The sequence below is a fragment of the Marinobacter nauticus ATCC 49840 genome (assembly GCF_000284615.1).
Lineage (GTDB): Bacteria > Pseudomonadota > Gammaproteobacteria > Pseudomonadales > Oleiphilaceae > Marinobacter > Marinobacter nauticus.
Map to the genome: position 1 here is coordinate 2,299,872 of NC_017067.1, position 115,343 is coordinate 2,415,214.

110 protein-coding genes and 3 tRNA genes (2 of these 113 cut by a window edge) are annotated in these 115,343 nt (G+C 57.0%); 31 read left to right on the forward strand and 82 right to left on the reverse strand.

The annotated features are described in order from the left end of the window. The 8 genes from rpsA to purU all read right to left on the reverse strand — a co-directional run. Positions 1-751 carry the 5' portion of a 30S ribosomal protein S1 gene (rpsA, locus tag MARHY_RS10705; RefSeq protein ID WP_011784537.1) on the reverse strand. Its footprint begins 941 nt before the window's first position, so the window shows 751 of its 1,692 coding nt (coding positions 1-751); the start codon lies at positions 749-751; the stop codon falls past the left edge of the window. A 129-nt stretch (positions 752-880) separates the two neighbouring features. Continuing rightward, the gene (cmk, locus tag MARHY_RS10710; RefSeq protein WP_014421821.1) at positions 881-1,561 is read right to left on the reverse strand and encodes a (d)CMP kinase; all 681 of its coding nucleotides are present in this window, start codon (positions 1,559-1,561) and stop codon (positions 881-883) included. Then, positions 1,561-3,789 carry a bifunctional prephenate dehydrogenase/3-phosphoshikimate 1-carboxyvinyltransferase gene (locus MARHY_RS10715; RefSeq protein ID WP_014421822.1) on the reverse strand — a complete coding sequence of 743 codons (2,229 nt, stop codon included), beginning with the start codon at positions 3,787-3,789 and terminating at the stop codon, positions 1,561-1,563. The genes cmk and MARHY_RS10715 overlap by 1 nt, the downstream gene beginning before the upstream one ends. Before the next feature lies 1 nt (position 3,790). Continuing rightward, entirely contained in the window at positions 3,791-4,915 is a 1,125-nt protein-coding gene (gene hisC / locus MARHY_RS10720) for a histidinol-phosphate transaminase (protein ID WP_014421823.1), read from the reverse strand. A 29-nt stretch (positions 4,916-4,944) separates the two neighbouring features. Beyond that, positions 4,945-6,042 (reverse strand): prephenate dehydratase, encoded by a 1,098-nt coding sequence (gene pheA / locus MARHY_RS10725; protein WP_011784533.1) that lies wholly within the window; start codon positions 6,040-6,042, stop codon positions 4,945-4,947. A gap of 2 nt (positions 6,043-6,044) precedes the next feature. Next, entirely contained in the window at positions 6,045-7,127 is a 1,083-nt protein-coding gene (serC, locus tag MARHY_RS10730) for a 3-phosphoserine/phosphohydroxythreonine transaminase (protein ID WP_014421824.1), read from the reverse strand. Further along, the gene (gene gyrA, locus MARHY_RS10735) at positions 7,124-9,694 is read right to left on the reverse strand and encodes a DNA gyrase subunit A (protein ID WP_014421825.1); all 2,571 of its coding nucleotides are present in this window, start codon (positions 9,692-9,694) and stop codon (positions 7,124-7,126) included. The genes serC and gyrA overlap by 4 nt, the downstream gene beginning before the upstream one ends. 126 nt (positions 9,695-9,820) lie before the next feature. Then, on the reverse strand, positions 9,821-10,675 hold the full coding sequence (gene purU / locus MARHY_RS10740; RefSeq protein ID WP_011784530.1) for a formyltetrahydrofolate deformylase: 855 nt from the start codon (positions 10,673-10,675) through the stop codon (positions 9,821-9,823). Between the two features lie 144 nt (positions 10,676-10,819). On the opposite strand from purU, the gene ggt reads away from it, so the two are divergent. From ggt to ftsH, 3 genes are read left to right on the forward strand one after another with little or no spacing between them, the layout of a single operon-like run. Next, complete coding sequence (gene ggt, locus MARHY_RS10745; protein ID WP_014421826.1) at positions 10,820-12,580, forward strand: gamma-glutamyltransferase; 1,761 nt, start codon at positions 10,820-10,822, stop codon at positions 12,578-12,580. 44 nt (positions 12,581-12,624) lie between these two features. Beyond that, positions 12,625-12,873, forward strand: coding sequence for a YkoF family thiamine/hydroxymethylpyrimidine-binding protein (locus MARHY_RS10750; protein WP_011784528.1), 249 nt, complete (start codon positions 12,625-12,627; stop codon positions 12,871-12,873). Beyond that, a complete protein-coding gene (ftsH, locus tag MARHY_RS10755; RefSeq protein ID WP_014421827.1) occupies positions 12,870-14,771 on the forward strand; it encodes an ATP-dependent zinc metalloprotease FtsH in 1,902 nt (633 codons plus the stop codon). The genes MARHY_RS10750 and ftsH overlap by 4 nt, the downstream gene beginning before the upstream one ends. Before the next feature lie 27 nt (positions 14,772-14,798). On the opposite strand, the gene MARHY_RS10760 is transcribed toward ftsH, so the two are convergent. The 3 genes from MARHY_RS10760 to yghU are packed head-to-tail and all read right to left on the reverse strand — an operon-like array spanning position 14,799 to position 18,943. Then, on the reverse strand, positions 14,799-15,674 hold the full coding sequence (locus MARHY_RS10760) for a universal stress protein (protein WP_226374321.1): 876 nt from the start codon (positions 15,672-15,674) through the stop codon (positions 14,799-14,801). Continuing rightward, positions 15,649-18,054: a Lon protease family protein gene (locus MARHY_RS10765; RefSeq protein ID WP_014421829.1), complete on the reverse strand. Its 2,406-nt coding sequence runs from the start codon at positions 18,052-18,054 to the stop codon at positions 15,649-15,651. Before MARHY_RS10765 ends, MARHY_RS10760 begins: the two co-directional genes overlap by 26 nt. Before the next feature lie 16 nt (positions 18,055-18,070). Further along, positions 18,071-18,943, reverse strand: a complete 873-nt coding sequence (yghU, locus tag MARHY_RS10770; protein WP_014421830.1) for a glutathione-dependent disulfide-bond oxidoreductase — start codon at positions 18,941-18,943, stop codon at positions 18,071-18,073. A 158-nt stretch (positions 18,944-19,101) separates the two neighbouring features. Here yghU and MARHY_RS10775 point away from each other — a divergent pair, with 158 nt between their 5' ends. The 3 genes from MARHY_RS10775 to MARHY_RS10785 are packed head-to-tail and all read left to right on the forward strand — an operon-like array spanning position 19,102 to position 23,443. Further along, on the forward strand, positions 19,102-19,827 hold the full coding sequence (locus MARHY_RS10775) for an ABC transporter ATP-binding protein (protein ID WP_014421831.1): 726 nt from the start codon (positions 19,102-19,104) through the stop codon (positions 19,825-19,827). Positions 19,828-19,831: 4 nt separating this feature from the next. Beyond that, entirely contained in the window at positions 19,832-22,207 is a 2,376-nt protein-coding gene (locus MARHY_RS10780) for an ABC transporter permease (RefSeq protein WP_014421832.1), read from the forward strand. Positions 22,208-22,234: 27 nt separating this feature from the next. After that, complete coding sequence (locus tag MARHY_RS10785; RefSeq protein ID WP_014421833.1) at positions 22,235-23,443, forward strand: efflux RND transporter periplasmic adaptor subunit; 1,209 nt, start codon at positions 22,235-22,237, stop codon at positions 23,441-23,443. Between the two features lie 61 nt (positions 23,444-23,504). Here the strand turns inward: MARHY_RS10785 and MARHY_RS10790 are convergent, their stop codons facing one another. From MARHY_RS10790 to MARHY_RS10810, 5 genes are all read right to left on the reverse strand, one after another. Next, positions 23,505-24,191, reverse strand: coding sequence for a PEP-CTERM sorting domain-containing protein (locus MARHY_RS10790; RefSeq protein ID WP_014421834.1), 687 nt, complete (start codon positions 24,189-24,191; stop codon positions 23,505-23,507). 151 nt (positions 24,192-24,342) lie between these two features. Continuing rightward, positions 24,343-25,536, reverse strand: a complete 1,194-nt coding sequence (msrB, locus tag MARHY_RS10795) for a peptide-methionine (R)-S-oxide reductase MsrB (RefSeq protein ID WP_014421835.1) — start codon at positions 25,534-25,536, stop codon at positions 24,343-24,345. A gap of 96 nt (positions 25,537-25,632) precedes the next feature. Further along, a complete protein-coding gene (locus MARHY_RS10800) occupies positions 25,633-27,099 on the reverse strand; it encodes a sensor histidine kinase (RefSeq protein WP_014421836.1) in 1,467 nt (488 codons plus the stop codon). 2 nt (positions 27,100-27,101) lie between these two features. Continuing rightward, a complete protein-coding gene (locus MARHY_RS10805; protein WP_014421837.1) occupies positions 27,102-27,803 on the reverse strand; it encodes a response regulator transcription factor in 702 nt (233 codons plus the stop codon). Between the two features lie 151 nt (positions 27,804-27,954). Then, positions 27,955-28,773: an NAD(P)H-binding protein gene (locus MARHY_RS10810; protein WP_014421838.1), complete on the reverse strand. Its 819-nt coding sequence runs from the start codon at positions 28,771-28,773 to the stop codon at positions 27,955-27,957. 139 nt (positions 28,774-28,912) lie between these two features. On the opposite strand from MARHY_RS10810, the gene MARHY_RS10815 reads away from it, so the two are divergent. Next, entirely contained in the window at positions 28,913-29,872 is a 960-nt protein-coding gene (locus tag MARHY_RS10815) for an AraC family transcriptional regulator (protein ID WP_226374323.1), read from the forward strand. Between the two features lie 933 nt (positions 29,873-30,805). On the opposite strand, the gene MARHY_RS10825 is transcribed toward MARHY_RS10815, so the two are convergent. The 23 genes from MARHY_RS10825 to MARHY_RS10955 all read right to left on the reverse strand — a co-directional run bounded on the left by MARHY_RS10825 (position 30,806) and on the right by MARHY_RS10955 (position 45,880). Continuing rightward, positions 30,806-31,339, reverse strand: coding sequence for a GNAT family N-acetyltransferase (locus MARHY_RS10825; protein WP_014421843.1), 534 nt, complete (start codon positions 31,337-31,339; stop codon positions 30,806-30,808). Between the two features lie 95 nt (positions 31,340-31,434). Further along, positions 31,435-31,821 (reverse strand): tautomerase family protein, encoded by a 387-nt coding sequence (locus MARHY_RS10830; protein WP_014421844.1) that lies wholly within the window; start codon positions 31,819-31,821, stop codon positions 31,435-31,437. A gap of 96 nt (positions 31,822-31,917) precedes the next feature. Next, positions 31,918-32,358 (reverse strand): hypothetical protein, encoded by a 441-nt coding sequence (locus tag MARHY_RS10835; protein WP_014421845.1) that lies wholly within the window; start codon positions 32,356-32,358, stop codon positions 31,918-31,920. A gap of 456 nt (positions 32,359-32,814) precedes the next feature. Then, complete coding sequence (locus tag MARHY_RS10845) at positions 32,815-33,837, reverse strand: hypothetical protein (RefSeq protein WP_014421848.1); 1,023 nt, start codon at positions 33,835-33,837, stop codon at positions 32,815-32,817. 67 nt (positions 33,838-33,904) lie between these two features. Further along, entirely contained in the window at positions 33,905-34,306 is a 402-nt protein-coding gene (locus tag MARHY_RS10850) for a hypothetical protein (protein WP_014421849.1), read from the reverse strand. Between the two features lie 76 nt (positions 34,307-34,382). Beyond that, positions 34,383-34,928, reverse strand: a complete 546-nt coding sequence (locus MARHY_RS10855; protein ID WP_050999010.1) for a uracil-DNA glycosylase — start codon at positions 34,926-34,928, stop codon at positions 34,383-34,385. A 571-nt stretch (positions 34,929-35,499) separates the two neighbouring features. Continuing rightward, positions 35,500-35,958: an Rv1443c family protein gene (locus MARHY_RS10865; RefSeq protein WP_041654798.1), complete on the reverse strand. Its 459-nt coding sequence runs from the start codon at positions 35,956-35,958 to the stop codon at positions 35,500-35,502. A 97-nt stretch (positions 35,959-36,055) separates the two neighbouring features. Next, positions 36,056-36,343: a hypothetical protein gene (locus MARHY_RS10870; RefSeq protein ID WP_014421850.1), complete on the reverse strand. Its 288-nt coding sequence runs from the start codon at positions 36,341-36,343 to the stop codon at positions 36,056-36,058. Between the two features lie 110 nt (positions 36,344-36,453). Then, positions 36,454-37,254: a hypothetical protein gene (locus MARHY_RS10875; RefSeq protein ID WP_014421851.1), complete on the reverse strand. Its 801-nt coding sequence runs from the start codon at positions 37,252-37,254 to the stop codon at positions 36,454-36,456. A gap of 95 nt (positions 37,255-37,349) precedes the next feature. After that, positions 37,350-37,634, reverse strand: a complete 285-nt coding sequence (locus MARHY_RS10880; RefSeq protein ID WP_014421852.1) for a hypothetical protein — start codon at positions 37,632-37,634, stop codon at positions 37,350-37,352. Positions 37,635-38,127: 493 nt separating this feature from the next. Next, positions 38,128-38,406 (reverse strand): Imm32 family immunity protein, encoded by a 279-nt coding sequence (locus tag MARHY_RS10890; RefSeq protein WP_014421853.1) that lies wholly within the window; start codon positions 38,404-38,406, stop codon positions 38,128-38,130. A gap of 97 nt (positions 38,407-38,503) precedes the next feature. Next, positions 38,504-38,968 carry a GNAT family N-acetyltransferase gene (locus MARHY_RS10895; protein WP_014421855.1) on the reverse strand — a complete coding sequence of 155 codons (465 nt, stop codon included), beginning with the start codon at positions 38,966-38,968 and terminating at the stop codon, positions 38,504-38,506. A 107-nt stretch (positions 38,969-39,075) separates the two neighbouring features. Continuing rightward, positions 39,076-39,432, reverse strand: a complete 357-nt coding sequence (locus MARHY_RS10900) for a hypothetical protein (RefSeq protein ID WP_152526094.1) — start codon at positions 39,430-39,432, stop codon at positions 39,076-39,078. 127 nt (positions 39,433-39,559) lie between these two features. After that, on the reverse strand, positions 39,560-39,937 hold the full coding sequence (locus MARHY_RS10905) for a hypothetical protein (protein ID WP_014421857.1): 378 nt from the start codon (positions 39,935-39,937) through the stop codon (positions 39,560-39,562). Positions 39,938-40,022: 85 nt separating this feature from the next. Next, positions 40,023-40,709, reverse strand: coding sequence for a hypothetical protein (locus MARHY_RS10910; protein ID WP_014421858.1), 687 nt, complete (start codon positions 40,707-40,709; stop codon positions 40,023-40,025). Positions 40,710-40,806: 97 nt separating this feature from the next. Next, positions 40,807-41,460 (reverse strand): AbiV family abortive infection protein, encoded by a 654-nt coding sequence (locus tag MARHY_RS10915; protein ID WP_014421859.1) that lies wholly within the window; start codon positions 41,458-41,460, stop codon positions 40,807-40,809. A 95-nt stretch (positions 41,461-41,555) separates the two neighbouring features. Then, a complete protein-coding gene (locus MARHY_RS10920) occupies positions 41,556-42,509 on the reverse strand; it encodes a hypothetical protein (RefSeq protein WP_014421860.1) in 954 nt (317 codons plus the stop codon). Between the two features lie 90 nt (positions 42,510-42,599). Beyond that, positions 42,600-42,962: a hypothetical protein gene (locus MARHY_RS10925; protein ID WP_147271089.1), complete on the reverse strand. Its 363-nt coding sequence runs from the start codon at positions 42,960-42,962 to the stop codon at positions 42,600-42,602. A gap of 84 nt (positions 42,963-43,046) precedes the next feature. Next, positions 43,047-43,517 (reverse strand): hypothetical protein, encoded by a 471-nt coding sequence (locus MARHY_RS10930; protein ID WP_014421862.1) that lies wholly within the window; start codon positions 43,515-43,517, stop codon positions 43,047-43,049. A gap of 99 nt (positions 43,518-43,616) precedes the next feature. Further along, on the reverse strand, positions 43,617-44,144 hold the full coding sequence (locus MARHY_RS10935) for a hypothetical protein (protein ID WP_014421863.1): 528 nt from the start codon (positions 44,142-44,144) through the stop codon (positions 43,617-43,619). Positions 44,145-44,518: 374 nt separating this feature from the next. Further along, a complete protein-coding gene (locus MARHY_RS10945; RefSeq protein WP_014421865.1) occupies positions 44,519-45,037 on the reverse strand; it encodes a hypothetical protein in 519 nt (172 codons plus the stop codon). Between the two features lie 93 nt (positions 45,038-45,130). Then, positions 45,131-45,568, reverse strand: coding sequence for a hypothetical protein (locus MARHY_RS10950; RefSeq protein ID WP_014421866.1), 438 nt, complete (start codon positions 45,566-45,568; stop codon positions 45,131-45,133). 84 nt (positions 45,569-45,652) lie between these two features. Next, positions 45,653-45,880: a hypothetical protein gene (locus MARHY_RS10955; protein ID WP_014421867.1), complete on the reverse strand. Its 228-nt coding sequence runs from the start codon at positions 45,878-45,880 to the stop codon at positions 45,653-45,655. Between the two features lie 431 nt (positions 45,881-46,311). Between MARHY_RS10955 and MARHY_RS19105 the strand changes: the two genes are divergently transcribed. Continuing rightward, positions 46,312-46,434, forward strand: a complete 123-nt coding sequence (locus MARHY_RS19105) for a hypothetical protein (protein WP_407635400.1) — start codon at positions 46,312-46,314, stop codon at positions 46,432-46,434. A 31-nt stretch (positions 46,435-46,465) separates the two neighbouring features. After that, positions 46,466-46,630, forward strand: a complete 165-nt coding sequence (locus MARHY_RS19045) for a tyrosine-type recombinase/integrase (RefSeq protein WP_327022074.1) — start codon at positions 46,466-46,468, stop codon at positions 46,628-46,630. Here MARHY_RS19045 and MARHY_RS10960 read toward each other — a convergent pair. Then, the gene (locus tag MARHY_RS10960) at positions 46,581-46,856 is read right to left on the reverse strand and encodes a YrhK family protein (protein ID WP_014421871.1); all 276 of its coding nucleotides are present in this window, start codon (positions 46,854-46,856) and stop codon (positions 46,581-46,583) included. The two genes, MARHY_RS19045 and MARHY_RS10960, sit on opposite strands and share 50 nt — an antisense overlap. A 32-nt stretch (positions 46,857-46,888) precedes the next feature. Beyond that, on the reverse strand, positions 46,889-47,227 hold the full coding sequence (locus MARHY_RS10965; RefSeq protein ID WP_014421872.1) for a 4a-hydroxytetrahydrobiopterin dehydratase: 339 nt from the start codon (positions 47,225-47,227) through the stop codon (positions 46,889-46,891). 127 nt (positions 47,228-47,354) lie between these two features. On the opposite strand from MARHY_RS10965, the gene imuA reads away from it, so the two are divergent. The 3 genes from imuA to MARHY_RS10980 are packed head-to-tail and all read left to right on the forward strand — an operon-like array spanning position 47,355 to position 52,591. After that, positions 47,355-48,047 (forward strand): translesion DNA synthesis-associated protein ImuA, encoded by a 693-nt coding sequence (imuA, locus tag MARHY_RS10970; RefSeq protein ID WP_011784491.1) that lies wholly within the window; start codon positions 47,355-47,357, stop codon positions 48,045-48,047. Positions 48,048-48,050: 3 nt separating this feature from the next. Next, positions 48,051-49,472, forward strand: a complete 1,422-nt coding sequence (locus MARHY_RS10975) for a Y-family DNA polymerase (protein WP_014421873.1) — start codon at positions 48,051-48,053, stop codon at positions 49,470-49,472. Then, complete coding sequence (locus tag MARHY_RS10980; RefSeq protein ID WP_041654808.1) at positions 49,472-52,591, forward strand: error-prone DNA polymerase; 3,120 nt, start codon at positions 49,472-49,474, stop codon at positions 52,589-52,591. Before MARHY_RS10975 ends, MARHY_RS10980 begins: the two co-directional genes overlap by 1 nt. A gap of 56 nt (positions 52,592-52,647) precedes the next feature. On the opposite strand, the gene MARHY_RS10985 is transcribed toward MARHY_RS10980, so the two are convergent. The 4 genes from MARHY_RS10985 to dbpA form a co-directional block, all read right to left on the reverse strand. Then, positions 52,648-53,982: a sodium ion-translocating decarboxylase subunit beta gene (locus tag MARHY_RS10985; protein WP_041654810.1), complete on the reverse strand. Its 1,335-nt coding sequence runs from the start codon at positions 53,980-53,982 to the stop codon at positions 52,648-52,650. A 13-nt stretch (positions 53,983-53,995) separates the two neighbouring features. After that, positions 53,996-55,783: a sodium-extruding oxaloacetate decarboxylase subunit alpha gene (gene oadA, locus MARHY_RS10990; RefSeq protein ID WP_014421876.1), complete on the reverse strand. Its 1,788-nt coding sequence runs from the start codon at positions 55,781-55,783 to the stop codon at positions 53,996-53,998. 42 nt (positions 55,784-55,825) lie between these two features. Continuing rightward, on the reverse strand, positions 55,826-56,077 hold the full coding sequence (locus tag MARHY_RS10995) for an OadG family protein (RefSeq protein WP_011784486.1): 252 nt from the start codon (positions 56,075-56,077) through the stop codon (positions 55,826-55,828). 225 nt (positions 56,078-56,302) lie between these two features. Continuing rightward, the gene (gene dbpA, locus MARHY_RS11000; protein WP_014421877.1) at positions 56,303-57,676 is read right to left on the reverse strand and encodes an ATP-dependent RNA helicase DbpA; all 1,374 of its coding nucleotides are present in this window, start codon (positions 57,674-57,676) and stop codon (positions 56,303-56,305) included. Positions 57,677-57,780: 104 nt separating this feature from the next. On the opposite strand from dbpA, the gene MARHY_RS11005 reads away from it, so the two are divergent. Then, complete coding sequence (locus MARHY_RS11005; RefSeq protein WP_011784484.1) at positions 57,781-58,317, forward strand: DUF2058 domain-containing protein; 537 nt, start codon at positions 57,781-57,783, stop codon at positions 58,315-58,317. Between the two features lie 99 nt (positions 58,318-58,416). Here MARHY_RS11005 and MARHY_RS11010 read toward each other — a convergent pair. From MARHY_RS11010 to alaS, 6 genes are all read right to left on the reverse strand, one after another. Further along, a tRNA-Arg gene (locus MARHY_RS11010) sits at positions 58,417-58,493 on the reverse strand. 20 nt (positions 58,494-58,513) lie between these two features. Continuing rightward, positions 58,514-58,590 (reverse strand) — tRNA-Arg (locus MARHY_RS11015). A gap of 55 nt (positions 58,591-58,645) precedes the next feature. Further along, a tRNA-Ser gene (locus MARHY_RS11020) sits at positions 58,646-58,735 on the reverse strand. 126 nt (positions 58,736-58,861) lie between these two features. Next, positions 58,862-59,059 (reverse strand): carbon storage regulator CsrA, encoded by a 198-nt coding sequence (gene csrA, locus MARHY_RS11025; RefSeq protein WP_011784483.1) that lies wholly within the window; start codon positions 59,057-59,059, stop codon positions 58,862-58,864. Between the two features lie 172 nt (positions 59,060-59,231). Further along, the gene (locus MARHY_RS11030; protein WP_014421878.1) at positions 59,232-60,470 is read right to left on the reverse strand and encodes an aspartate kinase; all 1,239 of its coding nucleotides are present in this window, start codon (positions 60,468-60,470) and stop codon (positions 59,232-59,234) included. A gap of 105 nt (positions 60,471-60,575) precedes the next feature. Beyond that, positions 60,576-63,206 carry an alanine--tRNA ligase gene (gene alaS, locus MARHY_RS11035; RefSeq protein WP_014421879.1) on the reverse strand — a complete coding sequence of 877 codons (2,631 nt, stop codon included), beginning with the start codon at positions 63,204-63,206 and terminating at the stop codon, positions 60,576-60,578. 158 nt (positions 63,207-63,364) lie between these two features. Between alaS and MARHY_RS11040 the strand changes: the two genes are divergently transcribed. Further along, positions 63,365-63,901 (forward strand): RDD family protein, encoded by a 537-nt coding sequence (locus MARHY_RS11040; protein WP_011784480.1) that lies wholly within the window; start codon positions 63,365-63,367, stop codon positions 63,899-63,901. A gap of 8 nt (positions 63,902-63,909) precedes the next feature. Here MARHY_RS11040 and lptG read toward each other — a convergent pair whose 3' ends face one another. Together lptG and lptF are read right to left on the reverse strand one after the other, a co-directional pair. Then, a complete protein-coding gene (gene lptG / locus MARHY_RS11045; protein ID WP_014421880.1) occupies positions 63,910-64,971 on the reverse strand; it encodes an LPS export ABC transporter permease LptG in 1,062 nt (353 codons plus the stop codon). Next, positions 64,964-66,067, reverse strand: coding sequence for an LPS export ABC transporter permease LptF (lptF, locus tag MARHY_RS11050; RefSeq protein WP_014421881.1), 1,104 nt, complete (start codon positions 66,065-66,067; stop codon positions 64,964-64,966). The genes lptG and lptF overlap by 8 nt, the downstream gene beginning before the upstream one ends. A 237-nt stretch (positions 66,068-66,304) precedes the next feature. Here lptF and MARHY_RS11055 point away from each other — a divergent pair, with 237 nt between their 5' ends. The 5 genes from MARHY_RS11055 to MARHY_RS11075 all read left to right on the forward strand — a co-directional run bounded on the left by MARHY_RS11055 (position 66,305) and on the right by MARHY_RS11075 (position 72,702). Beyond that, positions 66,305-67,786, forward strand: coding sequence for a leucyl aminopeptidase (locus tag MARHY_RS11055; protein ID WP_041655544.1), 1,482 nt, complete (start codon positions 66,305-66,307; stop codon positions 67,784-67,786). Next, a complete protein-coding gene (locus tag MARHY_RS11060) occupies positions 67,776-68,288 on the forward strand; it encodes a DNA polymerase III subunit chi (RefSeq protein ID WP_014421883.1) in 513 nt (170 codons plus the stop codon). Before MARHY_RS11055 ends, MARHY_RS11060 begins: the two co-directional genes overlap by 11 nt. Before the next feature lie 91 nt (positions 68,289-68,379). Beyond that, the gene (locus MARHY_RS11065) at positions 68,380-71,232 is read left to right on the forward strand and encodes a valine--tRNA ligase (protein WP_014421884.1); all 2,853 of its coding nucleotides are present in this window, start codon (positions 68,380-68,382) and stop codon (positions 71,230-71,232) included. A 4-nt stretch (positions 71,233-71,236) separates the two neighbouring features. Next, entirely contained in the window at positions 71,237-72,121 is an 885-nt protein-coding gene (locus tag MARHY_RS11070; protein WP_014421885.1) for a ketopantoate reductase family protein, read from the forward strand. Between the two features lie 23 nt (positions 72,122-72,144). Next, positions 72,145-72,702, forward strand: a complete 558-nt coding sequence (locus MARHY_RS11075) for a cob(I)yrinic acid a,c-diamide adenosyltransferase (RefSeq protein ID WP_014421886.1) — start codon at positions 72,145-72,147, stop codon at positions 72,700-72,702. Positions 72,703-72,732: 30 nt separating this feature from the next. On the opposite strand, the gene MARHY_RS11080 is transcribed toward MARHY_RS11075, so the two are convergent. The 4 genes from MARHY_RS11080 to MARHY_RS11095 all read right to left on the reverse strand — a co-directional run bounded on the left by MARHY_RS11080 (position 72,733) and on the right by MARHY_RS11095 (position 78,784). Beyond that, positions 72,733-74,763 carry a methyl-accepting chemotaxis protein gene (locus tag MARHY_RS11080; RefSeq protein ID WP_014421887.1) on the reverse strand — a complete coding sequence of 677 codons (2,031 nt, stop codon included), beginning with the start codon at positions 74,761-74,763 and terminating at the stop codon, positions 72,733-72,735. 116 nt (positions 74,764-74,879) lie between these two features. After that, complete coding sequence (locus MARHY_RS11085; RefSeq protein ID WP_014421889.1) at positions 74,880-75,767, reverse strand: histidine kinase; 888 nt, start codon at positions 75,765-75,767, stop codon at positions 74,880-74,882. After that, positions 75,767-76,378: a 1,6-anhydro-N-acetylmuramyl-L-alanine amidase AmpD gene (gene ampD / locus MARHY_RS11090; protein WP_014421890.1), complete on the reverse strand. Its 612-nt coding sequence runs from the start codon at positions 76,376-76,378 to the stop codon at positions 75,767-75,769. Before ampD ends, MARHY_RS11085 begins: the two co-directional genes overlap by 1 nt. Before the next feature lie 105 nt (positions 76,379-76,483). Next, entirely contained in the window at positions 76,484-78,784 is a 2,301-nt protein-coding gene (locus MARHY_RS11095; RefSeq protein WP_014421891.1) for a DUF1631 domain-containing protein, read from the reverse strand. A 223-nt stretch (positions 78,785-79,007) separates the two neighbouring features. Here MARHY_RS11095 and nadC point away from each other — a divergent pair, with 223 nt between their 5' ends. Next, the gene (nadC, locus tag MARHY_RS11100; protein WP_014421892.1) at positions 79,008-79,847 is read left to right on the forward strand and encodes a carboxylating nicotinate-nucleotide diphosphorylase; all 840 of its coding nucleotides are present in this window, start codon (positions 79,008-79,010) and stop codon (positions 79,845-79,847) included. Between the two features lie 16 nt (positions 79,848-79,863). Here the strand turns inward: nadC and MARHY_RS11105 are convergent, their stop codons facing one another. From MARHY_RS11105 to MARHY_RS11125, 5 genes are read right to left on the reverse strand one after another with little or no spacing between them, the layout of a single operon-like run. Continuing rightward, on the reverse strand, positions 79,864-80,205 hold the full coding sequence (locus MARHY_RS11105) for a YqcC family protein (RefSeq protein ID WP_014421893.1): 342 nt from the start codon (positions 80,203-80,205) through the stop codon (positions 79,864-79,866). A 10-nt stretch (positions 80,206-80,215) separates the two neighbouring features. Continuing rightward, positions 80,216-81,013: a ParA family protein gene (locus MARHY_RS11110; protein ID WP_011784466.1), complete on the reverse strand. Its 798-nt coding sequence runs from the start codon at positions 81,011-81,013 to the stop codon at positions 80,216-80,218. A 43-nt stretch (positions 81,014-81,056) separates the two neighbouring features. Further along, the gene (hda, locus tag MARHY_RS11115; protein ID WP_014421894.1) at positions 81,057-81,755 is read right to left on the reverse strand and encodes a DnaA regulatory inactivator Hda; all 699 of its coding nucleotides are present in this window, start codon (positions 81,753-81,755) and stop codon (positions 81,057-81,059) included. Beyond that, complete coding sequence (locus tag MARHY_RS11120; RefSeq protein ID WP_011784464.1) at positions 81,752-82,312, reverse strand: CDP-alcohol phosphatidyltransferase family protein; 561 nt, start codon at positions 82,310-82,312, stop codon at positions 81,752-81,754. The genes hda and MARHY_RS11120 overlap by 4 nt, the downstream gene beginning before the upstream one ends. A gap of 21 nt (positions 82,313-82,333) precedes the next feature. After that, a complete protein-coding gene (locus MARHY_RS11125) occupies positions 82,334-83,653 on the reverse strand; it encodes a DUF2066 domain-containing protein (protein WP_014421895.1) in 1,320 nt (439 codons plus the stop codon). Between the two features lie 188 nt (positions 83,654-83,841). Between MARHY_RS11125 and purM the strand changes: the two genes are divergently transcribed. From purM to MARHY_RS11140, 3 genes are all read left to right on the forward strand, one after another. After that, complete coding sequence (purM, locus tag MARHY_RS11130; protein ID WP_014421896.1) at positions 83,842-84,906, forward strand: phosphoribosylformylglycinamidine cyclo-ligase; 1,065 nt, start codon at positions 83,842-83,844, stop codon at positions 84,904-84,906. Next, a complete protein-coding gene (gene purN, locus MARHY_RS11135; protein ID WP_014421897.1) occupies positions 84,903-85,565 on the forward strand; it encodes a phosphoribosylglycinamide formyltransferase in 663 nt (220 codons plus the stop codon). Before purM ends, purN begins: the two co-directional genes overlap by 4 nt. A gap of 73 nt (positions 85,566-85,638) precedes the next feature. Next, complete coding sequence (locus MARHY_RS11140) at positions 85,639-86,379, forward strand: DUF3108 domain-containing protein (protein ID WP_014421898.1); 741 nt, start codon at positions 85,639-85,641, stop codon at positions 86,377-86,379. On the opposite strand, the gene MARHY_RS11145 is transcribed toward MARHY_RS11140, so the two are convergent. The 4 genes from MARHY_RS11145 to apbC all read right to left on the reverse strand — a co-directional run bounded on the left by MARHY_RS11145 (position 86,376) and on the right by apbC (position 90,242). Next, positions 86,376-87,653, reverse strand: a complete 1,278-nt coding sequence (locus MARHY_RS11145) for a valine--pyruvate transaminase (RefSeq protein ID WP_014421899.1) — start codon at positions 87,651-87,653, stop codon at positions 86,376-86,378. The two genes, MARHY_RS11140 and MARHY_RS11145, sit on opposite strands and share 4 nt — an antisense overlap. A 63-nt stretch (positions 87,654-87,716) precedes the next feature. Then, on the reverse strand, positions 87,717-88,316 hold the full coding sequence (locus MARHY_RS11150) for a YjaG family protein (protein ID WP_014421900.1): 600 nt from the start codon (positions 88,314-88,316) through the stop codon (positions 87,717-87,719). After that, on the reverse strand, positions 88,313-88,879 hold the full coding sequence (dcd, locus tag MARHY_RS11155; RefSeq protein ID WP_011784457.1) for a dCTP deaminase: 567 nt from the start codon (positions 88,877-88,879) through the stop codon (positions 88,313-88,315). Before dcd ends, MARHY_RS11150 begins: the two co-directional genes overlap by 4 nt. 262 nt (positions 88,880-89,141) lie before the next feature. Beyond that, positions 89,142-90,242 carry an iron-sulfur cluster carrier protein ApbC gene (gene apbC / locus MARHY_RS11160; RefSeq protein ID WP_014421902.1) on the reverse strand — a complete coding sequence of 367 codons (1,101 nt, stop codon included), beginning with the start codon at positions 90,240-90,242 and terminating at the stop codon, positions 89,142-89,144. A gap of 180 nt (positions 90,243-90,422) precedes the next feature. Here apbC and metG point away from each other — a divergent pair, with 180 nt between their 5' ends. The 8 genes from metG to nth are packed head-to-tail and all read left to right on the forward strand — an operon-like array spanning position 90,423 to position 98,634. Beyond that, complete coding sequence (gene metG, locus MARHY_RS11165) at positions 90,423-92,459, forward strand: methionine--tRNA ligase (protein WP_014421903.1); 2,037 nt, start codon at positions 90,423-90,425, stop codon at positions 92,457-92,459. Positions 92,460-92,480: 21 nt separating this feature from the next. Continuing rightward, complete coding sequence (gene rsxA, locus MARHY_RS11170) at positions 92,481-93,062, forward strand: electron transport complex subunit RsxA (RefSeq protein WP_014421904.1); 582 nt, start codon at positions 92,481-92,483, stop codon at positions 93,060-93,062. A 13-nt stretch (positions 93,063-93,075) separates the two neighbouring features. Further along, on the forward strand, positions 93,076-93,654 hold the full coding sequence (gene rsxB, locus MARHY_RS11175) for an electron transport complex subunit RsxB (RefSeq protein WP_014421905.1): 579 nt from the start codon (positions 93,076-93,078) through the stop codon (positions 93,652-93,654). Next, a complete protein-coding gene (gene rsxC, locus MARHY_RS11180) occupies positions 93,654-95,483 on the forward strand; it encodes an electron transport complex subunit RsxC (protein WP_014421906.1) in 1,830 nt (609 codons plus the stop codon). The genes rsxB and rsxC overlap by 1 nt, the downstream gene beginning before the upstream one ends. 20 nt (positions 95,484-95,503) lie before the next feature. Further along, positions 95,504-96,556 (forward strand): electron transport complex subunit RsxD, encoded by a 1,053-nt coding sequence (gene rsxD / locus MARHY_RS11185; RefSeq protein ID WP_041654815.1) that lies wholly within the window; start codon positions 95,504-95,506, stop codon positions 96,554-96,556. Positions 96,557-96,558: 2 nt separating this feature from the next. Continuing rightward, positions 96,559-97,260, forward strand: a complete 702-nt coding sequence (rsxG, locus tag MARHY_RS11190) for an electron transport complex subunit RsxG (protein ID WP_041654822.1) — start codon at positions 96,559-96,561, stop codon at positions 97,258-97,260. A 2-nt stretch (positions 97,261-97,262) separates the two neighbouring features. Next, on the forward strand, positions 97,263-97,979 hold the full coding sequence (locus MARHY_RS11195) for an electron transport complex subunit E (RefSeq protein ID WP_014421909.1): 717 nt from the start codon (positions 97,263-97,265) through the stop codon (positions 97,977-97,979). 16 nt (positions 97,980-97,995) lie between these two features. Next, positions 97,996-98,634 carry an endonuclease III gene (gene nth, locus MARHY_RS11200; protein ID WP_014421910.1) on the forward strand — a complete coding sequence of 213 codons (639 nt, stop codon included), beginning with the start codon at positions 97,996-97,998 and terminating at the stop codon, positions 98,632-98,634. 71 nt (positions 98,635-98,705) lie between these two features. On the opposite strand, the gene MARHY_RS11205 is transcribed toward nth, so the two are convergent. The 16 genes from MARHY_RS11205 to dnaE form a co-directional block, all read right to left on the reverse strand. Continuing rightward, positions 98,706-99,281, reverse strand: coding sequence for a chalcone isomerase family protein (locus MARHY_RS11205; RefSeq protein ID WP_011784447.1), 576 nt, complete (start codon positions 99,279-99,281; stop codon positions 98,706-98,708). A 195-nt stretch (positions 99,282-99,476) separates the two neighbouring features. Then, entirely contained in the window at positions 99,477-100,475 is a 999-nt protein-coding gene (rpoS, locus tag MARHY_RS11210; protein WP_011784446.1) for an RNA polymerase sigma factor RpoS, read from the reverse strand. Positions 100,476-100,669: 194 nt separating this feature from the next. After that, positions 100,670-101,440, reverse strand: coding sequence for a peptidoglycan DD-metalloendopeptidase family protein (locus tag MARHY_RS11215; protein ID WP_041655545.1), 771 nt, complete (start codon positions 101,438-101,440; stop codon positions 100,670-100,672). Positions 101,441-101,730: 290 nt separating this feature from the next. Then, entirely contained in the window at positions 101,731-102,720 is a 990-nt protein-coding gene (locus MARHY_RS11220) for a DUF368 domain-containing protein (protein WP_014421913.1), read from the reverse strand. Further along, positions 102,720-103,376: a protein-L-isoaspartate(D-aspartate) O-methyltransferase gene (locus tag MARHY_RS11225; RefSeq protein ID WP_014421914.1), complete on the reverse strand. Its 657-nt coding sequence runs from the start codon at positions 103,374-103,376 to the stop codon at positions 102,720-102,722. The genes MARHY_RS11220 and MARHY_RS11225 overlap by 1 nt, the downstream gene beginning before the upstream one ends. Next, complete coding sequence (surE, locus tag MARHY_RS11230) at positions 103,373-104,143, reverse strand: 5'/3'-nucleotidase SurE (protein ID WP_014421915.1); 771 nt, start codon at positions 104,141-104,143, stop codon at positions 103,373-103,375. The genes MARHY_RS11225 and surE overlap by 4 nt, the downstream gene beginning before the upstream one ends. Positions 104,144-104,163: 20 nt before the next feature. Further along, a complete protein-coding gene (truD, locus tag MARHY_RS11235) occupies positions 104,164-105,219 on the reverse strand; it encodes a tRNA pseudouridine(13) synthase TruD (protein ID WP_014421916.1) in 1,056 nt (351 codons plus the stop codon). Then, the gene (ispF, locus tag MARHY_RS11240; RefSeq protein WP_011784440.1) at positions 105,216-105,695 is read right to left on the reverse strand and encodes a 2-C-methyl-D-erythritol 2,4-cyclodiphosphate synthase; all 480 of its coding nucleotides are present in this window, start codon (positions 105,693-105,695) and stop codon (positions 105,216-105,218) included. The genes truD and ispF overlap by 4 nt, the downstream gene beginning before the upstream one ends. A 34-nt stretch (positions 105,696-105,729) precedes the next feature. Then, positions 105,730-106,431, reverse strand: a complete 702-nt coding sequence (gene ispD / locus MARHY_RS11245; protein ID WP_011784439.1) for a 2-C-methyl-D-erythritol 4-phosphate cytidylyltransferase — start codon at positions 106,429-106,431, stop codon at positions 105,730-105,732. Positions 106,432-106,582: 151 nt separating this feature from the next. Next, a complete protein-coding gene (locus MARHY_RS11250) occupies positions 106,583-106,855 on the reverse strand; it encodes a septum formation initiator family protein (RefSeq protein ID WP_011784438.1) in 273 nt (90 codons plus the stop codon). 199 nt (positions 106,856-107,054) lie between these two features. After that, positions 107,055-108,350, reverse strand: coding sequence for a phosphopyruvate hydratase (gene eno / locus MARHY_RS11255; protein WP_014421917.1), 1,296 nt, complete (start codon positions 108,348-108,350; stop codon positions 107,055-107,057). Between the two features lie 326 nt (positions 108,351-108,676). Continuing rightward, the gene (gene kdsA / locus MARHY_RS11260) at positions 108,677-109,522 is read right to left on the reverse strand and encodes a 3-deoxy-8-phosphooctulonate synthase (protein ID WP_014421918.1); all 846 of its coding nucleotides are present in this window, start codon (positions 109,520-109,522) and stop codon (positions 108,677-108,679) included. 2 nt (positions 109,523-109,524) lie between these two features. Next, a complete protein-coding gene (pyrG, locus tag MARHY_RS11265) occupies positions 109,525-111,153 on the reverse strand; it encodes a CTP synthase (protein ID WP_011784435.1) in 1,629 nt (542 codons plus the stop codon). 88 nt (positions 111,154-111,241) lie between these two features. Next, positions 111,242-112,579 carry a tRNA lysidine(34) synthetase TilS gene (gene tilS, locus MARHY_RS11270; RefSeq protein ID WP_014421919.1) on the reverse strand — a complete coding sequence of 446 codons (1,338 nt, stop codon included), beginning with the start codon at positions 112,577-112,579 and terminating at the stop codon, positions 111,242-111,244. Further along, the gene (gene accA / locus MARHY_RS11275; RefSeq protein WP_014421920.1) at positions 112,563-113,516 is read right to left on the reverse strand and encodes an acetyl-CoA carboxylase carboxyl transferase subunit alpha; all 954 of its coding nucleotides are present in this window, start codon (positions 113,514-113,516) and stop codon (positions 112,563-112,565) included. The genes tilS and accA overlap by 17 nt, the downstream gene beginning before the upstream one ends. Positions 113,517-113,618: 102 nt before the next feature. Further along, a protein-coding gene (gene dnaE / locus MARHY_RS11280) for a DNA polymerase III subunit alpha (protein ID WP_041655546.1) crosses the window boundary here: on the reverse strand, positions 113,619-115,343 show its 3' portion. It continues 1,758 nt past the right edge of the window; 1,725 of the gene's 3,483 nt are visible here — the last part of the coding sequence; its start codon lies beyond the right edge, outside the window; it ends in the stop codon at positions 113,619-113,621.

Here is a 115,343-nt window from a genome sequence, read left to right on the forward strand (position 1 = left end):
CACGGTCAAACTTCAGGACTTTAACATTGATTTCGTCGCCCACATTCACGATTTCGCTCGGATGCTTGATGCGCTTCCAGGCCATATCAGTGATGTGCAGCAGGCCGTCAACACCGCCCAGGTCTACGAATGCACCGTAGTCGGTCAGGTTCTTGACGATACCCTTGATTTCCAGACCTTCGGTCAGGGTTTCCAGCAGAGCTTCACGCTGCTCGCTGTTTTCAGCTTCCAGAACGGCGCGGCGGGAAACAACCACGTTGTTACGCTTCTGGTCCAGCTTGATAACCTTGAATTCAAGCTCTTTGTTCTCCAGGTGCGCAGTGTCGCGAACCGGACGAACGTCTACCAGGGAACCCGGCAGGAAGGCACGGATGCCGGCCAGATCAACAGTGAAACCACCTTTGACCTTGCCATTGATAATACCCTTGACCACTTCTTCAGCTTCGAAGGACTTCTCGAGAACCTTCCACGCTTCAGCGCGCTTGGCCTTTTCACGGGACAGACGGGTTTCACCGAAACCGTCTTCAACTGCATCGAGAGCCACATCGACAACATCGCCGACAGCTACTTCCAACTCGCCTTTTTCGTTCAGGAACTGGGAGGCGGGGATAACGCCTTCGGACTTCAGTCCGGCGTTAACGGTGACCCAGTCGTTGTCGACGTCAACTACGGTTCCCTGGACGATGGAACCCGGTTGCATGTCAATTTCTTTTAGACTTTCTTCAAAAAGATCCGCAAAGCTCTCGCTCATTATGTGCCCTATATGATCAACGCAAGTGTGCTCCGTGTCACCAGCAACACGGTCTGTTAACGATGTCCGGAATCAGCCAGCGGCTGGCAGAGTACGCTGTTCCGGCATTTCAACGACAAAAAGGTGTAGTCAGGCCTGACCTGCTGCGGCCATACACCTGTCTAACACCTCTTCGATACTCAAACCCGTAGAATCAATGACTTGCGCATCATCTGCAGGCTTGAGGGGGGCCGCAGAACGGTTCATATCCCGCTCGTCACGTACCCGTATCTCCTCTAAAAGGGCGTCAATGTTAACATCGACACCTGCTTCCTTCAACTGATTGTAGCGCCTACGGGCCCGCTCCTCGGCACTGGCGGTCAGGAAGATTTTGACCGGTGCATCCGGAAAGACCACCGTACCCATATCGCGCCCATCGGCCACCAGCCCGGGCGCCACCCGGAAATCCCGCTGGCGCTGCAACAAGGCATCGCGCACCGGTTGCATGACGGCGACTTTTGACGCGTTATCACCGCAGGTCTCGGTGCGGATTTCGGAGGTAACATCTTCCCCGGCCAACAGAACCTTCGCAGGCTCACCCGGAGGCGTCGGCATGAACGCAACATCGAGCCCTGCGGCAACCCGAACCAGTGCCGGCTCGTCGTCCAGCGCAACCCCCTGGCGGGTAGCCGCCAGGGCCGTCAGCCGATACAAGGCACCACTGTCGAGCAGATGCCAGCCCAGTTTGCGGGCCAACATCTGGGTAACGGTACCCTTGCCAGAACCGCCAGGGCCGTCAACCGTAATTACCGGTGCCTTGCTATTACTCATCAATCACTACCTTCTGCGTTAATTCGAATACCTGTCTGCAATGCCAGATCAACAAAACCCGGGAACGATGTAGCCACGTTGGCGCAATCGTTGATCCGGATAGGTCCGGTTGCGCGCAATGATGCCACCGCAAACGACATGGAAATGCGATGATCACCATGGCTTTCCACGGTACCGCCGCCTATTTCCTGGCCGCCATCTATAATGATGCCGTCGGGTGTCACGGTGGTCTCCACACCCAGAGCCGCGAGACCGTCCGCCATCACCTGGATACGGTCACTCTCTTTCACCCGAAGTTCCTCGGCGCCGCGCAATACCGTGCGCCCTTCGGCACAAGTTGCAGCGATAAACAATACCGGGAACTCGTCAATGGCCAGCGGCACCTGCTCTTCCGGAATGTCGATGCCCTTCAAACGGGCTGACTGTACCCGAAGATCGGCTACCGGCTCTCCACCGATGACCTTCTCATTGAACACTTCAATGTTGGCACCCATCTGTTTCAGGATATTGATTACACCTACACGGGTGGGGTTCATGCCAACGTGGCGAAGCGTCAGGTCAGAATCTTCGGCAATACTGGCCGCCACCAGGAAAAACGCGGCCGAGGAAATATCAGCCGGCACATCAATGGCGCAAGCAGACAGTTTGCCTCCACCGGTGACACTGGCAGTCGCACCGTCGCGGTGAACGTGGTAACCGAAACCCTCCAGCATGCGCTCGGTATGATCCCGGGTTGGCGCCGGCTCGGTCACCGAGGTAACACCCTCAGCGTAGAGTCCCGCCAGCAGCAGGCAGGATTTCACCTGGGCACTGGCCACCGGCATTTCGTAATGAATGCCCGTGAGTGCATGTCCACCCCGAATCTTCAACGGCGGCCGACCACCCTCACCGGTGTCGATGACCGCTCCCATGGCACGCAGTGGATCTGCCACGCGCCCCATAGGCCGCTTCGACAAACTGGCATCGCCCGTGAGCTCAGAATCGAAGGGCTGAGCGGCCAGCAATCCGGCAAACAGGCGCATGGCCGTACCCGAGTTTCCCAGATACAACGGGCCACGGGGCGCCTGCAGGCCTTTCATACCGACGCCGTGAATGCGCACAAAACCGTCATCCGGACCTTCGATGGTGACGCCCATATCCCGGAACGCCTGCAGGGTGGCAAGACTGTCCTCCCCCTCCAGGAAGCCCTTCACTTCGGTTGTCCCCTCAGCCAGGGCACCGAGCATGATGGAACGGTGAGACATGGATTTGTCGCCCGGAACCCGGATGTCACCTTTCACGGTGCCGCCCGGCTGCATTTGGAAAGTCACCTGTTTATCGCTGTTGTTAGTCACGTACGCCTGTCCTGAAAGCATTTTGGAAAAATGTTCCCGCGCCGCCTTGGCACGGCTGAAAACCCTGAGCAACGTGGCACCATCGCCACAGGCAATGGCAGCGCGGAGTTGATCCAGATCTTCGGTAAAGTGGTCTATTACCCGGAGTACGGCATCCCGGTTGGAGAGAAAAATGTCGTGCCACATCACCGGATCGCTTGCGGCAATCCGGGTAAAATCACGGAACCCACCTGCGGCATAGCGGAAGATATCCATATTCTCATCTTCGCCCGCCAGAGTGTCTACCAGCGAAAAAGCGATCAGGTGGGGTAAATGGCTGGTGGCCGCGAGCACCTCATCGTGATACCCCACCGACATGGTAAGCACGGTCGCACCGGCACCTTCCCAGACGGTCCGCAAACGATTCAGGCCATCTTGGTCGGCATTTTGCGACGGCGTCAGGATCACCTTGTGATTGGCAAAGAGATCGGGCCGGGCCGCACGGATACCGCTCTTCTCGGAACCGGCAATGGGATGGCCGGGTATTACCCATGGCGGCAGCTCACCAAACACTGCCTCCACATCGGAGACAAAACTGGACTTGGTACTACCCACATCAGAAAGGATGGCGCCCTCTTCGAGAACGGGCCGAATTTGTTCCAGCACCGCACGGGTGGCCCGCACCGGAACGGCCAACACCACCAGATCACTGCCCTTTACGGCCTGCTCGATGGAATCCGCAGCCTCGTCTATTACACCCAGTTCAACGCCGAGAGCCAGTTCATCCTGACGGGTATCAAAACCGGTCACCATTCCCGCAAGCTGTTGCGTGCGTATGGCGCTGGCCAAAGAACCGCCAATCAGCCCCAGGCCGATAACCGCAACCCGACGAAAAGGCGCACTCGGAACTGTCACTTCATGCCCCCAGCCCTGCTGACGCCAATGCCTCAGCCAGCGCATCGAGAAAACGTTCATTTTCTTGCGGAAGGCCGACCGATACACGCAGGTGCCGGGGCATGCCATAACCAGCGACGGGCCGAACAATCACGCCATGGGCCAACAAGGCCTGATAGATACCGGCGGCTGGCTCACCCACTTCCACGGCAATGAAGTTGCCTGCCGAAGGGATGTAGGAAAGCCCCATGCGATCGAAGCCTTCCGCCAGTTGTTGCAGGCCGGCTTCGTTCACCTCCCGGGATTTCTGCAGATAGGCCTCATCCTCAAGAACTGCTGTGGCCGCCGCCAGGGCAACGGTATCGACATTGAATGGCTGGCGAACCCGGTTCAGGATGTCAGCAATGGCCGGAGAACTGATGCTGTAGCCCACTCGCAACGCTGCAAGCCCCCACGCCTTGGAAAAGGTGCGGCAGACAATCAGGTTCGGGTATTTGTCCAGCAGCCGAATACCATCCGGGTACTCGTCACCAACAAGGTATTCGCAGTAGGCTTCATCCAGAACAACCAAAACCTGTTCAGGGATACGATCCAGAAACGCTTCAATCGCATCGGCGGTGTGCACGGTACCGGTGGGATTATTCGGATTAGCAACAAACACCAGCTTGGTGCGCTCGGTCACCGCATCGGCCATGGCATCCAGATCGTGCCCCCAGTCTTTTGCAGGCACCGCCACACCTCGGGCGCCAATCGCCTGGGTTACCAGCGGGTAAACCGCGAAGGCATACTGGGAGAACACCACTTCGCTATCAGAGTCGGCGAAACACCGGGCAATGACTTCCAGCACATCGTTGGAACCATTACCGAGGGTGATCTGGCTCATTTCCACGCCAAAGCGACGGGCCAGAGCCTGCTTCAGATCAAAGCCATTGCCGTCCGGGTACAGGCACATTTCATCGAGGGCATTTCGGGCGGCCGATAACGCTTTCTCACTCGGCCCAAGCGGGTTCTCATTGCTGGCCAGCTTGATGATCTCCGACGGATTCAATCCCAGCTCCCGGGCCAGCTCTTCAATCGGCTTGCCGGGCTGGTACGGAGACAGAGCCTGAACACCTTTTACCGCAAGACTCTGGTAATCCACTGCCATTGAACTCTCCTCAGGATCGACATTCGAAATCAAAGTACGCCGATGGGATAGGACCCCAGGCGCTTCAGCTCCACGGCTTCTTCATCAATTTCAGCCAGTACCTTGCTGATCCTGTCATCCTGCATGTGACCTTCGAAATCAATGTAGAAAACATAAGCCCAGGTGCCACTGGGCGAAGGCCGCGTTTCAATCCGTGTCAGACTGATGCCGTGACGATGGAACGGCTCAAGCAGCTGGTACAAAGCGCCCGGCTTGTTGCGCATGGAGACCAGAATCGAGGACTTGTCCTGGCCACTGGCCGGCACTTCCTCCCGCCCAATGATCAGGAAGCGGGTGGTATTGTCCGGGCGATCCTCAATGCTGTTAGCCAGCTTTTCCAGACCGTACAGCTCCGCCGCCATATCTCCGGCAATCGCCGCCGCACCCGGCTCTTCAGCCGCACGGCGCGCCGCCTCGGCATTGCTGGAAACGGTAATACGCTCAATACCGTAGCGATGTGTATCCAGCCACTGCCGGCACTGGGCGAACGACTGTTGATGGGAATAGATGCGGGTAATTTCCTCATCCTTGTGCTTCGGCGATACCAGCAGATGATGATGAATGCGAAGCTGCACCTCACCGCAGATTTTCAACGGCGAAGACATGAACATATCGAGGGTGTGATTGATCATACCCTCAGTGGAATTCTCCACCGGCACCACACCGTAATGCGCCGCACCGGATTCTACCTCGCGGAATACCGCATCAATCGCAGGCAGCGGCACGCTGACGACAGAGTGGCCGAAGTGTTTGAGCGCCGCCGCCTGGGTGAAGGTGCCTACCGGGCCCAGGAAGGCAATATGCATGGGCTTTTCCAGCGCCAGGCAAGCCGACATGATCTCACGGAACAGCCGCGCCATCTCTTCAGCGGGCAAAGGCCCCGGGTTCTTTTCCTTGATCCGGCGCAACACCTGAGCTTCGCGCTCAGGCCGGTAAAAGAATACATCCTCACCAGGATTGGCCGCCATTTTGACATGGGCCACTTCCTGCGCACATTTCGCCCGGGCACTGATCAGCTCCATGATCTGCTGATCGAGGGCGTCGATCTCCTCCCTTAATTCCCCCAGGCGGGTCTTCTCATCCGTCATGATCAGCCGCGCTCCTTCGCAAATTCCGCCATGTAGTCGATCAGGGCGTCGACACCTTCTTCCGGCATGGCGTTGTAGATGCTGGCACGCATACCACCGACCGAACGGTGGCCCTGCAGGTTGAGCAGATGCCGGGCTTCAGCGCCTTTCAGAAATTCAGCATTAAGCGCATCATCGGCCAGAGTGAACGGTACGTTCATCCAGGAGCGGAAGCGTGGTTCAATGGGGTTGGCGTAGAAATCGTTGGCATCAATGAAGCCATACAGCTTCTTTGCTTTCCGGGCGTTCATCTCGCCCATGGCTTGAACACCGCCCTGCTCTTTCAGCCACTTGAACACCAGCCCGGACAGGTACCAGGAATAGGTCGCCGGGGTGTTGTACATGGAGCCGTTATCGGCGATGACCTGATAGTTCATCATGGTCGGCGTCTCTTTCCGGGCCTTACCCAGGAGATCCTTACGGATAATTACCACCACCAGGCCCGAGGGGCCGATGTTCTTCTGGGCGCCGGCATAGATCAGACCGAATTTGCTGATATCCAGCGGCCGGGACAGCATGGTGGAAGACATATCCGCCACCAGCGGCACATTGCCACTGTCCGGAATAAAATCGTATTCCAGGCCACCGATGGTTTCGTTCGGCGTGTAATGCAGGTAAGCGGCATCGGCACTGGTATTCCAGCCGGACTGATCCGGAATGGTGGTAAACCCGCTGTCTTCAGAGCTGGCAACCACATTCACATTACCGTAGCGCTTGGCTTCGGCAATGGCCTTTTTCGACCAGATACCGGTGTTCACGTAATCGGCCGAGGCCTTGTCACCAAGCAGATTCAGCGGAATGGTCGAGAACTGGCTGGAAGCTCCACCCTGCATGAAGAGTACAGCGTAATCATCTGAAATACCGGCCAATTCACGGAGATCCTTCTCAGCCGCTTCTGCAATGGCAACAAACTCATCGCTGCGATGGCTCATCTCCATCACCGACATGCCGGTGCCGCGCCAATCGAGCATTTCGCTCTGGGCCTGCTTCAGCACAGCTTCCGGCAAGGTGGCCGGACCAGCACAGAAATTGAACGCCCTGCTCATTCTTCGGTTTCCTCGCCTTCCACTTCTTCTTCATCATCGGATTCTGCAATCCGCTCCACACCCACCAGGCGCTCATCTTCCTGGGCCAGACGGATCAGACGCACGCCCTGGGTATTCCGGCTCAGTACCGACACCTCATCAGTGCGGGTACGCACCAGTGTGCCCTTGTCGGAGATCAGCATCATCTGGTCGCCATCAAACAGTTGCAGCGCAGTCACCAGATTACCGTTTCGCTCGGAGCACTGCATGGCGATAACGCCCTGACTGCCACGGCTGTAGGCCGGGAATTCATCAATGGCCGTGCGCTTGCCATAACCATGCTCACTGGCCGTCAGAATCACACCGCCTTCCTGCGGAATGATCAGGGACACGACATGGTGGCCTTCCGGCATCTTGATACCGCGGACACCACGAGCCGTCCTGCTCATCGGGCGAACCTGCTCTTCCTGGAAGCGCACCGCTTTACCGGCACTGGAGAACAGCATCACTTCGGCAGAACCATCGGTAATGGCGGCACCAATCAGGGTGTCACCCTCATCGAGATTCAGGGCAATCAGGCCACTGCTGCGTGGGCGCGAGAAGTTCGGCAGCGGTGTCTTCTTGACCACACCGGCCGAGGTGGCCATCAGCACAAACTGATCTTCCGGGTAATCCCGTACCGGCAGGAAGGTGGTAATACGCTCTCCTTCGTCCAGCGGCAGAATGTTGACCATGGGGCGACCACGGGAGCCACGGCTGCCGCGGGGAATCTCGAACACCCGCAGCCAGTACACCTTACCCTTGTTGGAGAAGCACAGAATGGTGTCGTGGGAATTCGCAACCAGCAGCTTCTCGATAAAGTCTTCGTCCTTCATCGACGTTGCCGCTTTACCCCGGCCACCACGGCGCTGGGCCTGGTAATCCTCAACGGCCTGGGTCTTGGCATAGCCACTGTGGGAAATAGTCACCACCAGATCTTCTTCGTCGATCAGGTCTGCGATGGTCAGGTCGCGACGGGAGCTGGTGATCTCGGTACGGCGCTCATCGCCATACTGGCTGACAATTTCTGCCAGTTCGTCACGAATCACCTGCATCAGACGCTCGGGGTCGCCCAGGATATCCAGCAGATCGGCAATCTTCTCCAGGATTTCCTTGTACTCGTTCTGGAGCTTTTCGGTTTCCAGACCGGTCAGGCGGTGCAGTCGCAGATCCAGAATCGCCTGGGCCTGCTCCGGCGACAGGTGGTACAGGCCTTCTCGGAGGCCATAAATCTCCGGCAAATCATCCGGGCGGCAAGCATCTTCACCTGCACGCTCCAACATCGCGAGTACGTCGCCAGGCGCCCAGCCCTTGTCCATCAGCTTTTCTTTCGCTTCTGCAGCAGAGGGCGACTGTTTGATCAACTCGATGATTTCATCAATGTTGGCCAGGGCAACGGTGAGACCTTCCAGAATATGGCCCCGCTCACGAGCCTTGCGCAGCTCATAAATGGTGCGGCGGGTGACCACTTCCCGACGATGACGCACAAACGCATCGAGCATTTCTTTCAGGTTCAGGGTCTTGGGCTCGCCGTTGATCAGCGCCACCATGTTGATACCGAACACGGTTTCCAGCTGAGTCTGGGCGAACAGATTGTTGATGATCACATCCGGGTTCTCGCCCCGGCGCAATTCGATCACAACCCGGATACCTTCCTTGTTCGATTCATCACGCAGCTCGGAGATACCCTCCAGGCGCTTTTCCTTCACCAGTTCCGCGATCTTCTCGATCAGACGGGCCTTGTTCAGTTGGTAAGGCAGCTCGGTGATGATGATGGATTCGCGGCCGGTCTTCTTGTCCTGCTCAATCTCGTGGCGGGCACGGATATAAATGCGGCCACGTCCTGTGCGGTAGGCTTCCACGATACCGGCACGGCCATTGATGATGCCCTGGGTGGGGAAGTCCGGGCCCGGGATGAATTCCATCAGCTCATCGACCGTGAGATCCGGGTTATCGATCAGTGCCAGGCAGCCGTTCACCACTTCCGTCAGGTTGTGGGGTGGAATATTGGTCGCCATACCCACGGCAATACCGGAGGAGCCGTTCACTAGCAGGTTAGGCACACGGGTCGGCAGGACTTCCGGAATACGTTCGGTGCCGTCGTAGTTGTCTACGTAATCGACGGTTTCCTTGTCGAGATCCGCCAGCAGCGAATGGGCGATCTTCTCCATGCGGATTTCGGTGTAACGCATGGCGGCGGCATTGTCGCCGTCGATGGAACCGAAGTTACCCTGGCCGTCTACCAGCGGGTAGCGCAGGGAGAATGGCTGGGCCATTCGAACGATGGTGTCGTATACCGCAGAGTCACCGTGGGGGTGATATTTACCGATAACGTCACCCACCACACGGGCGGACTTCTTGTAGGCCTTGTTCCAGTCGTTACCCAACTCGGACATGGCGAACAGCACCCGGCGGTGTACCGGCTTCAGGCCGTCCCGGACATCGGGTAATGCCCGGCCAACGATAACGCTCATGGCGTAGTCGAGGTAGGACTGTTTCAACTCGTCTTCAATATTGACCGGCAGGATCTCTTTGGCTAACTCACCCATCGAGAAAGGTTCCTTTGCGTTATCTGGAAGTCGTTCCGGGGCCGTTTCCGGGCCCCGTCTTTATTCTTCAACAAGCCGCCAAGCATACCACAGACCGCCCCCACCGGGGGCAACTGTGGTAAAGCCTTAATCAAACACCACGGTCTTGTTTTCGTAGGTAATCACGCGGTCTTCAATGTGGGACCGCAGGCCCCGGGCCAGAACATTTTTCTCCACATCCTTACCCAGGCGAACCATGTCTTCGATGGAGTCGCTGTGACTGATCCGAATGACGTCCTGCTCGATGATCGGGCCCTCGTCCAGATCCTGGGTGACATAGTGGCAGGTGGCACCAATCAGCTTCACACCCCGGCTGTAGGCCTGATGGTATGGGCGGGCACCCGCAAACGACGGCAGGAAGCTGTGGTGAATATTGATCACCTTGCCGGAGTACTTTCCGCACAGCTCGGCAGGCAGAATCTGCATGTAACGGGCCAGGACCACCACGTCGGTTTCGTATTGCTGGAACAGCTCGTCGATATGGGCGAAGGCCTCAGCCTTGTTCTCTTTACTCACCGGCACATGGTGGTAAGGAATCTCGTGCCACTCCACCATACGGCGCAGATCATCGTGGTTGGAAATCACCGCAACGATCTCGCAGTTGAGCTCTTTGCTGTGCCAGCGGTGCAACAGATCGGCGAGGCAGTGTGATTCCTTGCTGCACATCAGGATAACCCGCTTGGGGCGCGCGGAATCGGCAATGTGCCAGTTCATGTTGAACTCGCGGGCAATCGGCTCAAAGGCGGCACGGAACTGATCCAGCCCGAACGGTATCGATTCGGCCTTGATTTCATGCCGCATGAAAAACCAGCCGGCCTGGGTATCGGAGTGGTGGCTCGCCTCGGTAATCCAGCCGTTATAGGTGGACAGAAAATTACTCACCTTGGCAACAATCCCGACCCTGTCCGGGCAGGAAATAACAAGACGATAGGTATGCTCCATGAAGCCTTTCCTTAACTTGAATCCGGGGAAAGCGGGCGCGACAGGAAACCACAAACCGGACATTCACGGCGATGGTCGGTACGCACCGGTAAAAATGACCGGCTATGATAGCCTATCTGACAGCCAGAAACGAGGAATCCGACCATGGACAGAGTGATCTACAGCCCCGCTTCGAAAATCAGCCACAGGCGGCTCTGGAGAGCGACAGCCGCGCTGATGCTTTTCCTGCTTGCCAGTAGCACAAACGCCAACGAACAGGCCATTCTGGAAGGGGAGCGCTTCCATCCGGTACAGGGCTCCCAGGGTATGGTTGCCACCAGCCACACCCTGGCCACAGAGGTTGCCCTGAAGGTATTGAAAGACGGGGGCAACGCCATTGATGCCGCTGTTACCGCCGGCTTCGCCCTGGCCGTCACCCAACCCCGTTCCGGCAATATTGGCGGTGGCGGCTTTCTGGTCTACTCGCCCGGTAACGGCGATGCCCCGGAAGCCATTGATTATCGCGAAACCGCACCGGCTGCAGCCACCGAAACCATGTTTCAGGATCAGGACGGCAATGTCGTGAGCGAGCGCAGCCGGTTCAGCCATAAGGCCGCCGGGGTACCCGGCACCGTAGCCGGGCTGGCGCTGGCACTGGAGCGGCACGGCACCCTGAGCCTCAGCCAGGCCCTGGCCCCGGCGATTCGACTGGCCCGGGAGGGTTTTGTGGTACCCCACCGATTCACCGAAGGCCTGGAGCAGGCCCGGGACCGCCTTGAACGCTGGCCAGCCACCCGCGCAACCTTCTATAGAGAGGATGGATCGGCCCCACAACCTGGCGAAGTATTTCGCCAGCCGGAACTGGCCGACACCCTCCAGCGCATTGCCGAGCAGGGTATAAAAGGCTTTTATGAAGGAGAAACCGCCCGGTTGATTGTGGCGGAAATGCAACGGGGCGAGGGTCTGATTACTCTGGAAGACCTGCGCAACTATGAACCCGCCGTTCGCCAGCCGGTCCACGGCACCTATCGGGGATTTGATATCTACTCCATGTCGCCGCCCTCCTCTGGCGGCACTCACATCGTGCAGATCCTCAACATTCTGGAGGACTACCCCATCGGCGACTGGGGGCACAACTCCGCAAACACCATCCACCACATGGCCGAGGCCATGAAACTGGCATACGCAGATCGCTCGGAATACCTGGGGGATACAGACTTCGTAGCTGTGCCGCTGCAAGGGCTGACCAGCAAGGGCTACGCCGACCAACTTCGCGCATCCATCAAGGCAGACAAGGCCCGGCCCGCCAGCGAGATCGCGCCTGGAAAACCTGGGCCCCGGGAAAGCCCGGAGACCACACACTTCTCGGTGGTGGACCGCTGGGGCAACGCGGTATCAAACACCTACACCATCAATTTCAGCTATGGCTCGGGCATTACCGTGGCCGGTGCCGGCTTTCTGCTCAATAACGAGATGGACGATTTCAGCGCCAAGCCGGGGGTTCCCAATGCTTATGGCCTGATCGGCGGCGAAGCCAACAAGGTGGAGCCAGGTAAACGCATGCTCAGCTCCATGTCGCCGACCATCGTACGAAAGGACGACCGCAATTTCCTGGTAACCGGCAGCCCCGGCGGCTCCCGGATCATCACCACCACCTTGCAGGTGATCATGAATGTGATCGACCATAATATGAACATACAGACAGCCGTCAGTGCGCCGCGCATCCACCACCAGTGGTTACCGGACGAGATTCGGGTGGAACAGGGTATCAGCCCGGACACTCTGGATCTGCTCCGGGCGCGAGGGCACACCATCAACACCGGCTCGGCCATGGGTGCCATCCAGAGCATCCTGATTGGCGAAGACGGCACGCTTTACGGCGGAGCCGATCCCCGGCGCAGCACTTCGTCTGCCATGGGATTCTGAGCCATTCAATATTGACCGGGCGCATCCCGGACAGGAGGTAACTGATGTATCTTTCCGTACAACTGAGCTGCTATCCGCTCAAGGACGACTACAAACAACCGATCTGGGATCTGATTGCACGCCTGGAACAGACCAGCCTTGAGGTCCACCCTGGTCGCATGAGTACCGAGATCTTCGGCGAGTATGACGAAGTGATGAAGGTGCTCTCAGACACCATGAAATGGTCTTTCGAGACCTACGGAAAATCGGTGTTTGTAGCAAAAATCATGGAGGGTGACCGGAGGCCGAAATGACACCCAGCAACGAACCCGGAAAGCAGGACCAGACACCGCAGCCGCAACCGACGATACCCAACCAGTACTCGTTTCTGTGGTTGAGCGCGGCCATTTTCCTGATGTTCCTGTGGCTACAGGGCAATAACCAACAGCAACAACAGGAACTGGCCTATTCCGAGTTCAAACAGGCCGTCATGAGCGGCCAGGTTGCCGAAGTTACCCTGCGCACCGAAGAGATCAGCGGACGCTTTACGGATTCCGGTGCCAGCCGGTTTGCCAACGACAGCCGTCCACCGTCGAGCAGTTTCATAACGCTCAGGCCACAGGTGGAAGACCCGGAGCTGCTACCACTACTGGAAAAACAGGAAGTCCTGGTTCGGGGCTCCCGCTCCGGCCGCCCCTGGTGGCAGGAGCTGATCCTGGGCTTCCTGCCCTGGATCCTGTTACTGGCGCTGATGTTCTGGTTCTGGGGTGCCGCCCAGAAACGCATGACTCAGGGCGGCGGCCCCTTTGACTATGGCAAGTCCAGGGCCCGCCGCGCCCGCAGGGAAACCTCCACCACGACACTGAACGACGTGGCGGGCATTGAGTCCGCAAAACGGGACATTTCGGAAATTATCGACTTCCTGAAGTCTCCGGATAAGTATCGTCGCCTGGGCGCCGTCATGCCCAAGGGGGTTCTCCTGGTTGGCCCGCCGGGCACCGGCAAGACCCTGTTGGCGCGGGCCATTGCCGGCGAGGCGGAAGTTCCCTTCTTCAGCATCAGTGCCTCCGAGTTCATCGAAATGTTCGTGGGCGTTGGCGCGGCACGGGTTCGGGACATGTTCCAGACGGCTCGCAAGGAAGCCCCGGCACTGATCTTTATCGATGAGCTGGACGCCGTCGGACGCTCACGGGGAGCTGGCCTGGGGGGCGGCCACGACGAGCGCGAACAGACCCTGAACCAGATCCTCACGGAAATGGACGGTTTCGAGGCCCATGAGAACGTTCTTGTGCTGGCCGCCACCAACCGCCCGGATGTATTGGACACCGCTCTGCTGCGCCCGGGCCGGTTTGACCGGAAAATCACCCTGGACCGCCCTCACCGGGAGGCCCGGGAAGCTATTCTGAAGGTACATGTGCGCAAGGTGCCGCTGGCTGCGGATGTGGACCTGACGCAGGTGGCCGCGCGCACGACCGGCTTCTCCGGCGCCGACCTGAAAAACCTGGTGAACGAAGCGGCCTTTACAGCCGCCCGCGACAACCTCGTTGAGGTAAACAACCACTGTTTTGAAGTGGCCCACGATCGCCTGATTCTGGGAGAGGAACGGGACGCCCAGTTAACACCGGAAGAGCGTGAAGCCGTGGCCTACCACGAATGCGGGCATGCCATTATGGCCTATTACATGCCCAAGGCAGATCCTCTCACCAAGATCACCATTATTCCCCACGGCATGGCCATGGGAGTGACCGAACAGACCCCGAAAGAAGACAAATACAATTACACCGAAAGTTACCTGGAGGACCGCATCAAGGTGATGCTGGGCGGGCGTTCTGCCGAAAAGATCATCTACGGAGAGGTCAGCACCGGCGCCCAGAATGACCTGAAAGAAGCCACCAAACTATTGAGACGAATGGTCGGCCAGTGGGGCATGAGCGAAAAGATCGGCCCGCTGGGCCTGGGCATCGGCGAAGAACATGTGTTCCTTGGCCGGGAAATGGGCGCGCCCCGGGAGTACAGCGAAAAACTCGCGGAAATGATCGACTCGGAAATCCAGTCGCAATTACTGGCCTTTGAAGCCTTTACCGTGAGCTTCCTGACCGAACACCGGCAGGAACTGGATGCCCTTGCCAGAGCCGTCATGAAAAGGGAAACCCTGTCAGCCGGGGAAATAACCGAGGTGCTGGAGGAAGCTCGCAGCCGGGAGACCGCCTGAACAACTGCCGGCACAACAGCGGTTTGCTCAGGGCGTGATGGTGACCGGTAGATTCAGTTGGCAAAGCAGGGACTCCGCGCCCTGCTGTTCAAACAGGCTGCACTGACGGCTGATCACCAGCTGTGCTGCTCCCTCCTCCCGCACGGCCCTCGCCATGGCAGCAGCACCGGCTTTGGGCAAACGCCTGACCCGGGCAGCAATGCCCCCGGCTTCAAGCATGGCTGCAAGCTCCTCAAGCAATTCGGGATCATCAGCGGCGTCTGAGCGCACCAGAACCGTCAGCGCCCGCTGCCCACGCCTGGCCAGCTCCACGCCTACCCGCACAGCCCGATGATTCGCGCCCTGATCGTGGTTCAGCAACACCACCACCCTGCCCGGTGGTAATGAGCGCGATTCCGGCCACAACAGCACATCTCCCGGCGCCTGCCGCAACAGGCCCCGCGCGGTTGAGCCCAGCCTGAAAGATGAAATACCGGACCAGCCAGCCCCGCCGAGCACCAACAAATCATCAGGCTGTACCAGCCCCAATACCTGCTCTACCACTTCACCCCGGCATAATCTCAGTGCCTGGGCCACACCCCAGGGCGCCAGGGTTCGCTCGAGAGTACGGCGAAGCTTCTCTGCAGTTGCCTGCATACGGACTTCCAGAGCGTCGACATCCATGGGCCTCGCCACGCCGGAACTCCGGCCCACTTCCCGGGCAAAACCGTAACCGGCACTACGCAGCAGGCTTACTTCCTCCACAAAGATACCCAGAACTTCGGCTTGCTGCGCACGAGCAATGTCTGCCGCAGCCTCCAGGGCTGCCAGACTCCGCCTGGAACCATCCAGCAACACCAATATCCGCCGGGCTACGGCGGGGTCTGGCTCCGGAGTTTTATGACTGACCGTTGTGTCCGCCATTGCCATTATCCTGACCCGTGTCTTTGTCCTTGCTTTTGCCAACCTCGGCAAACGCGGCCAGCCTGTCTGCCACGCGTCGGTTAAAGCTGCCCTCAGGGAACACGCCATCAGCATCCGGTTGCCCCGGCTCCAAGCCCGTCAACAACTCAATGGCCTGGTCGATATGGGTAACGGGATAAATGGAGAACCTTCCGTCCTGCACCGCTTCCCGCACCGATTCATTCAACATCAGATGCTCCACATTGCTGGCCGGCAACAAGGCACCCTGGCTGTTTACGCCGCCGTCCTGCCGGCAGACATTGAAGAAGCCTTCAATCTTTTCGTTGACGCCACCCACCGCCTGCACCTCACCATGCTGGTTCATGGAGCCGGTAACCGCCAGGGACTGCTTGAGCGGAACGCCGGCGATGGCGGACAACAACACACAGGTTTCCGCCACCGAGGCAGAATCCCCTTCCACGCCACCGTAGGATTGTTCAAAGGCCAGACTGGCCGACAGTGACAGCTCATTCATCGGCGCATAACGATTGGCCAGGAACCGGGACAGAATCATCACCGCCTTGCTGTGGATCGGCCCACCAAGCTTGGCTTCCCGCTCGATATCCACCACCTGGCCCTTGCCAGGGCGCGCCGTGGCGGTAATGCGAGTGGGCTGACCAAAGCGGGTGGCGCCTAGCTGCAGTACCGACAGACCATTCACCTGCCCCACCTGCTCGCCCTGAGTGGCAATCATCACCACACCCCGGCGAATCTGCTCCAGACTGCGCTCACGGACCCGGCTCGCCCGGTAGTCCCGCTCGTCAATGGCCTGCTGAACATGGCTGGCGCACACCTGCGGGCTGTTGGCCACACCAGCCCAGTGGTCCGACTCGGTGAGCAGATCTTTCAGTACACGATCATGGGCCGTCAGCTTGTTCTGATCGCTGGCCAGACGGCTCGCGTGTTCAATCAACCTGGCAACCGCCTCCCTGTCCAGGGCTCTTACACCAGCCGACCGGGCCATAGTGGCAATCATCCGGGCGTAGAGTAAGTAGCTGGCCTCATCCCGCTCCATGTCGTCTTCAAAATCCGCTTCCACCTTGAACAGGTCCAGAAAGTCCGGATCGTAGTGGGACAGCAGGTAATACAGCATCCGGTCGCCAAGCAGCACCACCTTTACCGAAAGCGGAATCGGCTCCGGTTGTTGGCTTACCGTGGTGGCGAGGCCATACAGGCGCTCCAGGGATTCGATGCGGATCTCGCCGGAAAAGAGTATGCGTTTGAGGCTTTCCCAGGCCATGGGCTGCGACAGTACCCGCCGGGCGTCGAGGATCAGGTAGCCCCCGTTGGCCCGATGCAGAGCCCCGGCCCGAATCAGGGTGAAATCCGTGTACAGGTTACCCTGGTGGGCCCGGTGTTCGATCTGACCTGCCAGGTGCTGGTGGTTGGGAAGATCTTCATAGATGACGGGGGCCCCACGGGTCTCGGCATTATCCACCAGCAGGTTCACCCGGTAGCGGTTCAACAACCCTGCCGGTGCGCCGTTTTCAGTATCCTGAAACGCCTCGGCATGCTCCACCACATCCTCTCGCACCGCGTCGAGGTGCGCGACCACGGCCGGCACGTGCCCCCACTTCTCGCGCAGCTCCCCCATGGGGCCGCCCAGGGTAAGCTGAACCATTTCCTCATTCAGGGCATGGACCCGCTCCCGGACTTCCTTGCGCAGCCGGGGCACCTGCTGGATGGCCTGCTGCAGCTTTTTCTGGAGGTCTTCCACCTTGGATTCGACCAACTCCTTTTCCTCATCGGAGAAGGTCTTGTATTCCTCAGGTTCAATCACCTCGCCGTTGCGCATGGGCGCGAAGGTAAAACCGGCCGGGGTGGTGAGCATGGCTATATTGTTGGCGTTTGCCTCTTCCTGAATCTCAGACAGACCTTGCTGCTGGCGCCGGGTAACCTCTTCCTGCAATTCCTGAATACGGGCCTGGTATTCCTCGCTTTCAAAGGTGGCCGGTATGGTGGTCTTCAGTTCGTTGGCCAGTTCGCTCATATCGGCCTTGAACAAGCGCCCCTCCCCCGGCGGCAGCTCAATGGCCCCGGGTTTGTCCGACTGCTGAAAATTGAACACATGACACCAGTCCGACGGCACCGGTTTTTCCGCGGCATGGCTGGCCAATACCCGCCGTACCAGCTCATGCTTGCCGGCACCGGAGGGCCCCAACACAAACAGGTTAAACCCCTGGGCCTTCATGCTGGCCCCGAATTCCAGGGCACGCAGTGCCCGGTCCTGACCGAAGGGCAGAGCCAGATCTTCCAGGCTTTCCGTGGTTTCAAAATCCAGTTTGTCCAGCGGGCACCGATGGTAGATCCGGTCTTCGGTAAGTGCGTCGGGCAGAGCCATCCGTCCTCCTTATGGCTTAGGCGTTGCCTTCCAGTTTGTCCTGGGTGCGCAAATCAAAATCGCTGGCATCGTGCCGCTCGTGCAGTTGGGAGGCAAGATCGCCCCAGGCCTTGTTCACCATACGGCCACGCTTAACTGCCGGGCGCTTGGACACCTCGTCGGTCCAGCGAACCACGTTGGTATAGGTGTGGGCTTCCAGGAATTCGGCCGCCTCGTACACCATGTTTTTCACCAGGGCTCCGTACCAGGGCCAGATGGCCATGTCGGCGATGGTGTATTCATCACCGGCAATGTACTGGTTATCCGCCAGCTGACGATCGAGCACGTCCAACTGGCGCTTCACTTCCATAGTGTAGCGGTTGATGGGGTACTCGTACTTTTCTGGCGCGTAGGCATAAAAGTGACCAAAGCCGCCTCCCAGGAAAGGCGCACTGCCCATCTGCCAGAACAGCCAGTTCATGGTTTCTGTGCGTTTGGCCGGGTCCCTGGGCAGAAACGCATCAAACTTTTCCGCCAGGTAGAACAGAATGGAACCAGACTCAAAAACCCGGATGGCCGGGTCCACACTGCGATCCAGCATGGCAGGGATCTTGGAGTTGGGATTCACCTTCACGAACCCGCTGCTGAACTGATCCCCTTCGGTGATTCGAATCAGCCAGGCATCATATTCCGCCTCCTTGATGCCTTTTTCCAGCAGCTCCTCAAGCATGACCGTTGCCTTCACACCGTTGGGCGTTGCCAGGGAATAAAGCTGGAACGGATGCTCCCCCACTGGCAGCTCTTTTTCATGGGTAGGGCCGGCGATGGGGCGGTTGATGTTAGAGAACTTGCCGCCGTTGTTCGGATCCCATTTCCAGACTTTCGGAGGTGTGTAAGTTGGGTCACTCATTCCGTTTTCTCCCATTGGCTTTACAGGGTTAGTGGCATGACTGTAACCGAATCCGGCACGGGTACGCACGTGGAATACGTCTGCGCGGGATCAATAATCGGTCATCGGTATTGGGCTATACTCGGCTCTGGATCAACTGGACTGCAATGGAACCTGCCATGGCGTGTCACGCCGACCGGACCGCTCCTGTCTTTCAAACGAAAGGCCTGACCAAAACCTACCGTCAGGGCGATGTGGAAGTGCATGCCCTGCGGGGGGTCGATATCAGCCTTTATCCGGGGGAGCTGGTAGTTATGCTTGGCGCCTCAGGCTCAGGCAAATCCACGCTTCTGAACATTCTGGGCGGACTGGATGTGCCCACTACCGGCGAAGTTCGTTATCAGGACATCGATCTGGCCGGCGCCTCAGACCGGGAGCTTACCCGCTATCGCAGGGATTATGTCGGGTTCGTGTTTCAGTTCTACAACCTCATCCCCAGCCTTACCGCCCGCGAAAACGTCATCGCCGTGACCGAGATTGCCCGAGACCCCATGGCGCCGGAAGAAGCCCTGGACATGGTGGGCCTGGCCAGTCGCCTGGACCATTTCCCGGCTCAGCTTTCCGGTGGCGAGCAACAAAGAGTGGCCATTGCCAGAGCCATATCCAAGCGACCCCGGGTGCTGCTGTGCGATGAGCCTACCGGAGCCCTGGACTCGGCCACCGGTATTCTGGTCCTCGCGGCATTGGAACGGGCCAACCGGGAAACCGACACCACCACAGTGATCATCACCCACAATGCTTCAATCGCGAACATGGCGGACAGAGTAATCACCCTTTCGGATGGCGTGATCAGCGGTGAGCACCGCAACTCAGAACGCCAGGACCCGAACACCCTGAGCTGGTGATGCCATGATTTTCGGGCCGAGCGTACTGCACACCAAACTGAGACGGGAAATCTGGCAGATGCGCGGCCAGCTGCTGGCGATCGCGCTGGTGATTGCGGGCGGGATCGCGGTTTGCCTGATGTCCCTGGTCAATTACTCCTCCCTGACAGCCACCCGGGATCAGTACTATCAGGAGCACCAGTTTGCGGATGTATTCGTTTCGGTAAAACGGGCCCCCCGCCATGTGCTGCAAACGGTTTCCGAGCTACCGGGTGTGAACCGCCTGAGCGGCCGGGTGGAAGGCGCCGCGAAGCTCAATCTCCCCGATTACGACGAACCTGTGTCGGCCCACCTGGTGTCTGTTCCTCCGACCGGCCAACCCGAGGTAAACCAGCTGTATGTCCGGCAAGGTCGACTGCCAAGCGCCACCCACGCCAATGAAGTCGCAATCATTGGCAGCTTCGCGGATGCGCACCAGCTCACTCTGGACGACAGTTTCAACGCCATCATCAATGGCCGACAACAAACCCTGAAAATCGTGGGCATTGTCGAGTCGCCGGAATTCATCTACGTGATACCTCCGGGGGGCATGCTGCCGGATTATCAGCGCTTTGGCGTGCTCTGGCTGAATCAGGAAGCACTGGCCGCCGCCATGGACATGCGGGGTGCCTTCAACAGTCTGGTACTGCAGATCGACCAACGGCATCCTGTGGAAGATGTGATCGACCCACTGGACCGGTTGCTGGCGCGCTACGGCAGTACCGGTGCGTTCGCCCGGGCTGACCAGTTCTCACACCGTTTTCTCAGTGACGAGCTCGAGCAGCTGAAGGCCATGGCGATTATCTTTCCGTCCATTTTTATGGGCGTCGCCATGTTTCTGCTCAATGTGGTGGTGACACGCCTGATCAGTACCCAGCGGGAAATCGTCGCCATTCTCAAAGCCTTCGGCTACAGCAATGGCCAGATCGGCTGGCACTACAGCCAACTGGTGCTGGCCATTGCTTTTACCGGGCTTGCCATCGGCTGCGCCAGTGGCCTCTGGCTGGGGCATCGGTTGGGAGAGCTGTATATGGATTACTACCGCTTTCCTTCGCTACTGTTCCGAATCAATCCCTGGTGGCTGGCGTTACTGGCCCTGATCAGCCTGGCAGTTGCACTGCTCGGCGGCTGGCGCTCCATCCGCGCTGCGGCCGCCCTGCCCCCGGCGGAAGCCATGCAGCCCGAGAGCCCCGCCCGATACCGGGTTACCGTTACCGAACGGCTGCTGGGCTGGGTGCGCTTTCATCAGCCTTCACGCATGATCGTGAGGCAGCTCGCCCGCAAGCCAGGCCGAACCGCCCTCTCGGTATTTGGCATTGCCATGGCCACGGCCATCGTGGTGGTTGGCAATTTCCAGTTCAGCTCTGTTTCGCTGATGGTGCACACCCAATTCGCCCGGGTGCAGAAGCAGGACCTGACCGCCACACTCACCGACCCGGTCAACCCGACCGCACTGTACGGAATGGCGCGCCAATCCGGTGTGCGTTACGTCGAAGGACGCCGGGCCGTTACGGTAGAGCTGGTTAACGAACACCGCAGATGGCGCACGGTGCTCACCGGCTTACCCCGGGACGCCAAACTGCAATTTGTGGTTAACCAGGATCTGGAGAACGTGGCCATTCCTGCTGCCGGCCTGTTGGTAACCGACTTTCTGGCCAAGGCCCTGAATGTTGAGACCGGAGACACAGTTCGGGTGCGAGTGCTGGAAGGCCGACGCCCGGAACTGGACCTCACGGTGGCTGGCGTTACCAGCGAGTTCCTCGGTGTGGGCGCCTACATGAATCTGGCCGCCATGAACAAGGCGCTTCGCGAAGGCCCGAGAGTGAACCAGATGCTGATGAATCTGGCGCCGGAGCAAACCAACACCGTCTACCAGGAACTCCGGGATACGCCGGGAGTGATGGCCACCAATCTGCGACAGGCAATGCTCGACAGCTTCTTCGAGACGCTCGCGCGCACCTTCCTGACCTACACCTTCATCATCAGCCTGCTCGGCGGCATTATTGCTTTCGGTGTGATCTACAATACCGCGCGGATTTCCCTGGCCGAACGGGGGCGAGACCTGGCGAGCTTGAGAGTACTGGGGTACAGCCACAACGAAGTCGCCCACATTCTGCTCGGGGAACTGGCCATACTGCTGTTACTGGGAATTCCTCTGGGTTGGGCGATTAGTTTTGGACTGGCAAGTTTTGTGGTTACCGCGATGCAGACCGAACTCTATCGCGTTCCTCTGGTCCTGACCGGCCAAACCCTGGCATTGGCGGCCAACGTGGTCATTTTGTCGGCATTGATTTCCGGCTTCATCACCTGGTGGCGACTTCGTAAACTGGACCTTGTCGCGGTTCTGAAAACCCGGGAATAATGCACACACACTCACATGGGACCCAACATGGCGACACAACGCATCTCCAAAGGAAAATGGGCCTTCTGGCTTTTGATGGCCTCGGTGGCAGCCATCGTCTTCGCGCTTATCCTGCGGCCAGAGCCCGTTTGGGTTGACCTTGCCCCCGTCGAGCGCGGCCCCATGGAAATGACCATTCTTGAAGAGGGCAAAACCCGGGTCAAAGATCGCTATCTGATTTCCTCCCCCGTGGCCGGCTATATTCACCGGGTTCAGCTGGACGTAGGCGACGCGGTGATTCCCGGGGAGCTACTGACGTTTGTGGACCCGACGCCCGCCAGCATCCTGGACGCCCGGACCCGCGCCGAAGCCGAGGCTCGGGCAGCCGCCGCCCAGGCGGCACTTCAATCCATCCAACAAAAGGTTCAGGCGGCGGAGGCTGATGCTGAGTTCGCTCAGAATGAATACCAGCGCCTGCTCGCTCTGGAAGAATCCCGCTTTGTCTCCACCGAACAGTTACAACAAGCGAAATCCACGGCAGCCCGGGCACAGGCAATCCTGCGTTCCGCCCGCTTTGATGAAGAGGTGGCCGCCCATGAACTGGCCGCCGCTCAAACCCGGCTGCAGATTTCAACCGCGTCCTCCAATGGTCAGAAACCTGCCGAGCGGGTCGCCGTGCGCTCTCCGGTTAACGGCGCGGTTCTGGCTCTGGTTCGCCAGAGCGAGGGCGTCATCCAGGCCGGCGAGCCGATACTGGAGGTCGGAGACCCTGGCGCTCTGGAAGTGGTGGTCGAGGTCTTGAGTTTTGATGCCGTCAAACTGGAACCCGGCCTTGGCGTGCGACTGAGTGGCTGGGGCGGGCCGGTACTGGAAGCAACGGTTCGTCGTATCGAGCCTATCGGTTTTGAGGATGTATCCGCTCTGGGCGTGGAAGAACAACGGGTTCAGGTTATTGCCGATATGGTCAGCCCACGGGAGCAGTGGCGACAGCTGGGAGACGGCTACCGGGTGGACGCTGACTTTATCCTGTGGCAAAGCGAAGACACCTTGCAGGTACCCACCTCAGCGATCTTCGAATACAACGGCGCTTCTGCGGTTTTCATGGTTGAGAGCGAAACGGCTAGACGCCAGACAGTCACGACAGGACCATCCAACGGTTTAATGACCCAGGTAACGCAGGGACTGCAGGAGGGCGTTCGGGTGGTCCGGCACCCCGGCCGTGGCCTGGAAGACGGCGATCAGGTCCGGGTGCGTTAACGCAACCCCCTGAATGGAACGAAGCCGGCACATAGTGTGCCGGCGTCCGTCTTCAATGGGATCAGGCTTTCGTTCTGCGCGAGAAGCCCAGCCCAGCCAGACCAAGGCCGAGCAAAAGAAGGCTGGCTGGCTCAGGCACTTTCGCGGCGGACGAGAAGGAGGCTGAAAACGCCAGGTCGCCGTAGTTCGACCCGGAACTCCAGCTCTGGGTATCCCAGGTACCGGCACTATTGCCGTTGTTCTGCCAGAAAAAGCCACCGTCCAGATAGGCAGACTCGTCACGCAGGGAGCCTGCAGAGGCGGTACCAGTCTGGCCATCGAACAAGCCGGTCGAACTGATAAACGCGATGTAGTCGTTACCCCCGACAAGATTCAACCCGCCGGTGTTGAAGGTAAACTCTTCCATACCATCAAGACCACCGTTGTTGGTTGAGGACACAGCGGCACTCTGGAAAAGCACGGAGCCGGTCGCGCGGGTGGTGGCAGCATCCCAGTCCATTACATAGAAAGCAAAGTCCACGTAATCGGGGTTAACTCTGTCGTTCAGGAAGAACGTCCAGCTATCCAGCTGGGTTTCAGAACCGCCCACCTTGAAGGTTTGTCCGTACGTAGCACTGTTAGATTCACCGAAGGCGGCTATTTCGCTGGAGCCATTCCAGCCAGATACGGTTTCGATAACACCCGCGTTGGCAACGCTGGCGAGCCCGGACACTGCAACAACAGAAAGCGCTTTGCCCAACTTGTTCATCTGTACTTCCTTATTTGGTTCTTCCAGAGATAATGACGTTGCCAGCAAGGAAGCACATAGCGTGCCTATTTATATCTTATTGATATTTAAAACCTTTATTAGAACATAAAGCCAGTCATGTAAATTATTCCGACGCTATTATCGCGCAATCTTACTCGACAGCGTCGATCCATTTGCCATACCCCGCGGCTTCCATTTGCTCCAGCGGGATGAACTTCATGGCTGCGGAATTCATACAATAGCGCAATCCCGTCGGCGCCGGACCATCGTCAAAGACATGGCCCAGATGAGAATCAGCATGGGCACTGCGAATCTCCGTCCGGGTCATGAAAAACGACTTGTCCTCACGTTCTACCACTGCCTCTGGCGTAATCGGGCGAGTGAAGCTCGGCCAGCCGGTACCGGACTTGTACTTATCCCGTGAGGAGAACAGCGGCTCACCGGAAACGACATCCACATAAAGCCCCTCCCTGGTGTTGTCCCAGTAGGTATTGTTGAAGGCGGGTTCAGTACCATCCTCCTGCGTGACCTCATACTGCATTTCCGTCAAACGCTGCCGAAGAGTCTTGTCATCCGGCTTCTGAAAACGTTCGGGGTTAAAACCCCCGCTTGCCGCCGCTTCTGTCGGATCGTCCTCCGCAGGCATCGAGTCATTGACTCCGGTATTGGGCTGATAGCGCGAGAAATCCAGCTCATAATCCTCGCCATAGACCTCTTCAATAAACTGATAACGCCCCGAATTGAAGGTATAGAACTTGTAGCGGACCGGATTCTTCTTGTAGTAGTCCTGGTGGTATTCCTCCGCCGGATAGAATCTCTTGAGCGGCTCAATGGGGATCACCACCGGTTTGTCATAGACGCCGGAAGCCTCCAGTGCCTGCTTTGCCGCCTCTGCGAGGCGCTTCTGCTCCTCGTTGTGGTAAAAAATGGTGGGCCGGTACTGCCGACCACGGTCAACGAACTGGCCCTCCAGGTCGGTCGGATTCATCATTCGCCAGAGACCGGCCAGCAAGCCCTCATAGGTCATTTTATCCGGGTCGTAATATACCTGGACGGCTTCAGTGTGGCCTGTGCGCCCGGAAGAGACCTGTTTATAGGTCGGACTTTTTTCTTCCCCACCAGCGTAGCCAGACACTGCCTCGACAACACCAGGAATCTTTTCGTAGCCGGCTTCCACGCACCAGAAACAGCCGCCAGCAAAGGTTGCCACGGCCAGATCCGGATCATCCGGTGCGTAGGCATTACCTGTACTATCCACTCGCTCTGCTGCCACCTGTGCCGCAAAAAGACCGGCGGCGGAAACCAGCGCCAGGGCGGAAAACAGGCCTATAACTTTGCGTTTCATGACACTTCTCCTCGCTTGAATCCATAATCACAGCCTAGCGATCTGAATTCACAAAAACGTTCAGCAACTATCACAAATCTATAACGCAGCGGAAAGCTAGCTGGAGGAAGCTAACGGTAGCCAGAGGGTAAAGACAGCACCGTTCGCATTGTGCGCTGAGAGCCTGCCTTGCTGCAGGACGACCAAGCGCTGGGCGATCGCAAGTCCCAGGCCGGCATGCCCGGTACGTTCGGCTCCCGCGGCCTGGTAGAAGGGGTCAAACACCTGGCCAAGGTCTTCTTCGCGGATGCCAGGCCCAGCATCGGCAACAGTGATCGCTGCTCCACCATCCCGTACTGACATCGTGAGTATGACTCTTGTATTCCGCGGAGAATGGGCGATGGCATTGCTGATGAGATTGTCCAGAACCCGCTCGGTCATCGCGATATCCGCCAGCACGCTCTCGGTCTCTGTCGCCGAAATGATGAGCTCAACACCAGCTCGTTCTGCCGCAGGTCTATGCTTCTGAACGACGTCGTAGAGCAACTCAGCCATGACAAACGGCTCGATATCCGGCTGTTTTTCACGGGCGTCCAGGGCGGCCAGTTCGAACAACTCCTCAACCTGCCTGCCCAACCGGTGTGTTTCTGACAGGGCCACCGCCAGGAACCGGCCTCGCTCTTCGGCTTCCAGGGTCTCATGCTTCATCCGCAGCGCTTCCAGGTAGCCCTGAATAGACGCCAGCGGTGTTCGAAGATCGTGAGACACCTGAGCAACCAGCTGTCGACGCTGGGCGTCTTTGTGCTTCAGGAGATCCAGTTGCGCCACAATGCGTCGCGCCATGAGATCAAACCGAGAGGCCAGGTAATCAATGTCGTCGCCCTTCTCGGCCAGTGGAGGACTCTGCTCAGAGGACAATTCCCGTTCAAACGACTCCACCCGTTCAGTCAGCCGGGACAGCCGCCGCGTTAACATTCGGAAGAACACCAACCCGGCCAGGAGCCCGACGAGCAGGCTCACCGCCAGGGCGCCTGCGCCCATCTGCAACAACCGGTTGCTGTGCACCATGCTCTCCGCGAGGTCGAATTCTTCACCCCTCAGAACCACATAAAGGTAGCCGGCAGGGTCGATTGCCGAGGGAACAGGGGTTACAGAGAACACTTTTTGCCGATCGTGACTACGAGGGTCGTCCCCCGGCAGAGGATAGGCGTCCGGGTTTTCGAGCAGTGTCTGGATTGGTTCGAGGGATACCCGATTGCGCTTGATTCGGTCCGGATCGGCGGAATAGGCAAGAATGGCCCCGTCGGTATCCAACAGGTAAATCTCAAGGCTGGGATTGATCGTCATATACAGCTCGAACAGCTGCTTCAGGGCATCCCGATTCAACTGGCCATCGGTGACCAGGTTTCGGTCAGAGACCAGATTCTGCGCCAGATTCCGGTTCAGTTGCTGGTTAACGGCAGCCGAATACTCTCTGACCGAGGCCAGGCTCAGCAAAGTGAATAGCCCGCCCACCACCAACAGCAGCAGGAACAGACCGATGGCCAGCCTCGCATACAGGGTTCGAAGCACGGAAAGGCCCATGGTTAATCCATAAACCGATAGCCCACGCCCCAGACCGTCTGAACGTAACGCGGTTCGGCCGGATCGGGCTCAATCTTGTTACGCAGGCGGTTGATATGGGTGTTTACGGTGTGCTCGTAGCCGTCGTGATTGTACCCCCAGACGGCATCCAGCAATTGGGCCCGGCTGAAAACCCGGCCACGATGGGAAGCAAAGTGCCACAGAAGATCGAACTCACGGGCGGTCAGATCGAGCTCGCGGCACTCCAGGAACACCCGGCGCCGAACCGGATCAATCCGCAGCCCGTCCGCCTCAATCTCCGCCACATCGTCTTCGGCTGAGCTCTTCCGGGAGAGCGCGTCCACGCGCCGGAACAGAGCTTTGATGCGAGCGGACAGTTCCGCCACGCTGAAAGGCTTGGTGAGGTAGTCATCCGCCCCCATTTCCAGCCCCAGCACCCTGTCCAGCTCGGTGCTCTTGGCGGTCAGCATGAGCACCGGCACATAACCCGCACTGGAGCGTATTTCCCGGCACACCGCCAAGCCATCCAGGCCCGGAAGCATGAGGTCCAGAATCACCAGGTCAATACCACCGTCCCGGAAACGCGCCAGGCCGCTGTCGCCCCGGTCCCGAAGAACCGCAGTCATGCCCAGGTCGGATACCTGCATGCGGACCAGTTCGCCGATACCGGGATTGTCTTCGATTATCAATACCGTGCGCGGCATGCAGCTGAGGGCTCCTTTCGGTCAACACTGGCTGTCAATCCAGTATTATCGTCAGTCCTCTGAGTCTATCGTGGAAAGTTCACAAAACCATAAACTTCTTCATAAACTCCGGACACAGACAATATCGAACCTCAAGCAAGCGATCACCCAATCACCACACCCCCATAGGCACAACATCAGTGACATAGTCTCTGAACCGGCGCGCAGGCCGCCCCAGCACTTCTTCAACCGTTTGAGTGGTGCTTTCATTGCGGCCATCAAGAATGTTCACAAACAGTTCGTTGATCAGCCACGCCATGTCGTCTGCCATACCCAGCGCCCTGGCGCCATCCAGATAGGCCTCCACCGGTAACGGCGTAAACCGGATCTCACGGCCAGTGGCCGCAGCAATCGCATGCACACACTCCTCGAACGAGAGCAGCTCCGGACCGGTAACTTCCAATACCTGGTTTTTCAATGCGGGATTGGTCAGCGACGCTACCGCCACACTGGCCAGGTCATCCACATCGATGAATGGTTCTCTGGCGTTGGGCCTGGGGAGCACCAGCTCACCCGCCTGCAGGCCCTGCAGCATAAAGCTTTCACTGAAGTTCTGCATAAACCAGCTGGCGCGAACCACGTTCCAGTCCAACCCGCTGCTTTCCAGTACCTGTTCTGCCCGCCGTGCACCCACCTCTCCACGCCCCGACATCAATACGAGGTGCGCCACACCCTGCTGTTTAGCTTCCGCCACAAAGGCACGCACATCCGTTTCCGCCGCCGGCACCGCGAGATCCGGGAAATACGTAACGTAGGCAGCACGCACTCCCTGAAGTGCCGCGGCCCAGGTACTGCGGTCTGCCCAATCAAAGGGGATGGGAGAAGAGCGTGACAGGCCGCGCGCCTCCAGCCCCATCTCACCCAGTTTTGCCAATACCCTGGAACCGGTCTTACCGGTGGCGCCAACAACAGCGATGACTTCTGATGTCATGGTTTGGTCCTCGTTAAACGATCACTGAAGGTTCCAGTTTACGAGGACAAAAACTGATGCTTAATGCTTTTCTATCTACTATATTTTGCAGATCGTCCAAAACCCGTGAGAAACAATGATCCCTGAACTTGAGCGGCGCATGCCGACAACCTCCGATCCACTCGGCGAGACGCTGTGTTCACTTCGCATGGATGGTACCGTCTACGCGACTGCCGAACTGATTAGCCCCTGGGGCATGGAGATGCCGCCGCTCGGGGGCAAAATGATGTTTCACATCGTCACCCAGGGAAGCTGCTGGTTGCGTTTCAAAGACCAGGATAGCCTGCTCCTTAAAACGGGCGACATGGCGCTGGTACCCAAAGGGGAAGGCCACTGTATTTCCCATAGTAACGATCAGCCGTGCGAGCCCTTTTTCGATATTCCTGTCACCCGGCTGACAGACCGCTTTGAGTTCATGCGCTATGGCGGGGCCGGCACGGAAGAACAGCGCACGGGCGAAGAAGAAACCCGACTGACCTGCGGCGTGCTTGGCTTCGACCAGATTGCGGCTCAGAAGCTCATTCGTGAACTGCCACAGTGCATTCACATAAAAGGCGACGATGGCGCCCTGCCCGCCCAGCTTACAACGCTGATACAACTGATGGAGCAGGAAGCCCGCGCACTATCACCCGGCGGGGTCACGGTGATGGCCCACCTGGCAGATATCATCGTGATTCAGGCCATACGACACTGGATCAACTCCAGCGCGGAAGCCAGCAAAGGCTGGCTGGGTGCGCTGAAAGATCCGAAACTGGGCAAGGCTCTGGCGGCCATACACGCACATCCTGAGGCTGACTGGACAGTCAGCCGGCTGGCCAGGCACGCGGGCATGTCCCGCTCCGGGTTTTCCGCCCGGTTTACCGAGGTGATAGGCACTTCAGTAAAACAGTACCTGACCGAATGGAGGATGAACCTGGCGCGTCTTAGAATTGGTCAATCACCCGTGACACTGACCGAGTTGGCTGAAGAGCTGGGGTACCAATCCGAAGCGGCGTTTTCGAGGGCTTACAAGCGGGTTTTCGGGGTGCCACCACTGCGGCGGAAAGGCTGCGAAAGGTAATCACATAATGAGCCCGACTTTCCCGCCCACGGCTCTATGGTTCAGATTTGAGTACCTCAGCCCGATCCCTCTCGTACTCTTCGTATGACTTACTGGAACGTTCGATGCATTCATCATACTGAGGGGGTGGCACACTGACACATTCCTGTCGGTTGTTTCGCTGCACATTGTCATACACGGCTTTGCTGCTACAGCCAGCAACCAAGACACACACCAGCAGTAAATACAGAGTTTTAGTCACGTTCATCATCCAGTTAGTGCGTAGAGTTTGTGGCATAGGAACCAAAGGGCCGCATTCCAGATCAACGTGATGCCGGCATCGTAGCCATCAACCTGGTTACATGCACAAGTCTCGCAAGCTCCTGAAGACCCGAACCTCAGTTCCCCGAGGTGCATTTTCCTGGGTCAACCAGATAGCCTTAAGACCTAACCACATTGCGGGCTTAATATCTTTAACGAAGCTATCGCCCACCACTGCCGTTCGAGTGACGCGGCTTGTTAATAATTGACCCAACTCCGAGGGTAACGCAAACGCCAGATTACCGACATCACATCAGCAAACCTCAAGCGACCAAGTAACACCAGAGCCAAAAAGACTCCCTGGACGCAAATGATCATTGCCACGACCAATAGCAAAACCATTGTGACCGCAAAGAATGCGGTCGGATCGCCGGGTTGTGCTGCTTCAGCGACATCAATCTCAAACGAGGTCGCCAAGAGCGGAACCAAAGTGAAGTACCATAGGCCAATACCGATCACTATTCCCGAACCCGAAGCTACATTTGAACAGAATCGATAGTAGGGCTTTAGCCTTCCAGCGTCATGAAGAAACTTCCGTATGCGACCCATATTCAGCTGATATTTAACGCCTTGGTTCAGTGGCGACTACGGAGCGCAGTGTATCCGGTGCAGGGCCGCCAGGCTTGAAACGATCTACGACAACTTGTTATGCAATGCCCAGTCGTCGCACGTCATTCGATATACCCGCACAGCTCGGGCATGGAATTCTCGAATCGTATAATCTCTGAACCCAACCTTCTCCGTCACCCTAACAGAGGCTGTGTGCTCCGGCTCGATAATAACAATTACCGACTCGCGGTGTGTTTGATCGAAAGCATACTGGAGGGCACCCTTTACAGCTTCTGTCGCGTACCCCTGGTGCCAGAAACTGCGCGCCAGCCGATAACCTAGATTGAGTTCTTCGACATCGCCAACCAACTCAGGCGCAATGCCACAGAAGCCGATAAAATGCCCAGATTCCTTCTCACAGAATGCCCACGGCCCTATTCCATGAGAGGCGTAACACTCAAGGCACCAATCAACGAACTTTCGAGTAGCTTCCTCGTCGCAAACTCCGCGAACGGAGAATTTCATGACTTCCGGATCACTGAGCATTGCGGTGAGCACCGGGACATCCTGATGGGATAGCTTCCTTGCAACCAACCTCTCTGTTTCAAACAATGACACCGCTCTCTCCCTGTGCTTCACGCCAGCAATAAAAGGCGCCCTGAAAAGGGCCTCCGGTGGGGGGCCTTTGGGCCGGAACGAATTTGATTGAATTGTTACACATTGACTGAATACTTGAGGTCACACGCCTCATCTCCAGTCATGCCACGAAAGCCCCAACAGTGTGGCGGTTGCTCCTTGATCGTGACTTCAACATCTACGGGTGATATGCCAACCACGGACTCAATCTTCTTGAAGAGTTCCTTGATCAGGGCCTTTTGGGTCTCGGGATTTCGACCCTGCATCATATTGATCTCGATGGCCGTGTAAGCGGGTGTCCTGCCACCAGGATAATAAAAATCCTCGGCTTCCATAGGGATGAAACGATGAGCCCGTTTGTCTTCCGGCATCCCAAGTACGGTTTGCATACATCCGTGAATGACTTCAGAGAGCTGAGCCTTGATCGGGTTAAGGTGTTCTTTGATTCCATAGATGACTATCACAATGCCTCCTGCAATGTTTAACGCCAGCCAGAAGCAGCTCCCTGACAAGGGCGCCCGGTGGAGGGCCATCAGCCTGGTACGACCTTAATGGCCTTGTTAGGTGCTGATGTCATTTGAGAGGATTTCCTCGTTCTCAAATTGCAGCCCAATGTGGATCCACCTAAATTCCGGCCGTGTTTCGAAACAAATTTCCCACTCCCGGTTATCAGTCGTATCCACAGAAATAGCAGAGACCTGAAACAGCTCCGAAGCAGCCATACCCTTTGGAATCGAATCCCAACCCGAGGCGATCGACACAAGGTGCTCGGAACACTTATCGAAATAGTGATCAAGCTCGGCAAGCTTGCTCAGTATGAACTGCACTGATTGAGGATAGGGCCCTCTCGCGTCGCCTGGAATACTATGGAAAACCTCGCCACTGGCCGCCTCCCAATAACCTTCACTTTCAAAAAAAGTCATCGGGCCCAACCTGTCGTGAACGATTTCGATACTTGGCTTATTGCGCCCAGATAAGGCTTTTTTGAGAAACGGAAACATTGATTTTGCTCACCTAACACCAGCCTGCATACGCGGCTGCGGAATGGAGGCGAAGCCGCAATGTAGTAGGCGTCGCCGTGCCGGGCCTTGTTATAAGTCTTGGCATAGACCCTCAGTTTAGATCCTTGCGGCGCCTATTGAAGTCACTGAGAACGAGCCCGCTTGTTACAAAGATGAACGGATATAGAAATTGATTGATAGCTGCGTCAAAACCGGCCCCTATCAGAGTCGAAACGGCATGAAGCACTCCGATACCGATCAGTATAATTGGTAAAAGTAGCTGTAGAACCTTGAACCACCTACTCAGACTACCCAATCCCCTACCCTCTATCCGCATCGGATCGCAAATATCTAGTCTCTTTCCAAAATCCAACAAAAACTTCTCGCAACTTATAACGCTCGCATTTGCGGCTAGTTTGGAGCACAGCGGAAAACCAGTCCGACAACATGCTCTTGTTAAGAGGTAGTGGCACGCTCCGCCTCATCAAGTTTCTTTAATGCGAACTCACCCCTTTCAGATACGGGCCGAGATTTATCCGAGATAAAACGCTCAGTAAACGTCCTGGCAACAGAACCTAAACTGTCTAGCTCTCGTATCAGAATCTCAGCTGAAACTCGCCTTACGATAGATGATCGATCTTCAGATGATTTTTTCAATAGTTCGAGCATTGGAGCTTTAACATTCAGCTTGCGCTCAGCAACGACAGGCTTTAGCCGGCCTTCACAATAACGTATATCGGTCCACTCCCATTTCCGGCCGTCCATCCATACAATCCGCCCTTCAAATAGGCTGCGGTATGCTTTAGCTCGAACCGACGGCTGAATCGCAAAACTAGCTATTTCTTCCATTTTTTCGTCAAGAATCGGTGTCCGGCCAAGTTGAGAAAAGAGCGATGGCATAGGCCCAGAAGCCGATGAAATCAACTTAGAACGAAGAGACTTTGCAATTTTCTCTTCACAGATAATTTGAAGAAGAACTTCTTTATCTCCTTCTTCGATCCTGCCCCAAGAGTTCCAATTGGAAAGCGCAATGCTTAGCGCCTCAACGACATAATCAGGATCTGTAGATCCTGCTATCTCTGGTAGTTTTTCTCTTGCAGCCTTGCGAACTTGAGGCACCCAATCATTAAGCCTGCGAACTGCTAGAGAAAAAAAGAATGCATTCGGCGCGGCCCCTGACAGGGCTCGTAGAGCTTTTTCTCGCCTGTAACCATCCCAGCTAATCAGGTCAAGCCAGGTTATAAATTCCTTGGGCTTTGACCAAACCTTCCATTTCGGAGTGCTGGACTCTCTTAACGCCGAAGAAAACTCAGAGCGAATCAAACGCTCCCAGTAGTCAAAGCTGGAAAGAGGCAAATTATCGGTTACATCAATCAGTGCAGACATATCAGCCACGACTTTGCTTCCTGAACGAATTGAGTTTGCAAAGTCTTGTACTGCCGAAATAACCTGGTCTTCGAATGTCTGCAATTGTTGCATTTACTGCTCGCCTCTTAACGCCTTGGGTAAGCTGACAGGACAGAGCGTAGCGGAGTACCGGTCGGCCTCACCTACTGGTATAAATTGCAGCCAAGCTTGAGACCATGCTTTTGATCGATTCGATCTCAGCGTCACGGTCGACTGCCTGGCAGTTGTATGTGATGAACAGAGCCGTTGGCCCACTGGCCACATACCATAGCTGCCAAAATTCATTGTCCGAACCAAATGCTAAAGTGAACCCTTTGAAGTCGCCAGCGGAGGTTTCCGTCAGTTTGGCACCGGCCTCTATGTGCTCTTGCGCCAGCCCTCTTAAGTCTTCTTCCGTGACCATTCCTTCTTTGGAATAGCTACTGATCTCGAGTGCTCCGACGCCTTCCGGATGAAAAACGATTGAGCAACCTTCTTCATGCTCTCCTAGCCACCCGGGCAGCAAATTGATTCGCCAGTTTGGTCCATCGAACTGATTCATAATTATTGCAACTTAACGCCCGTGCTAAACCGCCGGTACGGAGCGCAGCGTAGTGCCGGTCGGCTAGAGCCCCTGGTTAACCATATTTGGCCGATGTTTGCTTCATGAACCGGAGAACTCGGATGTTCTCCGCCAAGGCATTTGGATTTGTATTCATCACTTTAGCTGAGGTGTGATGGCAGCTCAGTATTCTCGCATCTGTGATTTGGGATACAAAAATATGCGCCCGCCTCGCTGCACTCCCAACCAGCACTATACATTTGAGGGCAGGCATGGCCTCGATAATTGGCTGCAGATATGAAATGCCAGACTGAATGTCCTTGCCCTTCGCCGCTCGGATAGAAGACTTGCTTTGGTTACCGATGTACCAGGGGACCGTATTCCAAACAGCAATTTCTTTTCTATCTATTCCGGCTTGCTCAAGCTGTTGCTTGAAGTTTCTTGCTGTTGGGTCTGAATTATCAAAAGATATATATCCAGTTTTTAGAGCCTTTGCACCTGGGGCCTCGAAAAGAAACAGAAACGTTGCGTTCTCGTTTCCATTACGCGGATCAAATCCCGGGACATCCTCGGAACATCCATGCTCTTGCCTTATTTTGTCTACGACTGCTGATAGATTCATTTCATTGGTTAACGCCTGTGTAAGCCGCCGGGACGGAGCACAGCAGAGTATCGGTCAGCTTGACCAACTTGTTACAAGGCACTGGTTATCGCCCAGTCTTTGTACTTAACCACGAATTCTTTGGCTTCTTCCAATGTGTCAGGGTATGGAACAGACTCATAGCTGTTGGGATTTGGCCTGATTTTCTGGAACAAGAAGCCATGCGCTATTAAAAACCCGACCTTTTTCCATTGGGCATTGTCGCTTTTCTTTGGTGCTTTAAAGTGCCGCCCAACGTTGAACATAGTGTCGTTGCATATCGGACACGACATGGTGAGAGGATAATCGGAAGGCGTACCCTCAACATGGCGCTTATTGGCAGTTCTGCACGTAAGGCACACATAGGATTTGGAATAGTCTGGCCCCGACACCTTTTGGCTTGATTTGCTGCTTCGGGTGCCTGAATCCCAACAAAGGGCCTTTTTCGTGTCCCGATCAAGAGTCATGTATTGCCTTGTAACGTTTGCAGCATGCGCGCCGACGCAATGGAGCCGAAGGCGCAATGTAGTGGGCGTCACCGTGCCTGCACTGGTTAACTGGCGCTAGCACCGTAGTATGACCTCAGCACCTTATGACGGTGTTTGAAGATGAACCGGTAAACAGGCGCCAGAATGTAGGCCAATAGAGGCAACCGACACTGGAACTCGACGGCATCAGTAACCCGACATGATGCTCCGTTTCTATCGATGTTCCGACGATGGTGCCACAACTTATTGATCAATGAACTGGATTCCTCCACAAAACCCCGTTGACGATCGATACTTTGAAGAAAGAACTTGTGCCTATCTATTGGGAAGATGCCAAACAGCAATATCCAGCTTGAAAAGAGCACCTCGCCTTTGGGCCACTCGAAAATTGCCTTGTTTGACCATACAGGAGGAGCTGTCATACGAATAAAAGGACCCAGTTCCCTATTCACTCCGCTCATGGTGAGCAGCGCGCTAATATCTTCCGGGCTGAGCTCAAGATTACTCGATACTTCAAATTTCACTATGATCTTCCGTGACAGTTAACGCCAAAATTAAGCGGCGCCCGACTAGGGCGTCCGGTGGACGGCCGCCAGGCCGGGAACGAACTTGAATGATTGGTTAAATGTTCCCACGCTGCTTGTCGAGTTCATTAAGAGCCTCCCCATCCTTTTCGTCGATGGCCCGCCAATACTCGAGATCACGAATTCGATCTAGCTGTTCCGAGACCTCTTGATAGTCGTCTTCAAGGATCGACAGACGCTGCTTCAAGTCCTCGTTTTCTGACTGAAGATCATCGAGTGCTTCTTGGAGTTTGCGCAGGGAATTACCCGTCGCGGGGAACCTATTGATTTCGTGCCAAACCCCAAGTGCAAGAGCGGCTACCGAAACCCAGATTAGCCAATCCATGACCCAGACTCCTTGTGACATTTAACGCAAAGCTAAGCGGCGGCCCGTCAGGGACGTCCGGTGGACGGCCGCGAGGCCGGGAACGTACTTAAGCGATTGGTTAGCGTAGTTCACGATCGGCGCAACCTGCTCGAAAAGTATGAATCACTACCATGCAGCGTAACACCGGAATCCCCAGGAGCCTCAGGGAAACGCTGCGGCGGAATATTTGTAAGACGAAACGGTATATCCACCTGATTATTGCCAGCACCTACACAGAAGTCATTTAGCCTGACGAGCGAGCTCCTGAAGTCCGTAGCTGGCTCCCAAAGAACCATAAATGCCAGCGGAAAAAATTTTAAAACGGAGCTAACCAGTGGCGGTGTGCCGGTATGAACCAGAAAACCAAAATTGCGAATCGCCACTTGATCCCAGAATGGATAGACCCAGTAGTAAAAGTGCAGGCTGTCTGGGATTTCTTTATCTGGGTTTAATACCAAATCCGCCATAGCATCGCCCATATCTCCCCTTGGAAAACGTTCGACTCCGAGCGCGAGAATGTGGCCACACACAGCACGAATAATTTTGCCCGGCACAACGGGAAAAGTGGTCGCATTAGGGCGAGCCACCAAACTATGTAGGTACGAGCCAACGTTGTTAGCGAAATTTTTTAATTCTTGGTCGTAGAGCCCACCGAGATAGTCGTTATTGCAGACGGAGCAAATACTTCGGAATTTAACACCTTGCTGAAAATCCCTCCCCTTCCGATCTTTTTCAGCTTTTGCATTGAGCACCTCGCTGATGCCGTACAGGGTCATTCTAGGAAACTTAATCGTGCCTTTAGGTGGCACATGGTCTTCAGTCAGCTTGCCATGCGTCCCGCAGATATTGCATAGCCCTTTTTTGGGACCTTTGGTTTTAATAAAAGGCATGGCTATCTCCCGAAAACGCTAACGCCTTGGTTTAGCGGCGGCCCGACAGGGGCGTCCGGTGGAGGCCGCAGGCCGGAACGAACTACAACAACTTGTTAAAAACTCCCGAAGACATCCTGGTACCAGAACTTGTTTTTGTCCTTGAACCACGACTCATTCTCGGGGGTACAAAGCGCTGCGAGAGGCTTTGCTGACAACCTGTAGCGCTCCAAGATAGCTAGCAAATCTCTCATGGCTTGCTCGTCCACCTCTGATTCTTGGATATGCAGATAGCCGCGGTCGATGCTTTTGATGCATGGGATTTCCTGCGCCCAAGTAAAGAAGTGATCCTCGTCGAGCTGTGAATAATAGACCACTGGCTGCGTATCAATTTTGAGCACGGTTCCCTCCGATTTTTAACGCTGAATGTTAAGCGGCGCCTGCGGAGCGCAGCGTAGTAAGCGTCCGGCGGACGGCCGCCAGGCCGGTAGCGAACTTGAACGATTGGTTATACATGAGGCTACCACCCCCACCAGTGCCAAACTTTGGCGATACCGCGCCAGACACCCCCGAGAATAGACGGAAACAGTTTCGGTAGCAGCAACGCCAACACAGCAAAAATCAAGATACAGGAAATGAGGTAACGACTGCTGAGAAAGCCATCCCAGTATACCGCCAACTCCAAATTGACCCAGAGCCAAACGAATACTGCGGTTGGGATAGAGAAAAACAGTGATGCAAAAAGGCTAATCAACCTTGTTTCAATCGGCCCACCTTGGCCGCGATTCCTTGCCATGATCTACGAACATTCCTTGTGTATAACGCCTGCAGCATGCGCGCCCATGAAATGGAGCCGAAGGCGCAATGTAATGGGCGTCGCCGTGCCTGCATTGGTTATGTTTTTGAATACGGCTTGCCACCGTCCACCGTAGGCCAACCATATACTTTGACATGATTTATAAGCCTGCCTTTTTCCGACTGCTGTTCGGATGACAACTCGTTGCCACCCCACTCGTTGGTGAAATAGTGCTCATGGGGAAAATCCCCAGCTTTCGCTTTTCCAGCAATCTCGAGAAGCTGCTTTGCAAAATACTCAAGGCCCGCTGGATCTCCATGAACAAAGACCTGCTCACCTTCCTCGTCAGTTTCGAATGTCAGTAGGTAATCGTCCATACTTCCTCAGAAAACATAACGCTGATGGTAACCGGCGCCGGAGCGCAGCGGAGGGAACCAAAAGCGGTTGGCTTTTGGCGTCCGGTTGACCGCCTGGTTACATGGTGATTCGGTAGTATCGGCCATGCTCTCCATCCTTAGTACCATTGTGCGTGGCCTGCCATCCCAATTTTTGAGCTACTCTCTGGCTAGCCACATTGTCATCCGCGATGAAAACCTGAACGGTATCGAAATCGATCTCGGAGGATAGCCTTTCAACTGCCAACTCGCATGCCTTGGCAGCTATGCCGTTGCCCCAAAACTCCGATCTGATGAAATAGCCGAAATCCAGAACACCATCCATCTGTTTAATGCCGCAGAACCCGATGAACTCGTCAGTATCAGCGTTGGCTACAGCGAAGCGGGCCGGGTTAGTAAGCGCACTCTCAAACCACGAATCTGCCTCATCTTCAGCCAGGGCACGACGAGGCCCAAGAAACCGCATTACCTGCGGATCTCGAAGCATAGAAATGACAGCCCCTTTATCTTGGTGACGAAGATTCCTCAGTTTCACCGAAATCATAGGCCTGACTTCACCATGTAACGCCGATGTTAAGCGGCCGACTTGCCGGAGCACCGCGTAGGCAAGGCGGTCCGGTGGAGGCCCTCTAGGGCCGGAACGTACTTGAACTACTGGTTATGCGATTTACCCGTAAGGTAAAACCTGAATACCAATGCTTGTACCAGCGCGACCAGCCCAAAAAACGCTGCAGCCTGCATATTTGAGAAGATCAAAACACCCGCAAAAAACAGAATAGCGACGACAACGTAATATCGATAGCCACCACTCGTATACTTGCAAATAACCCAATGACTGGGGAGACCGACCGCTAGCCAGCCAAGCACCGAAAGCAAAATGTAAACCGCGCTAAAAATGCCGGCGAATGCGAGAAAGCCATAGGCACTATTCAGGCTGGAAAATGCATCTAGCGTTAATGCGCCGTAAACGAAAAATGCAGCACCTACCCAGCCAATGCTCTTTAACATGGCTTTATCCCAACAGCCCAACTCCAATCATTCTCTCCTACGCATAACGCCAGCCAACATGCGCGGCTACGAAATGGAGGCGAAGCCGCAATGTAGTAGGCGTCGCCGTGATTGGCCTTGTTAGGCTCTATGACTTTTTACCTAGACCGGGCGCCCCACCTTGCACAATCTTTGGGCGGCGGCGATTAAAACCCGAAATCTTATGAATTTCTTGGATTTTCTCTGCCACCCTTTTTCGATAACTCAATTTAATCTGATCAACCGTCTTAGGCGGCTGCCTGGTTTGACGAGATTTCTTAGGTTTGATCGATTTCTTTATCTTCTTGAGTTCTTTTCTGCTCTCTTCATATACTGCCTTGTTCGTCTCATAAAGGCGGGAGAGAACCTCTTGGTCATCATTTGAGAGCGCCAGAACCTTGAGAGCCTTCTTCAGCCCTTGCACGATCGGAGCCAAATTATGTACTTGGGCCTCAAGCTCCTTTTTCCGATCACTTAGTTCATTCATTAGTAATGCCTAACGCCGCCAGCATGCGCGGCTTTGTAGTGGAGGCGCAGCCGCAACGAAAAAGGCGTCGCCGTGCCTGGCCTTGTTAGCCATTGGGTGCCACAACAGACAGCACAAAATCTTTCGGAGGGCTGAGCTGACAATTGCGAGCCCCTTCTGCAGCGCCCCAGCCGAGCCAAACCCGATTTTCTTTCTCTGCCATTTGGCCCAATAGAAGTTGGTAACTGCTCTGTAGCGCCAAAAGCTCACCATTTTTATAGTCTTCAATAAGGAAAATAAATTTCCTCACATCGTATTTATTACGCGGTCCATAACGATAGCGGATAACGACATCAGACACATTGGTTTTGCTTTGACGTTGCCGATAATGTTCTTTTCCTCCAACCATGCCGCACAGCCCTAGCTTGAGCTGATCTTTATTGGTCGCAGAGATTATAAAGCTTCCCTCGCAAAGCAAATTGGTCCGCGGTCTTGAGGAGCTCAAATCATCGCTGTTGAATAGAAGCTGTACGGTTTGAAACCTTTCCGGTTCGCTTAATAGGTCAGAAGCCAATTTTGTTGGATAGTAATTTTGTTCGATTACACCCGAAACGGGGTAATACTCCAAAGCAATGCTGGCAGAAAGCACCTTCGAAAAGACTTGTTCCTGTGCAGTGCGACATGCCTCTTCGAAGTGAGCAAACCTCTCATCGTCCGTAACTCGATCGGTCAGATACGATAAAAACGCAACCAAGGCAATTGCGGACATGATCATTGCAAGAGCGATTTTCAAAAACCTTTACCTCGGTTCTGGCTAATGCTTGCAGCATGCGCGCCCACGAAATGGAGCCAAAGGCGCAATGTAGTAGGCGTCGCCGTGCCTGCACTGGTTAGTTTCGTTGGAGGTTCCTCTTTCTCCAACCGTCGTTCTTTAACCCGCTCTTGTGGGGCCACTTCAAAATCTTTTTATAGATTTCATAATCAAACACATCATCCATATCTTTGCCGCCCTCAAAATAGAATTCATCCTCTTCAATTCTCCTGCAGATTCGGAGTAGCTCGTCATTGATGATCGAAATAACCTGCCTGGCGTCCTTTTGCTTAATTCGCCACGGAGTAGAAATTCGACTATCTGCATCTATTTTTCCTTTGGCCCGAGAAAGGCCAACATAGATAGAGTTTTGTTTCTTCTCTTCCAACTGTCGGTTCTGAATCAAAGAGACGAAATTTGGAGAGTAATCGTCTGTCTCTCTAGCGACAAAATTCCATTGCTTCGCTGGGTGCAAATATAGGAGCTTTAGCCAACCCTGCTCAAATTCGGCATCCTCGTACCCCTCGTTGGTTTCGGATGTCCAAATATAGTGGTCTACCCAGTTGGCCTTTGAGAATTCTTCCAGAGCCAAGACCGAAAGCTGAAACGCACGTGGGAACGAGCCATTTTCATAAAGAAGGATAGAATCAAAGTGAAGACGAATGGCATTCCTCAAGGCCTCAGTGGCAATCCTGTTGAGCTTGTACTTTGAGACACCTTCTTCTTTCTTCACTGACGATCCATATAAGAAACTAACGCCGGTGGGTAATGGGCGGCTACGGAGCGCAGCGCAGTAGGCGTCCCGTTGACCACTTGGTTAACTGTACTTTACTCCGCCATAACTTTTTCCCACATATGGGCACAGTAGCCACAAATGTCGCCGTCGGATAGTTCCTCTGGAGGAATATTGCAGCCACACCTTACACACTCATGAGTGGCGGACCCGCAACACGAAACGCAAATACCTTCATGGACAATGTAGGTCCCGAAGCCGCACAAAGGACAGTCGACAACCGGCGTCTCACCGCCATCTTTCTGAGCGGAGTACGCATCATCGGCGTAAAACTCGTTCACCGCATCGTTTACTATGTCGTCATAGTGAGTTTCAGTTCCGCAGGCTCGGCATTTGAATGTTGCCGCTGCTCCCTCACCTAAATCCTCAGTTTCAAGCAGGCCGGAGCCGCACTCATCGCAATGATATTCTTGCAGTGCATGGAGAATTTCATCGGTGTAGTAGCTAAGCTTCTCCAGAGTTAAATCGCACTCCTGTTTCTCCTTGGCGTAAACCTCGTTTACGTCTACAAGAATTCGCCAGTAGTCCTCACCAAGTAACGATTTAGGATCATCACCCAACTCATCCACTATAAAATCTCGAATGATAATAAAAGAGTCGGAGATCAACTGCTTCACAGATTGACTGTTCTGGGTGCTGTAGTAGTGCTCTATATCATTCCTATATTTGTTGATTCTCTCCAAACGACTCCAATCAACAGATATATTCAAAGAATCAAAACGTTCTTTAATATTCTGTACATCTACAGTTTTTTTGCCCTTGCCAACCCAGTTGACTGCTCCTGTTGCATCAAGTTCTGGCAAGACCCTCTGCTTGATAAGTGCTTCATCGGAACCTTGAGGGCTTAGTTCGCAAAGTTTGTGCTTAAACAACAGCAAGATGCCCGCAAATATATTCCGTGTCGATGACATGATCCTTCGTTCATCGGGTGACTCGAAATCTTCTAAGCCCACTGCGATTGAATCAAGGGCATTTTTGAGGATGCTCATGACTTTTCCTTTGTACTGTTAACGCCTTGGCTTTGCGGCGCACCGAAGCGCAAGCGTAGGTGCGTCCGACAACAGCCACTTGTTATGCATTTACAGTCCTTGCCAGTCCATGTAAGCGACAATAGCTCTTTCGTCTTTAGGGTATTTTGATGCAGCTTGGTTCCAATGGCGGATTAGGTCGATATCGTAAGCTGCTTTTGCGACCGCTATGGCGTAGTTTGCGCAGAATTCAGAAAAATCCGGATCACAAAGCCGCAGTAATTCAAGGGCGTCAAAATTTCGATGCAAGTCCAAAAGCACGGCTGCATAGTTATTGATAAGTAGAGAGCTGGTATCTCCAGATTCATAAGCTTGCTTGAGCAGCCCTGCCGCTTGCTCCAAACATTCCGTGAATCTGCTCTGGTCACTCCACGCCTGACTGTGCAGTTTTACGGACTCTGCGATTACGTCCATGCTGGTACTCAATTTAGTGCATAACGCCTTGGGTAAGCCGCCGGGACGGAGCGCAGCGTAGTACCGGTCGGCTTGACCCATTTGTTACGAGAGCGGTTTCCACTCATGTTCTCGCAGCCTCACCTTACTATCCGAGAGCTCTTCCTCAAGAGCTTCGGCCTCAATAACCATTTGCTGCAACTCGCTGAGCTGAATAACTTCGTCCTCTTTCTTGTCTGAGGCGATAGCCTCCTTGAACTCCTCCTCACCTTGGAAAAGGCAAAGCACGAGGGGATTATGAGCTACGGCATTACGCTTTTCTGCGAGCTTCCTGGCTTTCTTTAAATTGGATATGAAGATCTCTATCTTCTCTGGGGGCGACTGTTTTTCCTTCGCCAGGTCGATAACCAAATCGATCCGTTGAGAAAACCTCATCTTTGCGAGGTGACGGTACACAGATTCGTTGAGCCACTCTTTCAGACAGTGATGCGTAACGCTCTCCATTGCAGCAAAAGCAATAAGCAGCCGACCAACCAAAGTTGCCCACTCGTGATCGGGATCAACCATCCGTGCCATTCGCTACTCCATACTCGTAACGCTTTTGTTTAGCGGCGCCCCGTCAGGGGCGTCCGGTGGAGGCCGCAGGCCGGAACAACCTACAACAACTTGTTAGGGCTACCAGGCACTCCCCCTTGTTTCGCCCGTCACCGGATCACGAGTAAATTGGAGGTTTGCTGGATAATCTCTCCCAACTACCCGAAACGCTCTGAGAATATTTTGCAAAGAGACAAAGTAAACCTTTTTGTTGCGAATCTTATCAGAGGCGATGTAAACGCCGTCAATCTCTGCGTCGCCTGCAACAACAAACACGTAGCTATGGATAAACTGGTTGCAAAGAAACCCAATATCCCTTGTCTCCAAATGCCTTGAGGAAAGGTCGTACAGGCGGTCAAGGTGATGCCAGTTCAAATCGTGAACCGGCTCTTTGTTGGGATACCACTCGACCTCAAATTTAAGTTTTTTCGTCGAATCAGAGACTTTCAGAGTCTCCAACAGCTTTCGAATTGAATAAAACCCTATAAAGAGCTCTTTTTCGATCCGAACAAAAGTCTTCTCTTGAGTTCGGTCGGAGAACTTCACTGAGCGCAGCCACTTAGCCGATTTGAGTAACGGCTCCTTCCAATCAGATGACTCCCAAATCATTTCGAGTCTTATGCCTTAACGCCAACAGCAGGGGCGCGACGAAAGGAGCGTCCCTTGCCTGTACTGGTTATGTGACTTCCAATGTTTAAGCAAAGTAGAAATAGACATCTTTGATTAAAGATCCGACTTCATCGGAAATCTCTTGGTCACCGTGTTTCTGAACTTCGGCCAAAATGCCTTTCGCGGGAAGCGGACCTCGCACAGCTCTCAGAGCAGCTAACTCGGCGTGCAGCTTGTTCCTAGTTGCTGCATTCGATATTGCTGCATCGACGATACTGCCCAACGCGTCTATCCCTTCTTCCCTAGTCATACCGCTCTGACCACATAACGCTGGAATTAAGCGGGGCCGGCACGGCGTCCGCTTGAATGAGTTGTTACGCCGCGACCATCTCACCAGCCGCCAATGAGGCTCGTAAATCAATGACAGGCTCCATTGATCCTACTCGGTATGTGTATGAAAGCGGCTGGCCTCTAGCAATATCAATGAGGTCGACGAGGGATTCCGTTGCCCTTATAGCTTCAGCTGGAAGGTCTTGGGGCTCATAGCTGCTGAGTGTTCCGGGCTTCATATGTGCGATCTGCTCATGTCGCATTTTCAGGACTGGCTCGGCAAGTGAAAGAAACTTCTCTGCTGCTTCTTTCACGTCTACACTCGATCCTCGAAAAGAGCCGCGCTTCAGAAGCATTGATACAGACCTTGCATCCTTCCGCTTATCCGCGAGGCGAGCTATGCGTATCACCAACATTTCCAACAATGCATTGAGGGCTACAAGTTGATTCGCCAACTCAAATCTTGTCGGGCTCTTAGCAAGGCCTTCCACCAATCGCTGATGCGTGTAGATAGAGGTCAGGATGTGCCAAGCCTCTGTTTCTATTTCATCGAGAATCGTCATGAATGCTCCATAGCGGCATAACGCTGAAATAAGCGGCGACCCATCAGGGGCGTCCGGTGGAGGCCGAAGGCCGGAACGTACTTGATTGATTTGTTATGCTTTTTCTCGATTTTTCTTGAGGCGTCGTGCAGCCGCGCAAACATCTTTTACAAGCTTTTTAGCACTCATGCTAAGCAAGTATGCGGCCTTATCGACTTCTGCCATCGTTTTAGTGCCATCGGCCATTGCGTGAGTAAGATCGTTGCGATCCTCTTTCCACTTATGGATTCTATCCATGAGCGGATCATCAAAGTACGCAGCCAGCAGAGCGTCGTTTCGTTTACGCTGACGAATCTCCTGCATTTTCTTGCCGAGCATCCGAATAGGGCGATGATTGGCGTACGTTGGTCCTCCCGACTGTCTCAATGCGGAAAGTAGACGATCCTCAAGAACCGTATATGCAAACCAGCAAGCTTCAAGGTAGAACTGCTGATCGTGAGCACTATTCATGCGGCTCATAAGTTCTTTGTAATGATTATTCTTTTCGTCCAAAGTTAACTACTCCTTTGAGCATAACGCTGAGCGAAGCGGCGGCTGAAAGCCGTCCGCCTTACGCGGTTTGTTATGTGCTGGAGTTTAGAGTTCATCTCGGAGCCGATCACGACGCTGCGCAATGAATTCCTCGTAGCTATTGTCTTGAGCTCGATGCAGCGTTTTCTCAAAGATACAGCACAAATTCCAAAGTGCCCTTTGTTCGGCCTGATCTTCGATAGAGAGTCGATCTGTATCACTAAATCTACGGACAAACTCGAAAAGCACCCACGCTTCGTCTTCTGTGAGCTTAAACTCAATTTCGTCGCTCATGGATACTCCTACACATAACAGCTAATTATACGAACGCGTTCGTATAACACGCATTCGTATAACTCCAAAAAAAGCGACTCTCAGAAACCCCAGCTTCACCAATAAAATCAGCAGATTACCTAAATCCACCACGGCTACCGCCGGAGTTATACGCCCGTGTTCGAGCCACCCCTGCTCCAGATTGGGGGCGTATAACTCCGCACGCCCCGATATTCCTTTTCAAACTTATCAGAAGGTTAGCAACATTTCGCCCTGGTTTCCCGGAGTTTTGCGAACGCGTTCGTATAACTCCGCTTCTGGATACTTGATTGACAATTCCGGAAAATTAAATACTGTATATTTATACACAACCATTAAGGAGCCAGGATATAGACATCCGCTGCCCGATTTCTCCGCAATCCACACGCTTTCTGGATCGGCTCAGAAATTTTATCCGACTTCGCGGTCTCGCTTACAAAACCGAGAAAACCTATGTGTTCTGGATCAAGTGCTTTGTCGGGAGTTTCGAGGCTTCCGGTTGTGTTCAGCCCGGACGAGGCCAGGCGGGTAATTGATAATCTAAAGGGCGAATTCAAGCTGGTGGCCATGCTGATCTACGGTGCGGGCCTGAGGATTAACGAAGCTCTTCGCTTACGTGTCAAAGACGTCGATTTCGGCATGCAGCAGTTGATCGTTTGCGAAGGGAAATTGACCAGGCCGTTTAGGATTCCCAGTTACTCGCTGGTATTCGGCGGATATGAATGTGGCTGATCAGGCGGATGGTGGGCCGTACCAGGAACTGGAAGCTGCCGATAATAAACAGCCAGATTGCGGCGGTCTCATGCTTCGGAAACAGGAAGAGTATGCTCCCCACCAGAAACCAGATGGCGATGAAGAAATCATTGATGATGCTGATCATCTCGTAGCGGCGCCGGATGATCAGCTCTTCGTGGCCAAGTTTCAGGGTAAGCGGGTTGTCCATTGATTGTTCGTCCATGGCACTTCCTGTTTCCGGTCTGTTTGAAGCGATTATGGGTAAAGTTCGTCGGTTCTGGCGGCCATGATGAAATCGTTTTTGTGCAGGCCTCCGATTTTATGGGTCCACCAGCGTACGGTGGCTTTCCCCCATTCCAACAGTATCGCGGGGTGGTGGCCTTCTTCTTCCGCCAGGTCCGCCACTTTGTTGGTAAAGGCCTGGGCCTGGACAAAGTTTTTGAAGGTAAACACCCGCTGTAACTGCTCTTCCCCATCCTGAACGATCAACTGCCATTCAGGCACGTCTTTCAACAGGGTCTGCTTTTCAGCATCCGTGACCTGGGGTGCATCGGCACTGCAGGCGCTGCAGCTTTGCTGGCCAAGATTCGACATAGCGTCCTCCACTATATTTGTGGCTTCAACCACATCGTGGGTGCCCCCCCGTCGTTTATCAACCCGGCAGTTGAAATCGACCCTTTTTCCGAATACTGTATATATAAACAGTATTCGAGAAATAAGCATGAGCAAATCACTCAACCACCTGCTTCAGGACGCCCGTATCTGGCAGGGTCATAAGCCCCAGAAACACGCCTCTCCGGCGGAGCACACGGGGTATCAGGTTCTGGATAACCAACTTGGTGGGCTCGGCTGGCCCAAGGGTGCCTTGAGTGAATGCCTGCTGGACAGCTGTGGCATTGGCGAGCTGCACCTGGTACTTCCGCTTATGCAGAAGGTCGCCAGGCAGGGAAAGACCATTTTCTGGCTGAACCCGCCCCACACACCTTATGCCCCGGCGCTGGCCAGGGCTGGCGTAAATACCGATCAACTGGTGCTGGTTCAAACTCACGATTCCGCTGACTTTCTGTGGACACTGGAAAACTGCCTGCGCTCCCCTGTCACAGGCCTGGTGATGGCCTGGCCGGGGAAGTTGGCCACCCGGGATATCCGCCGGCTGCAACTGGCCTCCGAAGCGGGTAACAATGTCTGCATTCTGTTTCGGGAACGTCGGCAGGCAGAGCAGCATTCACCGGCCGCGCTTCGGCTGGAATTGATTCCCGGAGAACACCAGGATCTCAAGATCAACATTCTGAAACGCCGTGGTAGCTGGCCAGGGCAGCGCTGCACTCTTGCCCTTGGGCATCGCGCGGGCATTCAGGCCAGCGACCCCACTGGTGTGATTCAGGGGCCATGGTCACAGGATGGAGCCACCTGATTCATGTTGTGGCTGTATCTGCACTTCCCTCACCTGCTGCTGGATCATGTTCGCCGTAGCCAGCAAACTCAGGGCGCACTTGCGGTGGTCGATCTTGCCGGTCAGGCTATTCTGCAGGTTTGTCCAGAAGCCGATCACCTGGGTATTCGGCCGGGCATGCGCCTCAAGACCGCACTGGGCCTGGCACCAGACCTGGTGATTCTGCATCTCGATTCTCAACAGGAAACCAATCTGCTGGAAGAGCAGGCCCGCTGGCTATATCGTTACGCGGCCCACATTACCCTGTCGCCGCCGCACGGTCTGTGGGCTGAAGTCAGCAGCCTCCAGCGGCTATATGGCGGGCTTCCCGCCGTTTGGCAAACGGTCGAGCAGGCTCTGGCAGAGCGGCAACTCACTGCCTGGCTGGCTCTTGGGCATACGCCACTGGCGGCTCAGCTCCTTGCGCAAGCAGGCAAAGGCGAGTGCACCGCAGACAAAGGCCACATTCTGACGGCCCTGGGCAAACTGCCTCTGGTGGCTGCGGGTTTTGATGAAAAATCCTGTACCCGCCTGCATCGCCTGGGGCTGAATACGCTGGCTGAAGTCTTCAATCTGCCAGCCCGGGAACTGGCACGGAGGCTATCCCCGGAGCTGCTGGCACGTATACAAAAAGCCCAGGGCACCAGGCCAGACCCCAAATCGCCCTGGCACCCCCCGCACCGATTCCGCCAGCGGGCCGATTTTATTCAGGAAGTGGAGCATGCCCAGGGGCTTTTGTTCGCGCTACAGCGGATTCTGACCGAGCTGGAAGAAGACCTGTGCTGGCGCCAACAGGACACCGACACCCTGCATCTTTTACTCCAACACCGGCACGAAGAAGCCACCCGGTTAACGTTGCGAACGACTGGCCCGGAGCATCGGGCAGAGAGCTTTCTGAAACTGCTGCGCCTGAAACTGGATCAGCACCCGCTGCGGGCACCGGTGATCAGTCTGTCCCTGTCGGTAAAGCGGTTTCTGGGCCGGGAAGCCCCGGTTGGCCAGGACCTCCTGGGCGATGGACAGGACCTGAATGAAGCCTGGCATACGCTGGCCAGTCGTTTACAGGCCCGCCTTGGTACTGAGGCATTGCAACAGCTTGCACCGAGGGCAGACCACCGCCCGGAGTTTGCCTGGACAGCCTCCGCCATAAAACCAGCCAGCAGGCACAGCGAAACACCAGAGGTCTCTGGCCTGCCTGCGCGCCCTTTATGGCTGTTATCCACGCCACACCCACTGGCAGAACCTCCGGCCAGATGGTTCTCGGGGCCGGAACGCATCAGTGCTGGCTGGTGGGACGGCCAGCGGGTGCATCGTGACTACTATATTGCCCAGTTGTCCAGCGGCCAGTTGGCGTGGGTGTTCCGGGATATCCGCGATGGCTGGTACATACACGGGTGGTTTGGCTGATGGATTCTGATTACGCCGAGCTGTTCTGCTTCAGCAACTTCACCTTCCTGACCGGCGCCTCCCACCCCCATGAACTGGCCGAGCAAGCCGCGGAGCTTGGCTATCGGGCAATTGCCATCACCGATGCCTGCTCGGTGGCGGGCATCCCCAGAGCCTGGGCAGCCCTTAAAGACAGCCCGGTAAAGCTGATTACCGGGAGCTGGTTCGAACTGAGCGATACTCCCGAGGGCGCCACTGCCCCACCCCGGTTCATACTGCTGGCTCGAACCCGCGAGGGCTACGGTCAGCTTTGCCAATTGATCACCATCGGGCGGCGACGCGCTGAGAAAGGGCAATACCGGTTATTGACCCGGGACATCGAAACCCATTCGCTGGACCACTGCCTCTGCCTGTGGCTGCCACCGCTGGTATCACAAACCAACGCGCACCAGGCATTGATCACCGGCGAATGGCTGCAACGGATTTTCGAGCACAGGCTACGCCTTGCAGCGACCCGCACACTGGAAGCCGGCGAGGAACAGCAACTGGTCCGTGTACGGTGGTTAGCTGAACAAATGCGCTGCGCAGTGGTGGCAACCGGCCAGGTTCATATGCATCGCCGCGAACGCCAGCCGTTACAGGACGTGCTGACAGCTCTGCGCCACCACACCACGCTGGAACAGGCCGGACACTGCCTGTTTCAGAATGCCGAGCGTTATTTGCGCCCGATACCGGTTATCCGGCGACTATTCCCCGAGCCCTGGGTTCGGGAGACCGTGGCAATCGCCGAAGCCTGCAGCTTTGAGCCTGGCAGCCTGCGTTATGAATACCCTCCCGATTTAGTGCCGGAACACGAAACACCCACATCGTTTCTGGCGCAACTCACCCGGGAGGGTGAACGGCGGCGTTACCCATCGGGCACACCCATGAAGGTGCAGGCACTGATTCGCAAAGAGCTGGAGCTGATTGCCGAACTGCGCTACGAACACTATTTTCTCACCATCCACGACATCGTCGACTTTGCCCGGCGCCAGGGCATTCTTTGCCAGGGCCGGGGATCCGCAGCCAATTCCGCGGTCTGTTACTGCCTGGGCATCACCGAGGTGAACCCGGCCAATGTGGAACTGCTGTTTGAACGGTTCATCTCCAAAGACCGGGATGAGCCCCCCGACATCGATGTGGATTTCGAGCACGAACGGCGTGAGGAGGTCATTCAGTACATTTACCAGCGCTACGGCCGGGAGCGGGCCGCCCTGGCCGCCACCGTGATTCGTTATCGCCCCCGCAGCGCCATTCGGGATGTGGGCAAGGCGCTGGGCTTTGATGCCACACTGGTGGAGAAGCTGCTGGATGGCATCGACTGGCGTGACAAGACCACCGGCTGGCGCCAGCAGATTCTGGACAAGGGCCTGACCCGCAGCCCCAACGTCGCGGATCAGTTCTTCACGCTGGTGAACACCTTGCTGGGCTTTCCACGCCACCTGTCCCAGCACGTGGGCGGTTTCGTGATCAGCGCCGGCCCGCTTTCAGAACTGGTGCCTGTCGAGAATGCCGCCATGGAAGGGCGCACGGTTATCCAGTGGGACAAGGACGACCTGGAAAGCCTGGGGCTGATGAAGGTGGATGTCCTGGCCCTGGGCATGCTCACCGCCATTCGCAAAGCACTGGCGCTGATCAGTGAAGAGAAAGGCACGACGTTTACCATTCAGGACGTCCCTCAGGAAGACCCTGACACCTACGCCATGCTGCAAAAAGGCGACAGTATCGGTGTCTTTCAGGTGGAGTCCCGCGCCCAGATCAACATGCTCCCGCGGCTGAAACCGGAAACCTGGTACGACCTTGTGATCGAAGTCGCCATCGTTCGCCCGGGCCCCATACAAGGCGACATGGTGCACCCCTACCTGCGCCGAAAACACGGCATGGAAGCAGTAGAATACCCCAACGATGCCGTACGCCAGGTGCTGGAACGCACCCTCGGGGTGCCGATCTTCCAGGAACAGGTCATCAAACTGGCCATGGTCGCCGCCGGTTTCAGTGCGGGCGAAGCCGACAAACTTCGCCGTGCCATGGCAGCCTGGAAATCCCATGGCGATCTGACACCTTTCCGCGACAAACTGATTCAGGGCATGCTGGAGCGGGGCCACGATGCCGACTTCGCCGAGCGCCTGTACAAACAGATCTGCGGCTTTGGTGGCTATGGATTTCCGGAATCCCATGCCGCCAGCTTTGCCTTACTGGTGTACGTCTCTGCCTGGATCAAACGCCACCATCCGGCAGCATTCTATTGCGCCTTGCTCAACAGCCAGCCAATGGGCTTTTACTCGCCCAGCCAGCTGGTTCAGGATGCCCGGCGCCACAACGTTACCGTGCTGCCACCAGACGTCAACCACAGCCAGTGGCAGCACACCCTGCAAGGCCCGGAGCAGCACCTGCGCCTTGGCCTTAGAATCATTCAAGGCCTGTCTCGCAATGGCGCCGAGCGCGCCCACCAGAACCGCCCGACAAACGGTTACCAAAGCGCCGCCGAACTGCGCACCCGAGCTGGCCTCAACCAGAGTGACATGGAACTTCTCGCCGGCGCCAACGCCATGCCCGGCTTCACCAGCAACCGCCACCAGGCTTACTGGCAACTGCTCGAACACGAAGAACCCGCCGAGCTCTTCGCTAACGAAGCCATGACCGAATACACACCGGAACCCTGCCACCTGCTCCCGGAGCCCACCGAAGGGCAAAACGTACTGGCCGACTACAGCAGCCAGGGCTTAACACTACAAAGACATCCCCTTGCCCTGCTCCGCGAACAAGGCCACCTGCGCCATTGCCTCACCGCCGACCAACTCAAAGCCACCCGCCCCGGCATCCCCGTACAAGTAGCCGGCCTGGTCACCGGGCGCCAACGGCCCGGCACCGCCTCCGGCGTCACCTTCGTCACCCTTGAAGACGAAACCGGCAACGTCAACGTCGTCGTCTGGCTAGACACCGCCCGCCGCCAACGCAAACCGTTGCTCACCGCCCGGTTGTTACACGTCAAAGGAGTTATCGAAAAAGAGGGGGATATCGTTCATGTCATGGCCGGCAAGCTATCTGACTTGAGCCATCTGATCAACTCACTACCGGTCAGCTCCCGGGATTTCCACTGACCACAAACGAAAAAACCCCGCCAAAGGCGGGGTTTTCAGGGCAGTGTCGGTAAGGATCAGCCGAGCAGCTTGATCATTACCCCCGCTGCAACCGCAGAGCCAATAACACCGGCCACGTTCGGACCCATTGCGTGCATCAGCAGGAAGTTCTGCGGGTTGGCTTCCAGGCCCACCTTGTTGGAGACCCGCGCCGCCATCGGCACCGCGGATACACCTGCGGAGCCAATCAACGGGTTGATCGCTTCCTTGGTGAACTTGTTCATCAGTTTCGCCATCAGTACACCGGAAGCGGTGCCTACACCGAAAGCCACAATACCCAGGCCCAGGATACCCAGCGTCTGGCCATCCAGGAACTTGTCGGCCATCAGCTTGGAGCCAACAGACAGACCCAGGAAGATGGTTACGATGTTGATCAGCGCGTTCTGTGCGGTATCGCTCAGACGCTCTACCACGCCACACTCACGCATCAGGTTACCGAAGCAGAACATACCCAGCAGCGGAGCCGCATCGGGCAGGAACAGAACCACGGCAATCAGAACAACCAGAGGGAAGACAATCTTCTCTCTCTTGCTCACCGGGCGCAGCTGCGACATCTTGATGGCACGCTCTTTCTCGCTGGTCAGCGCCTTCATGATCGGCGGCTGGATCATCGGCACCAGCGCCATGTACGCATAAGCAGAGACGGCAATCGCACCCAGAAGATGCGGGGCCAGTACGCTGGATACGTAGATGGAGGTGGGGCCGTCGGCGCCACCAATGATGCCGATTGCAGCGGCCTCGAGAATATTGAACTCCAGTATTCCCGTCCAGTCCAGCAACGCCGCGCCAATAACGGTACCGAAAATACCGAACTGCGCAGCCGCACCCAGAAGCAGGGTTTTGGGGTTAGCAAGCAAAGGGCCAAAATCGGTCATCGCCCCTACACCCATGAAAATCAGCAGAGGACCAACGGTACTGCCGATAATCACAGAGTAGAAGTTATACAGCATGCCATTGCCGTAGCCGTAATCCTGCGCAATGGAGTTGGCCATCGCCATTTCGGAATAACTGGCTTCTTTCACCGCTACTTTGAAGGCTTCTTTCAGCTCAGGCGTAATCGCCTGTCCGACCTGATAGGCCACATCCAGCGGCGCCGCCAGTGCAGCCAGAACCTTGGAGTTGCCACCCTGCAAAGCAAAGTGAATAGCGTTTTCAGCCGCAGTCAGGGCAAGCCCTGCCTCCGGAATATTCGCCAGAATGCCACCAAACCCGATGGGCACCAGCAGCAACGGCTCAAACTTCTTGTTGATCGCAAGATAGAGAAGCAACAGGCCAATAGCGATCATGATCACCTGGCCCAGCTCGATGTTGAACAGGCCACTGCCTGTCCACAGTGTCATTAATTTATCCATGGAATGCTGGCCCTTATGCGATTGTCAGCATTTCATCATCAGGGGAGACGGCATCACCGACCTTGATGAAGACTTCGCCGATAGTACCGGCTTTCGGTGCGCGAACCTCGGTTTCCATCTTCATGGCTTCGAGGATAATCAGCACGTCACCTTCCTCAACGGTGTCACCCGGAGAAACCAGAACCTTGAAGATGTTACCACCCAGCGGTGCCACCAGAGGCTCGCCTTCGCCTGCCGCAGGAGCAGGTGCGGAGGAAGCGGCCGGAGCAGACGCGGCGCCACCGTCACCCTGGATCTGGGTAATCTCGCCACCTTCGGAAACCGCCACCACAAACTTCTTGCCGTTAACGTCCACGGTGTAAGTCTCCGGGCCTGCGGCTTTCTTGGCCGGTGCGGCGTCTTCTGCAGTCGGTACCGGCTCGAACGCATCCGGGTTGTTGCGGTTCTCCAGGAACTTCAGGCCGATCTGCGGGAACAGAGCGTACGTCAGCACGTCGTCTTCGAGGTTGTCGGCCAGCTTGATACCCTTCTCGTCCGCCAGCTTCTTCAGTTCGTCGGTCAGCTTGTCCATTTCTGGCTCAAGCACATCTGCAGGACGACAGGTCATGACTTCCTTGCCATCCAGCACACGCTCCTGAAGCTCTTTATTCATGGGGGCTGGCGCTGCGCCGTACTCACCCTTCAGAATGGCGGAGGTTTCCTTGGAGATGGACTTGTAGCGCTCGCCGGTCAGAACATTCAGTACGGCCTGGGTACCGACAATCTGCGAGGTCGGAGTCACCAGCGGAATGAAGCCTAGGTCTTCACGAACCTTGGGAATTTCTTCCAGCACCTGGTCAAACTTGTCGCTTGCATTCTGCTCGCGCAGCTGGTTTTCCATGTTGGTCAGCATACCGCCCGGAACCTGGGCAATCAGAATGCGGGAATCGGTGCCGCGCAGGCTGCCCTCGAACTTCGCATACTTCTTGCGCACCTGGCGGAAATACGCCGCGATTTCTTCCAGCAGGTTCAGATCAAGACCGGTGTCACGATCGGTACCTTCCAGAATGGCAACAACCGCCTCGGTGGGCGAATGGCCGTAGGTCATGCTCATGGACGAAATGGCGGTGTCCACGTTGTCGATACCGGCTTCCGCAGCCTTGATGGCGGTGGCGGTCGACATGCCGGTGGTGGCGTGGCACTGCATGTGGATGGGGATATCCAGCTCTTTCTTCAGGCGACTGACCAGATCATAGGCCACATACGGCTTGAGGATACCGGCCATGTCCTTGATCGCGATGGAATCTGCGCCCATGTCGGCGACTTCTTTCGCCAGATCTACCCACATATCGATGGTGTGCACAGGGCTGGTGGTGTAAGCAATCGTACCCTGGGCATGCTTGCCGGTCTTGCGAACGGCCTTGATCGCGCGATCCATGTTGCGGGGATCGTTCATGGCATCAAAAATACGGAACACGTCTACGCCGTTCTCGGCGGCACGCTCACAGAAACGGTCAACCACATCATCCGCATAGTGACGATAGCCCAACAGGTTCTGGCCGCGCAGAAGCATCTGCTGGCGAGTATTGGGCATGGCTTTTTTAAGTTCGCGGATGCGCTCCCAAGGGTCTTCGCCCAGGTAACGGATACAGGCATCAAAGGTAGCCCCACCCCAGGATTCCAGCGACCAGAAACCCACTTTGTCGAGTTTCTCGGCGATTGGCAGCATGTCGTCCAGACGCATGCGGGTGGCGAGCAGGGATTGGTGGGCGTCACGCAGAATTACGTCCGTAATCCCCAGCGGTTTTTTCGTGTCAGTCATCGTGTCAGCCTTCTGTTAAAAGGTTCTAATCGTGTACCGGGGTCACTTCTTGTGGCGTGACCGGTATTGTGCAATCGCCTTCTTGATGGCCTCGGCGGTGTCAGGGTCAACCGACGTGGGCGCCTTCGGCTTGGCACGTGGCGTTCTGGCCGGGGTTGCCGGCTCTGGCGGCGCAAACCGCAGGATGATTTTGGACATCAGGCCGGTCGCGAATACCAGAATAATCAGGAACACGAACACGAAGCCCATGCCGGCAATCATCAAGTCTACGGCTTGTGACATCAGCTCATTCATATCGAACAGCTACCTGTATTGGTTTGTTGATTTCCCCGTACCGCCCGACAAGCCACCACTAAAACTAAAGTCTAATGGCCCGGCGGAACAATTCGGGAGGCAAAATCCTGCGTAATTTACCGTTTTCAATGACCAGGAGCAACCTGAAGCACGCATTTCTATAGGGACTTTCCGAGCGTCCCGGCCTGAAATGACACCTGCTGCAACAGCCTCATCAGGCATTAATCATGCATATCTAACCCGGAATTTCCGACCTTTCACCTTGCCTTTCTCCAGCCGCGCCAGCGCCTGGGCCGCCCATCGGGATTCAACCGCCACGAAGCACTGAAAGTCGAACAGATCGATTTTGCCAACGGCAGCGCCGGGAATACCGGCCTCGCCGGTAAGAGCTCCCATCACGTCGCCAGGGCGCACTTTGTCTTTGCGACCGCCAGCCAGGCACAGCGTTTTCATGGCCGGTGTAACCGGGCGCAACGCCTCCGCCAGCAACGCTTCGGTATCGCCCCACAACACCGGCTCGCCCCGCTCCGTTTCCAGGCGTGTAATCTTGTGGCCCTGGCGCGGAGTGCAGAGAGTAACCGCATGCCCCTGCTCGCCTGCCCGGCCGGTACGGCCCACCCGATGGGTATGCACCTCGGGATCCCGCGCAGGCTCGGCATTGATGACCAGTGGTAGCCCTTTGATGTCGAGCCCCCTTGCCGCCACATCGGTAGCCACCAGAACCGTACAACTCTGGTTGGCAAATCGAACCAGAGCGCTGTCCCGTTCGCGCTGGTCCAGATCGCCGTGTAGCGACAACGCCGAAAAGCCGAGACGACCCAGTTCATCCGACAGCTCATCACAGTCCCGTTTGGTGGTACAGAACACCAGAGACGACACCGGCTGAAAACGGGAAAGCAGTGCTGCCACGGCCGCCGCCCGCTGATCCGGCTGGATTTCGTAAAAGGATTCTTCAATGGTGATGGCGGCCGCTTTTGATTCCACCCGCACGTCTTCCGGCTTGCTCTGGAATTGCTCGCTCAGCTTTCTGATGGCCGGCGGCCAGGTGGCGGAGAACAGCAGCGCCTGCCTGCCACCGGGAGATTGGGAGACGATACTGGTGACCACCTCCTCGAACCCCATATCCAGCATGCGGTCCGCCTCGTCCAGCACCAGCACTTTCAAGCCATCCAGCGAAAGCGTACCTTTGCGCAGGTGGTCATCTACCCGGCCGGGCGTGCCCACGACGATATGAGCGCCATGGCTGAGCGACCCGATCTGGGGCCCGATAGGCACACCACCACACAACGTCAGCACCTTCACGTTATCTTTGGCCCGTGCCAACTCTCGCAACGCTTTAGCCACTTGATCCGCCAGTTCCCGGGTGGGACAAAGAACAAGACTCTGAACATGGAAGCGTCGCGGATCGATCGTCTCGATAATCGGTATCCCGAACGCCGCTGTCTTGCCGCTGCCGGTTTGCGCCATGGCAATCACGTCCTTGCCCGCCAACGCAAGCGGAACTGCCTCTGCCTGAACCGGCGTGGGTTGCTGGTAACCCAATTGATCAAGGTTGGCCTGCATGGCCGCGGAAAGACCAAGCGCTTTAAAAGATGACATAGAAAAATCCGTGGGGTGGGTTGTGATGGGTTATTGAGAGAATGCTGACGGCGTATACTTAACGTTTGATCGCACCAGTTTATCATGAATTCACGGAGTCGCTGATGGCCTCACTGCAGGAACAGTTATTAAAGGCCGGGCTGGCCGACGAAAAGAAAGCCCGGGAAGTACGAAATGAAAAAAGAAAACAGAGAAAGCAACAGCCCAAAGGCGCCACGACTGTAAACGAAGCCGAAGAGCGCGCCCGCAAGGCTCGCCAGGAAAAGGCCGAACGGGATCGGCAGCTCAACCTTGAGCGCAAGAAAGAGGCTGAGAAAAAGGCGATTCAGGCACAGATTCGGCAGCTGATCGAAACCAATCGCCTGGACCGGAGCCGCGGCGAAACCTCCTACCAGTTTGTCGACGGCAAGAAGATCAAGAAGATTCTGGTGAACGAACAGATGGTGGACCAACTCTCTCGAGGCCGTCTGGCCATTGTGGCGCTGGGTGACCACTATGAGATCGTCCCGGACAGGGTGGCCCGCAAGATTATGGAGCGCGATGAGAGCGCCATCATCTCAATGCATGATCGTAAACAGGATGACGCAGGCGAAGACGACCCGTATGCAGGGTATGAAATCCCCGACGACTTGATGTGGTAAAGACAATAAAAAACCCCGCACAAGGCGGGGTTTTTTATTTTGTATAGCAAAACGCCTCAGCCTGTGGGGTACACAAACTGAGGCGTTTTGACTTTAATATGGCGCGGCTGGGAGGATTCGAACCTCCGACCGCCTGGTTCGTAGCCAGGTACTCTATCCAGCTGAGCTACAGCCGCTTGAAACTGATTTGCGATGTTGGCGCGGCTGGGAGGATTCGAACCTCCGACCGCCTGGTTCGTAGCCAGGTACTCTATCCAGCTGAGCTACAGCCGCGCATCGCAACGTTGAGTGCTACCTCAACTGTTCTCACTTCTCTCCGGGGAGAAAATGGCGGAGAGGGAGGGATTCGAACCCTCGGTACGATTGCTCGTACGGTTCCTTAGCAGGGAACTGGTTTCAGCCACTCACCCACCTCTCCTTGAGAACGGGGCGTATACTACCATAATTTTTCTGTTTTCATAGGGTTGACACGACTTTTTTCTGGCCGATTTTCCCCACAATCAAAAAAGCCGTCCGGGTTACCCTCGAACGGCTTTTTAACTGATCAACGATTGCCCGATTCCGGCTCTTCGGAGCCTTTTTCAGATTGAATTCGCTGATAGATTTCTTCGCGGTGAACCGCCACATCTTTTGGCGCGTTCACACCGATGCGTACCTGATTCCCCTTTACACCCAGAACGGTGACGGTAATTTCGTCGCCGATCATGAGGGTTTCGCCAACACGGCGAGTCAAAATCAACATATCCCTTACTCCCTATTCCAGAGCTACCTGTTCCGACAAACACTACTGTTTACTTATTGCTTTTATAATGAGATCACTTCAGACACTAAAGACGCAGAAATACTTATACTTACCTGAATCCTGATAGCTATCTTCAATGACCTTGATCAGAGAGCATTTGAGACCTCCTGCCTCAGGCACTCTCCTCCACCCCGGCTTTATCCAGCTCGAACGCACTGTGCAGTGCGCGAACGGCAAGCTCGAGATACTTCTCATCAATCACCACCGAAATCTTGATTTCTGACGTGGAGATCATCTGAATATTGATGCCCTCATTGGACAGCGCTTCAAACATCTTGGTTGCAACGCCCGCATGGGAGCGCATACCCACGCCCACAATGCTGACCTTCGCGATCTTGGTATCTCCACCCACTTCACCGGCACCCAGCTCAGCGCTAACACCGCGCAACACTTCCTGGGCCCGCTTGAAATCGTTGCGATGCACCGTAAACGTAAAGGCAGTCTTGTTATCCTCGCCCACGTTCTGAACGATCATATCTACTTCGATATTAGCATCACTGACGGGCTTGAGAATCCGCAGTGCGCTGCCCGGTGTATCGGGTACACCAGAGATCGTCAGCTTGGCTTCGTCACGATTGAAAGCAATGCCGGAAACAACCGGTTGTTCCATGGCGTTCTCATCCTCAAAAGTAATCAGGGTGCCCTCGCCTTCCTGAAAGCTGGACAACACCCTTAATGGAACGTTGTATTTACCTGCAAACTCAACTGAGCGAATCTGGAGTACCTTAGAACCCAGACTAGCCATCTCGAGCATTTCTTCAAATGTAATGCGCTCCAACCGGCGGGCACTGTCCACTACCCTGGGGTCAGTTGTGTAAACACCATCTACATCAGTATAGATCTGGCATTCATCGGCTTTCAGTGCCGCCGCCAGGGCAACCGCCGTGGTGTCAGAACCGCCACGGCCGAGCGTGGTGATATTGCCGTTGTCATCAATGCCCTGGAAGCCGGCTACCACGACCACCCGACCGGCATCCAGATCTTCCCGCATGCGCTGCTCATCAATCTGCTTGATACGGGCCTTGGTATGGCTGCTGTCGGTGAGAATCCTGACCTGGGAACCGGTGTAGGACCGGGCATCGCAGCCCCGCTTCTGGAGTGCCATGGACAACAGGGCAATGGTCACCTGCTCGCCGGTGGAAACCAGAACGTCCATCTCACGGGGGGTAGGCTCATCCATAATATCGTTGGCGAGTGCAATCAAACGGTTGGTTTCACCGCTCATGGCCGAAACCACAACCACGACATCGTGCCCTTCTTTGCGGAACCGACAGACCTTGTCAGCTACCGCTTCAATCCGCTCGGTTGTCCCGACGGACGTACCACCAAATTTCTGAACCAGCAGAGCCATGTTTCCCAAACTCCGAAACGGGGTGTCACAACGGGACTGGGCGCCCCGCCATCAAAAACAAACGGGCGGGATTATAAACCTCCGCCCGTATCAGAAAACAGTTGTTTACCCGATATTTTGCTCAACCCAGGCCGGCACACCAGCCAGGGCTTCGGCCAGACGGGATGGATCATTACCACCACCCTGGGCCATGTCGGGGCGACCGCCGCCTTTGCCATCTACCAGCGAGGCCAGATGCTTCATCAAGTCGCCAGCCTTGATGCGGTTGGTGGCGGACTTGGTAACACCGGCCACCAGCACCACCTTTCCGTCTTCGACAGTGGCCAGCACCACAACGCCCTCGCCCAACTTGTTTTTGAGCTGATCCGCAGTTTCCATCAAGGCCTTGCGGTCAGCGCCTTCCATCTCGGAGGCCACCACCTTCAGGCCTGCCACTTCGACCGCGGAACCAGCCAGATCAGTACCCGCGGAACTCGCCAGTTTTGCTTTCAGGGCATCGACATCCTTCTCAAGCTGGCGATTGCGGTCCAGAACCTGCTTGACCTTGTCGACGACAGAATCACGGGTGCCCTTCACCAGACGTGCGGTCTCGCGCAGCGTACGCTCGGTTTCATCAACCCATTCCAGCGCACCCAACCCGGTTACAGCCTCAATACGACGAACGCCAGAGGAAATGCCGCTTTCGGAGGTAATGCGGAACAACCCGATATCGCCGGTACGGGCAACGTGAGTACCACCACACAGCTCAACAGAGTATTTGTCGGTACCCATGGTGAGCACCCGTACTACATCACCGTACTTCTCACCAAACAGAGCCATCGCGCCTTTTTCCCTGGCGGTATCCATATCGGTAATGTCGATATCTACCGGCGTGTTCTCCAGGATCTGCTCGTTAACCGTACGCTCGATTTCTCTCAGCTGCTCCGGCGTCACGGCTTCAAAATGGGAGAAGTCGAATCGCAGTTTGTCCGGGTCGACCAGCGAGCCCTTCTGGGTAACGTGTTCCCCCAGGATATTGCGCAGGGCCGCATGCAGCAGGTGCGTAGCCGAGTGGTTGCGCTTGGTGCGTTCACGACGGGCATGATCAATCCGCGCATCCACTTCCAGCCCGGGGAACAGCTCACCTTCAATCAGGGTGCCCACATGCAGGTGGTTATCACCTTCTTTGCGGGTGTCGGTTACCTGGAAGCGGCCACCGCTCCAGGTCAGCAGGCCGGTATCACCCACCTGACCACCAGACTCCGCATAGAACGGCGTGCGCTCCAATACCACCACACACTCATCACCCGCTTCCGCGTTACGCTCCTCACCGTTGACCAGCACCGTGCGGATACGTTCATGGCCATCGACGTGGTCATAACCGGTAAACTCGGTCTTGCCCTCAATCGTGATGCCGGCGGCGTTGTAGTCGATACCAAACTTGCTGGCGGCACGAGCCCGGTCGCGCTGGGCCTCCATGGCTTTTTCGTAGCCTTCGTAATCCAGAGTCAGGCCACGCTCGCGGGCAATATCGTTGGTCAGATCGACCGGGAACCCATAGGTATCGTAAAGGGTAAACACGGTTTCACCGGGAATCTCGGTACCCTTCAGCTCCGCAATGTCCTGCTCCAGCAGGCGCAGGCCTTTGTCCAGGGTCTTGGCGAACTGCTCTTCCTCCTGCAGCAACACCTTTTCGATCTGCTTGCGACTACTCACCAGCTGCGGATAAGCCTCGCCCATCAGTTCAACCAGAGCGCCGGTAAGCTTGTAGAAAAACGGCTGGGTAGCACCGAGCTTGTTGCCGTGGCGAGCTGCGCGACGAATGATTCGGCGCAGAACAAAGCCGCGTCCTTCGTTGGACGGCATCACGCCGTCGGCAATCAGGAAGGCGCAAGAACGGATATGATCCGCCACCACGCGCAGAGACGCTTCTGTGGTAGCCGCACCACCCAGGATGTCGGATGCCGCCTTCAACAGGTCCTGGAACAGGTCGATTTCGTAGTTGCTGTGAACACCCTGCAGAACCGCAGCAATCCGCTCCAGCCCCATGCCGGTGTCCACCGAGGGCTTGGGCAGGTTCAGCATCTCGCCGTCGGCAGTGCGGTTGTACTGCATGAAAACCACGTTCCAGATTTCGATGTAGCGGTCGCCATCTTCTTCCGGGCTGCCGGGAGGCCCACCTGCCACATCCGGGCCGTGATCGAAGAAAATCTCGGTGCACGGGCCGCAGGGTCCGGTATCACCCATCTGCCAGAAGTTATCGGAGGCGTAGCGGGCGCCTTTGTTGTCCCCGATGCGCACAATCCGTTCCGCCGGCACACCGATTTCCTGGTTCCAGATATCAAAGGCTTCGTCGTCTTCGGCGTAAACCGTTACCCACAGCTTCTCCTGGGGCAGGTTGAGGTGCTGTTCGCCAGTCAGGAAAGTCCAGGCAAAATTAATGGCCTCGCGCTTGAAGTAATCGCCGAAGCTGAAGTTGCCAAGCATCTCGAAGAAGGTATGGTGGCGCGCTGTATAGCCCACGTTCTCCAGATCATTGTGCTTGCCACCGGCACGCACACATTTCTGGGAGCTGGTCGCTCGTGTATAGTCGCGCTCCTCGCGGCCGAGGAAAAGATCCTTGAACTGGTTCATCCCCGCGTTAGTAAACAGCAGAGTGGGATCATCGTGGGGTACCAGTGAACTGCTGGGCACAATGGCATGCCCTTGCTGCTGGAAATATTCGAGGAATGCTTGTCGCAACTCTGCGGTTTTCATAGACCTTTGATACCTTTCGACCTGATACACCTTGCCAGACACCCGCCGAATGAACCGCCGGGTCTGAGGTTAAATGCGATTACTTACATGCGTGTGCAAATCGGCTACTCTAGCACACGCCGAGAACTTGAAAAACGTGAAAACTCACAGGAGACGCCATGCCCCGACGCTTTCATGAAGCCGATGAACTTCTGCCACCGGCGACCGGACTGAAACGTGCCCTGGCCATCATTTACGATGGACTGATCAGTATCGCCGTGCTGCTTGTCGCCAGCTGGGTGTACACCATGATTGCGGGATGGATTACGGGTTGGGATCGCTATGAACAAATGGCCGAAGCCGGTGAACTCTCAGGAGACCCGGGGCTGACCTTCGTTCTGTTTCTGGTGCTGTATCTGTTTTTCGCCTACTTCTGGACCCGCATCGGCCAGACCCTCGGCATGCAGGTATGGCGCGTTCGCATCGAGAATCTTGATGGCACCTCCGTGAGCTGGACCCAGGCCCTGATTCGCTATGTTACCGCTGCGATCATCGTTTTCCTGAGCATTCTCGGCGCCTACTACCTGGGCGCGCTGACGTTGTTGCTCAGCATCCCGGCCATCATCGCGCTGTTCTATCCCATCAATGGGTTGTCGCTGACCGACCGCACCTCCAACAGCGTGGTTGTTCAGGTGGCCAGGCCCGAGAAAAAATAGGTCCGGCACTACCCTGCCCGACGCATCAGGACGGCTCCGACAATACCGTTAACAACAATCGGAGCCAACACCGCGATCAGCGGATTAAAGCCATAAACCATACTCATCGGCCCCAGCAGATCCTGCATATACTTGAACAGCAATCCCACCAGCAGACCGGTAAATACCCGGAACCCCATGGTCACAGACCGCAGTGGCCCGAACACAAAGGAGATGGCGACCAACACCATCACCGCCGTGCCCAGGGGCATCAGTGCCTTTTTCCAGAACGCGAGCCAGTATTGCGCCGCACTCAGCCCCTGCTCTCCGAGATAGGCCGCGTAGGTATACAGGCCCGTCATCGACAGATTCTCCGGCTTCACAATCAGCACACTCAGCACGCTCGGCGACAGGCCGGTCTCCCAACGCAGTGACGCACTCACATCACGCACGGTCCGCTCCGGCTCAATGCGAGTGGAGGTCACGTTCTCCAGCAACCAATAGTCGCCCTGGTAGATGGCACGCTCGGCGAAGCTGGCAACCCGCAATTGCCGGGCATCGTCAAACCGGAACAGCGAAACCCCATGCAACACACCGTTTGGCTGAACCGCATTCAGGTGCATGAAGGTATTGCCTTCCCGATGCCACACCCCTTCCGCGGAAGCCACGCTGCTCCCCGCACCCAAGGCCACCGCCTTGTCACTCTGGGCAATACGTTCGGTGGTCGGCGCGACATACTCACCAATCGCCACGCCGAGCAGAACCACGATCAGCGCCGGCTTCATGGCAGACCAGACAATGCGTTTGAGCGACACGCCGGCTGCCCGGATCACCGTCAGCTCCGAGGAACTGGCCATGGAGCCCAGGCCGACAAGGCACCCCATGAAGGCACCAAGAGGCAGGTAATCGTAGATTCGCCGGGGCAAGGTCAGCGCCACATACCACAACGCCTGCAGGGTTTGATATTCGTTGCGCGTGTCTTCCAGTTCAGCAATGAATGCAAAGATCACATCCAGCGACAACACCACAACCATAACCAGGAACATGGCGCCGCCAACGGTACGCATGACATAACCATCGATCTTATGCACGCTGGCGCCCCTCCCTCTCAAGACGACGACGGTTCAGCCACCCGGGGCCAAACTGCAGCCACAGGCCGAGCGCCAGGAACAGCGCATGCACCCAGAGCATACCCACCCATTCAGGCACCTTTTCATCCGCCAGCGCATCCCGCGCCACAATCAGTAAGCCCAGATAGGTGATGTAAACCAGCATGGCTGGCAACAGATGGAAAAACCGCCCCTGCCGGGGATTCACCCGACTGAGCCGCACGGCCAGCAAGGTGACGATGGGCACAATCAACGGTAACGATATTCGCCAGTGCAAGAGAGCCCGGTCTTCCGGATCATCCGAGTTCCAAAGCGCCAGCGTACTCAGGCCTTCCTCCAGCTCTTTGCTGCCCTCCTGGCCGCTGACAATCTTCAAACCGTAGGCTTCAAATTCAGTGACATTGTAATCAAGCTGGCCGGGAGCCCCCTGAAAACGACCACCATCCTCCAGCACCAGAAACCGGCTGCCGGTTTCCTCATCAATGAACTGGGAGCCAGACTCCGCAGTGATCAGAGTGACACCCTTACCGTCCTTGTCGTACTCGGCAATAAACACCCCCTGCAACTGGCGCTTGTCGTCGCTCAGGGCCTCGGTGTAAGTGACCCGATCACCGGAGGTAAAGTCCTGAAACCGCCCCGGGGCCAGCATTTCAAACTCGGTGGCCTTTCGCTGCTCGTTAAAGATGTGCTCCACCTGTTTCATGCCCCAGGGAGAGATGTAAAGGCTCATGGCCCCCACCACCAGCATGACCGGCAACGCCCCAAGCAACGTTTTCGCCAGCAACTGCTTTTCACTCACACCGCAGGCGAACAACACCGTCATCTCGCTTTCGAGGTACATCCGGCCATACGCCAGCAGAATTCCGATAAACAGGCCCAGGGGCAGAATTAATTCCAGAAACCCGGGGAAACGATACCCCATAATCGCAAACAGGACGCCGGCCGCAATCTCGCCCTCAGCAGCATCGGCCAGATACTTGATAAAACGCCCACTCATGAACACCAGCAACAGAATGCCTGACACCGCAAGCATACTGACCATGATCTGGCGAATGAGGTAACGGAAGATAATACTCAAATCAGTCTCTCTGGCGGCGCCGTCATTGGAGATGGAGGTTAAGGAGAACAGCGCGTATTCTATGTAACCTCGCCGACGAATGACAGTACGGGGCCTACACGATAAAACCATCGTAACGAAGCGGGCACCCGGCTTGATTAATAAAGGCTTTGCCCCAATCCTTATGAGCATTGCCATCAACATTCAATTCAATTGAATAAAGCATAATCTGACAACGGAGTTGCCATGAGAGTTGCCATGAATTTCAGCCTGAGCAGCAAAGCCACCAAAGCCGACTGCCTGGTTATCGGCCTGCCTGAGAAAGGCGAGTGGCCAGAATCCACCAAAGCGGCAGACGACGCGCTGGGCGGACTGATCAAGCAACTCGAGAAAGCCGGCGACCTGACCGGCAAGAACGCCTCCGTGAATACCCTGCCCCTGGTGGATCAACCCTGGCAGCGCGTTGTGGTAATTGGCACCGGCAAAGATGCAGACCGCACAGCCACAGCCTATCGTAAGAGCCTGATTGCCATGACCGGCGCATTGAAAGATGGCCCCTCCAAAAGTGCACTGATCAGCCTGACCGATACTGCGGTTCAGGGCGAAGCTGCGGTCAGCTCTGAAGAAGCCCGGCTAAACCTGATTGGCCGGATTCTGGAAGACCAACTCTACACCTTCACCGAATTCAAAAGCGACAAGCCTGCCGCCCGCAAACTGAAAAAAGTTGTGGTACAGGCATCCGGCGCCGGCAAGTCCCTGAAAGATGCTTTCAACCTTGGCCTGGCCACCGGCCGCGGCATGAACTACACCAAAGACCTGGGCAACACTCCACCCAACATCTGCCACCCGGTCTGGCTTGCCGAACAGGCCAAGGCCATGGCCAAAGACTACGACTCCATCCAGACCGAAGTTCTGGACGAGAAGCAGATGGAAAAACTGGGCATGAACACCATCCTGGCCGTAGGCAAAGGTTCCAAGCAGCCTCCGCGCCTGATCGTGATGGAATACCGTGGCGGCAAGGCCAAAGACAAGCCCTACGTACTGGTGGGGAAAGGCATCACCTTCGACACCGGCGGCATCAGCCTCAAGCCGGGCGAGGGCATGGACGAAATGAAATACGATATGGGCGGTTCTGCCAGCGTTTTCGGCACCATGAAAGTCCTGGCTGAAACCAAACCCAAGATCAACGTGGTTGCCGTGATCGCTGCCGCTGAAAACATGCCAGACGGCGGCGCCTCCCGCCCCGGCGATATCGTCAAAACCCTGAGCGGCATGACCGTCGAAATCCTCAACACGGACGCCGAAGGCCGCCTGGTGCTGTGCGACGCCCTCACCTACGTGAAGAAATTTGACCCGGCAGCCGTGGTCGACATGGCCACCCTCACCGGCGCCTGCATTATCGCCCTGGGCAGTCACGCCACTGGCCTGTTGTCCAACAACGACGAGCTTGCGAACGAACTGCTCGCCGCCGGCGAACGCACCGGCGACCGCGCCTGGCGCCTGCCTCTGTGGGACGAATACCAGAGCCAGCTCGACAGCAACTTCGCAGACATGGCCAACATTGGCGGCCGCCCCGCGGGCACCATTACCGCCGCCTGCTTTCTGAGCCGCTTCGCCAAGGACTACCGCTGGGCCCACCTGGATATCGCGGGCACCGCCTGGAACTCCGGCAAAGCCAAAGGCGCCACCGGCCGCCCGGTCCCCCTGCTGGTCGACTACCTGATGACCCATGCAGGATAACCAGCCAAACCCTTCCCCGGAGCCCGGCAGCCTCGCTGCCGGCCCCTCCGGCCGGGACGATAAAAACCAGCGCTACTGGTTCCACATCCTCGCCCAGAACACCCACGCCGCCCGCAACCTCCACGCCGCCAAACTCGTGGACAAAGCCTGGCAGCAGGGCGACCGTGTGTGCGTTCTTTGTGACACCGAAGAACAGGCCGTGGAACTCGACGACCTGCTGTGGAACTTCACCCCCGAAGCCTTCATCCCCCACAGTATCGCCCAAGACCCAACCACCCCCTGCACCGATCCTGTCGGCATCCTGCTCTACCCGCCAGCCGCGGTGGATTGGGATACCGTTATCGTCCTGTCCTCAACACTGCCCGACGACGCCGACCAGTACGGCCGCCTGGCACTGGTTGCCCACAATGACCCGGCGGTATTGAACCAGGCGCGGGGGCATTACAAGCAGTTGCGGTCACTGGGCATTGAAGCTCGGGTGCATGATATGCGGAAACGCTAGCCAGGTTCGCCGCGATCAAGACGACCATGTATAATCGTCCGATTCAGAATTTCCCTATGTGAATCAACCAAAACGGTCACTGCATAATCCCATGGAAAAAACCTACCAGCCAGAAAACATCGAGCGCCAGTGGTACGAAAACTGGGAATCCAAAGGCTATTTCCGCCCCAGCGGCGAAGGCGACTCCTACAGCATCGCCATCCCGCCACCCAACGTGACCGGCAGCCTGCACATGGGCCATGCCTTCCAGCACACCATCATGGACACCCTCACCCGCTTCAAGCGCATGCAGGGCCGTAACGCACTGTGGACCGTCGGCACCGATCATGCCGGCATCGCCACCCAGATGGTCGTCGAACGCAAACTGGCTGCAGAAGAAGACAAAACCCGCCACGATCTCGGCCGGGAAGAATTCATCAAGCGCATCTGGGACTGGAAAGAACACTCCGGCGGTACCATCACCCGCCAGATGCGTCGCCTGGGCAACTCCGTGGACTGGAGCAACGAACGCTTCACCATGGACGATGGCTTCTACAAAGCCGTACAGGAAGTCTTTATCCGCCTGTACGATGAAGGCCTGGTGTACCGCGGCAAACGGCTGGTGAACTGGGATCCGAAGCTGCACACCGCTATCTCTGATCTGGAAGTTGAAAACAAGGAAGAAAAGGGCTATTTCTGGCACCTGCGCTACCCGCTGGCCGACGGCCAGAAAACCCAGGACGGCAAAGACTACGTCATCGTCGCCACCACCCGCCCGGAAACCATGCTGGGTGACACCGCCGTAGCCGTCCACCCGGACGATGAGCGCTACCAGCATCTGATTGGCCAGCACGTTCTGCTGCCGCTGGTTAACCGCCGCATTCCCATCGTGGCCGACCACCACGCCGATCCGGAAAAAGGTTCCGGCTGCGTGAAGATCACCCCCGCTCACGACTTCAACGATTACGCCGTAGGCAAACGCAACAACCTGCCCATGATCAACGTCATGACGCAGGACGCTAACATTCGTGAAATCGCCGAAGTCTTCAATGCGGACGGCACCGAAAATTCCGAGATTAACAGCGCCCTCCCGGCCGCCTATGCCGGCCTGAGCCGGGAAGCAGCCCGCAAGCAGATTGTTGCCGACATGGAACTGGCAGGCCTGGTCGAGAAAATCGAAGACCACGTGCTGAGCGTACCCCGCGGTGATCGCTCCGGGCTGATCATCGAGCCGATGCTGACGGATCAGTGGTTTGCAGACGCCAAGACCCTGGCCAAGCCGGCTATTGAAGCGGTAGAAGACGGTCGCATCCAGTTCGTACCCAAACAGTACGAGAACATGTACTTCGCCTGGATGCGCGACATTCAGGACTGGTGCATCTCCCGCCAGCTCTGGTGGGGGCACCGGATTCCTGCCTGGTACGACGCTGAAGGCAATATCTATGTGGGCCGGAGCGAGGCTGAGGTTCGCAGCAAACATCAGCTCCCGGACACACTGGAACTCAAGCAGGACGACGATGTACTGGACACCTGGTTCAGCTCCGCCCTGTGGACCTTCGGCACTCTGGGCTGGCCGGAAATCACCGAACGGCTGAAGACCTTCCACCCCACCGACGTGCTGGTGACCGGTTTCGATATCATCTTCTTCTGGGTTGCCCGGATGATCATGATGACCATGCACTTCGTAAAAAACGAAGACGGCACCCCACAGGTACCCTTCCATACCGTGTATGTCACCGGTCTGATCCGGGACGAGCACGGCGACAAGATGTCCAAGTCCAAGGGTAACGTGATCGACCCGCTGGATATGATCGACGGCATCAGCCTGCCGGACCTGCTGGAAAAACGCACCGGCAACCTGATGCAGCCCAAGCTGGCCGAGAAAATCGGCAAGCGCACCGAGAAGGAATTTCCGGAAGGCATCGCCGCCCATGGTACTGACGCCCTGCGTTTCACCCTCGCCGCCATGGCGACCACCGGCCGTGACATCAACTGGGATATGAAGCGCCTGGAAGGCTACCGTAACTTTTGCAACAAGCTGTGGAATGCCGCCCGCTATGTGCTGATGAACACGGAAGGCGAAGACTGCGGCGTGAACAATGAGCCGGTGGAACTGTCACTGGCAGACCGCTGGATCATCAGCGAACTGCAGCACTGCGAGCAGGAGGTGATCCGTCACCTGGACCAGTACCGCTTTGACCTGGCCGCCTACGCCCTGTACGAGTTCATCTGGAACGAATACTGCGACTGGTACCTGGAACTGTCCAAACCAGCCCTGAGCGATGACAGCGCCAGTGCCGAGGCCAAACGGGGCACCCGTCGTACCCTGGTACGCGTACTCGAAGCCGTACTCCGCCTGGCGCATCCGATCATGCCGTTCATTACCGAAGAAATCTGGCAACGCATTGCACCGCTGGCCGGCAAGCAGGGCGACAGCATCATGCTGCAGCCCTACCCGCAGCCGGATGCCAGCAAGCAGGATGCGGCCGTGGCCGCCGATATCGAGTGGCTGAAAGGCGTGATTGTAGCGGTGCGTAATATCCGCGGCGAGATGAACATCTCCCCGGGTAAGCAGGTACCGGTACTTCTGAAAGGCGGCAACGCCGACGATCAGCGCCGCCTGAACGACAACCGCCAATTCCTCATTTCCCTGGCCAAACTTGAGAAGCTGGAATGGTTCGAGGGCGACAAAGCTCCCATGAGCGCCACCCAACTGGTAGGCGAAATGGAAGTGCTGGTGCCCATGGCCGGCCTGATCGACAAGGACGCCGAACTCAAGCGCCTGGACAAGGAGCTGGAACGCCTAAACAAGGAAATCGGTCGCCTGGAAGGCAAGCTGAACAACGAGAAGTTCACCGCCAAGGCACCAGCCGAAGTCGTAGAGAAGGAAAAAGAGAAGCTGAAGGATGCCCAGGGCAGCCTGCAGCGGCTCAGTGCGCAACGGGCAGAAATCGAGGCCATGTAAGGCCATGATCGCCATCCTCGGTGCCGGCTCCCTGGGCCGGCTCTGGGCGGCAACGCTACCTGCCGGGCAGGTAGCGTTTGTGCCCCGTCCGGGGCAGGCCCCTGCCCCCGTCTGTTATCGCTTTCAGTCCATTGACGGCGAATCAGGCAGTACCATTATTCCCTGGCTACAACCCGGCCAATCTCCTGATCTGCTCCTGGTGACGACCAAAGCCGGCAACACTCTCGAAGCCCTCAAGGCGGCCCTGCCCTCCATTGCCAAACAGACTCCCATTGTGTTGTTCCAAAACGGGCTTGGGAGCCAGCAGCAGGTCACCGAAACATGGCCGGACCGGCCGGTACTGGCCGCATCCACGACCGAAGGCGCAAACCGGCCCGCCCCCGGGCTGACCGTTCACGCTGGCCGCGGCACAACCTGGGTCGGTGCCCTGAACCCGGCGGGGAATCCATCGGCCGAATGGGTTGCCCAACAGCTCGCCAGCAGCGGCCTCATGGTCCACCCTGAACACGACATACTGGCAAGGCTCTGGCAAAAACTGGTGATCAACGCCGGCATAAACGCCTTTACGGCCATTCTGGATTGCCCCAACGGAGAGATTCTGACGCAACCGTTTTACCTGCAATGGATTGCCCCCTTGTGTGAGGAGATCAGCCGCCTGCTCCCTGCCGCCGGACAACCGCAACAAGCCCCGGAAAACCTGCGCGAGACTATTGAGACTGTCGCCCGCAAAACCGCCGCCAACACGTCTTCCATGCGGGCTGATGTACAGGCAGGCAGAACCACGGAAATCGACTTCATTAACGGTTACCTGGCGCGGCTCGGCCATCAACATGGCATACCGGCACAGGTGAACCAAATGCTCGCCGAACAGGTACAACAACTGAACTGACTTTTACCAGAGGGAGCAAGACCATGGGCAATCGCCTGTCGAAGATCTACACCCGAACCGGAGACGACGGCTCTACCGGCCTGGCCGATGGCAACCGTATCGCCAAAAATGCCCAGCGAGTGGAAGCCATGGGTATGGCCGATGAGCTGAATTGCCATATCGGCGTTTTGATTGAGACGCTTCCATCTGGCGACCGTCTGATCGATACCTTCCGGCGCATTCAGCATCACCTGTTTGATCTGGGCGGCGAATTTGCCATCCCGGGCAGCAAGGTGATCAGCGACAATCACATTGAGTGGTTGGAGCAGACTCTGGACGAGTACAACACCGACCTGCCGCCGCTAAAAAACTTCATCCTGCCCGGGGGCTGCCCTGCCGCAGCACAATGTCATCTGGCACGGGCGGTCTGTCGCCGGGCCGAGCGCGTGGTGGTGGCCCTTGGCCACGAGGACTCCATCAATACTGCCTCGCGTCACTACCTGAACCGGTTATCCGATCTGCTGTTTGTCATCGCCCGGGTGCTGGCTCGCCGGGATGGCAGCCAGGAGATTCTCTGGGAGCAAAAAAAATCCGGCCTCTGAGGCCGGATTTTTCACAACAGCAACCGCTGATTACACCTTGAATGCCTCCACCAGGCGCTGAAGCGACGCGGTAAGCTCCGACATCTGCCTGGACGAAGCCAGAGTCTCTTCGGCGTTGGAGGCTGTGCTCTGGCCAAATTCGCCAATGCGCTCCACGTTGGCATTCACGTTCCTGGCCACGGCCGACTGTTCCTCCGCCGCCTGGGCAATCTGGTGGCTCATATCCACGATCTCGGAAATGCCCGAGGCGATCCGATCCAGCGCTTCGGTCACTTCACCAGACTTCTGTACCGTCTTCTCCGTGGCATCGTGACTTGAGGTCATGGCAGATACCGCCTCTTTTACACCACCCTGAAGCCGGGAAATCATGCCTTCAATTTCCTCAGTGGACTTGTGGGTACGCTGGGACAATGAGCGAACCTCATCCGCCACCACCGCAAAGCCACGCCCTTGTTCTCCCGCCCTCGCTGCCTCGATGGCCGCGTTCAGCGCCAGCAGGTTGGTCTGCTCGGCAATCGCTTTAATCTCAACCAGAACCTGACTGATATTGTCACTGTCCGCACTCACCCGGTTGATGACATCAACGGCGCCAGCAATCTCCGTCGCCAGCCGGTTAATGGTCGCCACGGTATCGGCCACCACTTCCCGGCCCTTCTCGGTATCTTTCTCGGCATTCCCCGCACTATCCGCCACCCGGTGCGCACTCTCGGTGACTTCATTGACCGCTTCCACCATCTGGCCCATGGCCTCGTTGATCTGACCGGTCTCTTCCATCTGTCGGGCCACGGCCTGACTGTTAGCCGATGCGGTGTCATTCACCCGGACCGCCTGCTGATCAACATCTGCCGTTGTAGAGCCCACCGACCGGACAAGCTCAGCGATACGATCGGTCATGTTGTTGAACTCGGAGGTGAGCTCACCCAGTTCGTCCCGGTTGTTCAACCGGATATGGGTGGTCATATCGCCGGCGGCCACATTTCTTGCAGCTTCGCTGAACCGGTTGATGGCAATCCGCACAGACATAAAGAAGCCCACATAGAGGTAGACCACCACCAGCATCACAGCAATCAGCGCCACCAGAATCAGAGTGCGCTGCCCGGTCTGGCGGGCCAGGCGATCCTCAAGATTACCGGCAACCACATCGAAGATACGATCGCTGAGGGTATCGTAATATCCCATCTGCGCCGATACGGTCTCATCGAATTCCTGCCAGGGCAGCTCCAGGCGCATAGGCGTAATGACATTCAGATCCAGCTCATCACGCACTGTCATCAGGCTCTCTTCCGTGCGGGTCAAGGCACCGCTCGCACTCTCTGCCAGTTGGGGCGACGCCTCCACGGCAACGGAAAGGGCCGGCGAAAGCAGCGAACTGCGGTTGGTCAACTGATCGTAGATTTCATTCAGGGTTTCGCTGAGTGCATAGCCCACCTGACCTTCCACCAGCGCAAAAATACCGTATGAACGGGCGCGGCCAACAACAGTGCGAGACTCAGGCAACGCAGAACGCACCAGCCCTAACAGCAGCAGGTTTTCCCGGGACGCATCCTGACCCAATCCGCTGATTTCAATGGTCGCCGGCAGCAAGGCCATCACCTTCTGCACAAACTCCTGGTAGTACTTGAACTGGGGGTCAATGTTGCCCTGATAGTTATCGTTGGCTTTGAGCGTCTCCCATTCTTCTCTTACAACCAGGATCTGCTCCTGCCAGGAGCCGGAGGTGTCAAAAGAACGCTGTGGTTCGGCAAGATCTGCCAACAGGGCATCCATGCGACTGGCCGCTTCGTTGGCTTTTTCGAGCAAGGGCTGTTCGTCTTTCAGAATGCCGGGGGCCTGATAGTCACGGTAATCCATCGCCGCCACCAGCAGGCGCTCCACCTTCTGGAGTTCTGCAAGCCCTTCAATGCCGCGGGTCATGGTCTGAACCGACTGGTTAAGCCCGGAAATCACCAACCAGGAAAGCACGATGATAGGGCCAAGAAAGAGAATGCTGATGAGGCTGAATTTGTAAACCATGGGCAGCCGATTCATCAGTGCTACAGCCGGATTGATTATATAGTTCACAGAGCCCTCGCTGCTTCTAACAACTGAATCTTTATTCTTTTGTTTGATTATCGCCCGTTGCCGGAAAAACTTAATCACTATTTAGTGTTATTCTGTAATCCGTTTTTGCTTTCCGGCTAGGCCATGCCTGCGATCACCAGCAATGCAAGCGCACATATCCACACCAGCATGCTCCGGTTGAGGAGGTCCCTTATAGCGCTGAGGCTCCGCCCGCCAAAATCGGGCCACTCTTCCGGGTGCAACTCCGAAAAGCGCGCAGGATCAAGTGCATATCCAGTTAACGACCCGTTGGCGGAAATCATGAGCACATCCGCGGTCTTTTTCCCGAATCCCGGGAATACCTTGCGTATTTCCCGGGACCAGCCGGCCAGGTCACCGGCGAGCCCGAATGTGCATGACAGCAAGCGGGAAGGAATCCAGCCGATAAGCCGGGCTGCCCGCTGATAGCGTTCCCGCGCGGCCGCCTGCGGCCATTGGCCCGCCAGAGCTACAAGCCCTCGAGCCAGAAAAGCCAGCGCTATGCCGCCGACGGCATACCAGAAAACCACCAGGAAGAAACGCTCGAAAACCGAGACCATCAGCGCCCGCGACACCGACAGGTGCATGGCTTCTGGCGATAGCGCCGCTCCTCTTTCGGAGGCGGGCAGGCGCTCTTGAACATGGTGCCAGGCAGCCTGCATATCTCCGCGCCGCCAGGCATCGGAATAGGCTCGCAGCACCTTGCGCCAGCCCGGCGCTCCCATCAGTACCACCATCAGCACCAGTTCAAGCGGATACAGGGCATAGCGGTAGCCCGCCTCACTGGACAGCGCCCACGCGCCAGCGAGCGCCAGAGAAGGTAACACAACCAGCAGCGCCCCTCTCCAGACTGACCGCTCCTGACCCGCTTCTACCCGGCCCCAACGATGAAACCAGTTACGCCAGACCTCATCGCCAGCCAGGTGATCGGCGCGGTCCAGCCTGCGGCGAATCACGTACGCAATCAGAAAAACAACCAACGACATCAGGCCATCTCCTCGTTCGACAGCAGTGTCTGGAAGCGAGACCACTCAAACGCGGGCCCTGGGTCGGTTTTTCGGCCCGGAGCAATATCACTGTGGCCGGCAATGCGACCCGGCGTGATTTCCGGCCAGGCTGTCATTGCCAGGAGCGCCAGACGCGCCAGCGCACGGTACTGATCCTCGGTATAGGGAACGTCATCCGCACCTTCGAGCTCGATACCAATGGAGTAGTCGTTGCACTCCTCCTTACCCTGAAAACTGGAACGGCCAGCATGCCATGCCCTGTCCAGACAGCTGACAAACTGAATAACGGAACCATCCCGGCGAATCAACGCGTGTGCAGACACCTTCAGCTCTGCGATCGTTTCAAAATAGGGGTGGGCAGCAGTATCCAGACAGTTACAGAAAAAATTCTCGATGTGCGGGCCGCCAAACTGTTCCGGCGGCAGGCTGATGTTGTGAACCACCAGCAGTGAGATAGAGGAACCGTCCGGGCGGGGACCAAAATTGGGCGACGGACACCAGCGCACGCCGGGGAACCGGCCACTGGAACGCAAAAGTGCTGCCGCATCTTTCAGGGAGTGTGGGTGATGATCGTTCTGGATACTAGACAACGTGTTTCCATCGGCGCAGGGGACTCATGCAGATGATTGAATCACAAAGCGCCCATGGATGCCACGACGTCGCCGGTGCCCTGCGCGGGCACTCAGTACCGGAGATCAGTCTTTTCGGTTATGACGCAGGTTGTCGATGATGGACTCCAGCGCCCGATCAAAGATCAGGCCGTCATCCAGCATGGTGATCGCCTGCTCCTGCAGAGCAATCGCCAGGTCATCCCGATGATATTCCGCCACCTTCGCACCACTGCGGTTAACAAAGATGTACTTGCCGGTGGCCTTGATGAAGGCCGCCAGCTTGCAACGGACCCTGGTCTCGTCTCTGGCCATCTCAACCCAGGATCCAACTCTCAGGCCGTCCGCCTTCGCCAGCCATTCCGCCGACGCTACTGGTGATTGGATCTCCGCGGATTCCTCGGCGACGGCTGCCGTCTCAACGCCGGCTGAGATCTCAGCAGGCTTGACTGACGCAGGTTCAGTCACCTCGTCAATCACCTCCGGCGCAGGTTCCGATTGCTCGGGAGTTTCCGCCGGCTCTGCCGGAGCTTCAGGTACCTCGAAATTCTCAATCGTGGGTGCCTTGTCTTCAACAACCGGCGCGGTCACCAGTTTCTGGAAAACATCGACATGGGCAAGCTCCAGGTCCCGGATGGCCGCATCGGTTGCAAACGGATCCCAGGAGATCTCCTGAAGCGCCTTACGGAGCTCTTCCACCACCTCTGGAATCATTCGCAACAGTTCCGCCCGGGTATCAGAAGACACCGGTCGCGGGTCAACACTCCACACCAGCCGCTCGCTGATAGCCTTTGCCTGCAGCCAGCGCTCGCTTTCTTCACCCTCGCGCAACACCACCCACTGCAGGTAGCGGGTCCAGGGCTCGTTCAGCACCTGTAAAACCGGCTCGGGAATGTCCCGGCCTGCCGTGTGCTCACGGATAACATCGGTAGCAGCCTGACTGGCACGTTCCTGCCTGGCGCGTCCTTCTTCGGCATCCCGAAGGCGCTGCTCAACCAGCTCGCGACGCCGGCGATCCAGATCCATGAAGTGACCAAAGTCCTTCAGCAATTCCTCGAACAGCCCTACCTGATCGGTGTATTCGGTGAGCACCCGACCCACCACTTCCTCAATTTTTTCCCGAAGCGGATCACGCATTCCGGCACGTTTCTCGCTCCAGCCAATGGCGGCAAGGGCAAGTTCGTTGAGGAGCTTGCGAACCGGATGGCCACCACGATTGAAAAAGTTCTTGTCGCTGAGTGCGACCTTGAGCACCGGAATCTGTAGCCGCCCGATCAGCGCTTTCATAACCGGATGCAACTGCCGATCTTCGAGAATGAAATCAAACAGCATTGAGACCAGGTTGATCACATCACTGTCGACCTGCCCTACTGAGAATCGCTTCCCTTCCGGACCCTGCAACAGCGGCTGTAACTGCTGGCGCAAAGGCACCACATTGTCGCCTTCACCCTGCGGCGCTGCGCCCTGCAATTCGTTCAGGCGCGCCATCAGACGATCGGTATCCAGAACAGCGCCGGTTTGTGCCATACCGGCACTGCCGGTCTCTCCCTGGTGCAACAGCGCACTCAGCTCACTGAAAGTAGGCGACGGTCCATGGCTATGGGCAGTACCTTCGGCAGCCGGGGCTTCCTGGGCGGGCGCTGGCGAACCGCCTGCCTTTGGCGCACTGCGACCCGGCGCTACCTGAGCACCACCCACCGGAGCCCGCTTCATGTCAGGCAGCACGCCGGCGGCGATCAGGGTTTTGTTGCATTCCTGGTAGAAATCGCTGAGCTTGTCCACCAGCAGGCGCTCAAACAGCTTCAAAACCACAAGCTTGGCACGGATATCAATATCCAGATCGGTGCAAGCATCCGAAATAGCGCCACAAATGACTTCCGGGCTGAGAGGCATTTGATCGTCAGAGAGATCCAACTGTGGAACAAGATGGCGAATCCGGGCCGCCAACATCCTTACCGGCTCCTGGTATCGATTCCGCAGGCGATTGGTCAGGTTATCTATCGCTACCTGCTGTTCAAGGTCAGAGTGATCCACTAGGCTGAGGGAGTTCTGGTCCACTTCTTCCAGTGAACCACCGGAGCGGGCAGGTTTGAACTTACCCAGCTCATTGAAGGCCTGGCTGACGTATTGCAGGACTGACACTGTCATTGCCTTCCGGCGCAGTCGCAGCTCCCGCATGGCGTCGAAGTAGGCAGTCTGGTCCTGGTTGGAGCCGGCCCGGTCTGCGAGGGCAAACAAACTGTCGTCAGCCTGTTCGAAAAAACTGGCAAGTACCGCCTTGAGTGACTGACCCGATGTGTCACGCAGTCGCACCAGCTCTACCGGTAACGAGAACCGGCTCACCGGCTTCTGACCGGCCAAGCGGACTACCTTGTTATCGTGCGCCATGTGGATGCTCCGGAATCGATCAGCTGATGGTACTTAAACCTTTATAGGATTACATCATACGGGCGAGTGTCGTCACCTTGTGTCAGAATTTGTCACCTTTTGTGTCAGCAGGAACTGCATCACACTTCAGACCACTCACACCTCCATTTGGCGAATCGATAGCGCTGGCAGTAGAATTGCCCTCCACAATTTTCCAAGCCACCATCAACCTCCGGACGTCCCAATGATTTCTGCCGAACTGCTGCGCCAGGCCCGTATCGAATCCGTTGCCCAGAGTCTGCGGGAAGATATTGGCGATGGCGACATCACCGCCCAGCTGATCCCTGCCGAAAAACTGGCAACAGCAAGGGTAATCACCCGGGAAGACGCCCGCCTGGCTGGAAGCGCCTGGGTGGAGGAGGTTTTTCACCAGGTGGATCCGTCAGTGACACTCCAGTGGCAGTTTCACGATGGCGACGACGTACCCGCCAACGCCGTGATCTTCCGCATGCAAGGCCCGGCCCGCTCGCTTCTGACCGCCGAACGCGCTGCTCTTAACTGGTTGCAGACCCTGTCTGGCGTGGCAACAGCCTGTGCCCATTACGCTCGCCGGGTGTCCCATACCAACGTACGCCTTCTGGACACCAGGAAAACCCTGCCAGGGCTGCGACTGGCCCAGAAATACGCGGTGACTTGCGGTGACTGCGATAATCACCGGCTGGGACTCTGGGACGCATTTCTAATCAAGGAAAACCACATTGCCGCCTGCGGCTCCATTGCCAATGCGGTCGCCGAAGCGCACCGCATTGCACCAGGCAAACCCGTGGAAGTGGAAACCGAATCGCTCGCCGAACTGGACCAGGCCCTTGAGGCCGGGGCCGACATCATCATGCTGGACGAGTTCTCGCTTGCCGACATGGCTGAAGCGGTAAAACGGAATGCCGGAAAAGCCCGCCTTGAAGCTTCCGGTGGCATCAACGCGCGCACGCTGGTGCCCGTTGCCGAAACCGGCGTGGATTACATCTCTATTGGCGCACTGACCAAAGACGTACGAGCCATCGATTTGTCCATGCGCCTGGAGTAATCCAGTCCCGGAATAATCAGCGGCCGCCAGAGGACAACAGCCGATCCATCTCCTCAAGCACTGAGATCAGCTCACGGCCGGACTGCTCACGCCCACGGAAATGCTCTTCTGCCATGGGCGCAATACCAGATACCTCTGGCAGCGCGTGACCGGCTTCCACCAGCGCCTTCATTTTTTCAAGAAACACGAACTGCAGCCACTGGGTGAAGTCCATGGTATCCAGGCAGAACGGCTGGGTACTCTGGAACGCCTCCGGTGGCAGGCTTTCTGTCTGCCAGACACCCAGTTGCCGAAGTTCAATTTCAATCTGCAGCAAACCGTCGGTCACCTGATCCAGGTGGCGTGCTTTTTCACTCATGGGATTCCTCTCAGTCTGCCAATGGCTCCAGCTCAACAGACTCCCCATGCAGCACACGGTATAGATCCTCATACTGGCGTGTGAGCGTGTGTTTCGGAGCCATGTGAATCAGCGGTTGGCGACTCTGGTGTGATTCTTTCATCTTGACGGAACTGGACAGGCGTACCGGCAGCACCGGCAACCCCTCCTCCGTCAGCTCCCGGACCAACTGCCTGGGCAGGCTCGCCCTTGGCTGGAACTGGTTTGCGATGATGCCCTCAACAACCAGCTCCTCATTATGATCCTCCTGCAATTCGCGGATTTCATGGAGGATGTTGTAGAGCGCCTGGCGGGAGAAATCATCGCAGTCGAACGGGATCAGGCAGCGCTGGGCAGCAATCAGGGCAGAACGGGTGTAGAAATTCAGGGCCGGGGCGGTATCGATATAGATCTCATCGAAACTGTCGCTGAGCTTTTTCAGAAACTCCCTGAGCTTGTAGATCTTGTGCTTGGCTTCGAGTTTGCGTTCCAGAAAATCCAGCTCAGGGCTGGATGGCAACACGTACAGGTTGTCGAATGACGAGGCGTGTACAAACTCGTCAGGTCGACGATTGAAGACACTGAAGGCGACCGTCTGCTCCAGCAGATCGGCAACGGTATCTTTCAGTTCAGCCGCCGGTTTGCCCAGCAGGTAGTGGGTGGAGTTGCCCTGCGGGTCCAGATCCACCACCAGGGTACGCTTTCCTCTTGCGGCGCTGATGGCCGCCAGGTTACAGGTGATACTGGACTTGCCAACGCCACCTTTCTGATTGAATACAACCCGTCTCATGTCGTCTCTCCAATGGCCTTTATCGTTATTAATCCCTTTACCGTTACCATCCCATCACAGCTTTAACAAACGGAATGGTTAAACGTCGCTGGGCCTGCAGCGAATTCTCATCCAATGTATCCAGCAGCCCCAGCAGATCACCCAGCTTTCTAGGGGCCCTGCGCATGATGAAGCCGGCAACATCCTCACTCATCACCAGCCCGCGCTGCTCTGCCCGGGCCATCAGGATTCGCTGCCGATCCTCATCCCGGTACACGCCCAACTGAATGAGCAAACCATGCGCCAGACGAGATCCCAGGTCTGCCAGTCCGAACGGCAGCGAAGCGGGCACCTCGGACAGACTGACCACCAGCAGGCCATTACGATCCAGCACCCGGTTGTACAGGTGGAAAACCGCCTCCTCCCAGCCGGGGTCACCCGCGGCATGCTCCAGATCGTCAAGACAGATCACATCATGACTGTCCAGGCCCGCCAGGGCGTCCGGGCCGAACGGCAGCAGCTCGACAATGCTGATGCAGACGGCGGTTTTTCCCATCTGCTCGGACTCATGGCAGATCGCCTGCAACAGATGACTTTTGCCGGTATCGGAATCGCCACAGATCACCACTACCGGAAGCCCCGACGGCTCCCGGCACACCAGCTCCAGCCGCTGTGCGGCCGAACGGTTACGGTCGCCGTGAAAGTTGTCGAAGCGGGCATCGTCCCGGAGCTTGACCCCCAATACCATTTGTGAGGCTTTCATGACCGCTTCGCCCTCCAGGCCCGCAAACTCCACACTGCCACATAGTGCCCCCCGCTCACCAGCGCGCTGACGGCAACCAGCCAGATCCCGGTGTCGATGACCCAGGGCTGCATGGGCAAACCCGCCAGCAGGATGATAATGGCGAGCGCCACCAGTATCTGGACAAACGTGTTGATCTTGCCCGGAATACTGGGTTCCATATCGAAGCGGCCGATGCCGTAATGAAAAGCCAGGCCGCCGCAGACAATGACAAGATCCCGACCCAGCACCAGGGCAAACAGCCACAGCGGAAGTACACCGGTAATGGTGAGCATGAGGTAGGCCGAAATCAACAGCGCCTTGTCCGCGAGAGGGTCGGCCACAGCGCCAAGCCGGGAGCGCCAGTTGAAATGACGAGCCAGAAACCCGTCAAAGGCATCGGTCAGTGCGGCAACGAAGAATATCACCAGAGACAGCCGGTAGTTACCTTCCAGCAGCGCGCCGGCGAACGGCACGATCAGCACCATTCGCAGGAATGTCAGTGCATTCGGGATCCAGCGCCACTGCTTAGAACTCACCGGGCTGCCTCCATCAAGCCATCAGCTTCGGTCGCCGCCAGTGGCGCCGGGAGCGGGTTGCCAGCGGTAATAAAGTACCTGGTACAAAGACTCAAAAGCCTGTTCGGCATCCTGCTCATCGCCCGGAGCCAGGGGCTGATAGCTGAACCCAGCCGTCGAAGCACTATCCTGCGCATCCGTTCCGGCCGGTGCTTCGGTTTCATTGCGGGAACCGGGCTCGCCTGTTTGCGCCGCACCATCCCCGTCCGAGCCAGCAGTCTGGCTGTTCTTGCTGGCCGTTATCGGCTCTGCAGGCTGCTCCGCCGGCACAAATCGTGCGTCCAGCGCGATATGCTCCTTCAACTGGTCAAGTTCTCCGGAGAATGCCACCTCCACGGTCAGCCGGTTGCCACGAACCCGTGACGCACCAACAGACACTACCGGAGTCATGTCCTGCAGTGCCCGGGTCACCTGGCCGTAATCCGCCAGCGTCGTTACACCCTCAAGCACCATATCAACTTTCGGAGCCTCACCCGCCTCGCCGGCTGTGACCGCATATCGGCTGGCGTATTGCTCAGTCCAGCGATCGATCAAAGCTTGCGCCAACTGTTCCGGCGTATCGGCATTGACCGACTGCTCGCCCGCATCGAGCCCCATGCCTTCAACCACCCAGCCTGCGCGCCATTGGCCGCCGGAACGACTGATACGCACCAGAGCCAGGGCGTCGTGGGACAGATCGTCTGAAGCTTGCTGGATGCGGCCGACAAACTGGCCCCACAAATCCGACAGCAAAGCCCGGTCACCGGCATAGGTCTCCGGCGGGAAGGCGATGGGTAGACCGCGATCGGCCGCTGCTGATAAGAGATGTTGCGCCCAGAGCCCCTCATTACTTCCCGGCGCTGAATCCGCTGCACGGGTCAGTAATTGCCGGTCTCCCCGGTCTTCCACGGCAATCCAGGCCAGCGTCAGGGGGCGGTTGGCGCCCCATACCGGCGCCTGCACAGACGCCAGCGCGCGGTTGACCCCGACGGCTCCGAAACTCATCTGCAAACGTGACTGCCCCGCGGTACGGTTCACCTGATAAGACAGCAACATGGACTCGGCGTCTGCCAATACCTCGTCTATCCCTTCGAGTTCCAGCACCTCACGGGTTCCGGACACCCTCACCATTACCTGACGCAGCCCTTCAGCGTATCCGGCCTTCAAGGCATCCGCCGAGGTGCCTGCAACCGGAACATCGGCCGCGTAGAGTCCCGACACGCTGACCGCCGATGCCGGGCCGGCCGAGAGTACCCAACAGACTGCCGCCAACAGAAACGCAGCAACTCGCCCGTTCCTGGCTGTTTTCACTGATTCGGTCATGAAACACCTTGCCATTCCCATGGTTGGCGCACAGGATACACCATCACCAGAGCCGAGAGTAGCAAGCACAGGTTGCAGTCAGGCAATCTGAAACCGGCAATATTGCCTGTGCTCCCAATTCCATTTGGAGCCCCCGTGCGCACCTGTTAAAATCCGCGCCTTGACTCACAGGCCTACGGTTATTTTCCATGAGCGAACAGAAGCCCTCCCTGACCTACCGCGATGCCGGCGTGGACATCGACGCAGGTAACGATCTTGTCAACCGAATCAAGAGTACTGCAGCGCGCACCCGTCGCCCGGAAGTACTCGGCGGCCTCGGCGGCTTTGGCGCCATGGTATCGATTCCGGCAGGCTACAAAGAGCCCGTACTGGTTTCTGGCACGGACGGCGTAGGCACCAAGCTTCGGCTTGCCATGCAACTGCAGAAGCATGACAGCATCGGCATCGACCTGGTGGCCATGTGCGTGAATGACCTGGTGGTCGGCGGCGCCGAGCCTCTGTTCTTTCTGGACTACTACGCAACCGGCAAACTGAATGTCGACGTTGCCGCTCAGGTAGTTGAAGGCATTGGCCAGGGTTGTGAGCAGGCCGGATGCGCTCTGGTTGGTGGCGAGACCGCCGAGATGCCGGGCATGTATGAAGGCGACGATTACGATCTGGCCGGCTTCTGTGTAGGCATTGTGGAGCGTGACAAGATCATTGACGGTAGCCGCGCGCAGCCGGGTGACGCCCTGCTGGCGCTGGGCTCCTCCGGCCCCCACTCCAACGGCTACTCGCTGATTCGCAAGATTATCGAAGTCAGTGGCGCAGACCTGAGCCAGTCAATGGGCGACACCACACTGGCCGACGCCCTGATGGCGCCCACACGCATCTATGTGAAGAATCTGCTTCAACTGATTCGCGAAGTCGATGTTCGGGCCCTGTCGCACATTACCGGCGGCGGCCTGCCCGAGAACATCCCCCGGGTACTGCCCAAGGGCACCATAGCCGCACTCGACACCCAGAGCTGGGAGCTGCCCCCGGTATTCCAGTGGCTTCAGAATGCCGGCGGCGTAGCCCAGGAGGAAATGTATCGCACCTTTAACTGCGGTATCGGCATGGTCATCTGTGTACCGGAAGACCAGAAGGCACTGGCCATGGACACCCTGAATGCCATGGGTGAAAAGGTATGGCAGATCGGCGTAATGGAAGCAGCCGAATCCAGCGATGCTGAGCCCGTTGTTCGCTACGCACCGGGGCTTTTGACGGCATGAAGGCAGATCCGGCCCCCGTTCCGAAGATCCTGGTGCTCGCCTCTGGCAGCGGCACCAACCTGCAGGCTTTGATCGACGCCACCCGGGAACGCGACTTTCCGGGTGAGATCATTGCCGTTGGCTGCAACAAACCGGGCGCGTTTGCTCTGGAGCGCGCCGCCCAGGCCAATCTCACCACCTTTGTGGTCGACCATACAAAATATGGCTCCCGAGAAGAATTCGACGCCGCCCTGCTGGCCGAAATCCTTCGCCACAATCCGGATCTGGTGGTGCTGGCCGGCTTCATGCGGATTCTGACCAGCGACTTTGTCCGCGCATTCCGTGGCCGGATGCTTAACATTCACCCTTCCCTGTTGCCGGCCTACACCGGACTGAACACCCACCAAAGGGTCCTGGAAGCCGGTGACCGCACCCACGGTGTATCCATTCACTTTGTGACCGAGGAACTGGACGGCGGGCCGGTCATCGCCCAGGCGGAAGTTGCCGTGGCAGAGGATGACACTCCGGAGTCCCTGGCGGAAAAAGTTCAGCAACAGGAGCACGTGCTCTACCCCATCGTCGTGCGCTGGTTCTGCGAGGGTCGCATTCAGCTGGGCGCTGAGGGCGTTCTGTTTGACGGCGCGCCCATCGAGCGTCCCATGCGACTGCCGGCGAACTGAACAGATTGTCATCACAAGGCCTCGCCGAACCAACTACACTGTCGCTAGCGTAGACGGTCAAAGAGGCTTTTTGATGCACACAGACACCCCCCACAAACCACGTTTTCAGCTCTGGGCAGCCCTAATTGCCGGCATGATTGCGCTGCCGGCGTCCGCCGCCGATGTAGATTACGCCCCTCTGGTGCCCTATGAGGCCCGCTACACCGCCTCCATGTCCAAAGGCGTCAGCCTCAACGGCGAGGGTGTTCGGGAACTGACAGACCAGGGCAATAACGTCTGGCTGTACCGTACGGATGTCGACTCTTTCATCGCCGATATCAACGAATCACTGATTTTTCGCTGGGAAGATGGCCAGGTGATTCCCCTGCGCTACCGCTATCACCTCTCCGGTTTCCTGATCAAAGATCGCAAACAGTCCATTGATTTTGACTGGCAGGCAGGCATTGCCACCGGCAGCTATCGTGGCGATAAGTTTGAAGTGGAGTTACGAGACAACACCCTGGACCCCTTGGGCTACCAACTGCAACTCCATCAGGACCTCAAGGCAGGCAAACGCGATGTCACCTACCAGGTGCTGGACAAGGGGGATTACGACGACGACCGCTTTGCTGTCATCGACGAAGATAGCCTGAGCGACAATGGCCGCACCATGAACACCCTGAAGGCGGAAAAAGTCCGGGACGAAGACTCCAAACGCCAGACCCTGATGTGGTTTGATCCGGCCCGGGATTACCTGCTGATTCGCCTGCTCCAGGTGGAGCCGGACGGCAGCGAGTACGAGCTGAAACTCAAAGACGCAACACTGGCCGATTAATCGGCCAGTCCCTGCTCGGCCCACACCGCTTTTACTTCCTCAGCAATGATCCGCAGGCCTTCAGCCACCCGGGCATCGTCCTGGGAATACGTTACCCGCAGACACTCATGGCGATGACGCCAGCCATCCTCGGGCAAGCCCGGGAAGAAGTAATGCCCGGAGACCACCAGTACACCCCGAGCCTTGAGACGCTGATAAAGCTCCAGACTGGAGACCGGCAAATCCGGGAACCAGAGCCACAGGAACATCGCTCCTTCCGGTTTGTGGATGTACCAGCGGCAACTATCTTCGCCCATAGCATCGCGGAACACCGATACCGCCCGCTCCATTTTTTCCTTGTAGAATGGGCAAACCACATCCCGGCTCAGGGACAGAATCTCTCCGGAGCGCACCAGCGGTTCCGCCAGCATCGCACCAAAGCTTCCGGTGGCCAGGTTCATGATGGCGTTGATGCCCGACAACGCCTTGATGATGGACGCCTCGGCAATCACGATCCCGGTTCGCGCCGCTGGCAAGCCCAGCTTGGACAGGCTCAGGCACAGGATGATCTGCTCGTTCCAGGTTGGCTGCGCGTCGACAAACAACAGGCTCGGAAATGGCGTTCCATAGGCTCCGTCGACAATCAGCGGAATATCGTTTTGCCGGGCCAGTTCTTCCAGTCGGGCCAGTTCTTCATCGGTAATCACATTCCCGGTGGGATTGGTTGGCCGGGAGACACAGATAGCGCCGGTTTCTCCGGTCACCTCCACGGCGTCAAAATCCACCCGATATTTGAATTCATGGGCATCGGTGAAGGAGATGTCCGGCTGTACCGCGTGGAACAGCCCTTGCTCAATACCGGCATCGGCGTAGCCAATGTATTCAGGCGCCAGCGGCAACAGGATATGCTTGCGATGGCCATCACCGTAGTCGCCACCAAACATGTTGAAAAGCATGAAGAAGGCAGCCTGACTGCCGTTGGTCAGCGCAATGTTTTCGGGCTTCAGGCCCCAGTCGTATTCCTGATTGAGCAACTGGGCCAGGGTGGCAATAAACTGCTTTTCCCCCTGAGGGGGATCGTAAATACCCACCAGCCGACGTACGTCCGCCTCACTGGAGGCCATCTCCCCCAGAATGCTCTGAACTCTCTGCTGGATCTCCGGGATGTGGCCGGGGTTACCGCCGCCCATCATGATCATGTCTGCACCGGAGGCCATGGCATTCCCGAGATCGTCCATCAGGGAAGTAATGCCGGCATCAGCGGTGAATTTACGACCGAAAGCAGAGAGTTTCATGATTCATTCCGTTCAATAAAGTACTGAGGGAGGTTACAGGCAGTGTAGCTCGGTTGCCTTATGTCAGCCTTCCAGGGAGATTCCCAGATTGCTGACACCGTCGTTGGCGGCACCGGCTCGGAGTTCAGCCAGGAAGGCTTCTTTGGGTGTTCGCTGCTTTTTCAGCGCCATGACGGTGTCACGCTGAAACAGCTTGTCGTCCTTGAGCAGTGGGTGGTGTTCAAACACGCGCACCAGCTCGTTTTCATCCAATCCCTCACCCTCGGACATCTCAACAAAATCCATCACGGTGCGGGTCGCCAACTGGGAAGCTTCGGTGGCGCGATGTTTGTTCGGGTTCAGGCGGTTCAGCAGCGCCTGCTCAAGCAACTGGCAGAAATCGAAGGCTGGGTAGACACCGTAGGCATCGTACTCATCGACATTGGGGCACAGGGTTTCGAGTTTACTGAGCAGCTGCGGAATTGCGGCATCGGCCACGTCTTTCTGGAGCATGTCCCAGGCCAGATCGAGCAACTGGCGCATCTTGCCGCCGGTTTTCAGGCCAACGGCGTCGGCGAACAGGGCGTAGTTGGGAAAGGAACGTTCGGCCAGGGCAAGCAGGAAGGCGCATTCGCGCCAGCCCTGCAGCTGTGAGACGGCTTTGAGAAACTGGTTGGCGTTCATGTCCTGGGCAGGGTCACGCCGGTCTGGCCAAGGTACTTGCCGCCGCGGTCTTTGTAGCTGGTTTCACAGATTTCATCGGATTCGAAGAACAGCATCTGGGCAACGCCTTCGTTGGCGTAGATTTTCGCTGGCAGATTGGTGGTGTTGGAGAATTCCAGGGTTACCTGACCTTCCCACTCCGGCTCCAGCGGGGTGACGTTCACGATGATACCGCAGCGTGCATAGGTGCTTTTGCCCAGGCAGATAGTGAGCACACTTCTGGGGATGCGGAAGTATTCAACGGTGCGCGCCAGGGCGAAGCTGTTCGGCGGGATGATGCAGACGTCGCCGGTGTAGTTGACGAAGCTGTTTTCGTCGAAGTTCTTCGGGTCTACGGTGGCGCTGTGGACGTTGGTGAAGATTTTGAATTCGTTGCTGCAACGTACGTCGTAGCCATAGCTTGAGGTGCCGTAGGAGATGACGCGGCCTTTTTCGCTTTCCCGAACTTGTCCGGCTTCGAAGGGTTCGATCATGCCGTGCTGTTCGGACATCCGGCGGATCCACTTGTCGGATTTGATGCTCATGGGTGAATTCTCGTTTCCAGCTGGTGGGAAAATTGGGGCGTAGTTTACCTTGTCGTGCGGTGACTGTCGAAGGTATAGGGCAGCATCCCCAAAGTGGCCGCGTTGGGGGGCTGCGGCATCAGGGTGCCCTTTCCAAAAACCGCTACGAGCACATCCCTGTGCGCTTCTCTCCGGCCATCCATGGCCTCCGACATTTTTGGAAAGGGCACCCTGATGCCGCGATTCAACTACGGCGCTGAAGTCCCTTCAGGTCTGGTCTTGGTTAATGCTCCGTCACGGAAACACTGGAAATCGTCCCACCAAGATTCCGCTCGCGGGTGGACAGCTCCGCCCCCACCCTTCTGGCGATGTCGCGGTAGCGTCTTGCCACTTCCGAATCCGGCTCGGCAACCACAGTCGGGGCGCCGCTGTCGGCCTGTTCGCGGATGGTCATGTGCAAGGGTAGCTGGCCCAGGAGGGTGGTTTCGTATTCTTCCGCGATGCGTTCGCCACCGCCGTGGCCGAAGAGGGGTTCTTCATGGCCGCAGTTGGAGCAGATGTGGACGCTCATGTTTTCGACTACGCCCAGCACCGGGATGTCGACTTTGCGGAACATTTCGATGCCTTTTTTGCCGTCCAGCAGGGCGATGTCCTGGGGAGTGGTGACGATGACGGCGCCGGTGACCGGGACTTTCTGGGCCAGGGTGAGCTGGATATCGCCAGTGCCGGGAGGCATGTCGATGATGAGGTAGTCGAGTTCATCCCACAGGGTTTGCTGGAGCAACTGCATCACCGCACCGCTGACCATCGGGCCGCGCCAGACCATGGGGGTTTTGTCTGTGGTGACGAAGGCCATGGAGTTGGCTTGCAGGCCGTGGGCCAGCATGGGGACGAAGTATTTGTTTTCGCGTACGTCCGGGCGTTTGCCTTCGGGTACGCCGAGCATCATGCCGATGCTGGGCCCGTAGATATCGGCGTCGAGGATGCCAACCCGGGCACCTTCGGCGTGCAGGGCGAGAGCGAGGTTGACGGCGGTGGTGGATTTGCCCACGCCGCCTTTGCCGGAGGCGACTGCGATGATGTTTTTCACACCGGGGACGGCCGGCAGGTCTTTGTTGGTTTTGTAGCTGTGGATTTTCTGGGCTACGTGTACCTCGGCACTTTCAACGCCATCGACAAATTCCAGAGCGTTGGCGACGATCTGTTTCAGGCCACCAGCGATGCCTTTAGAAGGGTATGGCAGTTCGACCATCAGGGTTACGTTGCCGCTGTCGTCTGCGCTCAGGTTTTTCACGGCTCCCAGTTCGTACAGGTCTTTGTTCAGGTAAGGGTCCCGGTATTCGCGAACGGCGGCTTCTAGGGCCTGTTGGGAAATCTGGGTCATCGGGGTCTCCGGAATAAGCTCATAAGCTTGAATGCAGGTGAAAAATGATGGCTCGGAAGGTATCATCTGTGCCCGTTTCTGACCATATGGGGTCTTTACCTGGAACAATCAATTGCGATTGGCGCCGGAACCCCGTTTTTGTCTTTCCAACCCGACTCAACATAAGGTTCGGACATCACCATGACGCAAGCGAGCAAGCAACAGCGCGATATTCTGGTTACCAGCGCCCTGCCCTACGCCAACGGGCCCATTCATCTGGGGCATCTGCTGGAATACATTCAGACCGATATCTGGGTGCGCTTCCAGAACATGCGCGGCCACAACTGCTACTACGTTTGCGCAGACGATGCTCACGGCACGGCCATTATGCTGCGGGCCGAGCGTGAGGGGATTACCCCGGAGCAGCTGATCGACCGGATTCGTCAGGAGCATCAGGAAGATTTCGCGGGCTTTCACATCCGTTTCGACAATTATTACTCCACGCACTCGGAGGAGAATCAGTACTTCTCGGAGTACATCTACCGCCAGCTCAAGGACAATGATCACATTGCCACGCGCAAGATCACGCAGTTCTTTGATCCGGAAAAAGAGATGTTTCTGGCGGATCGTTTCATCAAAGGCACTTGTCCCAAGTGCAAAACCGAAGACCAGTACGGTGATAACTGTGAGGCCTGCGGCGCCACCTACACACCCGCCGAGTTGATCAACCCCCGCTCTGCGGTGTCTGGCGCCACCCCTGTGGAAAAAGAATCCGAGCATTACTTCTTCAAACTGCCGGAGTTCCACGATTTTCTGAGCAAGTGGACCCGCAGCGGTGCTCTGCAACCCCAGGTGGCCAACAAGCTGGCCGAGTGGCTGGATGCGGGCCTGCAGGAGTGGGACATCAGTCGGGATGCGCCCTATTTCGGGTTTGAGATCCCGGATGCACCAGGTAAGTACTTCTACGTTTGGCTGGATGCACCTATCGGCTACCTGGCCAGCTTCAAGAACCTGTGCAACCGCGAGGGCATCGATTTCGAGCATTTCTGGAAGAAGGATTCCAGTGCCGAGGTGTACCATTTTATCGGTAAGGACATCATCAATTTCCATGCCCTGTTCTGGCCGTCAATGCTGCACGATGCGGGCTTCCGCACGCCAACCGCGGTTTGGGCCCATGGCTTCGTGACGGTGAACGGCAAGAAAATGTCCAAGTCCCGCGGCACCTTCATCATGGCCCGGACCTACCTGGACCATCTGAACCCGGAGTACCTTCGCTACTACTTCGCCGCGAAGCTGACCGGCGGTGTGGATGACATGGACCTGAACCTGGAAGACTTTGCTGCCCGGGTGAATTCAGATCTGGTGGGCAAGGTGGTGAACATTGCCAGCCGCAGCGCCGGTTTTATCACCAAGCGCTTTGACGGCAAGTTGGGCAAGGTCACCGAGCAGGACAAGCTGAAAGAGTTTATTGATGCCGGTGAACAGATTGCAGAGTTCTACGAAGCCCGTGAGTTCGGCCGCGCCATGCGTCGGATTATGGAACTGGCAGACATTGCCAACCAGTACGTGAATGATGAGCAGCCCTGGGTGATTGCCAAACAGGACGGCCAGGATGACCAGCTGCAGGCTATCTGTACCAACGCCATCAACATGTTCCGCCTGCTGATGACCTATCTGGCACCGGTACTGCCGAAGACCTCTGATGCAGCCCAGTCGTTCCTGAATTCACGTCTGGACTGGAACAACCGTGCAGCCCTGCTCGAAAACCACGGCATCGACAAGTTCAAGCCGCTGATGAACCGGGTGGATATGGACCAGATCGAAAAAATGCTGGAGGCCTCCAAAGAGGAACTGCCGGCGGCCCAGGGCGACAGCAAGAAGGAGGCGGCAAAGGATCTCGAACCGATCGCCGAGGAAATCGAGTTCCCGGATTTTGCCAAGGTGGATCTGCGGGTCGTCAAGATTGTCAAAGCAGAACATGTGGAAGGCGCTGACAAGCTTCTTCGACTGACTCTTGACGTGGGGCATGGCGAACGCAACGTGTTTGCTGGTATTAAGTCCGCCTACAAACCGGAAGATCTGGAAGGTCGTATGACCGTGATGGTCGCCAACCTCAAACCCAGAAAGATGAAGTTCGGTATGTCCGAAGGCATGGTGCTGGCGGCCGGCCCCGGTGGTAAGGATATTTTCATTCTGTCTCCGGATTCCGGCGCTGTGCCGGGCATGCGGGTGATGTAAAGCAGAGACTGAGACGCTCCGATGACAGAGTATTTACTGATTCTGGTCAGCACCATTCTGGTGAACAACTTTGTGCTGGTGCAGTTCCTTGGGCTGTGCCCTTTCATGGGCGTTTCCGGGAAACTGGAAACCGCCATGGGCATGTCGCTGGCAACCACGTTCGTGCTGACCCTGTCATCGGTGTGCAGTTATCTGGCCTACACCTACCTGCTGGCCCCGCTGGATCTCGCTTTCCTGAAAACCATCACCTTCATCCTTGTGATTGCGGTGGTGGTACAGTTCACCGAAATGGTGGTACGCAAGACCAGTCCGCTGCTGTATCGGGTTCTCGGGATTTTCCTGCCCCTGATCACCACCAACTGCGCGGTATTGGGTGTAGCCCTCCTGAACCTCAACAAAAACAACAACTTTGTGGAATCTGTGCTTTACGGCTTTGGCGCCGCCGTCGGCTTCTCCCTGGTGCTGGTGCTGTTTGCCGCCATGCGCGAGCGCATTGCCGTATCCGATGTGCCGGTGGCCTTCCGGGGCGCGGCTATCGGCATGATTACCGCAGGGCTCATGTCGCTGGCTTTCCTGGGCTTCACCGGCCTGGTCGCGGTCTGACGGAGCGGTTGTTATGTGGACGAGTTTCCTGATTGCCGTTTTGGTCCTGCTGGCGCTTGCCCTGGTCTTTGGCGGGCTACTGGGGTTTGCCTCTGAACGGTTCAAAGTTGAAGGCAATCCACTGGTAGACCAGATTGATTCGCTGCTGCCGCAAACACAGTGCGGCCAGTGTGGCTTCCCCGGCTGCCGGCCCTATGCCGAATCCATTGCCAACGGCGACGCCATCAACAAATGCCCGCCCGGTGGTGAAAGCACCATCAAGGCGCTGGCCGATCTGCTGGATGTAGAGCCACAACCGCTGGACGCAGAACACGGTGTTGAGCAGGCCAAGCGGGTGGCAGTTATTCGCGAGGACGAATGCATTGGCTGCACCAAATGCATTCAGGCCTGCCCGGTAGACGCCATCCTGGGCGCCGCCAAGCACATGCACACCGTTATCGAGAGCGAGTGCACCGGCTGTGACTTGTGCGTGGAACCCTGCCCGGTGGATTGCATCGACATGATCACCATCGAGCCGGATATCCGTACCTGGACCTGGACACCTCCAGTGCCCCAAATCATCGCCACCGATCGCCAGGGAGCCAGCGCCTGATGACTCAGCTGTGGGATTTCACCGGCGGCATTCATCCGCCCGAGAACAAGCATCAGTCCACGGCCCGCCCGATCCGCAAGGCCGGCATGCCCGATCGCCTGGTATTGCCATTGCAACAACACATCGGCGAACCGGCAGAGTTGGTGGTTGCGGTGGGCGACCGGGTACTGAAGGGTCAGAAAATCGCAGACGTTACCAATGGCATGGGCGTGCCGGTGCATGCTCCCACTTCGGGGGTGATCGAGGCCATTGAACAACGTCCGGTTCCCCACCCGTCCGGTATGGCGGACTGGTGCGTGGTACTGAAACCGGATGGCGAAGACCAGTGGTGCGCCCTGTCACCGATTGACGATTACAAACAACTTGACCGGGAAGCAGTGCTGCAGCGAATTCGCGAAGCCGGCATTTCCGGCATGGGTGGCGCCGGTTTTCCTACCGATATCAAGCTGAGGCCTCCAAGGGATCGCAAGGTCGATACCCTGATTCTCAACGGCGCGGAATGCGAGCCCTACATCACCGCCGACGACATGACCATGCGCGAGCAGGCCGCCGAGGTGGTTGCAGGCCTGAAAGTGATGGCGTGGATTCTCCGGCCCTCCCGGTGCGTTGTCGGCATTGAAGACAACAAGCCCGAGGCCATTGCCGCCATGCGCAAGGCGGTGGCGGGCACTCAGATTGAAATTGCGGTGGTGCCCACCAAGTACCCGTCTGGTGGTGAAAAACAGTTGATACAGATTCTGACCGGCCAGGAAGTCCCCAGTGGCGGTATTCCTGCCGATATCGGGGTGATGTGCCAGAACATCGGAACTGCAGTCGCCGTGGGCCGTGCTGTCTTTGAGGGCAAGCCGCTGATATCCCGTGTGGTAACCGTTACTGGCGAGGCGGTGCGGGAACCCGGCAATTTTGAAGTCCTGATCGGCACGCCGATCCATCACCTGCTCGAAACGGCAGGGATGGCGCAGGAACGTCTTGACCGGCTGATTCTTGGCGGCCCCATGATGGGGTATACCCTGACCACCGATTCCGTGCCTGTGGTAAAAACCACCAACTGCGTGATCGCGGCAACCGCGGCAGAACTGCCGGCTCCGCCGCCAGAGCAACCGTGCATCCGCTGTGGACAGTGCGCCGAGGCGTGCCCCATGGAACTGTTGCCGCAGCAATTGTTCTGGTATTCCAAGGCGGGTGAATTCGAGAAAGCAGAACACCTGAACCTGTTCGACTGCATCGAATGCGGAGCCTGTTCCTACGTCTGCCCCAGCTCCATTCCTTTGGTCCAATACTATCGGTTTGCCAAAGGCGAGATTCGCACCCAGCGCGCGGAACAGCTGAAAGCGGATCGCGCTCGCGAGCGCTTCGAGGCACGTCAGGCCCGCCTGGAACGGGAGCAACAGGAAAAGGAATTACGGCGCAAGGAGCGGGCCAAGGCTGCTGCCGAAGCTCAGGCCAAAAAGCAGGCGGAAGCCGAAATGGCCGCCGCCGATGGCCAGGCAAGCGACGACCGGGCAGCCAAAGCCGCCCTGGTACAGCAGGCCCTGGAACGCAAGAAGGCCAAAACAGCCGCCGACACCAAAGAGCAACCGGTACCGAGCAGCACTGAGGTGGCCGATGACAAGCCCGACATAGAGGCGCTGGAGAAGCAACTCACCCAGGCAGAAGCCAAGCTCAACACCATGCAGGGCATGCTCGATGAGGCCCGGTCTCAGCAGGCGGATAATGTTGAGAAACTCGAACGTGCGGTCGCCAAGAACCATGATCGGGTGCAACGGGCTCAGCAGGCGCTTGATCAGGCTCGCAAGCAAGTGGCGGAAGAACCCGCGTCGTCTCAATAATTCAATCAGGCTGGAACTTCATGGCTCTTGTTCAACAGTCCTCACCCCACGCTCGTCGCGCGCGGCCCACGTCACAGGTCATGCTCTGGGTCATTCTGGCCGCTCTGCCCGGCCTGCTGGCCCAGACTCTGTTCTTTGGCTGGGGCAACCTGATCAATGTCATCTGGTGCATTGCCCTGGCGCTGGGCTCTGAAGCCGCCTTCCTGAAGCTGCGCGGCAAACCCGTCGCCTTTTTCCTGCGTGACAACACCGCAGCGGTCACCGGCCTGCTGCTGGGGCTATCCCTGCCCCAGTTCACGCCCTGGTGGGTGTCCGGTATTGCCGTGGTCTCAGCAATCGTAGTGGCCAAGCAGCTGTACGGTGGTCTGGGCTCCAATCCCTTTAACCCGGCCATGGTGGGCTATGCCCTGGCATTGATCTCGTTTCCGGTCGCCATGACCACCAACTGGGCCGAAGCAGCCACGCTCTGGGGCGGCGCGCCCGGCTTTGGTGAGACCCTCGCGAAGATTTTCACCGGGGGCCAGACCGCCGTCGACGGCTGGACCATGGCAACACCGCTGGACGAATACAAACACAAGATTGCCAGTCACACGTCAGTGGAAGTGCTCGGCCACCCCACCTTTGGCAACTTGATTGCCCGGGGATGGGAGTGGGTCAATCTGGCCTTCCTGGCCGGCGGCGTCCTGCTGATCGCCCTTAGAATCATAACCTGGCATATTCCGGTTGCCTTCCTGGCCGGTATTGCCGCCATGAGCCTGGCCTTTGGCAGCAACGCCGACCAGTACGCGCCTTTGCAACTGCACCTGCTGGCCGGTGGTACCATGCTTGGCGCGTTCTTTATTGCCACCGACCCGGTTTCGGCAGCCACCAGCCATCAGGGCAAGCTGATATACGGTGCCGGCATCGGTGTCCTGGTGTACCTGATTCGCAGTTGGGGCAACTATCCCGATGCGGTCGCGTTCAGCGTGCTACTGATGAACTTCGCGGTTCCTTTTATCGACCATTACACACCACCCCGCACCTACGGCCATCACAAGGCCCGCCGGGGCGTCCCGGGCCGGAGTGGAGGTTGACCATGAGTGCAGTAACCACCGCCATCCGTCGAAGCGCAATCGGCCTGGGCCTGTTTGCCATTATTACCGGCGGCACGATTGCCCTGACTCAGGGGCTGACCAAAGACCGGATTCAGGAGCAGGCGGCCCGCGCCGAGGCCAGGGCACTGTTCGAGATTATTCCGGAAAGCCAGCATGATAATGACCTGCTGAGAGATGTGGTCACCCTGCCTGCCAGCGAGCGGCTACCCGCTGAAGGCCCCGTGCGGGCCTGGGTTGCCAGAAAAGACGGCCGGCCTATCGGCATGATACTGCCCACCGTGGCACCAGACGGCTACTCCGGTAATATCCGCCTGTTGGTTGGCCTGGATCTTCAAGGCCGGGTATTGGGCGTTCGGGTCACAAGCCATAAGGAAACACCGGGGCTTGGCGATCGTATCGAAACCCGCAAGTCTGACTGGATCTATGCGTTTGACGGGAAGTCTCTCGGTAACCCTGCCCCCAACGCCTGGAACGTGAAGAAGAACGGTGGCATCTTCGACCAGTTCACCGGAGCCACCATCACTCCGAGAGCGGTGGTGAAAGCGGTACAGAAAACCCTGGTCTATTTTCGCCAGAACCGTGAGATCATCCGCGAACGGGTGAACGCGCCCCCGGAGCCCGGTAAGCGCCGCCTGTCTCCGGAAGCCATTGCCGCCGATACTCAACCAGCGGAGCACTCCTGATCATGAGCACGAAAACGTCCAGCGAAATCATCAAGGACGGCCTCTGGCACAACAACCCTGCCCTGGTGCAGGTTCTCGGGTTGTGTCCGCTGCTTGCCGTCACCAGCACGGTCGTCAACGCCATCGGCCTGGGCCTGGCCACACTATTGGTGTTAATGGGCTCAAACCTGTCGGTCTCCCTTATCCGGAACTTCGTCAGCGAATCCGTTCGACTGCCGGCGTTCGTCATGATCATTGCCTCGTTCGTAACCTGCGCCGAACTGCTGATGCAAGCGTTCACCTATGAGCTGTACCAGATTCTCGGCATCTTCATCCCGCTGATCGTTACCAATTGCGCCATTCTTGGCCGTGCCGATGCCTTTGCTTCCAAGAATCCACCGTTACCCGCCATTCTGGACGGCGCCATGATGGGGATCGGCTTCCTTGCGGTATTGATGACCCTGGGCGCTATGAGGGAACTGATCGGCCAGGGCACATTGTTCGCCGACATGCACCTGCTCCTCGGCCCCATGGCGGCGGATTGGGTCATCCGGCCGTTCGAACAGTACCCCGACATGCTGTTCATGGTGCTTCCACCGGGCGCCTTTATGGGCCTCGGGTTGTTGATTGCCCTGAAGAACGGCATCGACAATCACCTCAAAGAACGCAGAAAAGCCGCCGAACCCGCTCCGGCCAGCACAGGTAGCAAACGGGTGCGCGTAACCGGCACTATTTCCTGAACCAGATCGGGCCAGCATGAACAAAGAAAAACGTACCGAGATTTTCTCCCGGTTGCGGGAGGCTAACCCCAATCCGACCACAGAGCTCAATTACAGCACGCCATTTGAGCTACTGATTGCGGTCATTCTCTCCGCTCAGGCCACAGACGTAGGCGTGAACAAGGCCACCGACAAGCTGTTCCCGGTAGCGAACACGCCCGAGGCCATTCTTGCCCTGGGCGTTGACGGCCTGAAGGAATACATCAAGACCATCGGCCTGTTTAACAGCAAGGCCGAGAATGTGATCAAGACCTGCCGCATTCTGATCGAGAAACACGGCAGTGAAGTCCCGGCCCGGCGGGAAGACCTGGAAGCCTTGCCCGGCGTCGGCCGTAAAACGGCTAATGTGGTGCTGAACACAGCGTTCCGGCAGCCAGCCATGGCCGTGGACACCCACATTTTCCGGGTCTCCAACCGTACCGGTATCGCGCCGGGCAAGAATGTACTGGAAGTCGAGAAACGCTTGGTCAGGCTGGTGCCGAAAGAGTTCCTGATGGACGCTCACCACTGGCTGATCCTGCACGGCCGGTATACCTGCACAGCCCGAAAGCCGAAATGTGGCGCCTGCATAATTGAGGATCTGTGCGAATTCAAGCAAAAGCGGGACTACCAGTAAACTGTCTTGAAAGCGAACTGACAGGAACAAAAAAGCCGGCGAATGCCGGCTTTTTCAGGTCCGGGTTGCGATCAACGCTGGCCCAGCATTTTCTCTTTCAGGTCTTCCTGGGCGGGCTTGTCTGACAGCCAGATACCAAACAGCGCCTTCTTGAACTCCAGGCCACCAACGGTATCTTTCTGCTCGCCGTTCTTGAGTACGCGAACGCCTTCGCCGGGCAGGTAAACCAGATCAAACACATCACCTTCGGTGATCTCTTCCTGGAATACCGCCATGAACTGGTCCACATCCGACTGGATAGCAGACAGGTCACCATCGGTGGATGCCTTGAAGCCGTCCATGGTCGCCTCAGTCATGCGCTCGCTGGTGATCATCCCCGAGGTAATGTGCAGCGTGATGGCCTGGGGCTCATCAGCGTTGATAACCGCTTCGCCATCGCTCACCTGTTCAGGTACATAGAGACCACCCACATAAAGATCCATAAACCACTTGGAACGGGTGCCGGCGCCATTGAGCTTGAGTTCCTGCCCCATGGCAGAATAGGTATCGGGCACATCGACGTCCCCTACGGTCAGGGCGGAAGCCGGGGCTGACAGAACACCGGTTAGCAAAAGGGATGCAAATCCTGCAGTAAGAGCCTTCTTCATAGTCCTTTCCTTTCGATCGTTATTATTGAGTGTTTCATTCGACACCAGGGCGACTCCCTAGATCTGCCCGGTGGCCCATTCTAACAACGAACTTTGCGGGCTGATCGCCACCTGGTTCTCATTTGCCGCCACATTTAACAAAAAAGCCGACCATGTTTCCATGGCCGGCTTTTTCACTGATCTCGTCAATCCAGTCTATTTGAACAGCAGACTTCCGGACAATCCCTCTTTCTCAAGGATCTCCCGCAGGCGACGCAAGGCTTCCACCTGAATCTGCCGCACCCTTTCCCGGGTCAGGCCAATCTCTTGGCCAACCTCTTCCAGGGTACTGATGGGATAGCCCCTCAGCCCGAAACGGCGGGAAAGCACTTCCTGCTGTTTGTCGCTGAGCTGATCAATCCACTTCTCCAGGCATGAACACATGTTGTTGTCCTGCAGCAGATCCGCAGGATCCGACGCGCCCTCATCGGCCACGGTATCCATCAGGGACTTGTCACTGCCAGCCCCGATCGGAGTGTCCATGGAGGCAACGCGCTCGTTGAGGCCGAGCATGCGTTTTACGTCGTCAACCGGCTTGTCGACCATGCGGGCAATTTCTTCCGCGGTCGGTTCATGGTCCAGTTTCTGGGTCAGCTCACGGGCGGCCCGCAGGTACAGGTTCAATTCCTTGACCACATGAATCGGCAGACGGATGGTGCGGGTCTGGTTCATGATGGCTCGTTCGATGGTCTGGCGAATCCACCAGGTAGCGTAGGTGGAGAAACGGAATCCACGCTCGGGATCGAACTTCTCAACCGCCCGAATCAGCCCCAGGTTGCCTTCCTCGATCAGATCAAGCAGTGTCAGCCCACGGTTGACGTAGCGGCGCGCAATCTTGACCACCAACCGGAGATTACTCTCGATCATGCGCTTACGGCCGCTCTCTTCGCCTTTACGGGCAAGCCGCGCGAAGTACACCTCTTCTTCCGGAGTAAGCAGGGGAGAAAAACCAATTTCGTTGAGGTACAGCTGAGTGGCATCCAGCTGCTTCTGGTTGGAGTAGTACTTTCCCTGTGCGGGAAATCCGTCTTCGACTTCTGCAGTTTCGTCTTCAGCAGAAGCTTTTTCAGGCTTGTCTTCGGCTAACAGTTGATCGTCGGCGTCTTCCAGATCTGCTACGCGATCAATGATGATATCTTCCTGTTCTACTGACATTGTTTACCCCGCCTCTCAATAATCCTGTTGTCACCCACTACTTCTTTTTATTCCGGGAGTGTTTCAGTTTTGGTTTTCTTCAGGACATTTACTTGTTGGCTGGCAATTACCGTTGCCGTTTTTGTTCTTCTGTTTCGCGGTTTCAGTCAGGCTGTTGGGTAATACCCTGCGGGCCTCGGGCCCGTGCGCGTTTTTCAGCGCCTTGGCAAATACCTGGATGGATCTACCGGGTTGCCATTCTTGCGTATCTCGAAATGCAACTTCGGTTTGTCGGTTCCGGTATTGCCCAGTTCGGCGATTACCTGTCCAGCTTTCACACCCTCCCCTTCCTTTACGAGAATTTTCCGATTGTGTGCGTAGGCGCTCAAATAATGTTCGTTATGGTTCACGATAATCAGATTGCCATAACCTAGCAACCCGTTTCCTGCGTACACCACGCTTCCATCAGCCGCCGCCTTGACAGCATCACCGGGATTGCCGGCGATATCAATGCCTTTATTGACTTTGCCAGACGAAGAAAAGTTTGCAATTACAGTGCCAGAATGCGGCCAGTGCCACCGCACATTGGCCACCACCTGACTACCGGATGACCTGGCCGTCGGAGCGGAGGTCGCGGGTTTGGCAGCCGGTTTCGACACCGTCGCGCCTGCACCTGAACGGGAAGGGGGTGGTGATGCCGCGGGTCTGGAGGGCGCGGTCGTCCGCGCGGTCCGGGGGATCGTGCCCTTGCGATCGAGTCGAAGCACCTGCCCCGGACGAATATTCCAGGGCGGCCCGATGCCATTGGCATTACCCAGCTCCCGATAGTCCCGGCCGTACTGCCAGGCGATCCGATACAGGGTTTCGCCCTTTTTGACCACATGGGAGCCCCAGTAAACCGGGGGGTTATACAGATCGTCCTGATAGATTGCACTGGTATTGCAGCCAGAGAGCACAAGCACGGCGACGACCAGAAGCGCCGTCATGAGGGCCCGGAACAATGGAGGGCTCCGGCGCTCAGAAGCCGGGACTTCAGACCACCAAACGGGGAAATGCTCAAATTGAATGCGCCCGTTAAAAAGAGTCACGTATTAAAAGCTGCCCGGTTATGAAAAATCCGTCTTAAGAATAGCCCTGATTTTATCCAGTTTCTTATCATTCAGGACTAACTTACTAATATATTGCACGATTATCGGGCAATTCCAAGTTACCCTGTGCACAGGATTGTTACCCTCGGGAACAGTCTTTTTGTGCGCCAGGTAACGCTTTCTCTTGCTCAGGCAGAACCACTCTCCGCAGGCGTTGCCTTTTTGCCGGCCAATTCAATCACTAATACCAACGCCAGCCCGAGCGCCGCCATTAACACCGCCAGCAGAATCTGGGGATCCTGCCCGTAAAGCGTTGTCCAGGTTTCCGGTGTCACCGGGGTCTGGCTCAACGGTACCTGATGCCCGGCACTGTTGGTACGCCAGCTGAGGGTTTCCTGCCAGGGCCAAACCTTACTCAAGGCGCCCACCATAAAGCCGGTGAGCAGCGCTAACACAGTGTCGTGAAAATGCCGAAAGGCCAGCGTAATCAGGCGCGCAACCGACAACAACCCAATCAGGCAACCCAGCACAAACAGCCCCAGATGGATCAGTTCAAGATTTTTGATCGCGGCAAGAACGGGGGCGTACATGCCGATAATCAACAGCAGGAAGCTGCCAGAGATTCCGGGCAGAATCATGGCGCAGATGGCCAGCGCGCCAGCTCCAAGGAAGGCAATACCCGTGGGCGCAAGTTCACTGGCCGGCAAGGTCGTCACCCACCAGGCAAAGACAGCCCCCGCCACAAACGGCACGAGCAAACCGGCCCGAGGGCGCTGGATCTGCTGACCAACATGCCAGACCGAGGCCACGATCAAACCGAAAAAGAAGCTCCATATCAGAACCGGCTGGGTTTCGAGCAACCAGGTAATAACAGAGGCCAGACTGGCAACACTCGAGACAATCCCCGCCAGCAGGCACACCAGAAATGTTCCGTCGATGGCTCGCCAGAAGCCGGCCACATTACCCCGCACCAGTTGGCGCACAAAGGCTACGGGCGCGGCACTGATGGCCTCCAGCAAGCGGAAGTAGATACCGGTGATGAAGGCAATGGTGCCACCGGAAACACCTGGCACAATATCCGCGGCCCCCATCGCCATGCCCCTCAGAAATATCGCAGGCAGGCGATGATGATACTCAGTCTGGTTCTGGTCTGTTTCCGACACCGACGGTTCTGACATTAACGGATAACTCCACCCAACAAAGGCACAAAATGCACCGGTTCAAGGTTGTGGCGCTCAAAGCGATTGCCTTTGCGGATAATCTCAACCAACACCTGATTCTCTTCCCCCACCGGGGCTATCAGCACGCCACCATCGGCCAGCTGATCCAGCAGTTCTCTGGGAACTTCCACCGGGGCTGCCGTTACGATGATGCCATCGAAGGGCCCTCGTTCTGGCCAGCCCATACCACCATCCGCATGTTTAAGCAGGACATTGCGCACGTTTAACTGGCGCAGCCGGTCCCGGGCGCGATCCTGGAGCGGGCGGATACGCTCAACACTGTAGATCTCGGGGAACAGTTGCGAAAGCACGGCCGTCTGGTAGCCGGAGCCGGTCCCCAGTTCCAGCACTCGTTGCGGCGCATGGGCCAGCAACAGCTCAGTCATCCGGGCGACGATGTAGGGTTGGGAAAGAGTCTGGCCATGCCCGATGGGCAGCGAGGTATCCTCGTAGGCCCGGTGTGACAACGCTTCGTCCAGAAAGATATGCCGGGGCACCTGGCCAATCACCTCAAGCACCCGGTCAGACTCTATTCCCCCCTCACGTAGACGCTGCACCAGACGCATGCGCGTGCGCCGTGAGGTCATGCCGATGCCTTCGAGCTGGGCCGTCATGACTGACCTCCGGTAGTCATATCCAGACCGTCAACCCATTCCCTGAGGCCGGACAAGGCTTCGTGCCGGGTCATATCGATGTGCACCGGGGTGATGGACACATAGCCCTCACGCACCGCATGAAAATCCGTACCCGGGCCTGCATCTCCGCCCTGCCCCGCTGCCCCTATCCAGTATCTCTGCTTGCCTCTCGGGCAGGTCATCGGCACCGCACCCTCGGCCCGTTCACGGTGTCCCAGACGGGTCACGCGGAACCCGCTAAGCTGTTCCCAGGGCAGATCCGGCACATTTACATTGAGAATGGAACGGGGGCCCAGTTTCAGGGCCTGCTTGTACTCCAGCAACAGCCGCACTACCCGGGCAGCCGTGTCGTAATGGAAGTGGCCATTGTTGACCAGCGATACAGCAATGGCAGGCAGCCCCAGATGGCGCCCTTCTGTAGCAGCAGCCACTGTGCCCGAGTAGATGATGTCATCACCAAGATTGGCGTGGGTATTGATGCCCGACACCACCCGATCAAACGCCGTGTCGAACAAACCGTTAACGGCCAGGTGTACGCAATCTGTCGGCGTTCCGTCGACAGACCGGAAACCATTGGGGTGCTGCTCTACTGTAAGAGGTCGGTTCAGTGTCAGGGCATTACTGGCACCACTGTGATCCCGGTCCGGGGCAACAACTTCCAGCTCCCCGAGGCCCTTCAGACCCTCATACAGCGCCACCAGACCCGGCGAATGAACGCCATCGTCGTTGGACAACAGAATTCGCACAATTATCTCCGCTAGCCAAACTACTTGTTATCACGGCTGAGGCTCAGGTCCTCAAGCTCGAAAAGGTCACCCAATACCGTTGTGGCATATTGCCCGGGCAACAACACAAACTGAATCCGCAGGGTGGTGGTATCCAGCCACTGCCATTTGAACTCTCCCGGGCGGGCTACCAGGGGGCGACGCTCCGGTTTCATGCGGGTGGACTGGAACAACCTGGTCAACTCCGGGCAGGCATCCACCACGCCACGCTCAAGGGATTCCTGCTCGCCCGAGGCCAGCGTACCGCCATCGCCCCACAGTGGTCCGGTTGGCCCGGCACCTGAGGGTTCCGGCTCTCCCGGCAACACCTCAGTCCAGGTTCGATTGCTGACCCGCTCCGCAAGTACCTGATTGAACAGCCAGGAACGTGCCGCCGAAAAGTACAATACGTTTTTCGACGCGCTTCTGCCAGCGCGTCCGCGCTTGCGATTGAGCCGTGAGGGATCAATCTGTACAGCACGGTCGAGATTCGCTCCCTGAAAACCGAACCGCTGGGGGCCAAAATAATTGGGGGCGCCCTGACTCGCCAACCGCGCAAGCCCGGCTTCCACAAGCTCGCGCTGGCCCGTCACATTGCGCAGCACAATCTCAAAACCATTGGCCTGATGATCGCCGCGCCTCAGTTTGCGGGAATGGCGAACCGCGGCCCGAACCGGCCAACGCTGGCCAACCTCTGCCATCAACGCCTGATCGTCCGCTTCCTGGCCAGGCCGATAAAGACTGAACCACTGAACCGTCACCGCATGCCGATCTTTCAGGCCACAGAAACCAACATCGAAAGAACGACAGCCCGCCAGTGCCGCCAGCTCCCGGGCGACGTACTCGGTATTGTCACCGGTTTTCTCCAGCCGCAGGCAAAGGTGCTCACCGTCGCCGGATACCTCAACCGGACCTGGCGCCGCGGCATCGTCCTCCCGCTCCGGCCAGAGCAACTCCGTAACCCGGAAATCCTCTGGCGACGTTTTCAGTTCAGCACGACCAACCCGGGCTCCGCCAGACACCGGCCAGTCCAACAGCCACTGAGAATCCTCACTCACTGGGAAACCGCCTCAAGCAGACACACCGCCTGACAGGCAATGCCTTCCCCTCGCCCGGTAAAACCCAGCTTTTCTGTGGTGGTGGCTTTCACGCTCACCCGATTAGCAGGCACGCCCAGATCCTCGGCAATGTTCATCCGCATCGCCTCTATGTGGGGCGCCATTTTCGGCGCCTGGGCAATGATTGTGGTATCAATATTGGTAACCGCGTAACCCTCATCCAGCACCCGCTGCATCACCCGCCGCAACAAGTCCCGGCTGTCTGCGCCGGCCCACTCCTCGCTGGAATCCGGAAAGAAATGGCCAATATCACCCAGCGCCACCGCACCCAACAGCGCATCCGCAAGCGCATGCAACAGAACATCCCCGTCCGAGTGCGCCATGAGACCGTGGCTATGGGGAATTGTCACACCCCCAAGAATGACAGAATCGCCCTCACAGAAGGCATGGACATCAAAGCCCTGACCAATGCGCATGATCATCTCCGAAAACAGAACAGAATGCAGGGAATCACTGACGCCCGAGGATAAACTCCGCCAGCGCCAGATCCGAGGGGACCGTAATCTTCAGATTATCCGGGCGCCCTTCCACCAGAACCGGCATGTTACCGGAAAACTCCATGGCAGAGGACTCATCCGTAATCGCCTGGCCACGTTCCAGACACAATGACAACGCCTGTTTTAACGCTCCGAACCGGAACATCTGCGGCGTCAACGCCCGCCACAACCTGCTCCGGTCAATGGTCTCACTAACCACCGGCAATGATCCGGCCTCGGCAAGCTTCAACGTGTCCGCCACCGGCGCAGCCAGCAAACCACCCACCGGATGCTCAGACAAGGTCTCAATCAGACGGGACAGATCTTCAGAATGAACACAGGGCCGCGCCGCATCATGTACCAGCACCCAGTCATTATCCGCCGCCTGCCCCTCCAGGGCTACCAGAGCCGACAACACCGAATCCGCCCGTTCTTTGCCCCCAGTACAGGTCTGCACCCGATCATCCCTCGCCGACTCACTCTCCGGCCACCAGTGGTCCTTCGGATTCAGCGGCACCATACAACCTTTAAACGGGGCGTTGTCCAACAAACGGGACAGGGTGATATCCAGGATGAAACGGTTATTGATTTTGAGGTATTGCTTGGGGCATTCGGCGTTCATGCGCTGGCCGATACCGGCGGCGGGGACAATAAGCCAAAGATCTGCATTTTTCATGGGACGGCACTTCAAAGGTCAGGTGAGCGTCGGGGAGTGTCTCTCCGGGAATTTCGAAGGCCAGGGATGGCCTGAGAGAAGCGCACATGGATGTGCTTGTAGCGGTTCCCGGAGAGACACTCCCCGGCGCTCGCACCACCCGGGTCTGAAATCAATTTTCAACAACGAGAAAGAACGTCTCATCCTCACGAATCAGGCCAAGATTCATCCGGGCCCGCTCCTCAACGGCGCCCTGCTCATTGCGAAGATTCCGCACCTCCGCATAAAGCCGGTCATTCCGGGCCGCCAACTCGGCATTCTCTTCCCGCTGCTCGGCAATCGACTGCTCCAGGGCCCACACCTGCGCAAAACTGCCCTCCCCGATCCACAGGCGAACCTGCAGCAGGAGTATCAGCACTACCAGAATGGCCCAAAGCGATTTCATGCCGAATCCGTACAGAAAATGAACAACAAAATAAACGAGTCGAGGGTCAAGTATAGACCTTATAGTAGATTAGCAACAATTTTCTGTAAGTCACTGTACAAAAAGGCCATCGTGTCTGAATTTTCATTCAGAACGCGATGGCCTTAACATTTTGTTACCTGCCGGAATGGACCGGCAGGTCAGAAAACGTCGCTAATCCTCAACCCTGACCTTTGATTTCGCTCAGGCCACGGTATGGTGCCTTGCCTTCCAGCGCCTCTTCAATACGCAGCAGCTGGTTGTACTTGGCAACCCGGTCGGAACGACACAGAGAACCAGTCTTGATCTGGCCAGCACAGGTAGCCACGGCCAGATCCGCAATGGTGGTATCTTCGGTTTCGCCGGAACGGTGAGAGATGACCGCCGTGTAGCCAGCATCCTGAGCCATCTTGATGGCATCCAGAGTCTCGGTCAGGCTACCGATCTGATTGAACTTGATCAGAATGGAATTACCAATGCCCTTCTCGATACCCTGCTTCAGAATCTTGGTGTTGGTGACAAAAAGGTCATCCCCGACCAGTTGAACCTTGCTGCCCAGTTTGTCGGTCAGCACTTTCCAGCCGTCCCAGTCGCTCTCGTCCATACCATCCTCGATGGACACAATCGGGTAACGGTCGCACAGGCCGGACAGGTAATCGGCAAAGCCTTCGGAATCGAAGCTCTTGCCTTCACCAGACAGCTGGTACTGGCCATCTTTGTAGAATTCGGAAGAGGCACAGTCCAGCGCCAGAGTGACGTCTTTGCCCAGTTCATAACCGGCTTTCTCGACGGCTTCCTTGATCGCCGCCAGGGCTGCTTCGTTGGACGGCAGGTTGGGGGCAAAACCGCCTTCGTCGCCTACGGCTGTATTCAGGCCCTGGGCCTTCAGCACTTTCTTGAGGCTATGGAAGATTTCGGCACCAACGCGCAGGGCTTCACCGAAGCTGTTCACGGAGACCGGCTGGACCATGAATTCCTGGATGTCGACGTTGTTGTCGGCGTGCTCACCACCGTTGAGAATGTTCATCATCGGCACCGGCATGGAGAATTTGCCGGAGGTGCCGTTTACATCGGCGATGTGCTCATACAGTGGCTTGCCCAGGGAGGTGGCAGCGGCTTTGGCGGCGGCCAGGGATACGGCCAGGATGGCGTTGGCGCCGAGGTTGGCTTTGTTTTCGGTGCCGTCCAGGTCGATCATGATCTGGTCCAGGCTGCGCTGGTCGGCGGCATCTTTACCCAGCAGGGCGTCACGAATTCGACCGTTGATGGCTTCAACGGCTTTGCGAACACCTTTACCGAGGTAACGGGAGGCGTCACCATCGCGCAGTTCCAGAGCTTCGCGGGAACCGGTAGAGGCGCCGGACGGCGCGCAAGCGCGGCCCAGTGTACCGTCTTCCAGGATGACGTCTGCTTCCACGGTGGGGTTACCACGTGAATCCAGAACCTCACGGGCTTTGATGTTGGCAATCTTGGTCATTCGGTTGATTCTCCAGATTTTATCTTTTAATCACTATACAAGCTTTGAATGATGGTGCCGGAGCGATCAACTGGAAGGGCCTGGCGAAAACCGCTACAAGCACCCACCAGTGGGTCCAGCCAGCAATCACAGATTGCTGTCGTTCGGCTGCGCATGAAGCTCCGCTTCATACACGCTTGCCTCACCCATGTGCGCTTCTCTCCGGCCATCCCTGGCCTCCGAAATTTTCGCCAGGCCCTTCCAGTCGCTCGCTCTCAAGGTTCACGGTATGCCGTCATTCCAAAAACAATGAGGCATGCGACCTGTCAAAATACCAACACCGCCAATCAGGCGGTGTCGATAGGTTTAAAACTTTTTACCAGATCGTCGACAGCTTTCACACGCTCAAGGAAGGGTTCCAGCTGGCTCAGGCGCAATGCGCAGGGGCCATCGCATTTGGCGTTATCCGGGTCTGGGTGAGCCTCAAGGAACAGGCCCGCCAGGCCCTGAGACATTCCCGCCAGGGCCAGGTCGGTGACCTGAGCGCGACGCCCGCCGGCGGAGTCGGCCCGACCGCCCGGCATCTGCAGGGCGTGGGTGACGTCGAAGAACACCGGCACATTCATCTGTTTCATGATGCCAAAGCCGAGCATGTCCACCACCAGGTTGTTGTAGCCGAAGCTGGTGCCGCGTTCGCAGAGGATGATCTGGTCGTTGCCGGCTTCTTCGCACTTGGTGATGATGTGCTTCATTTCCTGAGGTGCTAGGAACTGGGCTTTCTTGATGTTGATGACGGCGCCAGTTTTGGCCATGGCCACCACCAGGTCAGTCTGCCGGCTCAGGAAGGCGGGCAACTGGATGATGTCGCAGACTTCCGCCGCCGGGGCAGCCTGGCCGGGCTCGTGCACGTCTGAGATGATCGGTACGCCATACTTGCTCTTGATATCAACCAGGATCTGCAACCCCTTGTCGAGGCCGGGGCCGCGGAAGGAGTTGACGGATGAGCGGTTGGCTTTGTCGAAGGACGCCTTGAATACGTACGGGATGCCCAGACGAGTGCAGACATCCACATACTTTTCCGCCACTTCAAACGCCAGTTCCCTGGACTCAAGCACGTTCATGCCGCCGAACAGCACAAACGGCCTATCGTTGGCGATCTCGATGCCCGAGACGTTCAGGTTGCTGCGCGCCATAATCAGGATCCTTTCTTGTTCGCCAGCGCGGCTTCAACAAAGCCCTTGAACAGCGGATGGCCGTCGCGGGGTGTTGAGGTAAATTCCGGATGGAACTGGCAGGCAACAAACCAGGGATGATCGGGCGCTTCCACCACTTCAACCAGTTTGCCATCGGCAGAGCGGCCGGAGATTTGCAGGCCTGCTTCTTCCAGTCTCGGCAGGAAGTGGTTGTTGACTTCGTAACGGTGACGATGGCGCTCACGAATGGTCTTCTTGCCGTAACAGCCAACGATGGTGGAGCCTTCGGTCAGCACACAATCCTGGGCCCCCAGACGCATAGTGCCGCCGAGGTCGGATTCCTCGGTGCGCTCTTCTTTTTCACCGGTGGCATCGAGCCATTCGGTGATCAGGCCGACAACCGGCTCCGGTGTGTGCTCACGGAATTCCGTGCTGTGGGCGTCTTTCAGGCCGGCCACGTTGCGGGCGTATTCGATAACCGCCACCTGCATACCCAGGCAGATGCCCAGATACGGCACCTTGTTTTCACGGGCGTACTGTACGGTGCGGATCTTGCCTTCCACGCCACGCTCACCAAAGCCACCGGGCACCAGAATGGCATCGGCGGATTCCAGCACGGAGGTGCCGTCGCGTTCGATGTCTTCGGAGTCGATGTAGTTGATGTTGACCTTGGTGCGGGTCTTGATACCGGCGTGCAGCAGGGATTCGATCAGGGACTTGTAGGCGTCCAGCAGCTCCATGTACTTGCCGACCATGGCGATGGTGACTTCATCCTGCGGATTCATCAGTGAATCCACAACCGCGTCCCATTCGCTCAGGTCTGCTTCACGGGCATCGAGACCAAAGCGTTCGATAACCAACTGGTCCAGACCGTATTCGTGCAGCATGCGCGGAATGGCGTAGATGGACCTTGCATCCTGCATCGGAATGACCGCGCGCTCTTCCACGTTGGTGAACAGGGCAATCTTGCGACGGGAGCTTGCGTCCACTTCGTGCTCAGAGCGGCACAGCAGGATATCCGGCTGCAGGCCGATGGAGCGCATTTCTTTCACGGAATGCTGGGTCGGCTTGGTTTTGATCTCGCCGGCGGTAGCAATGTACGGTACCAGCGTCAGATGCATGAACAGTGCACGCTGGGAGCCTACTTCCACCTTCAGCTGACGACAGGCTTCCAGGAAGGGCAAGGACTCGATGTCACCCACCGTGCCACCAACTTCAATCAATGCCACATCGGCACCGGCTGCGCCTTCCACCACACGGCGTTTGATTTCATCGGTAATGTGCGGAATGACCTGAACGGTACCACCCAGATAATCGCCCCTACGCTCCTTGCGAATAACCTCTTCGTACACCCGGCCGGTGGTGAAGTTATTGCGCTTGGTCATTGGAGTGCGAATGAAACGCTCGTAGTGGCCAAGGTCGAGGTCGGTTTCCGCGCCATCTTCGGTGACGAAAACCTCACCGTGCTGGAACGGGCTCATGGTGCCGGGGTCCACGTTGATGTACGGGTCCAGCTTGAGAATGGTGACCTTCAGGCCGCGTGCCTCAAGGATGGCTGCCAGTGAGGCAGACGCAATACCTTTCCCCAATGAGGACACGACACCGCCGGTGACGAAAATATAACGCGTCATGCAGATTCCGTGATTATCTGGTTCGGTGAAGGAGGGAGATTATTCATCTCAAGATGGGACGCCAGACTACCAGAAAGCCCCTCTCTACTCAATCACAATCCCGCTCCACAATCAGCCGCCAGCCGGCGGCATTGGCGCCTCCGGAGTATTGTTCAGAACACCACAAATCGCCAATGGCAATCCATGCCTCTCCAGCCGCCGTGACCTCGGAAACCAGCGGCAGAGCAGCTCTCTCCCAGGGTGGCACGCCCTGCTCCTGCATCCAGGTTTTCAGCGATCGGGAGGGTAAATTGCTACCGAACCGGATTCGCTCGCCGCCCTGCCTCGTAGATACCCTTATTTCCGGACAGGCGGCTTCCGTTGTAGTGCTCTGCGAAGCAGGCACAAGTCGAAGGGTCCACCACCCCCACTCCATGACCTGCCCCGGCAACAAGGACCTGGGACCCACAGGGATTGCGACCTGGGGCACCAGGTAAAGGTGATCCCGATAACGGCGGATACAGAACCCGTCGCCACGAATTTCCGGAGTTCGATCCGACCCTGCATGAAGCAACTGATCGAGTGCTGAGCACCAATCTGACAGCGCCGGAACCGGCAATCCCCGGCCATGAATCCACCAGCGTACCAGGTTCCGGCGCTCGATCCGCCCAAGTGCCGAGAACGGGGCCAGGCGGATTCGACCTTTATCGTCGCCGCAACTCTGCCATTGCAGCTCCGCCAGCCGCTGACTCAGGGTTTCACTCTCGGCGCAGGCCCGTGCAGTGTGAGCAAGGCGCCTCAACAAACCCGGCCAACGCTTTTTAAGGCCCGGCATTACCGAGTGCCTCAGATAATTACGGTCGTGCACTTCACTCTGGTTGCTGGGGTCTTCTGCCCAGCTTAACTCCTGTTCACGCGCTATCTGCTCCAATCGACTGCGGGATACGCCAAGCCAGGGCCGATAGAGATGCCCTCGCCCGAGCGACCGGGAGACAGGCATTCCGGCCAGGCCGTTTACACCGGTACCACGCAGTAGCCGGAACAGAACCGTCTCCGCCTGGTCGTCTGCATGGTGCGCCATCAGTAGAAGGTCGTTGTCTCCCAGAACCTCCCTGAAGACCTCGTAGCGCGCCGCTCTTGCTGACTCTTCGAGGCTCCCCGCGCCCGTAGCTACATTCACTCGACGCACTTGGAGTTCGACGCCCAGTCCCGCACAGAGATCGATACAGGCTCGCTCCGTCTGATCGTGATTGGACTGTAACTGATGATTGATATGCAACGCTCTGACGCGCGGATAGGCGGCCGCAACGACATGCAAAAGCAGGGATGAGTCCAGGCCGCCGCTCAGGGCGACCCAGAGTTCCTGACAGGCGGGAAGTTTCTGAACCGGCCCGATCAGGTCCTCGGGCCAGGTATCCCGGCGAGCGGTGTTACCGCCCGCCGTCATAGCGGGTAAGACGCTCGTACCGGCGGGAAACCAGTTCATCCAGCGGCAATCGGCTCAGCTCAGCCACGCCCTGGGACAACGACGTCTTCAGGGTTTCCGCCATTTTTTCCGGATTACGGTGAGCGCCACCCAGCGGCTCATCGATCACGTGATCAGCCACACCCAGCTCTTTCAGACGATCGGCGGTAACGCCCATGGCCTCAGCCGCCTGGGCTGCGTACTCGGCGCTCTTCCAGAGGATGGAGGCGCAGCCTTCCGGAGAAATAACGGCGTAGGTGGAGTACTGCAACATATTGAGCTGGTCGCAGACACCGATCGCCAGTGCGCCACCGGAACCACCCTCGCCAATCACGGTAGAGATAATCGGAGTTTTCAGTCTCGACATCACCGCGAGGTTGAATGCGATAGCTTCACTCTGTCCGCGCTCTTCGGCACCGATACCGGGATAAGCGCCCGGGGTATCGATAAAGGTCAGAATCGGCATTTTGAAACGTTCAGCCATTTCCATCAGGCGCAGAGCCTTGCGATAACCTTCCGGACGAGGCATCCCGAAGTTGCGCTTGACCTTGTCCCGCACTTCACGACCCTTCTGGTGGCCGATAATCATGACCGGCGTGTTATCGAGGCGAGCAGTGCCGCCAATGATCGACAGATCATCGGCGTAGCGTCGATCACCATGCAGTTCGTCAAAATCCTCGAAGATCAGGTCAATATAATCCTGGGTATAGGGCCGGCGCGGGTGCCGGGCCAGACGGGCAATGTCCCAGGACTTAAGGTCGGAGAAGATCGACTCGGTCAGACTGATGCTCTTCTTTTTCAGGCGGCTGATTTCGTCGGTGATATTGATATCGGTGTCGTTACCCACCATGCGAAGCTCTTCAATCTTGGCTTCCAGGTCGGCGATCGGCTGTTCGAAATCCAGGTAGTTAGGGTTCATGATGTTCCATCATTTTATTGCCAGGCGGGCCGAAACCCGCCAAAACCAGAATTTGGGACAAAGATAGCAGCGCTGCCGGCAAGGCTAAAGCGGACATTGGTCTTAATCATAGACCAGTTCCACAGACTGGTCGCCCACCAGGTGCTTCAGCTCGAACAACAGTGTGTCGTCTGGCTGTACCCGCCAGCTTTCACCCAGTTCAATACGGGTGCTGGCCTCGGCACTGCGGTACTCAATCCAGACCGGGCTGCCTTCACTGCGAAACGGCCTGAGGGTATCGTCCAGCTTGTCCAGAAGTCCATTCTGCAACTGCTCTGAGCGCAACGCCAGTTTGATACCCCGGCTGAACTGCTGACGGGCGGTCGCCACATCCATCACGCTGCTGACCCGCATTTTCATCTGGCCGGAGTAATCATCATGGCTGACCTGTCCTTCCACCACAATTACCTGATCCGACTGCAGTAACTCCCGGTTCTCGAAGAAGGCCTCGGAAAACAGGGTAGCCTCAATCCGGGCGCTGCGATCATCCAGAGTAATGAAGCACATGGTAGAGCCGGTCTTGGTCTTCATGGTGCGCTGGGCCACCACCAGCCCGGCCACCCGCTGGGGCGATTTGTTGGGCTTCAGATCGGCGATTGAGCAACGGACAAACCGACGCACTTCCCGTTCGTATTCATCAAAGGGGTGGCCGGTAAGGTACAGGCCCAGAGTGTCCTTTTCGCCTTTCAGGCGCTCTTTCTCCGGCCACTCCCGAACGTGGGCAACGTCCGCATAGGTGTCTTCATCGTCGCCACCGCCCTCAAGCATTTCTCCGAACATGTCCACCATGCCGGCGGCATCGTTGCGGGACTGCTGGTCTGCCTGCTGGATGGCCTTGTCGATACTGGCCATCAGCTTGGCGCGATCGGCACCCAGTTTATCCATGGCGCCAGAGCGAATGAGGGCTTCCATGGCCCGCTTGTTGACCTTTTTCAGATCCACCCGGCGGCAGAAATCAAAGATATCCTGGAAGGGGCCTGCTTTGGCTGCTTCTACAATGCTCTCGATGGGACCTTCACCCAGGCCCTTGATTGCGCCCAGGCCGTACACAATCTGGCCCTGATCGTTAACGGTAAAGGTATAAGCGGACCGGCTGACGTCCGGCACCAGCAAGTCCAGCTTCATGTTGCGGCACTCTTCCACCAGCGTCACCACCTTGTCGGTGTTCTGCATATCGGCGGTGAGAACCGCAGCCATGAATTCGGCCGGATAGTGTGCTTTCAGCCACAGGGTCTGGTACGACACCAGTGCGTATGCGGCAGAGTGGGATTTGTTGAAGCCGTAACCGGCGAATTTCTCCACCAGGTCAAAGATGTTTTCCGCCAGGGTCTTGTCGATGCCGTTGTTTTCACAACCGTCCAGGAAGATGGCTTTCTGCTTGGCCATTTCTTCCGGCTTTTTCTTACCCATGGCCCGGCGCAGCATGTCGGCGCCGCCAAGGGTATAGCCCGCCATCACCTGAGCGATCTGCATGACCTGCTCCTGGTACAGGATAACCCCGTAGGTGGGCTCCAGAACCGGCTTCAGGCCCTGATACTGGTAATCGGGATGCGGATAAGACAACGGCTGCCGACCGTGCTTCCGGTCGATAAAGTCGTCCACCATGCCGGACTGCAGCGGACCGGGCCGAAACAGGGCGACCAGGGCGATCATGTCTTCCAGGGAGTCCGGTTGCAGGCGGCGGATAAGGTCTTTCATACCCCGGGATTCCAACTGGAATACCGCCGTGGTCTCTGCTTTCTTGAGCATGTCAAAAGAGGGCTTGTCGTCCAGCGGAATCGCGCTGAT

Bases quoted from the DNA above. Each gene is read 5' to 3' on its own strand.
- rsxB (WP_014421905.1), top strand. From the start codon at position 93,076: ATGTGGACGAGTTTCCTGATTGCCGTTTTGGTCCTGCTGGCGCTTGCC.
- MARHY_RS10750 (WP_011784528.1), top strand. From the start codon at position 12,625: ATGTATCTTTCCGTACAACTGAGCTGCTATCCGCTCAAGGACGACTAC.
- MARHY_RS10835 (WP_014421845.1), bottom strand. From the start codon at position 32,358: ATGTTTCCGTTTCTCAAAAAAGCCTTATCTGGGCGCAATAAGCCAAGT.
- MARHY_RS10800 (WP_014421836.1), bottom strand. From the start codon at position 27,099: ATGGGCCTTTCCGTGCTTCGAACCCTGTATGCGAGGCTGGCCATCGGT.
- ftsH (WP_014421827.1), top strand. From the start codon at position 12,870: ATGACACCCAGCAACGAACCCGGAAAGCAGGACCAGACACCGCAGCCG.
- MARHY_RS11065 (WP_014421884.1), top strand. From the start codon at position 68,380: ATGGAAAAAACCTACCAGCCAGAAAACATCGAGCGCCAGTGGTACGAA.
- MARHY_RS10855 (WP_050999010.1), bottom strand. From the start codon at position 34,928: ATGAATCTATCAGCAGTCGTAGACAAAATAAGGCAAGAGCATGGATGT.
- MARHY_RS10975 (WP_014421873.1), top strand. From the start codon at position 48,051: ATGTTGTGGCTGTATCTGCACTTCCCTCACCTGCTGCTGGATCATGTT.
- rsxA (WP_014421904.1), top strand. From the start codon at position 92,481: ATGACAGAGTATTTACTGATTCTGGTCAGCACCATTCTGGTGAACAAC.
- MARHY_RS10785 (WP_014421833.1), top strand. From the start codon at position 22,235: ATGGCGACACAACGCATCTCCAAAGGAAAATGGGCCTTCTGGCTTTTG.
- tilS (WP_014421919.1), bottom strand. From the start codon at position 112,579: ATGACGGCGGGCGGTAACACCGCTCGCCGGGATACCTGGCCCGAGGAC.
- gyrA (WP_014421825.1), bottom strand. From the start codon at position 9,694: ATGGGTGAGTTAGCCAAAGAGATCCTGCCGGTCAATATTGAAGACGAG.
- purN (WP_014421897.1), top strand. From the start codon at position 84,903: ATGAAGGCAGATCCGGCCCCCGTTCCGAAGATCCTGGTGCTCGCCTCT.
- MARHY_RS10890 (WP_014421853.1), bottom strand. From the start codon at position 38,406: ATGGACGATTACCTACTGACATTCGAAACTGACGAGGAAGGTGAGCAG.
- MARHY_RS11250 (WP_011784438.1), bottom strand. From the start codon at position 106,855: ATGAAATCGCTTTGGGCCATTCTGGTAGTGCTGATACTCCTGCTGCAG.
- MARHY_RS10895 (WP_014421855.1), bottom strand. From the start codon at position 38,968: ATGATTTCGGTGAAACTGAGGAATCTTCGTCACCAAGATAAAGGGGCT.
- MARHY_RS11110 (WP_011784466.1), bottom strand. From the start codon at position 81,013: ATGAGACGGGTTGTATTCAATCAGAAAGGTGGCGTTGGCAAGTCCAGT.
- rpoS (WP_011784446.1), bottom strand. From the start codon at position 100,475: ATGTCAGTAGAACAGGAAGATATCATCATTGATCGCGTAGCAGATCTG.
- purU (WP_011784530.1), bottom strand. From the start codon at position 10,675: ATGGAGCATACCTATCGTCTTGTTATTTCCTGCCCGGACAGGGTCGGG.
- MARHY_RS19045 (WP_327022074.1), top strand. From the start codon at position 46,466: ATGCTGATCTACGGTGCGGGCCTGAGGATTAACGAAGCTCTTCGCTTA.
- MARHY_RS10850 (WP_014421849.1), bottom strand. From the start codon at position 34,306: ATGAATCAGTTCGATGGACCAAACTGGCGAATCAATTTGCTGCCCGGG.
- MARHY_RS10945 (WP_014421865.1), bottom strand. From the start codon at position 45,037: ATGACGATTCTCGATGAAATAGAAACAGAGGCTTGGCACATCCTGACC.
- MARHY_RS11070 (WP_014421885.1), top strand. From the start codon at position 71,237: ATGATCGCCATCCTCGGTGCCGGCTCCCTGGGCCGGCTCTGGGCGGCA.
- pheA (WP_011784533.1), bottom strand. From the start codon at position 6,042: ATGACGGATGAGAAGACCCGCCTGGGGGAATTAAGGGAGGAGATCGAC.
- MARHY_RS10810 (WP_014421838.1), bottom strand. From the start codon at position 28,773: ATGACATCAGAAGTCATCGCTGTTGTTGGCGCCACCGGTAAGACCGGT.
- purM (WP_014421896.1), top strand. From the start codon at position 83,842: ATGAGCGAACAGAAGCCCTCCCTGACCTACCGCGATGCCGGCGTGGAC.
- MARHY_RS11060 (WP_014421883.1), top strand. From the start codon at position 67,776: ATGCAGGATAACCAGCCAAACCCTTCCCCGGAGCCCGGCAGCCTCGCT.
- MARHY_RS11055 (WP_041655544.1), top strand. From the start codon at position 66,305: ATGAATTTCAGCCTGAGCAGCAAAGCCACCAAAGCCGACTGCCTGGTT.
- MARHY_RS10805 (WP_014421837.1), bottom strand. From the start codon at position 27,803: ATGCCGCGCACGGTATTGATAATCGAAGACAATCCCGGTATCGGCGAA.
- MARHY_RS11030 (WP_014421878.1), bottom strand. From the start codon at position 60,470: ATGGCTCTGCTGGTTCAGAAATTTGGTGGTACGTCCGTCGGGACAACC.
- MARHY_RS10960 (WP_014421871.1), bottom strand. From the start codon at position 46,856: ATGGACGAACAATCAATGGACAACCCGCTTACCCTGAAACTTGGCCAC.
- kdsA (WP_014421918.1), bottom strand. From the start codon at position 109,522: ATGGCGCGCAGCAACCTGAACGTCTCGGGCATCGAGATCGCCAACGAT.
- apbC (WP_014421902.1), bottom strand. From the start codon at position 90,242: ATGACCCAGATTTCCCAACAGGCCCTAGAAGCCGCCGTTCGCGAATAC.
- MARHY_RS10935 (WP_014421863.1), bottom strand. From the start codon at position 44,144: ATGATTTGGGAGTCATCTGATTGGAAGGAGCCGTTACTCAAATCGGCT.
- MARHY_RS11105 (WP_014421893.1), bottom strand. From the start codon at position 80,205: ATGAGTGAAAAAGCACGCCACCTGGATCAGGTGACCGACGGTTTGCTG.
- MARHY_RS10980 (WP_041654808.1), top strand. From the start codon at position 49,472: ATGGATTCTGATTACGCCGAGCTGTTCTGCTTCAGCAACTTCACCTTC.
- nth (WP_014421910.1), top strand. From the start codon at position 97,996: ATGAACAAAGAAAAACGTACCGAGATTTTCTCCCGGTTGCGGGAGGCT.
- MARHY_RS11145 (WP_014421899.1), bottom strand. From the start codon at position 87,653: ATGAAACTCTCTGCTTTCGGTCGTAAATTCACCGCTGATGCCGGCATT.
- MARHY_RS10955 (WP_014421867.1), bottom strand. From the start codon at position 45,880: ATGAGCGACGAAATTGAGTTTAAGCTCACAGAAGACGAAGCGTGGGTG.
- yghU (WP_014421830.1), bottom strand. From the start codon at position 18,943: ATGAGTGACCCAACTTACACACCTCCGAAAGTCTGGAAATGGGATCCG.
- ggt (WP_014421826.1), top strand. From the start codon at position 10,820: ATGGACAGAGTGATCTACAGCCCCGCTTCGAAAATCAGCCACAGGCGG.
- MARHY_RS10780 (WP_014421832.1), top strand. From the start codon at position 19,832: ATGATTTTCGGGCCGAGCGTACTGCACACCAAACTGAGACGGGAAATC.
- MARHY_RS11075 (WP_014421886.1), top strand. From the start codon at position 72,145: ATGGGCAATCGCCTGTCGAAGATCTACACCCGAACCGGAGACGACGGC.
- MARHY_RS10925 (WP_147271089.1), bottom strand. From the start codon at position 42,962: ATGGACGTAATCGCAGAGTCCGTAAAACTGCACAGTCAGGCGTGGAGT.
- MARHY_RS11195 (WP_014421909.1), top strand. From the start codon at position 97,263: ATGAGCACGAAAACGTCCAGCGAAATCATCAAGGACGGCCTCTGGCAC.
- MARHY_RS11005 (WP_011784484.1), top strand. From the start codon at position 57,781: ATGGCCTCACTGCAGGAACAGTTATTAAAGGCCGGGCTGGCCGACGAA.
- MARHY_RS11040 (WP_011784480.1), top strand. From the start codon at position 63,365: ATGCCCCGACGCTTTCATGAAGCCGATGAACTTCTGCCACCGGCGACC.
- MARHY_RS10875 (WP_014421851.1), bottom strand. From the start codon at position 37,254: ATGCCTTTTATTAAAACCAAAGGTCCCAAAAAAGGGCTATGCAATATC.
- dcd (WP_011784457.1), bottom strand. From the start codon at position 88,879: ATGAGCATCAAATCCGACAAGTGGATCCGCCGGATGTCCGAACAGCAC.
- hisC (WP_014421823.1), bottom strand. From the start codon at position 4,915: ATGGCAGTGGATTACCAGAGTCTTGCGGTAAAAGGTGTTCAGGCTCTG.
- rsxD (WP_041654815.1), top strand. From the start codon at position 95,504: ATGGCTCTTGTTCAACAGTCCTCACCCCACGCTCGTCGCGCGCGGCCC.
- rsxG (WP_041654822.1), top strand. From the start codon at position 96,559: ATGAGTGCAGTAACCACCGCCATCCGTCGAAGCGCAATCGGCCTGGGC.
- MARHY_RS11140 (WP_014421898.1), top strand. From the start codon at position 85,639: ATGCACACAGACACCCCCCACAAACCACGTTTTCAGCTCTGGGCAGCC.
- MARHY_RS10775 (WP_014421831.1), top strand. From the start codon at position 19,102: ATGGCGTGTCACGCCGACCGGACCGCTCCTGTCTTTCAAACGAAAGGC.
- oadA (WP_014421876.1), bottom strand. From the start codon at position 55,783: ATGACTGACACGAAAAAACCGCTGGGGATTACGGACGTAATTCTGCGT.
- MARHY_RS11220 (WP_014421913.1), bottom strand. From the start codon at position 102,720: ATGTCAGAACCGTCGGTGTCGGAAACAGACCAGAACCAGACTGAGTAT.
- MARHY_RS10900 (WP_152526094.1), bottom strand. From the start codon at position 39,432: ATGTTAAAGAGCATTGGCTGGGTAGGTGCTGCATTTTTCGTTTACGGC.
- MARHY_RS10760 (WP_226374321.1), bottom strand. From the start codon at position 15,674: ATGGCGGACACAACGGTCAGTCATAAAACTCCGGAGCCAGACCCCGCC.
- MARHY_RS10930 (WP_014421862.1), bottom strand. From the start codon at position 43,517: ATGGCACGGATGGTTGATCCCGATCACGAGTGGGCAACTTTGGTTGGT.
- MARHY_RS10790 (WP_014421834.1), bottom strand. From the start codon at position 24,191: ATGAACAAGTTGGGCAAAGCGCTTTCTGTTGTTGCAGTGTCCGGGCTC.
- eno (WP_014421917.1), bottom strand. From the start codon at position 108,350: ATGACCAAGATTGCCAACATCAAAGCCCGTGAGGTTCTGGATTCACGT.
- MARHY_RS11125 (WP_014421895.1), bottom strand. From the start codon at position 83,653: ATGACCGAATCAGTGAAAACAGCCAGGAACGGGCGAGTTGCTGCGTTT.
- csrA (WP_011784483.1), bottom strand. From the start codon at position 59,059: ATGTTGATTTTGACTCGCCGTGTTGGCGAAACCCTCATGATCGGCGAC.
- imuA (WP_011784491.1), top strand. From the start codon at position 47,355: ATGAGCAAATCACTCAACCACCTGCTTCAGGACGCCCGTATCTGGCAG.
- MARHY_RS11205 (WP_011784447.1), bottom strand. From the start codon at position 99,281: ATGAAGAAGGCTCTTACTGCAGGATTTGCATCCCTTTTGCTAACCGGT.
- MARHY_RS10815 (WP_226374323.1), top strand. From the start codon at position 28,913: ATGCCGACAACCTCCGATCCACTCGGCGAGACGCTGTGTTCACTTCGC.
- serC (WP_014421824.1), bottom strand. From the start codon at position 7,127: ATGAGCAGGGCGTTCAATTTCTGTGCTGGTCCGGCCACCTTGCCGGAA.
- MARHY_RS11095 (WP_014421891.1), bottom strand. From the start codon at position 78,784: ATGGCGCACGATAACAAGGTAGTCCGCTTGGCCGGTCAGAAGCCGGTG.
- MARHY_RS10985 (WP_041654810.1), bottom strand. From the start codon at position 53,982: ATGGATAAATTAATGACACTGTGGACAGGCAGTGGCCTGTTCAACATC.
- MARHY_RS10920 (WP_014421860.1), bottom strand. From the start codon at position 42,509: ATGAGCATCCTCAAAAATGCCCTTGATTCAATCGCAGTGGGCTTAGAA.
- dbpA (WP_014421877.1), bottom strand. From the start codon at position 57,676: ATGTCATCTTTTAAAGCGCTTGGTCTTTCCGCGGCCATGCAGGCCAAC.
- MARHY_RS10845 (WP_014421848.1), bottom strand. From the start codon at position 33,837: ATGCAACAATTGCAGACATTCGAAGACCAGGTTATTTCGGCAGTACAA.
- ispD (WP_011784439.1), bottom strand. From the start codon at position 106,431: ATGAAAAATGCAGATCTTTGGCTTATTGTCCCCGCCGCCGGTATCGGC.
- metG (WP_014421903.1), top strand. From the start codon at position 90,423: ATGACGCAAGCGAGCAAGCAACAGCGCGATATTCTGGTTACCAGCGCC.
- ispF (WP_011784440.1), bottom strand. From the start codon at position 105,695: ATGCGCATTGGTCAGGGCTTTGATGTCCATGCCTTCTGTGAGGGCGAT.
- MARHY_RS11085 (WP_014421889.1), bottom strand. From the start codon at position 75,767: ATGTCGTTGGTTGTTTTTCTGATTGCGTACGTGATTCGCCGCAGGCTG.
- alaS (WP_014421879.1), bottom strand. From the start codon at position 63,206: ATGAAAACCGCAGAGTTGCGACAAGCATTCCTCGAATATTTCCAGCAG.
- msrB (WP_014421835.1), bottom strand. From the start codon at position 25,536: ATGAAACGCAAAGTTATAGGCCTGTTTTCCGCCCTGGCGCTGGTTTCC.
- MARHY_RS10870 (WP_014421850.1), bottom strand. From the start codon at position 36,343: ATGGATTGGCTAATCTGGGTTTCGGTAGCCGCTCTTGCACTTGGGGTT.
- nadC (WP_014421892.1), top strand. From the start codon at position 79,008: ATGATTTCTGCCGAACTGCTGCGCCAGGCCCGTATCGAATCCGTTGCC.
- MARHY_RS10995 (WP_011784486.1), bottom strand. From the start codon at position 56,077: ATGAATGAGCTGATGTCACAAGCCGTAGACTTGATGATTGCCGGCATG.
- rsxC (WP_014421906.1), top strand. From the start codon at position 93,654: ATGACTCAGCTGTGGGATTTCACCGGCGGCATTCATCCGCCCGAGAAC.
- MARHY_RS11150 (WP_014421900.1), bottom strand. From the start codon at position 88,316: ATGAACGCCAACCAGTTTCTCAAAGCCGTCTCACAGCTGCAGGGCTGG.
- MARHY_RS11215 (WP_041655545.1), bottom strand. From the start codon at position 101,440: ATGACGGCGCTTCTGGTCGTCGCCGTGCTTGTGCTCTCTGGCTGCAAT.
- accA (WP_014421920.1), bottom strand. From the start codon at position 113,516: ATGAACCCTAACTACCTGGATTTCGAACAGCCGATCGCCGACCTGGAA.
- cmk (WP_014421821.1), bottom strand. From the start codon at position 1,561: ATGAGTAATAGCAAGGCACCGGTAATTACGGTTGACGGCCCTGGCGGT.
- pyrG (WP_011784435.1), bottom strand. From the start codon at position 111,153: ATGACGCGTTATATTTTCGTCACCGGCGGTGTCGTGTCCTCATTGGGG.
- MARHY_RS10765 (WP_014421829.1), bottom strand. From the start codon at position 18,054: ATGGCTCTGCCCGACGCACTTACCGAAGACCGGATCTACCATCGGTGC.
- MARHY_RS10965 (WP_014421872.1), bottom strand. From the start codon at position 47,227: ATGTCGAATCTTGGCCAGCAAAGCTGCAGCGCCTGCAGTGCCGATGCA.
- MARHY_RS11225 (WP_014421914.1), bottom strand. From the start codon at position 103,376: ATGACGGCCCAGCTCGAAGGCATCGGCATGACCTCACGGCGCACGCGC.
- MARHY_RS10905 (WP_014421857.1), bottom strand. From the start codon at position 39,937: ATGAATGAACTAAGTGATCGGAAAAAGGAGCTTGAGGCCCAAGTACAT.
- hda (WP_014421894.1), bottom strand. From the start codon at position 81,755: ATGAAAGCCTCACAAATGGTATTGGGGGTCAAGCTCCGGGACGATGCC.